The 110,458-nt window shown below is 57.1% G+C and carries 136 protein-coding genes and 5 tRNA genes (2 of these 141 cut by a window edge); 78 read left to right on the top strand and 63 right to left on the bottom strand.

Features of this window, described 5'->3' with window-relative positions; genetic code table 11:
• From IGNI_RS06825 to IGNI_RS07690, 3 genes are all read left to right on the top strand, one after another.
• On the top strand, positions 1-76 hold the 3' end of the coding sequence (locus tag IGNI_RS06825; protein WP_012123464.1) for a carbon starvation CstA family protein. 1,709 nt of this gene lie to the left of the window's left edge; 76 of the gene's 1,785 nt are visible here — the last part of the coding sequence; its start codon lies off the left edge, out of view; the stop codon is at positions 74-76.
• 59 nt (positions 77-135) lie between these two features.
• Positions 136-414, top strand: a complete 279-nt coding sequence (locus IGNI_RS06820; RefSeq protein ID WP_012123463.1) for a hypothetical protein — start codon at positions 136-138, stop codon at positions 412-414.
• An 87-nt stretch (positions 415-501) separates the two neighbouring features.
• Positions 502-786: a hypothetical protein gene (locus IGNI_RS07690; protein WP_012123462.1), complete on the top strand. Its 285-nt coding sequence runs from the start codon at positions 502-504 to the stop codon at positions 784-786.
• On the opposite strand, the gene IGNI_RS06810 is transcribed toward IGNI_RS07690, so the two are convergent.
• Together IGNI_RS06810 and IGNI_RS06805 are read right to left on the bottom strand one after the other, a co-directional pair.
• Positions 783-1,331 (bottom strand): hypothetical protein, encoded by a 549-nt coding sequence (locus IGNI_RS06810; protein WP_012123461.1) that lies wholly within the window; start codon positions 1,329-1,331, stop codon positions 783-785. The two genes, IGNI_RS07690 and IGNI_RS06810, sit on opposite strands and share 4 nt — an antisense overlap.
• A gap of 104 nt (positions 1,332-1,435) precedes the next feature.
• The gene (locus tag IGNI_RS06805; RefSeq protein WP_148202287.1) at positions 1,436-2,149 is read right to left on the bottom strand and encodes a hypothetical protein; all 714 of its coding nucleotides are present in this window, start codon (positions 2,147-2,149) and stop codon (positions 1,436-1,438) included.
• Between the two features lie 38 nt (positions 2,150-2,187).
• Between IGNI_RS06805 and IGNI_RS06800 the strand changes: the two genes are divergently transcribed.
• Positions 2,188-3,138 (top strand): CBS domain-containing protein, encoded by a 951-nt coding sequence (locus IGNI_RS06800; RefSeq protein ID WP_148202286.1) that lies wholly within the window; start codon positions 2,188-2,190, stop codon positions 3,136-3,138.
• Here the strand turns inward: IGNI_RS06800 and IGNI_RS07605 are convergent.
• The gene (locus IGNI_RS07605) at positions 3,080-3,598 is read right to left on the bottom strand and encodes a hypothetical protein (RefSeq protein ID WP_148202285.1); all 519 of its coding nucleotides are present in this window, start codon (positions 3,596-3,598) and stop codon (positions 3,080-3,082) included. The two genes, IGNI_RS06800 and IGNI_RS07605, sit on opposite strands and share 59 nt — an antisense overlap.
• A 70-nt stretch (positions 3,599-3,668) precedes the next feature.
• On the opposite strand from IGNI_RS07605, the gene IGNI_RS06795 reads away from it, so the two are divergent.
• The gene (locus IGNI_RS06795; protein ID WP_012123457.1) at positions 3,669-4,328 is read left to right on the top strand and encodes a tRNA-binding domain-containing protein; all 660 of its coding nucleotides are present in this window, start codon (positions 3,669-3,671) and stop codon (positions 4,326-4,328) included.
• Here IGNI_RS06795 and IGNI_RS06790 read toward each other — a convergent pair.
• From IGNI_RS06790 to IGNI_RS06775, 4 genes are all read right to left on the bottom strand, one after another.
• A complete protein-coding gene (locus IGNI_RS06790; protein WP_052570371.1) occupies positions 4,318-5,136 on the bottom strand; it encodes a hypothetical protein in 819 nt (272 codons plus the stop codon). The two genes, IGNI_RS06795 and IGNI_RS06790, sit on opposite strands and share 11 nt — an antisense overlap.
• Before the next feature lie 113 nt (positions 5,137-5,249).
• On the bottom strand, positions 5,250-6,326 hold the full coding sequence (locus IGNI_RS06785) for a hypothetical protein (protein ID WP_012123455.1): 1,077 nt from the start codon (positions 6,324-6,326) through the stop codon (positions 5,250-5,252).
• Positions 6,302-7,048, bottom strand: coding sequence for a hypothetical protein (locus tag IGNI_RS06780; protein WP_012123454.1), 747 nt, complete (start codon positions 7,046-7,048; stop codon positions 6,302-6,304). Before IGNI_RS06780 ends, IGNI_RS06785 begins: the two co-directional genes overlap by 25 nt.
• Positions 7,049-7,053: 5 nt before the next feature.
• Entirely contained in the window at positions 7,054-7,590 is a 537-nt protein-coding gene (locus IGNI_RS06775; RefSeq protein ID WP_012123453.1) for a hypothetical protein, read from the bottom strand.
• Between the two features lie 65 nt (positions 7,591-7,655).
• On the opposite strand from IGNI_RS06775, the gene IGNI_RS06770 reads away from it, so the two are divergent.
• Positions 7,656-7,732, top strand: a tRNA-Ala gene (locus tag IGNI_RS06770).
• Here IGNI_RS06770 and IGNI_RS07600 read toward each other — a convergent pair.
• Both IGNI_RS07600 and IGNI_RS06760 read right to left on the bottom strand, forming a co-directional pair.
• Positions 7,711-8,553, bottom strand: coding sequence for a hypothetical protein (locus IGNI_RS07600; RefSeq protein WP_012123452.1), 843 nt, complete (start codon positions 8,551-8,553; stop codon positions 7,711-7,713). The two genes, IGNI_RS06770 and IGNI_RS07600, sit on opposite strands and share 22 nt — an antisense overlap.
• Before the next feature lie 3 nt (positions 8,554-8,556).
• Positions 8,557-9,120: a hypothetical protein gene (locus tag IGNI_RS06760; RefSeq protein WP_012123451.1), complete on the bottom strand. Its 564-nt coding sequence runs from the start codon at positions 9,118-9,120 to the stop codon at positions 8,557-8,559.
• Between the two features lie 253 nt (positions 9,121-9,373).
• Here IGNI_RS06760 and IGNI_RS06755 point away from each other — a divergent pair, with 253 nt between their 5' ends.
• The 3 genes from IGNI_RS06755 to IGNI_RS06745 all read left to right on the top strand — a co-directional run bounded on the left by IGNI_RS06755 (position 9,374) and on the right by IGNI_RS06745 (position 11,758).
• Positions 9,374-10,252 carry a VIT1/CCC1 transporter family protein gene (locus IGNI_RS06755; protein WP_012123450.1) on the top strand — a complete coding sequence of 293 codons (879 nt, stop codon included), beginning with the start codon at positions 9,374-9,376 and terminating at the stop codon, positions 10,250-10,252.
• Positions 10,253-10,311: 59 nt separating this feature from the next.
• The gene (locus tag IGNI_RS06750; RefSeq protein WP_148202284.1) at positions 10,312-10,803 is read left to right on the top strand and encodes a hypothetical protein; all 492 of its coding nucleotides are present in this window, start codon (positions 10,312-10,314) and stop codon (positions 10,801-10,803) included.
• Between the two features lie 205 nt (positions 10,804-11,008).
• Entirely contained in the window at positions 11,009-11,758 is a 750-nt protein-coding gene (locus IGNI_RS06745; RefSeq protein ID WP_187145963.1) for a hypothetical protein, read from the top strand.
• Between the two features lie 12 nt (positions 11,759-11,770).
• On the opposite strand, the gene IGNI_RS06740 is transcribed toward IGNI_RS06745, so the two are convergent.
• Positions 11,771-12,607, bottom strand: coding sequence for a class I SAM-dependent methyltransferase (locus IGNI_RS06740; RefSeq protein ID WP_202943254.1), 837 nt, complete (start codon positions 12,605-12,607; stop codon positions 11,771-11,773).
• Positions 12,608-12,641: 34 nt separating this feature from the next.
• Between IGNI_RS06740 and IGNI_RS06735 the strand changes: the two genes are divergently transcribed.
• From IGNI_RS06735 to IGNI_RS06725, 3 genes are all read left to right on the top strand, one after another.
• Complete coding sequence (locus IGNI_RS06735) at positions 12,642-13,679, top strand: DHHA1 domain-containing protein (protein ID WP_187145962.1); 1,038 nt, start codon at positions 12,642-12,644, stop codon at positions 13,677-13,679.
• On the top strand, positions 13,642-13,839 hold the full coding sequence (locus tag IGNI_RS06730) for a DUF167 domain-containing protein (protein ID WP_202943253.1): 198 nt from the start codon (positions 13,642-13,644) through the stop codon (positions 13,837-13,839). Before IGNI_RS06735 ends, IGNI_RS06730 begins: the two co-directional genes overlap by 38 nt.
• Positions 13,840-13,911: 72 nt before the next feature.
• Complete coding sequence (locus IGNI_RS06725) at positions 13,912-15,702, top strand: V-type ATP synthase subunit A (RefSeq protein ID WP_012123445.1); 1,791 nt, start codon at positions 13,912-13,914, stop codon at positions 15,700-15,702.
• A gap of 72 nt (positions 15,703-15,774) precedes the next feature.
• On the opposite strand, the gene IGNI_RS06720 is transcribed toward IGNI_RS06725, so the two are convergent.
• On the bottom strand, positions 15,775-17,085 hold the full coding sequence (locus IGNI_RS06720) for a DUF2070 family protein (RefSeq protein WP_012123444.1): 1,311 nt from the start codon (positions 17,083-17,085) through the stop codon (positions 15,775-15,777).
• Between the two features lie 19 nt (positions 17,086-17,104).
• Here IGNI_RS06720 and IGNI_RS06715 point away from each other — a divergent pair, with 19 nt between their 5' ends.
• Positions 17,105-17,326, top strand: coding sequence for a hypothetical protein (locus IGNI_RS06715; protein WP_012123443.1), 222 nt, complete (start codon positions 17,105-17,107; stop codon positions 17,324-17,326).
• Here the strand turns inward: IGNI_RS06715 and IGNI_RS07835 are convergent, their stop codons facing one another.
• Together IGNI_RS07835 and IGNI_RS06710 are read right to left on the bottom strand one after the other, a co-directional pair.
• Positions 17,327-17,479 carry a hypothetical protein gene (locus IGNI_RS07835; protein ID WP_187145961.1) on the bottom strand — a complete coding sequence of 51 codons (153 nt, stop codon included), beginning with the start codon at positions 17,477-17,479 and terminating at the stop codon, positions 17,327-17,329.
• Between the two features lie 2 nt (positions 17,480-17,481).
• Positions 17,482-17,814 (bottom strand): hypothetical protein, encoded by a 333-nt coding sequence (locus tag IGNI_RS06710; RefSeq protein WP_420805650.1) that lies wholly within the window; start codon positions 17,812-17,814, stop codon positions 17,482-17,484.
• Between the two features lie 94 nt (positions 17,815-17,908).
• On the opposite strand from IGNI_RS06710, the gene trpS reads away from it, so the two are divergent.
• Positions 17,909-19,048 (top strand): tryptophan--tRNA ligase, encoded by a 1,140-nt coding sequence (gene trpS, locus IGNI_RS06705; RefSeq protein ID WP_012123441.1) that lies wholly within the window; start codon positions 17,909-17,911, stop codon positions 19,046-19,048.
• On the opposite strand, the gene IGNI_RS06700 is transcribed toward trpS, so the two are convergent.
• Complete coding sequence (locus tag IGNI_RS06700; RefSeq protein WP_012123440.1) at positions 19,035-20,465, bottom strand: replication factor C large subunit; 1,431 nt, start codon at positions 20,463-20,465, stop codon at positions 19,035-19,037. The genes trpS and IGNI_RS06700 overlap by 14 nt on opposite strands.
• A complete protein-coding gene (locus IGNI_RS06695) occupies positions 20,462-21,451 on the bottom strand; it encodes a replication factor C small subunit (protein ID WP_012123439.1) in 990 nt (329 codons plus the stop codon). The genes IGNI_RS06700 and IGNI_RS06695 overlap by 4 nt, the downstream gene beginning before the upstream one ends.
• 146 nt (positions 21,452-21,597) lie before the next feature.
• On the opposite strand from IGNI_RS06695, the gene IGNI_RS06690 reads away from it, so the two are divergent.
• Positions 21,598-22,146, top strand: coding sequence for a DNA replication complex GINS family protein (locus IGNI_RS06690; RefSeq protein ID WP_187145960.1), 549 nt, complete (start codon positions 21,598-21,600; stop codon positions 22,144-22,146).
• Complete coding sequence (gene mcm, locus IGNI_RS06685; RefSeq protein WP_012123437.1) at positions 22,139-24,208, top strand: minichromosome maintenance protein MCM; 2,070 nt, start codon at positions 22,139-22,141, stop codon at positions 24,206-24,208. Before IGNI_RS06690 ends, mcm begins: the two co-directional genes overlap by 8 nt.
• Here the strand turns inward: mcm and IGNI_RS06680 are convergent.
• Together IGNI_RS06680 and IGNI_RS06675 are read right to left on the bottom strand one after the other, a co-directional pair.
• Positions 24,203-24,427: a transcriptional regulator gene (locus tag IGNI_RS06680; RefSeq protein ID WP_012123436.1), complete on the bottom strand. Its 225-nt coding sequence runs from the start codon at positions 24,425-24,427 to the stop codon at positions 24,203-24,205. The two genes, mcm and IGNI_RS06680, sit on opposite strands and share 6 nt — an antisense overlap.
• A complete protein-coding gene (locus IGNI_RS06675) occupies positions 24,411-25,685 on the bottom strand; it encodes an ORC1-type DNA replication protein (protein WP_012123435.1) in 1,275 nt (424 codons plus the stop codon). The genes IGNI_RS06680 and IGNI_RS06675 overlap by 17 nt, the downstream gene beginning before the upstream one ends.
• A gap of 122 nt (positions 25,686-25,807) precedes the next feature.
• On the opposite strand from IGNI_RS06675, the gene IGNI_RS06670 reads away from it, so the two are divergent.
• A tRNA-Glu gene (locus IGNI_RS06670) sits at positions 25,808-25,885 on the top strand.
• Positions 25,886-26,114: 229 nt separating this feature from the next.
• Complete coding sequence (locus tag IGNI_RS06665; RefSeq protein ID WP_148202281.1) at positions 26,115-26,342, top strand: hypothetical protein; 228 nt, start codon at positions 26,115-26,117, stop codon at positions 26,340-26,342.
• A 639-nt stretch (positions 26,343-26,981) separates the two neighbouring features.
• Here IGNI_RS06665 and IGNI_RS06655 read toward each other — a convergent pair.
• Together IGNI_RS06655 and IGNI_RS06650 are read right to left on the bottom strand one after the other, a co-directional pair.
• Positions 26,982-27,332: a P-II family nitrogen regulator gene (locus IGNI_RS06655; RefSeq protein ID WP_012123434.1), complete on the bottom strand. Its 351-nt coding sequence runs from the start codon at positions 27,330-27,332 to the stop codon at positions 26,982-26,984.
• A 13-nt stretch (positions 27,333-27,345) separates the two neighbouring features.
• Positions 27,346-28,569, bottom strand: a complete 1,224-nt coding sequence (locus IGNI_RS06650) for an ammonium transporter (protein WP_012123433.1) — start codon at positions 28,567-28,569, stop codon at positions 27,346-27,348.
• 267 nt (positions 28,570-28,836) lie between these two features.
• Between IGNI_RS06650 and IGNI_RS07950 the strand changes: the two genes are divergently transcribed.
• Both IGNI_RS07950 and IGNI_RS06645 read left to right on the top strand, forming a co-directional pair.
• A complete protein-coding gene (locus IGNI_RS07950; protein ID WP_012123432.1) occupies positions 28,837-28,959 on the top strand; it encodes a hypothetical protein in 123 nt (40 codons plus the stop codon).
• A 3-nt stretch (positions 28,960-28,962) separates the two neighbouring features.
• Positions 28,963-29,196, top strand: a complete 234-nt coding sequence (locus tag IGNI_RS06645; RefSeq protein ID WP_012123431.1) for a hypothetical protein — start codon at positions 28,963-28,965, stop codon at positions 29,194-29,196.
• 112 nt (positions 29,197-29,308) lie between these two features.
• On the opposite strand, the gene IGNI_RS06640 is transcribed toward IGNI_RS06645, so the two are convergent.
• The 4 genes from IGNI_RS06640 to aroA form a co-directional block, all read right to left on the bottom strand.
• Positions 29,309-29,385: transfer RNA gene (locus tag IGNI_RS06640), tRNA-Arg, on the bottom strand.
• A 57-nt stretch (positions 29,386-29,442) separates the two neighbouring features.
• Positions 29,443-30,069 (bottom strand): hypothetical protein, encoded by a 627-nt coding sequence (locus IGNI_RS06635; RefSeq protein WP_012123430.1) that lies wholly within the window; start codon positions 30,067-30,069, stop codon positions 29,443-29,445.
• A complete protein-coding gene (locus tag IGNI_RS06630) occupies positions 30,066-30,518 on the bottom strand; it encodes a hypothetical protein (protein WP_012123429.1) in 453 nt (150 codons plus the stop codon). The genes IGNI_RS06635 and IGNI_RS06630 overlap by 4 nt, the downstream gene beginning before the upstream one ends.
• Positions 30,499-31,830, bottom strand: a complete 1,332-nt coding sequence (aroA, locus tag IGNI_RS06625; protein ID WP_012123428.1) for a 3-phosphoshikimate 1-carboxyvinyltransferase — start codon at positions 31,828-31,830, stop codon at positions 30,499-30,501. Before aroA ends, IGNI_RS06630 begins: the two co-directional genes overlap by 20 nt.
• Positions 31,831-31,889: 59 nt before the next feature.
• Between aroA and IGNI_RS06620 the strand changes: the two genes are divergently transcribed.
• Positions 31,890-33,938, top strand: coding sequence for a DEAD/DEAH box helicase (locus tag IGNI_RS06620; protein WP_187145959.1), 2,049 nt, complete (start codon positions 31,890-31,892; stop codon positions 33,936-33,938).
• Here IGNI_RS06620 and IGNI_RS06615 read toward each other — a convergent pair.
• From IGNI_RS06615 to IGNI_RS06595, 5 genes are all read right to left on the bottom strand, one after another.
• Complete coding sequence (locus IGNI_RS06615) at positions 33,928-34,443, bottom strand: hypothetical protein (RefSeq protein WP_148202280.1); 516 nt, start codon at positions 34,441-34,443, stop codon at positions 33,928-33,930. The genes IGNI_RS06620 and IGNI_RS06615 overlap by 11 nt on opposite strands.
• Entirely contained in the window at positions 34,400-34,924 is a 525-nt protein-coding gene (locus IGNI_RS06610) for a DUF6884 domain-containing protein (protein WP_052570351.1), read from the bottom strand. Before IGNI_RS06610 ends, IGNI_RS06615 begins: the two co-directional genes overlap by 44 nt.
• Entirely contained in the window at positions 34,882-35,628 is a 747-nt protein-coding gene (locus tag IGNI_RS06605; protein WP_012123424.1) for a phosphoglycolate phosphatase, read from the bottom strand. Before IGNI_RS06605 ends, IGNI_RS06610 begins: the two co-directional genes overlap by 43 nt.
• Positions 35,610-36,179 (bottom strand): hypothetical protein, encoded by a 570-nt coding sequence (locus IGNI_RS06600; protein ID WP_052570349.1) that lies wholly within the window; start codon positions 36,177-36,179, stop codon positions 35,610-35,612. The genes IGNI_RS06605 and IGNI_RS06600 overlap by 19 nt, the downstream gene beginning before the upstream one ends.
• Before the next feature lie 107 nt (positions 36,180-36,286).
• Positions 36,287-36,457 carry a TFIIB-type zinc ribbon-containing protein gene (locus IGNI_RS06595; protein ID WP_012123422.1) on the bottom strand — a complete coding sequence of 57 codons (171 nt, stop codon included), beginning with the start codon at positions 36,455-36,457 and terminating at the stop codon, positions 36,287-36,289.
• Between the two features lie 71 nt (positions 36,458-36,528).
• On the opposite strand from IGNI_RS06595, the gene yciH reads away from it, so the two are divergent.
• The 9 genes from yciH (at position 36,529) to IGNI_RS06550 (ending at position 41,108) form a co-directional block, all read left to right on the top strand.
• Complete coding sequence (gene yciH / locus IGNI_RS06590) at positions 36,529-36,843, top strand: stress response translation initiation inhibitor YciH (RefSeq protein ID WP_012123421.1); 315 nt, start codon at positions 36,529-36,531, stop codon at positions 36,841-36,843.
• Positions 36,844-36,918: 75 nt separating this feature from the next.
• Complete coding sequence (locus tag IGNI_RS06585; RefSeq protein WP_012123420.1) at positions 36,919-37,479, top strand: 50S ribosomal protein L6; 561 nt, start codon at positions 36,919-36,921, stop codon at positions 37,477-37,479.
• Positions 37,479-37,925, top strand: a complete 447-nt coding sequence (locus tag IGNI_RS06580) for a 50S ribosomal protein L32e (RefSeq protein ID WP_012123419.1) — start codon at positions 37,479-37,481, stop codon at positions 37,923-37,925. The genes IGNI_RS06585 and IGNI_RS06580 overlap by 1 nt, the downstream gene beginning before the upstream one ends.
• Complete coding sequence (locus IGNI_RS06575; RefSeq protein WP_012123418.1) at positions 37,922-38,374, top strand: 50S ribosomal protein L19e; 453 nt, start codon at positions 37,922-37,924, stop codon at positions 38,372-38,374. Before IGNI_RS06580 ends, IGNI_RS06575 begins: the two co-directional genes overlap by 4 nt.
• Before the next feature lies 1 nt (position 38,375).
• Complete coding sequence (locus IGNI_RS06570; protein ID WP_012123417.1) at positions 38,376-38,990, top strand: 50S ribosomal protein L18; 615 nt, start codon at positions 38,376-38,378, stop codon at positions 38,988-38,990.
• Positions 38,991-38,996: 6 nt separating this feature from the next.
• A complete protein-coding gene (locus IGNI_RS06565) occupies positions 38,997-39,632 on the top strand; it encodes a 30S ribosomal protein S5 (protein ID WP_012123416.1) in 636 nt (211 codons plus the stop codon).
• Between the two features lie 13 nt (positions 39,633-39,645).
• A complete protein-coding gene (locus IGNI_RS06560; RefSeq protein ID WP_012123415.1) occupies positions 39,646-40,125 on the top strand; it encodes a 50S ribosomal protein L30 in 480 nt (159 codons plus the stop codon).
• 49 nt (positions 40,126-40,174) lie between these two features.
• Positions 40,175-40,621 carry an uL15m family ribosomal protein gene (locus tag IGNI_RS06555; RefSeq protein ID WP_012123414.1) on the top strand — a complete coding sequence of 149 codons (447 nt, stop codon included), beginning with the start codon at positions 40,175-40,177 and terminating at the stop codon, positions 40,619-40,621.
• A complete protein-coding gene (locus IGNI_RS06550; protein WP_052570346.1) occupies positions 40,587-41,108 on the top strand; it encodes a phosphatase PAP2 family protein in 522 nt (173 codons plus the stop codon). The genes IGNI_RS06555 and IGNI_RS06550 overlap by 35 nt, the downstream gene beginning before the upstream one ends.
• A 270-nt stretch (positions 41,109-41,378) precedes the next feature.
• Here IGNI_RS06550 and IGNI_RS06545 read toward each other — a convergent pair.
• Positions 41,379-41,475 (bottom strand) — tRNA-Arg (locus tag IGNI_RS06545).
• On the bottom strand, positions 41,466-41,954 hold the full coding sequence (locus IGNI_RS07595; RefSeq protein ID WP_238374134.1) for a UPF0179 family protein: 489 nt from the start codon (positions 41,952-41,954) through the stop codon (positions 41,466-41,468). The genes IGNI_RS06545 and IGNI_RS07595 overlap by 10 nt, the downstream gene beginning before the upstream one ends.
• 65 nt (positions 41,955-42,019) lie before the next feature.
• Here IGNI_RS07595 and IGNI_RS06540 point away from each other — a divergent pair, with 65 nt between their 5' ends.
• From IGNI_RS06540 to IGNI_RS06530, 3 genes are all read left to right on the top strand, one after another.
• Positions 42,020-42,883, top strand: coding sequence for a hypothetical protein (locus IGNI_RS06540; RefSeq protein ID WP_012123411.1), 864 nt, complete (start codon positions 42,020-42,022; stop codon positions 42,881-42,883).
• 66 nt (positions 42,884-42,949) lie between these two features.
• Positions 42,950-43,612 carry an ABC transporter ATP-binding protein gene (locus IGNI_RS06535; RefSeq protein ID WP_148202336.1) on the top strand — a complete coding sequence of 221 codons (663 nt, stop codon included), beginning with the start codon at positions 42,950-42,952 and terminating at the stop codon, positions 43,610-43,612.
• The gene (locus IGNI_RS06530) at positions 43,600-45,909 is read left to right on the top strand and encodes an ABC transporter permease (protein WP_012123409.1); all 2,310 of its coding nucleotides are present in this window, start codon (positions 43,600-43,602) and stop codon (positions 45,907-45,909) included. Before IGNI_RS06535 ends, IGNI_RS06530 begins: the two co-directional genes overlap by 13 nt.
• A 5-nt stretch (positions 45,910-45,914) precedes the next feature.
• On the opposite strand, the gene IGNI_RS07685 is transcribed toward IGNI_RS06530, so the two are convergent.
• The 4 genes from IGNI_RS07685 to ihomp1 form a co-directional block, all read right to left on the bottom strand.
• Positions 45,915-46,106, bottom strand: a complete 192-nt coding sequence (locus tag IGNI_RS07685; RefSeq protein ID WP_148202279.1) for a eukaryotic translation initiation factor eIF-2-beta/eIF-5 family protein — start codon at positions 46,104-46,106, stop codon at positions 45,915-45,917.
• Between the two features lie 12 nt (positions 46,107-46,118).
• A complete protein-coding gene (locus IGNI_RS06525) occupies positions 46,119-46,538 on the bottom strand; it encodes a translation initiation factor IF-2 subunit beta (RefSeq protein WP_274377268.1) in 420 nt (139 codons plus the stop codon).
• Between the two features lie 48 nt (positions 46,539-46,586).
• Complete coding sequence (locus IGNI_RS06520) at positions 46,587-47,417, bottom strand: transketolase (protein WP_052570338.1); 831 nt, start codon at positions 47,415-47,417, stop codon at positions 46,587-46,589.
• A gap of 168 nt (positions 47,418-47,585) precedes the next feature.
• A complete protein-coding gene (ihomp1, locus tag IGNI_RS06515; protein ID WP_012123406.1) occupies positions 47,586-47,843 on the bottom strand; it encodes a pore-forming outer membrane protein 1 in 258 nt (85 codons plus the stop codon).
• 148 nt (positions 47,844-47,991) lie between these two features.
• Between ihomp1 and IGNI_RS06510 the strand changes: the two genes are divergently transcribed.
• The gene (locus IGNI_RS06510) at positions 47,992-49,056 is read left to right on the top strand and encodes a class I SAM-dependent rRNA methyltransferase (RefSeq protein ID WP_238374088.1); all 1,065 of its coding nucleotides are present in this window, start codon (positions 47,992-47,994) and stop codon (positions 49,054-49,056) included.
• A gap of 20 nt (positions 49,057-49,076) precedes the next feature.
• Here the strand turns inward: IGNI_RS06510 and IGNI_RS06505 are convergent, their stop codons facing one another.
• Positions 49,077-49,706, bottom strand: coding sequence for a hypothetical protein (locus IGNI_RS06505; protein WP_148202278.1), 630 nt, complete (start codon positions 49,704-49,706; stop codon positions 49,077-49,079).
• 177 nt (positions 49,707-49,883) lie between these two features.
• Here IGNI_RS06505 and IGNI_RS06500 point away from each other — a divergent pair, with 177 nt between their 5' ends.
• Positions 49,884-50,819, top strand: coding sequence for a malate dehydrogenase (locus IGNI_RS06500; RefSeq protein WP_012123403.1), 936 nt, complete (start codon positions 49,884-49,886; stop codon positions 50,817-50,819).
• Here the strand turns inward: IGNI_RS06500 and IGNI_RS06495 are convergent.
• The gene (locus IGNI_RS06495; RefSeq protein WP_187145958.1) at positions 50,811-51,875 is read right to left on the bottom strand and encodes a M50 family metallopeptidase; all 1,065 of its coding nucleotides are present in this window, start codon (positions 51,873-51,875) and stop codon (positions 50,811-50,813) included. The genes IGNI_RS06500 and IGNI_RS06495 overlap by 9 nt on opposite strands.
• Positions 51,876-51,945: 70 nt before the next feature.
• Here IGNI_RS06495 and IGNI_RS06490 point away from each other — a divergent pair, with 70 nt between their 5' ends.
• The gene (locus tag IGNI_RS06490; RefSeq protein ID WP_012123401.1) at positions 51,946-52,257 is read left to right on the top strand and encodes a 50S ribosomal protein L14e; all 312 of its coding nucleotides are present in this window, start codon (positions 51,946-51,948) and stop codon (positions 52,255-52,257) included.
• Entirely contained in the window at positions 52,254-53,291 is a 1,038-nt protein-coding gene (gene truD / locus IGNI_RS06485; protein WP_012123400.1) for a tRNA pseudouridine(13) synthase TruD, read from the top strand. The genes IGNI_RS06490 and truD overlap by 4 nt, the downstream gene beginning before the upstream one ends.
• 1 nt (position 53,292) lies before the next feature.
• Here truD and porB read toward each other — a convergent pair whose 3' ends face one another.
• The 5 genes from porB to IGNI_RS06460 all read right to left on the bottom strand — a co-directional run bounded on the left by porB (position 53,293) and on the right by IGNI_RS06460 (position 60,268).
• A complete protein-coding gene (porB, locus tag IGNI_RS06480; protein ID WP_012123399.1) occupies positions 53,293-54,261 on the bottom strand; it encodes a pyruvate synthase subunit PorB in 969 nt (322 codons plus the stop codon).
• A gap of 57 nt (positions 54,262-54,318) precedes the next feature.
• Complete coding sequence (locus IGNI_RS06475; RefSeq protein ID WP_012123398.1) at positions 54,319-55,509, bottom strand: pyruvate ferredoxin oxidoreductase subunit alpha; 1,191 nt, start codon at positions 55,507-55,509, stop codon at positions 54,319-54,321.
• Positions 55,506-55,814 carry a 4Fe-4S binding protein gene (locus IGNI_RS06470; RefSeq protein ID WP_012123397.1) on the bottom strand — a complete coding sequence of 103 codons (309 nt, stop codon included), beginning with the start codon at positions 55,812-55,814 and terminating at the stop codon, positions 55,506-55,508. The genes IGNI_RS06475 and IGNI_RS06470 overlap by 4 nt, the downstream gene beginning before the upstream one ends.
• A complete protein-coding gene (locus tag IGNI_RS06465) occupies positions 55,811-56,365 on the bottom strand; it encodes a pyruvate ferredoxin oxidoreductase subunit gamma (RefSeq protein ID WP_052570328.1) in 555 nt (184 codons plus the stop codon). Before IGNI_RS06465 ends, IGNI_RS06470 begins: the two co-directional genes overlap by 4 nt.
• 66 nt (positions 56,366-56,431) lie before the next feature.
• Entirely contained in the window at positions 56,432-60,268 is a 3,837-nt protein-coding gene (locus IGNI_RS06460; RefSeq protein WP_012123395.1) for a hypothetical protein, read from the bottom strand.
• Between the two features lie 155 nt (positions 60,269-60,423).
• Here IGNI_RS06460 and IGNI_RS06455 point away from each other — a divergent pair, with 155 nt between their 5' ends.
• From IGNI_RS06455 to purL, 3 genes are read left to right on the top strand one after another with little or no spacing between them, the layout of a single operon-like run.
• Positions 60,424-61,125: a metal-dependent hydrolase gene (locus tag IGNI_RS06455; RefSeq protein ID WP_012123394.1), complete on the top strand. Its 702-nt coding sequence runs from the start codon at positions 60,424-60,426 to the stop codon at positions 61,123-61,125.
• Positions 61,126-61,143: 18 nt separating this feature from the next.
• Positions 61,144-61,986, top strand: a complete 843-nt coding sequence (locus IGNI_RS06450; RefSeq protein ID WP_238374133.1) for a TatD family hydrolase — start codon at positions 61,144-61,146, stop codon at positions 61,984-61,986.
• Positions 61,987-62,026: 40 nt separating this feature from the next.
• Positions 62,027-64,168, top strand: a complete 2,142-nt coding sequence (gene purL / locus IGNI_RS06445; protein WP_012123392.1) for a phosphoribosylformylglycinamidine synthase subunit PurL — start codon at positions 62,027-62,029, stop codon at positions 64,166-64,168.
• On the opposite strand, the gene IGNI_RS06440 is transcribed toward purL, so the two are convergent.
• Complete coding sequence (locus IGNI_RS06440; protein ID WP_012123391.1) at positions 64,160-65,227, bottom strand: RNA ligase; 1,068 nt, start codon at positions 65,225-65,227, stop codon at positions 64,160-64,162. The two genes, purL and IGNI_RS06440, sit on opposite strands and share 9 nt — an antisense overlap.
• Before the next feature lie 93 nt (positions 65,228-65,320).
• Here IGNI_RS06440 and IGNI_RS06435 point away from each other — a divergent pair, with 93 nt between their 5' ends.
• Complete coding sequence (locus IGNI_RS06435; RefSeq protein WP_012123390.1) at positions 65,321-65,944, top strand: hypothetical protein; 624 nt, start codon at positions 65,321-65,323, stop codon at positions 65,942-65,944.
• On the opposite strand, the gene lysS is transcribed toward IGNI_RS06435, so the two are convergent.
• A complete protein-coding gene (gene lysS / locus IGNI_RS06430; protein WP_012123389.1) occupies positions 65,925-67,358 on the bottom strand; it encodes a homocitrate synthase in 1,434 nt (477 codons plus the stop codon). The genes IGNI_RS06435 and lysS overlap by 20 nt on opposite strands.
• A gap of 93 nt (positions 67,359-67,451) precedes the next feature.
• On the opposite strand from lysS, the gene IGNI_RS06425 reads away from it, so the two are divergent.
• Genes IGNI_RS06425 through IGNI_RS06415 form a run of 3 tightly spaced genes read left to right on the top strand, consistent with a single transcriptional unit; the run spans position 67,452 to position 69,965 of the window.
• On the top strand, positions 67,452-67,979 hold the full coding sequence (locus IGNI_RS06425) for a 3-isopropylmalate dehydratase small subunit (RefSeq protein WP_012123388.1): 528 nt from the start codon (positions 67,452-67,454) through the stop codon (positions 67,977-67,979).
• Positions 67,976-68,824: an alcohol dehydrogenase catalytic domain-containing protein gene (locus tag IGNI_RS06420; RefSeq protein WP_012123387.1), complete on the top strand. Its 849-nt coding sequence runs from the start codon at positions 67,976-67,978 to the stop codon at positions 68,822-68,824. Before IGNI_RS06425 ends, IGNI_RS06420 begins: the two co-directional genes overlap by 4 nt.
• The gene (locus tag IGNI_RS06415; RefSeq protein ID WP_012123386.1) at positions 68,814-69,965 is read left to right on the top strand and encodes an amidohydrolase family protein; all 1,152 of its coding nucleotides are present in this window, start codon (positions 68,814-68,816) and stop codon (positions 69,963-69,965) included. The genes IGNI_RS06420 and IGNI_RS06415 overlap by 11 nt, the downstream gene beginning before the upstream one ends.
• Positions 69,966-70,011: 46 nt before the next feature.
• Here IGNI_RS06415 and IGNI_RS06410 read toward each other — a convergent pair whose 3' ends face one another.
• Complete coding sequence (locus IGNI_RS06410) at positions 70,012-71,526, bottom strand: PINc/VapC family ATPase (RefSeq protein WP_012123385.1); 1,515 nt, start codon at positions 71,524-71,526, stop codon at positions 70,012-70,014.
• Positions 71,527-71,569: 43 nt separating this feature from the next.
• Between IGNI_RS06410 and IGNI_RS06405 the strand changes: the two genes are divergently transcribed.
• Entirely contained in the window at positions 71,570-72,304 is a 735-nt protein-coding gene (locus IGNI_RS06405; RefSeq protein ID WP_012123384.1) for a hypothetical protein, read from the top strand.
• On the opposite strand, the gene IGNI_RS06400 is transcribed toward IGNI_RS06405, so the two are convergent.
• Positions 72,281-72,829, bottom strand: a complete 549-nt coding sequence (locus IGNI_RS06400; protein WP_012123383.1) for a methanogen output domain 1-containing protein — start codon at positions 72,827-72,829, stop codon at positions 72,281-72,283. The two genes, IGNI_RS06405 and IGNI_RS06400, sit on opposite strands and share 24 nt — an antisense overlap.
• Before the next feature lie 126 nt (positions 72,830-72,955).
• Between IGNI_RS06400 and IGNI_RS06395 the strand changes: the two genes are divergently transcribed.
• The 4 genes from IGNI_RS06395 to IGNI_RS07945 all read left to right on the top strand — a co-directional run bounded on the left by IGNI_RS06395 (position 72,956) and on the right by IGNI_RS07945 (position 75,058).
• Positions 72,956-73,144, top strand: a complete 189-nt coding sequence (locus tag IGNI_RS06395) for a hypothetical protein (RefSeq protein ID WP_012123382.1) — start codon at positions 72,956-72,958, stop codon at positions 73,142-73,144.
• Positions 73,145-73,152: 8 nt separating this feature from the next.
• Positions 73,153-73,689 (top strand): hypothetical protein, encoded by a 537-nt coding sequence (locus IGNI_RS06390; protein ID WP_012123381.1) that lies wholly within the window; start codon positions 73,153-73,155, stop codon positions 73,687-73,689.
• 209 nt (positions 73,690-73,898) lie between these two features.
• Positions 73,899-74,702: a hypothetical protein gene (locus tag IGNI_RS06385; protein ID WP_012123380.1), complete on the top strand. Its 804-nt coding sequence runs from the start codon at positions 73,899-73,901 to the stop codon at positions 74,700-74,702.
• Between the two features lie 224 nt (positions 74,703-74,926).
• Positions 74,927-75,058, top strand: coding sequence for a hypothetical protein (locus IGNI_RS07945; protein WP_274377260.1), 132 nt, complete (start codon positions 74,927-74,929; stop codon positions 75,056-75,058).
• Between the two features lies 1 nt (position 75,059).
• Here the strand turns inward: IGNI_RS07945 and IGNI_RS06380 are convergent, their stop codons facing one another.
• Both IGNI_RS06380 and IGNI_RS07830 read right to left on the bottom strand, forming a co-directional pair.
• On the bottom strand, positions 75,060-75,518 hold the full coding sequence (locus IGNI_RS06380; RefSeq protein WP_012123379.1) for a hypothetical protein: 459 nt from the start codon (positions 75,516-75,518) through the stop codon (positions 75,060-75,062).
• 253 nt (positions 75,519-75,771) lie between these two features.
• On the bottom strand, positions 75,772-75,990 hold the full coding sequence (locus IGNI_RS07830) for an ATP-binding protein (RefSeq protein WP_052570320.1): 219 nt from the start codon (positions 75,988-75,990) through the stop codon (positions 75,772-75,774).
• A gap of 22 nt (positions 75,991-76,012) precedes the next feature.
• Between IGNI_RS07830 and IGNI_RS06370 the strand changes: the two genes are divergently transcribed.
• From IGNI_RS06370 to IGNI_RS06350, 5 genes are all read left to right on the top strand, one after another.
• A complete protein-coding gene (locus IGNI_RS06370) occupies positions 76,013-76,429 on the top strand; it encodes a YkgJ family cysteine cluster protein (protein WP_202943252.1) in 417 nt (138 codons plus the stop codon).
• A complete protein-coding gene (locus tag IGNI_RS06365) occupies positions 76,422-76,973 on the top strand; it encodes a class II aldolase/adducin family protein (RefSeq protein WP_012123376.1) in 552 nt (183 codons plus the stop codon). The genes IGNI_RS06370 and IGNI_RS06365 overlap by 8 nt, the downstream gene beginning before the upstream one ends.
• On the top strand, positions 76,970-77,503 hold the full coding sequence (locus IGNI_RS06360) for a flavin reductase family protein (RefSeq protein ID WP_012123375.1): 534 nt from the start codon (positions 76,970-76,972) through the stop codon (positions 77,501-77,503). Before IGNI_RS06365 ends, IGNI_RS06360 begins: the two co-directional genes overlap by 4 nt.
• 94 nt (positions 77,504-77,597) lie before the next feature.
• Complete coding sequence (locus IGNI_RS06355; RefSeq protein WP_012123374.1) at positions 77,598-77,960, top strand: hypothetical protein; 363 nt, start codon at positions 77,598-77,600, stop codon at positions 77,958-77,960.
• Complete coding sequence (locus IGNI_RS06350; protein WP_012123373.1) at positions 77,948-78,394, top strand: hypothetical protein; 447 nt, start codon at positions 77,948-77,950, stop codon at positions 78,392-78,394. The genes IGNI_RS06355 and IGNI_RS06350 overlap by 13 nt, the downstream gene beginning before the upstream one ends.
• Here IGNI_RS06350 and IGNI_RS06345 read toward each other — a convergent pair.
• Complete coding sequence (locus tag IGNI_RS06345) at positions 78,376-79,167, bottom strand: hypothetical protein (RefSeq protein WP_012123372.1); 792 nt, start codon at positions 79,165-79,167, stop codon at positions 78,376-78,378. The genes IGNI_RS06350 and IGNI_RS06345 overlap by 19 nt on opposite strands.
• 51 nt (positions 79,168-79,218) lie before the next feature.
• On the opposite strand from IGNI_RS06345, the gene IGNI_RS06340 reads away from it, so the two are divergent.
• The gene (locus IGNI_RS06340; protein WP_012123371.1) at positions 79,219-79,641 is read left to right on the top strand and encodes a SixA phosphatase family protein; all 423 of its coding nucleotides are present in this window, start codon (positions 79,219-79,221) and stop codon (positions 79,639-79,641) included.
• Here IGNI_RS06340 and IGNI_RS06335 read toward each other — a convergent pair.
• Positions 79,619-79,909 (bottom strand): hypothetical protein, encoded by a 291-nt coding sequence (locus IGNI_RS06335; protein ID WP_012123370.1) that lies wholly within the window; start codon positions 79,907-79,909, stop codon positions 79,619-79,621. The genes IGNI_RS06340 and IGNI_RS06335 overlap by 23 nt on opposite strands.
• The gene (locus IGNI_RS06330; RefSeq protein WP_012123369.1) at positions 79,906-80,133 is read right to left on the bottom strand and encodes a FeoA family protein; all 228 of its coding nucleotides are present in this window, start codon (positions 80,131-80,133) and stop codon (positions 79,906-79,908) included. The genes IGNI_RS06335 and IGNI_RS06330 overlap by 4 nt, the downstream gene beginning before the upstream one ends.
• Before the next feature lie 213 nt (positions 80,134-80,346).
• On the opposite strand from IGNI_RS06330, the gene glnA reads away from it, so the two are divergent.
• The 3 genes from glnA to pheT all read left to right on the top strand — a co-directional run bounded on the left by glnA (position 80,347) and on the right by pheT (position 84,987).
• Positions 80,347-81,840 carry a type I glutamate--ammonia ligase gene (gene glnA, locus IGNI_RS06325; protein WP_012123368.1) on the top strand — a complete coding sequence of 498 codons (1,494 nt, stop codon included), beginning with the start codon at positions 80,347-80,349 and terminating at the stop codon, positions 81,838-81,840.
• Between the two features lie 102 nt (positions 81,841-81,942).
• Positions 81,943-83,370 carry a phenylalanine--tRNA ligase subunit alpha gene (pheS, locus tag IGNI_RS06320; protein ID WP_238374131.1) on the top strand — a complete coding sequence of 476 codons (1,428 nt, stop codon included), beginning with the start codon at positions 81,943-81,945 and terminating at the stop codon, positions 83,368-83,370.
• Positions 83,371-83,397: 27 nt separating this feature from the next.
• Entirely contained in the window at positions 83,398-84,987 is a 1,590-nt protein-coding gene (gene pheT, locus IGNI_RS06315) for a phenylalanine--tRNA ligase subunit beta (protein WP_012123366.1), read from the top strand.
• On the opposite strand, the gene IGNI_RS06310 is transcribed toward pheT, so the two are convergent.
• Positions 84,979-85,491 (bottom strand): hypothetical protein, encoded by a 513-nt coding sequence (locus IGNI_RS06310; protein ID WP_012123365.1) that lies wholly within the window; start codon positions 85,489-85,491, stop codon positions 84,979-84,981. The genes pheT and IGNI_RS06310 overlap by 9 nt on opposite strands.
• 34 nt (positions 85,492-85,525) lie before the next feature.
• Positions 85,526-85,759 (bottom strand): hypothetical protein, encoded by a 234-nt coding sequence (locus IGNI_RS06305; protein WP_012123364.1) that lies wholly within the window; start codon positions 85,757-85,759, stop codon positions 85,526-85,528.
• Between the two features lie 183 nt (positions 85,760-85,942).
• On the opposite strand from IGNI_RS06305, the gene IGNI_RS07825 reads away from it, so the two are divergent.
• Entirely contained in the window at positions 85,943-86,107 is a 165-nt protein-coding gene (locus IGNI_RS07825) for a hypothetical protein (RefSeq protein ID WP_012123363.1), read from the top strand.
• A 271-nt stretch (positions 86,108-86,378) separates the two neighbouring features.
• Entirely contained in the window at positions 86,379-88,082 is a 1,704-nt protein-coding gene (locus IGNI_RS06300; protein ID WP_012123362.1) for a chloride channel protein, read from the top strand.
• Here the strand turns inward: IGNI_RS06300 and IGNI_RS06295 are convergent.
• The 6 genes from IGNI_RS06295 to IGNI_RS06270 all read right to left on the bottom strand — a co-directional run bounded on the left by IGNI_RS06295 (position 88,079) and on the right by IGNI_RS06270 (position 92,326).
• The gene (locus IGNI_RS06295; RefSeq protein ID WP_148202276.1) at positions 88,079-88,453 is read right to left on the bottom strand and encodes a hypothetical protein; all 375 of its coding nucleotides are present in this window, start codon (positions 88,451-88,453) and stop codon (positions 88,079-88,081) included. The genes IGNI_RS06300 and IGNI_RS06295 overlap by 4 nt on opposite strands.
• Before the next feature lie 50 nt (positions 88,454-88,503).
• Positions 88,504-89,820, bottom strand: a complete 1,317-nt coding sequence (gene sufB / locus IGNI_RS06290) for a Fe-S cluster assembly protein SufB (RefSeq protein ID WP_012123360.1) — start codon at positions 89,818-89,820, stop codon at positions 88,504-88,506.
• Positions 89,817-90,536 (bottom strand): Fe-S cluster assembly ATPase SufC, encoded by a 720-nt coding sequence (gene sufC, locus IGNI_RS06285; protein ID WP_012123359.1) that lies wholly within the window; start codon positions 90,534-90,536, stop codon positions 89,817-89,819. The genes sufB and sufC overlap by 4 nt, the downstream gene beginning before the upstream one ends.
• Before the next feature lie 89 nt (positions 90,537-90,625).
• Positions 90,626-91,351 carry a hypothetical protein gene (locus IGNI_RS06280; RefSeq protein ID WP_052570310.1) on the bottom strand — a complete coding sequence of 242 codons (726 nt, stop codon included), beginning with the start codon at positions 91,349-91,351 and terminating at the stop codon, positions 90,626-90,628.
• A gap of 10 nt (positions 91,352-91,361) precedes the next feature.
• Entirely contained in the window at positions 91,362-91,661 is a 300-nt protein-coding gene (locus IGNI_RS06275) for a DUF190 domain-containing protein (RefSeq protein WP_012123357.1), read from the bottom strand.
• 14 nt (positions 91,662-91,675) lie between these two features.
• On the bottom strand, positions 91,676-92,326 hold the full coding sequence (locus tag IGNI_RS06270; protein ID WP_012123356.1) for a hypothetical protein: 651 nt from the start codon (positions 92,324-92,326) through the stop codon (positions 91,676-91,678).
• A gap of 85 nt (positions 92,327-92,411) precedes the next feature.
• Between IGNI_RS06270 and IGNI_RS06265 the strand changes: the two genes are divergently transcribed.
• Positions 92,412-92,753: a hypothetical protein gene (locus IGNI_RS06265; RefSeq protein ID WP_012123355.1), complete on the top strand. Its 342-nt coding sequence runs from the start codon at positions 92,412-92,414 to the stop codon at positions 92,751-92,753.
• 5 nt (positions 92,754-92,758) lie between these two features.
• A complete protein-coding gene (locus IGNI_RS06260; RefSeq protein WP_012123354.1) occupies positions 92,759-93,784 on the top strand; it encodes a V0D/AC39 family V-type ATPase subunit in 1,026 nt (341 codons plus the stop codon).
• Positions 93,785-93,789: 5 nt separating this feature from the next.
• Here the strand turns inward: IGNI_RS06260 and IGNI_RS06255 are convergent, their stop codons facing one another.
• Both IGNI_RS06255 and IGNI_RS06250 read right to left on the bottom strand, forming a co-directional pair.
• Positions 93,790-94,212 carry a hypothetical protein gene (locus IGNI_RS06255; protein WP_012123353.1) on the bottom strand — a complete coding sequence of 141 codons (423 nt, stop codon included), beginning with the start codon at positions 94,210-94,212 and terminating at the stop codon, positions 93,790-93,792.
• 27 nt (positions 94,213-94,239) lie between these two features.
• Positions 94,240-95,196: a CBS domain-containing protein gene (locus IGNI_RS06250; protein ID WP_187145957.1), complete on the bottom strand. Its 957-nt coding sequence runs from the start codon at positions 95,194-95,196 to the stop codon at positions 94,240-94,242.
• Between the two features lie 97 nt (positions 95,197-95,293).
• Between IGNI_RS06250 and IGNI_RS06245 the strand changes: the two genes are divergently transcribed.
• The 3 genes from IGNI_RS06245 to IGNI_RS06235 are packed head-to-tail and all read left to right on the top strand — an operon-like array spanning position 95,294 to position 98,042.
• On the top strand, positions 95,294-96,073 hold the full coding sequence (locus tag IGNI_RS06245) for an ATP/GTP-binding protein (RefSeq protein WP_148202275.1): 780 nt from the start codon (positions 95,294-95,296) through the stop codon (positions 96,071-96,073).
• A gap of 3 nt (positions 96,074-96,076) precedes the next feature.
• Positions 96,077-96,961, top strand: coding sequence for a coiled-coil protein (locus IGNI_RS06240; RefSeq protein ID WP_012123350.1), 885 nt, complete (start codon positions 96,077-96,079; stop codon positions 96,959-96,961).
• Complete coding sequence (locus IGNI_RS06235) at positions 96,930-98,042, top strand: DUF373 family protein (RefSeq protein ID WP_012123349.1); 1,113 nt, start codon at positions 96,930-96,932, stop codon at positions 98,040-98,042. Before IGNI_RS06240 ends, IGNI_RS06235 begins: the two co-directional genes overlap by 32 nt.
• Here IGNI_RS06235 and IGNI_RS06230 read toward each other — a convergent pair.
• On the bottom strand, positions 97,993-98,898 hold the full coding sequence (locus tag IGNI_RS06230) for a homoserine kinase (RefSeq protein ID WP_012123348.1): 906 nt from the start codon (positions 98,896-98,898) through the stop codon (positions 97,993-97,995). The two genes, IGNI_RS06235 and IGNI_RS06230, sit on opposite strands and share 50 nt — an antisense overlap.
• Before the next feature lie 76 nt (positions 98,899-98,974).
• On the opposite strand from IGNI_RS06230, the gene IGNI_RS06225 reads away from it, so the two are divergent.
• Complete coding sequence (locus IGNI_RS06225; protein WP_012123347.1) at positions 98,975-99,526, top strand: cysteine hydrolase family protein; 552 nt, start codon at positions 98,975-98,977, stop codon at positions 99,524-99,526.
• Here the strand turns inward: IGNI_RS06225 and IGNI_RS06220 are convergent.
• Positions 99,513-99,851 (bottom strand): Sjogren's syndrome/scleroderma autoantigen 1 family protein, encoded by a 339-nt coding sequence (locus IGNI_RS06220; RefSeq protein WP_012123346.1) that lies wholly within the window; start codon positions 99,849-99,851, stop codon positions 99,513-99,515. The two genes, IGNI_RS06225 and IGNI_RS06220, sit on opposite strands and share 14 nt — an antisense overlap.
• Before the next feature lie 78 nt (positions 99,852-99,929).
• On the opposite strand from IGNI_RS06220, the gene IGNI_RS06215 reads away from it, so the two are divergent.
• Genes IGNI_RS06215 through IGNI_RS06190 form a run of 6 tightly spaced genes read left to right on the top strand, consistent with a single transcriptional unit; the run spans position 99,930 to position 106,588 of the window.
• Positions 99,930-100,817 carry a MinD/ParA family ATP-binding protein gene (locus IGNI_RS06215; RefSeq protein WP_012123345.1) on the top strand — a complete coding sequence of 296 codons (888 nt, stop codon included), beginning with the start codon at positions 99,930-99,932 and terminating at the stop codon, positions 100,815-100,817.
• Positions 100,818-100,848: 31 nt separating this feature from the next.
• Positions 100,849-101,769 (top strand): helical backbone metal receptor, encoded by a 921-nt coding sequence (locus tag IGNI_RS06210; protein WP_012123344.1) that lies wholly within the window; start codon positions 100,849-100,851, stop codon positions 101,767-101,769.
• A gap of 41 nt (positions 101,770-101,810) precedes the next feature.
• Entirely contained in the window at positions 101,811-102,659 is an 849-nt protein-coding gene (locus IGNI_RS06205; RefSeq protein ID WP_012123343.1) for an iron chelate uptake ABC transporter family permease subunit, read from the top strand.
• A gap of 7 nt (positions 102,660-102,666) precedes the next feature.
• Positions 102,667-103,101 (top strand): cyclic pyranopterin monophosphate synthase MoaC, encoded by a 435-nt coding sequence (gene moaC, locus IGNI_RS06200; protein ID WP_052570566.1) that lies wholly within the window; start codon positions 102,667-102,669, stop codon positions 103,099-103,101.
• A gap of 58 nt (positions 103,102-103,159) precedes the next feature.
• Positions 103,160-105,514: an ABC transporter substrate-binding protein gene (locus IGNI_RS06195; RefSeq protein ID WP_012123341.1), complete on the top strand. Its 2,355-nt coding sequence runs from the start codon at positions 103,160-103,162 to the stop codon at positions 105,512-105,514.
• Between the two features lie 36 nt (positions 105,515-105,550).
• Positions 105,551-106,588, top strand: coding sequence for a histone deacetylase family protein (locus IGNI_RS06190; protein ID WP_012123340.1), 1,038 nt, complete (start codon positions 105,551-105,553; stop codon positions 106,586-106,588).
• Between the two features lie 10 nt (positions 106,589-106,598).
• On the opposite strand, the gene IGNI_RS06185 is transcribed toward IGNI_RS06190, so the two are convergent.
• Positions 106,599-106,685: transfer RNA gene (locus IGNI_RS06185), tRNA-Leu, on the bottom strand.
• A 65-nt stretch (positions 106,686-106,750) separates the two neighbouring features.
• Here IGNI_RS06185 and secY point away from each other — a divergent pair.
• From secY to IGNI_RS06155, 6 genes are all read left to right on the top strand, one after another.
• The gene (secY, locus tag IGNI_RS06180; protein ID WP_012123339.1) at positions 106,751-108,190 is read left to right on the top strand and encodes a preprotein translocase subunit SecY; all 1,440 of its coding nucleotides are present in this window, start codon (positions 106,751-106,753) and stop codon (positions 108,188-108,190) included.
• 8 nt (positions 108,191-108,198) lie between these two features.
• A complete protein-coding gene (locus IGNI_RS06175) occupies positions 108,199-108,795 on the top strand; it encodes an adenylate kinase (RefSeq protein ID WP_052570563.1) in 597 nt (198 codons plus the stop codon).
• A 33-nt stretch (positions 108,796-108,828) separates the two neighbouring features.
• Positions 108,829-109,104 carry a 50S ribosomal protein L34e gene (locus tag IGNI_RS06170; RefSeq protein WP_012123337.1) on the top strand — a complete coding sequence of 92 codons (276 nt, stop codon included), beginning with the start codon at positions 108,829-108,831 and terminating at the stop codon, positions 109,102-109,104.
• Positions 109,105-109,283: 179 nt separating this feature from the next.
• The gene (locus IGNI_RS06165) at positions 109,284-109,502 is read left to right on the top strand and encodes a PolB1-binding protein PBP2 family protein (protein WP_012123336.1); all 219 of its coding nucleotides are present in this window, start codon (positions 109,284-109,286) and stop codon (positions 109,500-109,502) included.
• A 44-nt stretch (positions 109,503-109,546) separates the two neighbouring features.
• Positions 109,547-110,044: a hypothetical protein gene (locus tag IGNI_RS06160; RefSeq protein ID WP_012123335.1), complete on the top strand. Its 498-nt coding sequence runs from the start codon at positions 109,547-109,549 to the stop codon at positions 110,042-110,044.
• 52 nt (positions 110,045-110,096) lie between these two features.
• On the top strand, positions 110,097-110,458 hold the beginning of the coding sequence (locus tag IGNI_RS06155) for a class I SAM-dependent methyltransferase (RefSeq protein ID WP_012123334.1). Its footprint extends 430 nt past the window's final position; the window shows 362 of its 792 coding nt (coding positions 1-362); it begins with the start codon at positions 110,097-110,099; its stop codon lies off the right edge, out of view.

Raw genomic sequence — 110,458 nt, 5'->3', positions numbered from 1 at the left:
CTTGCTAAAGGAGTTCCTAAACATGATGAGGAAAGAGGGCGCCAAACAAGTCGTGGAAGTCAAGACCTCTGTGTAACCAAAATAGAGAAATCTTTTTAAGCATGGAGAGTAGGAGGGGAGCCGGAGGGACTGGGAATGAGGAAGGTCGTGCCCGTCTTGTTGGCTCTCATGGCTCTGGCGCCCGCCGCCTTCGCTGCCGAGGCCAATATGGAGGCGAACCAGTACTTGACAGACGACGTCTTTGCGAAATACCAAGCTTTACATTACGTGCTACTAGGCATATTTTCATCACTACCGTTCATACTGGCGGGCACTACAAATATCGGAGTCGGTATACTAGTGGCCTCAATAATCTACGCTGCGATTACCTACTTTGTTACGCTAGTGATGCTACAGATAGCGAGGAAAATATAATTTTTAAATGATGCTAAAACCTTTTTATAACAGCCACATCTGATCCTCTTAATGTTATGCTCTTAACACAATCCTCCGGGAACACGTTTGCTGAGCAACACGACTGCCGCCAATGTCTCCGCGCTTTCCTCCTTCGTGCTCAACTCAAGCATCTCTTTTTCGTTACTTAACGCCCTCCTACTCATATACATGACGATGCCTATACTGGCCCTAGTCTTGTTCTTCAGGAACAACGAGTACGCGCTTTTTTCGATAGTGATAGTGGAGGGTATTATATGGCTAATAGCGATAAGCGTGATATTGGGCTGGATAAGGGAGTTCGATGAGAAACTGATAACGCTGTCTCAAGAGGTACTAAAAATAGCTGGCTAACCTACCTTCTCGAGTACTATGTAACACTTGTTGTTTTCCTTATCTAAGACGGGATAGACGACGAACCCCTCCTTCACGAACTTCTTTTGAGAAGGCTCTCTGATGGGCCTAACCTTGAGGCCTAGCCCGGCGGAGATGCCGGCGACTATGCCGACGTACGGGGCCGCGGCTACCTCGTCTACCGGACATTTGTTCAATATGAATTTTAGAATTCCCTTTTCTTTGTCATACTCCATGGGGATGAGGCCTATGTCCCCTATGGTGCCGTACTTGCTGGTCTCCTGGTAGAGCTGAATGTGGCACTTCTCGTTGAGTTCCTTGATCATGTCTAGAGTGTCGGCCTTTTCGCCTTCCTTTAGGAAACCCAAGCTCTTGGCCATCTTCGGTATCGCTTTGCTGGACGTCCCCATAACGATCTTGGTTATTACTCCGTAAGCGGCGTCGCCCAGGATACTCCTCAGCTCTCTGGGGAGGGCGCTGAACGTTATTTCTCTGAAGTAGGTCTGGTAGAAGTACGCTATCCACTCCAGAACCTTGTCCTCCATAATTCCTTACCCTAGGCCCTACTCCGAGGGCGAGCTAAAGAGGTTCGGGGCTCGGGGCTTGGCCCCCGCTCACCGCTCGCCGCTTTTAACCTTCTTCATCGCCCTTATGGCAACTTGCTCCTGGCCAAGGCCTCCTTGGCCAGCTCCTCCGCCTTTTCCCTCAGTTTGGTCCTCAAGAATCCGTAGCCCAACAGCTCTTCCGAAAGCTTCACCGCTTCCGCCAGCTCCACACAACTTCCCCTGGCACCAATCAAGGAGAGGACCCTCTTGCCCAGCTCCGCGTCCTTCTGAACTAGTTCCCTCAACTCCTTTAGGAACCTTTCGTCCACGGGATCAGACCTCTTCACTTTGATGACGGCGTAAGGCGTCCTCACCTCTCCCTCCTTGTCGCCCTTGTAGAACGATGCCGAAATGCCGACCTCGTTTAATGCTGTAGTCAGCTTGAGCGCTTCGGAGAACGCGTCTACCGGCCCGCACACGTTCGGCCACCTCTTCTCAACCTCCCGTTCCAAGCCCTTTGGCCTTTTGCCGCCTAAGCGGTACGCGATCGCCTTAGCTACCTCTCTGCTTAGCCAACAAGCCTTGGAAGGCCTCCTCAAGTACTCCTCGTAGGCCCTTCGCGGGTCTTCTCCGTAGAGCGCCCTCAGTGCGGCCCAAGCCTTCTCGGCCGGCATGAAGACGGCCAAGGCGACGGGGAACGCGCTCAGCGGGACCTCCAGCCCCTCGCAGTCCTTGTACACGAAGAGCTTCGGCGGCCTCACGGAGGCAGTGACGCCCAGCAGCTCTTCCAGCAAGCGCGTGCTCTTCTTATAATCCATGATGCGCATCCGTGGGCCGGAAGGACGGGGTGGATATATTGCCTGAGAGGGTCAAAGAGGTAAAAGTTAAGGAAGAGAAGAAAGCGGTCCTCTTGCCAGAGGAGGTCCCCGAGGAACTCACTCTGGGCAAGGCCTTGCAAGTGCGAGAGGCGGCCAGGGCCCCGGCGGTGGTCGTTTATAACAAGCATGAGCTCTTGGTAAACTTGAAACCCTTGGTGAGGAAGACAGACGAGGAAGTCATTCCGGTGTTAAGGGACCCCTACACCAAGAGGACCGACGGCTTCCTAACTCAGTTCGAGCTGATGGTCCCTACTTCCCACCGTTCCCGCTTCAGCGTCCTCGACTTCATGCACGAGTTCCCCATGTTTAAGCCGGACGACGACTTGTTGCGCGTCGTGAGGGAGTTGGAGGACAAGAGGGTCAGAGGGGCTCCGGTGGTGGACGAGGAGGGCAAGCTGCTCGGGGTTGTGGACTACTTCGACTTGCTGCGCTTGCTAAAGCACCACTTGCCCGGCGAGCCCGAGCTTAAGGTAAAGGACGTAATGAGGACCGGCGAGGAGTACGCGATAGACTGGAACGAAAAGGTGAACAAGGCTTGGCACAAATTGATAAACAAGTTCTTGCCGGGCTTGGTAGTGGTCGCAAAGGACGAGGAGAACAAGGTCAAGGGAATAATAACCTATAAGGAGTTCGTGAAGACCAACAGGTGGTTCATACATAGGGAGGGCGAACACATGAGCGTTCCAATGGCTAAGGTAAAAACCATAATGATGAGGGGGGTTCCCTCCCTCAGTCCAGAAGACAGCGTAACCGTTGCCTTGGACAAGTTCTTAGTGTTCAGAGAGCCAGTGATCCCTGTGGTGGACGAAGAGGGGAGGTACGTCGGGGCCCTCTTCGTGGAGGACTTGGTGAGGGCTCTGGCGAGGCTGCCTAGGAAGGCCGTCGAGAAGAGCGAGACCGTCGAGGTGCGCGAGAAGGAAGCCTCTTAGCTACAGCTCTCACCGCCAGCGCCCCGACGGCCGCGACCGGCGGAGGGGGGACGTAGCCGAAACTCACTACGAGCTCCCCTTCAAACCTAGCCTTTACTAAGTTGTCTAAGCTCAGCTCCGCTCCCGTTATGTTTAGTGTTACCGTGCCCCTGGGCACTAACTCCTCTTCGACGTTCACGGTAGTAAACGTTATCGTCTTCAATTTGTCGTCCATATGGTAAAGGAAGTAAGTTAGGACGGCCTTTAGGGAGACCTTACGCGGCTCGCACGGGAGCGAGAGCGTCTCGGCGGTAAAGGGGCCCAAGACGACGTTGCTCTTTACGAAAGTAGCGTTTTCACAGAGGACGGTTAGGGTGTACAAGAGGGAGGGAGTCGTAGTAAGAGTAACGGTCGTGTTCGTTCCTTCTAATATTAGGGTCTGAGTGAGTATTACGGAAAGGAACGCGTAAGGGAACATCAACTTCCGGGACCTAAGGGTTGAGGGACACAAACTAATACAAAAGTTCCGGGCCGCGGGGAGGGACTCGACGTTGCCGGGGCACGACGACCCTAGGTACTTGCTGGCTTGGTGGGGGCTGGAGAAGGTGGAGAGGGTGGTAAGGAACCCGGGGAGGCCCATAGACAAGGGGAGGGCCAACGAGCTCTTGCGCGAGGCGTGGAGCGAGCTCAAGCGCTTGCGTTGGAGCGGCCTCCCGGCGGAAATGGCCTCCCAGAGCGCCCCCGGTCTCTCCAAGCTGGCGTCGGAGCTTAAGGAGGTTTTGGGCTTGGGGAGCGAGGAGAAGGACGAGCTGAGGGCGAGGGCCTCTTGGGCCTTGGGCTACCTCCAAGCGCTACCGACCCTCCTCAAGCTCGGGGAGGAGGTGAGCCCGGGCAGGGCGGTCTTGGTCTTCTCCGGGCGAGTGTTGACGGTGAAGGACCACCCCAACGCGGACAAGTTGAAGGTGACTAGGACCGGTTTGGGGAAGGTAGCTATCACCGTCGTAACCAACATAAGTGAAGTGAAGGAGGGGGAGGTGAGGGCAGTTGCGCTGCTCCCCCCAGCTGAGCTGAGGGGGGTGGTGAGCTGGGGGATGTTCTGCTCCGGGCCCTTGGACTTGGAGGAGGGCAAGCCCTACCCCCCTTACGACGAGGGAGCAGTAGGCGCCCAAGTGGAGGCGCTCTTGAAGGAGGCGACGAGGATCAAGAAGTGAGGAGCACTGACAAGGAGAAAACTATAACGACCAAGCTTATTATCATAGGCAGGTAATTCACCTCGAAAGGCGGGGGAGGGGGCCCCGGGAGCTCCGCTTCGAACTCCCCTACGATAGCCTTCCTCGCGCCTCCTTTGAAGACGAACCTAAGCGCCTTCGTCTCCTTGGGCCCTAGCTTCAGAATCCCCTCGAAGGTCCCCTCGCCGGAAGGGGGCCACGAGCTCCTAACCGCCTCTACATCATGCTTGGTACACTCGTACTTTACTGTCGGAACCATTTGCGTTTTGGAACACGCCCACTTCTCGCAGGCGGTAGGTACGGTAAGCTTGAGTTCGCACCGCTCCTCGCACTCGCCGTCAACGCACGTGACCCTCTTCTTCGCGCATGTACTGGCGTAGAGCCACTTAGCACAAGTCCACTCGACGCACTCGCGCGCGTAGCCCAGCTTGGCCACCTTCTCGACGCACGTAGACCTCTTCAGCGACTCTGTTGCGCCCTCTCCGACCACCTTTATGGGGACTTCTACCTCCTTCTCGCACAAGTTCTCCACTACCAAGCCGACTACCTTGCCGTCCTCGGAGGGACGAAGGGTTACTGCTACGCAGCCCTTGGGGTTAACGACGGTTTCGTCGACCAGCTGGGACTCGTAATACACCTTTATCGTTATGTGGGGGTGATTGCCAGGGAAGCGCAAGGACGCCCAGAGCTCCCCTTCCTTATCCGTTGCGAGGACGTAAGAGCCCCCTTCGGCCTTCAGAGGGCCGGTTGCGGAGTAGGGCGCCACGTCCGCCTCTATCCTGACTTCCACGTCGCCCGGGCAAGTGACGGATACCCGGAGCTTCAGCTCCGACTCGTCCGAGAGCTGGACGAACGAACGGGTAACTTGTACGCAGCTCAGGGCGACGGTAGAGAGCGCTAGGGTTAGGAGAAGAGCCTTACCAACGCTAACACCATTAATACCAGCGCCAGCGCGTAAACTGCTACTGTCAGCGGGTAGGCGGCGTTTGGGGCGTACCACGGTATGGTCAGCTCCTCGTCTCCTACCTTAACTACCGCCAAAGGCACTTTCGCTCTGTCCTCCAAGAAGCCTAGGTAAAAGGCCGGCGTGACGTTGGAGAAATAGGTCTTAACTACCTTGGACTCGTGGGGCCCTAACCTAAACTTGAAGACCACGGCCTTCCCCACGACGTGTCCGTCGCTCTTCAGTCCTGAGTTCTTCATTACGGCACAGTAACTAAAGGTCCTCGGAACGCTTATCCACCTATAACAAGTCCACTCCAAGCACTTAGGGACCCTTTCTAACACTTCCTCGAGGCGCCGCGCGGCCCTCGAGGTCCCCTTTTCGACGTAGATGCTCTCCGTCAGCTCCGTTACCTTGAACTCCCCCACCCCCCAAGTCCTACAAGCTAGCAAGGGCCCCTCGCCGGCCTCCGCACAAGAGGGGACCCGGTAGACCTCGGTCCGCCCCTCTGAGCAGTACTCCACGTAGGCCTTAGGGGAGGGGTTGGCGTAAAGGAACTTCACTATCGCCGACCCCTCCACTTCCTCGTCGCAAGCGTTTCTGACGGCCAGACTAAGCTCTCCGTAACCGCTCTCGACGCCCTTGATCTGTTCCTCCAAGGCTTGGGCCCTCGCGGTCGCCGAGAGGCACCTCCCGAGGCCTACTGTGCCGGAGGCCGCTGCGCGCCCCTCGTAGGAGAGTTCGTACTCGACGCCCGTTTCGGGGCCTACGTGGCTCAAGGTTAAGTAAAGTGCCTTCACCTCGCCGGGGCGCAGGAGGCCCTCCCACTCCGCCGTGCCCCCGGCCACTTCCCGGAACCCCGAGGCGGCGCTCACGGAGGCCCCGGAGACCTCGACCTTCAGTCTGTACTCGCCCTCGCAGAGGGCGGCCACGAGGAACTTCACGGTAGCGCCCTCCACCTCTGTTTTCACGGTCGCGCAGCCCTCGAGGGTAGCCGCTAGGGCTAGTAGGGTTAGCGCCAGAGGAAGGAGGCGCAAGGCTCCCCACCCGCGTAGACCGTTATGGCGTAAGGCCTCTCCTTTATCTCAGCTGGTAGGAGGACTTGCGCTCCCCCGTTCAACTTTATCAACAAGAAGCTGGACGAGGGCGTCGGGTTAAGGAGGAACAACCTCCTTTCGGTTACTTCACAAAAGGCTAGCCTGACGGGGTAGCTGGTCCACTTCGCGCACCCCCACTCCAAACAAGCCTCCTTTGCCACGCAAGTCTTAGTTAGCCATCCCTCCCCGCCCCTCGTCTTGCACTTGAGCTCACCGACGGGCGCGCTCTTTACACACACAACCTTTTTACACTTAGGTATGTAAATTACTTCGTTTTTCTTCTTAACACACTCCTCCTCTACCCCGCCCTTGAGGAAGGTCACTCCCTCTCCGTCAATCAAGAGCTCGCCGCGTCCGAAGGCCTTGATCAAGAAGCCCTCTTCTATCCTCTTCACCGCTGCCGCGCAGCACCCCTTACTCGAGCAGCTGACCGCTCCCCTCCACCCGTCATATACGAAGAGGGCCTTGGAGCCTTTACACAGGTTGAGGATCAGCGCGTTTGAAGCGAGCGTCGAGCTCCCGCAGCCGTCGACAATTAAGACCTTGATTTCCGAAGGGTTATCGACCACTACGTTTATTACGTAAGTTTTGTTGATATTAAATATCTTGAACGCTATGTCGGCAAAAGAGGGGAGCGCCGCGAGGGCCAAGAGCGTTAGCAAAAAGCCTACCCGGAGGAGGGCATCCTGCACCCAATTAAAGCGCTCTCATAATAGGAAACCTTCTGGCTCGCCTCGAGCGCGTTGGACTTCAAGTACTGAACGAGCCCCGGTTCGTTAGTCCTAATTCTTTCAACAGCGTCCGAGAGCGCGCAGAACACCTCGAGGTACGGGTTGCTAGTCTCACCGACGCACTTGACAGTGGGCAAGTCCTCTAGGGCGCTAGAGGCTCTCTCGAGCTCCTTCAAGGTACAGTTGAGCTGACTGATTAAGACTTTCATTTCCTTTACGAGCTTGGTAAGTTTCAGTACTTTTTGAACTTCCGGAGGCCTCTGGAGGACTTCCGCGGCTAGGGCGTCCAAAGTCTTTATCTCTTTCAGAAGTTTGGCAGTATGATTGGCAGCGACGCAGAACTCTAATGTTGACGCGTAGTAGTGGAAGTAGTTTGCGAACGCGTTGACGTACAGACCTCCTTTAGCTAGAAATGAAGTAACCGTGGCGTTTAACGTTAGACAAACGTGGAGGGCGAGGGTTAGAGGGTCCATTCTCCTCCCGGAGGGGAGGAACGTCGTGGTATTAAACTTATAAGGTAGAAGGGAGCCCAGCCGACGGGCCGGTAGCTCAGCCTGGAAGAGCGCTCGGCTTGCACCCGAGAGGTCCCGGGTTCAAATCCCGGCCGGTCCACCAGCCTCTCCCAGTTTCGGGGCTTTGCCCCCTTCGAGTTCCTCGGGGAGGAGTAGGTACCCCATGACCTTCCTCCTCTGGGCGACTGCCAACACTGTTACCCAGTCCATGCTCCTAACGGCCCCGGGGAAGCGGAACTCGTCCATTAACTTCCCGCTTACGTCCAAGACCACGACCCTCTTCTTGCCCCTATCCCCCACCGCGATCAAGTCGCCCAGCCAAGCGATGCCCGTCACCTCCAAGCCTTCGATGTACCTCACGACCTCTTTGCCGTCCAATAGGGCCAGCCCTCCTGGGACCGCGGCGGCTATCAAGGGTCCGACGGCCACTAGCTCGACCCTGCCTACCTTAACCTTCTCCCTTCCTATGAGGAGGCCGTCCTCCGTCCCGACGACTATTTCCTCCTTCCAGTCCACGCTAAGCCCTCTGGGCCTTACCTTGATCTCTTCAACGGCTTTCATCTTCCCCTCGTCGCCGTTCCACTCCAATATCGTCAACCTCCGCTCGGTTAGGACAGCTACTCTGTCCCCGTTGAAGGCGCAGTCCACTCCTTTTCCATTCAAACGTACTACTCCAGAGGGCTTACCTCTTTTGTTTTCAAACATGAATAGGGAGTTCTCTGCGGGAAAGAGGGTGAGGTGGGAGCTCACACAAGGCTTCCCTAAACGGGTTCCCTTATAATACTTCTTGGCGAGGAGCTTCCCGTCCGGCCTTATCAAGTAAGCGGTGAAGTCTGCGCTGACCGCCACGTGGCCCTCTGGCCCCTCCCTTACCACGGGCTCGTCGCTGGCGACCCTCCTGGTCCATAAGTGAACTAGCCTCAAAGTTCACCTGAGCGCTTTGACTTCTTTGACTTTAAATACTAAGGTGTCCCCTTCTGGGACCTCCGCCTTTACGCTCACTCTCTCGTTCCCGTTGCCCTTGATTCTGAGGTACTTCCTTATTATGGACGCCACGATGAGGGCCTCGGGGCTTAGGGTGAAGAACTTTACGCCCCTCTCCCTCAATATCTCGTAGGTCGGTTTGAAGACGGATCCCTTAATTTCAACGTGCCACTCATCTCCTTCCCTCTTAACCTTCACTTCGTCTGCCAGCTTTAGCTCGGCGAAAACTTTGGAGATCGCCTCTTCGGGCTTCGTGAAGTCTACGCCCCCTACCACTTGTTCCACGTACTCGCTTAGGAGCTCTCCCAGCTCTTGGAGGAGCATCTGACTGAGGGCGTTGGCACCGGCCCCTAGGGCTTTGGTTATGGCTATTTGGTAAGCAGCTACTATTCCGTTAACGAGGGCGGGACTCAAGCACACGTTCTCACTTTCTCTCAATATCTCAACCTCGTGCTTCATTATTTCTTCCGTCACTTTATCAGTAGACAGCCTATTAACCCTGCTCACGTTCTCACCCCCCCCCCCCCCAGGGGGAAATTCCTTGGGAAGCGTCGGCCTCTATCACTTCCAGTGCCCCTCGGAAACGCAACAATAACCATAATAAGTGTGTACGTGAGCTTGGTACCTCCTCACGTCATGACATATTTTTTAAGTTTTGTGGTCCAGCTCTACCCTACGTCGGTTTGGTTTCGAAACATAAGCGGAGAGCCTTCACTCTATATTTCTACCTACACCCCTCACTGACCGAAGGTGAAGGCTTGTGAACAAGGAAGCGGTGGCGGAGGCTGGGTGTAAGGCGGAGAAGGCGGCGTGGATAGTATATTCAGAGCTCGCGAAAATGGAGAAGGACGAAAGGACTAGGAAGTTATTGAGCGAACTGGCGGAGGACGAGAGGAGGCACTACGAGTTCTGGAGGTCCGTTTTGGGGAGGGAGTGCGAAGTCAAGGTTAACAAATTCCTACTGAAGGTAATGAGAAGGCTGTTCGGCCCTCTCTTCATCTTAAAGAAGATGGAAAGCGGCGAGGAGGTGTCTGCGGAGTTCTACAAGAACTTACTGGAGTCGGAAGAATTTGCAAAAGAGAAGGAGGAGATAAAGAAGATACTGGAAGACGAGCTAAAACACGAGAAGAAGTTAGTGGAGATGGTTGAGGACGCACGAGCCAAGTACGTGGGGTACGTGGCCCTAGGCCTCGCAGACTCCGTCGTAGAGATAACCGGTGTCCACGCGGGCTTCTTGGGAGCTACGGACAACCCAGTAGTGGCCGGAATGGCCGGCCTGATAGTCGGCTTCTCGGCCTCGCTCTCGATGGGCAGCGCGGCCTACGTGCAAGCTAAGCACGACCCGTCGGTAAGGCCTCCGGTCAGCGCGGCCGTCACTATGATAAGCTACTTATTGTCTGTGATTCTACTAGCTCTCCCGTACTTCTTAATAGGCAGCGTCGCGATAGCCTTCGGTACGTCGCTGCTATTGGCAATGTTAATAATGGGGCTGTTCATCTATTATAGCGCTACAATACAAGAGAAGGACTTCAAGAGGGAGTACTTAGAGACGGTGAGCCTACTGCTGGCTACAGCTATAGGCAGCTATGTGTTCGGCAAAGTCCTCGAAACTATACTAAACGTTAAGGTAGTGGAGTAGCCCAGACACCCTAGTTTTAAAGGCTCGAACCGTCTATTCCGCTGATGCGGTGAGGTGCGGTGAGGAAAGGCCTATTGGCGCTGATCCTCGTAGCTCTACCAGTCTTAGCAAACAACTACATCGCCTTGACCCTCAAGCCAGGGACGGGCGGTGTGGTGATAACCTACACCTACACCGTGGCTTTAACGGTAGGCCCGTTCTCCTTCACCACTCAAGGAGTTAAGGAAGCTCCTAACGTGCCGTTTACTACCACCATAGACATAGACCACACGCCAACGCTGATAGGCAACTTGGAGGTAGTAGGTTCGATAAACGTGACGGCCAGCGACGACCTCGGCAACGTGGCTACGGGCTCCCAAAACTTCACGCTGCTCCTCGAGCCCAACAAGACTGCCTCCGCCGTCATTAACATAACCTTGAGCAACGGCGGCGAGTTAGACGCCGAGATAGTCATGTATGCCGCCAAGCTATCCATCCCGTTCGCCGGGATAGCGGCCCTCGGGGCAGCCGCCCTCTTGGGGGCTAGGAAGCGGAGGCAGAGGAACTCCTAACTTAACGCACTTAGTCTTTGTTTTTTAAGCTACCTTAGTGTACAGACGCGTTCTCAAGACTCAAATCTATCCTTCCGCCTTAAACCGAGGGTGGACGACGCTGAGCTCGGCCACTAACGCCTCCGACGACGCCGCCAACGTCTTCACGAGGACCAGCAGCCCCCCAAGGATGGAAAACATACAAATGAGAATAGGAAAGAAGCATTTGTCGAAATACCCTTTAATAAAGACGTTCATCAAGCCGCCAACGACCAACCACTCCGAGGCGGAGAAGATCGCCAATAACTTGCGCGAAGTCGACGTTGATTCCCTAGAGAGCGTCTTGACCAACTTGTGGCCTAAGGAGGAGTCGCGCCGGAAGGAAAGCTCGTTCGTACGCATGGTGCAATTATTAAGCATAATTTCGGGGCTAGCGGCCTTGGTGCGTTTGATATCAACTTCTACGCCGCCGAACTCGCCTCTTCGCCAAGAGGCAGAGGGGCTCTATCGTGAGGTAGAAGCGCTGAAGGAATCCATTTTGAACGTGATAATTAGTTGCGAGCACTCGAAGACGGTTGCTGAGGTTATATTTTCGATAAGGAGACTCACAGACGCTTTGAAGGAATTTGACGAGGAGGCGCTAAAGAGGTTCGCTATGAAGGAGCTGGGAAAGAAGAGCCAGAACGTGGTGGGTATAAGAATCTCATCGATTTCGTGCGACGAAATGGGCGTGAAGATAGACCTTCCAAAGGAACTCGGCGAAATAGTGGCGAAAACTAAGGAGTTAATGATAGCGATGGGGTCAAAGCCCAGGGGGTTGAAGACCAAGTTGCTAGAATCTTCCATCCTTTCATTCTCGGAGGCAAAGCTGCCCGACGAGAGCTGGTCGGAGAGGCCTGAGGCGTTCGTGAAGGAGTTCTTCGAGAGGGTCGAGGAGCGCAGCAAGGTGTATGTAGAATCCCTCTTCAAGAATTGATATGGAATGTCTTCATCGGCTTTTTCGCGCGACCACCCCCAAGGCGTCCGGGGCCCTCCTAACCTCCTCAAAACCGGCTTCCCTCAACCTCTCCATAACTCCCCTGGCCAAGTCCACCCCGCTCCGCCTCTTTGGGGAGCCGGTGTAGTGGAAGAGCACTCCCCCGCGCTTCAGCACCCTGTACAGCTCTTCGTAAAACTCCCTCGAATACAGCTCCCCAGCCATTGTGATAACCGGCGGGTCGTGGATTATCCTGTCGAACGTCTCGTCCTCCACCCTCTTTATGAATGTAGATACGTCGTCGTTGTATATCTCTGCCTTAACGAGCTCCCAAGACCAAGGGTTCCACTCTGCCAGTTGAATCACGTTAGGGTCCTTCTCCACCGTCACTACCGTCGCTCCCCTTCTCAAGCTTGCTATTGCAGTATAGCCCAAGCCCATGCAAGTATCCAATACCTTGTGACCGCTCCTCACCCTCGCGTTCCTCACCTTGGACAAGGCGTCCTTCCAAGGGTCGGTGCCGGCTATCCTGTGCATGTGGACTCCGTCTATCTCAAGGGTGGGAGGGCCGGGCTCCTCCAGACCCCTCAGCTTGTAGAAGTGGCGCGAGCGCACGACTAAGGGCAAGAGTCCCTCCGGGGTCACGGCGTGGAGGGTGTTGCCCATGCGTTTGATTACGTACTCCAACTCGTCGGTCGGAACCCTCAGCCCATTTATTATTATCGCTCCCTCGGAGCTTTGAACATCTAAGACCGCTCCCCACTCGTCCACCCTACCTCCGGGGAGAAGCCTCTTTAACCACTCGCCCGTAACTACCGGGAGCCTCTTAGGGACAAAATTTACCTTCACGGGGCTCACCGGGGCGTGAAGGGCTGTGACGTCGGTGATTTGTAAGCTCTGCAGGCCCAAGAGGCCGGCGAAGAGGAAGAAAGTCGTTGTGGTCCACCACAACGACTTCGACGGCATTATGGGCGCGGTGGCCCTCTTTAGGCTTCACAGCTCAGACGACTTCGTCTCGATAAGCACCTCGAGGAGGAAGGTATTAAAAAACTTGAAGAAGGCTATAAGACAAAAGCCGGACTTGCTCTACGTAGTCGACATAGGGCCCAACGACCACGAGCTGGAGGAGCTGGAGGGCCTTCTGAGGGGTAGGACGTTCAAGCTCGTTTGGATGGACCACCACAAGTGGAGCCAGAGGGCCTTAGAGAAAATCAAGGAACTGGCGGACGAGCTGGTTTACGACAGGTCTACGTGCGGAGCGGGGCTTGCGGCGAGGTACGCAAAGGAAAGGGGCGCGAGGCTCTGTGACTGTTGTGAAGAGTTAGTCGAACTGAGCTGCGATATAGACCTATGGATTAGAAAAGATCCCAGGAGCGAGAAGATGAGCATAGCCCTTGGAAACAGAAGGTGGAGAAGGTTCTTGATCGACAAGCTGTGGAAGTGCGTCGGCTGGGACGCCGACTGGGAGGAGGCCTACGAAGAGGCCCTCAGGGAGATGGAGGAGAGCTTGCAAAAATACTTGAAAAAGGCCGTAGAAGGGGAGGTCGACGGGATAAGCTACGTAATGGTCCCCATCAAACTGAAGGACGTCGCCCACGTATCGTTTATGGCCGAAGAAATAAGGAAGAAGAGGACCTACGACGTCATAGCCTTCGTCAGTGACGTCGGCAGTCTACACATGAGGAGGGGGACCGAAAGGGTCGACTTGAGCGAGCTGGCCAAGGAGTTCTCCGGCGGGGGTCATCCGGCGGCCGCCGGGGGGAACTTGAACTACAGCTTCATAGAAAAGATAATGCATAAGCTGTTCCTAAGAGTTAACGCAAAGAAATTCGAGTCCGGCCTGAGGGCGTACTTGGAGAAGTCGAATGCTGATAAAGGTATGCGTGAAGCCGAACTCTCCCAAGAGCGAAGTGGTGGGTGAGGAGGACGGCTGCTTGGTCGTGCGCGTCGCCGCTCCCCCGGAGGGAGGGAAGGCCAATAGGGAACTATTGAAACTTTTGAAGAAGTATTTCAAAGCGAAGAAAGTAGAGATAGTTAAGGGTCATACGTCCAGAATGAAGGTAGTGAGAGTTGAAACTTGAGCCCTCCCCCTTCCCTCCAACGGACAAGTCGTTTTAAGGCGCTGGGAAGAGCACCAGAGAGGAGGTAAAGGTATGGCAGTCAAGGGCAAGGTTCTTAGAGTACGTGGTCCGGTCGTCATCGCCGAGGACATGCAAGGGGTTCAAATGTACGAAGTGGTGGAAGTGGGCAAGGACGGGCTCGTGGGGGAGGTAACCAGAATAACGGGAGACAAGGCGGTCATACAAGTGTACGAGGACACCACAGGCATAACTCCCGGAGAGCCCGTAGTGGGTACGGGCTCGCCCTTCAGCGTCGAGCTGGGGCCGGGCCTCCTCAGCCACATCTTCGACGGCATACTTAGGCCTCTGGAGAGCATACACGAGGTCGCTAAGTCCCCGTTCATAAAGAGGGGCATCAAGGTACCCTCGCTCGACCGCTCCAAGAAGTGGGAGTGGCGCCCCAACCCGGAGCTCAAGCCCGGGGACAAGGTGAGCGGCGACGATATCTTAGGCACCGTCCCGGAGACGCCCTTGATCGAGCACAAGGTCATGGTGCCCCCCAACGTAGTGCCGGTGGACAAGGCGGCCACCCTCAAGTGGTTGGCCCCCGCCGGCGAGTACACCATAGAAGATACCATAGCTGTGGTCGAGTACGAGGGTAAGGAGATAGAGCTCAAGATGTACCACAGGTGGCCGATAAGGAGGCCTAGGCCGGTCAAGGAGAAGTTCGAGCCAGTGACCCCCTTGATAACCGGCGTCAGGGTGCTCGATACATTGTTCCCCATGGCCAAGGGCGGGACCGGCGCCATACCCGGCCCCTTCGGCTCCGGCAAAACGGTCACCTTGAGGACGCTAGCCGCTTGGAGCGACGCCAAGGTGGTCATTTACGTCGGCTGCGGCGAGAGGGGCAACGAGATGACGGACGTCTTGGTAAACTTCCCCCACTACAAGGACCCGTGGAGCGGCAGGCCGCTTATGGAGAGGACTATATTGGTTGCCAACACCTCTAACATGCCCGTAGCGGCGAGGGAAGCTTCCATCTACGTGGGCGTCACCTTGGCTGAGTACTACCGTGACATGGGCTATGACAGCCTCTTGATAGCCGACTCCACCTCCAGGTGGGCCGAGGCCCTCAGAGACATCGCCGGCAGAATGGAGGAGATGCCCGCGGAGGAGGGCTTCCCGCCCTACTTGGCCTCCAGGTTGGCGGAGTACTACGAGAGGGCCGGCAGGGCGAGGATCCCCGGCAGGCCGGAGAGGGTGGGGAGCGTCACGATAGCCTCGGCCGTCTCCCCGCCAGGAGGCGACTTCAGCGAGCCCGTCACCAGCCACACCAGGAGGTTCGTGAGGGTCTTCTGGGCGCTGGACGCGAGCTTGGCTTACGCGAGGCACTACCCGGCCATCAACTGGTTGGTGTCCTACAGCTTGTACGTAGACACCGTAGCTAAGTGGTGGCACGAGAACATAAGCCCCAAGTGGAAGGAGTACAGAGACGAAATGATGAGCATACTCCTCAAGGAGGACGAACTAAAGGAGATAGTGAGGCTCGTAGGGCCGGAGAGCCTCAGCGAGCCCGACAAGCTGATAATAGAGACGGCTAGGATCATAAAGGAGGCCTTCCTCCAGCAGAACGCCTTCGACCCCATAGACGCGTTCTGCTCTCCGAAGAAGCAGTTCCTCATGATGAAGATAATCATAGACTTCTACAGGAAGGCTAAAGAGCTGGTGAACGCCGGGGTACCCGTCGCCACAATAAGGGAGGCGGTAAAGGAGGAGGTCGCAGAGCTCATAAGGAGCAGGTTTACTGTGAGGAACGAGGAGCTGGAGAAGCTAGAGGACTTGTACGCCAGGTTCATGGAGAAGCTCTCCTCCTTGAGTCCCTAATCGCGTTTTTGAGCGCGATGATGACCATCCCGACCACTCCCGAAGGGATGGGGACGCGGTGGCTGTCTGAGCTCACGCCAGCAGCGCGATCATTATTGCGGAGGCGGCCGCCGCGATCCCCACCTTCACTGACTTGACCGTGACCTCTTCAGCTTCTTTGCTAACCATAGATTCTCCCATTGCAACGTACTTTACCTTATTAATTGCAATATGTATCGGTTCAGCTCTTCCCTTTATTACCTTGAAGCCCTTGAAGGAGGACGGCTCGTAGGTACTCCTCCCGAAGCCCGCGCAACTGTGGTCGTCTACCGTGCTGATTAAGTCAATCCCTTCCAACTTGTTCTTTCCATTAACGGCGTTGTTCCCAAACGCCACCGCGTGTTTGAACGGTCCCCAGTCTATTAAGAAGCCCTTGCGCTCGCACAGCCCCTCCCCCTCGAACTCGACCTCGTAGACCTTCGGTTCCTTCAACTCTACCCTCTCCGTCGGCTCGCAAGAGCTCAGCTCCTCCAAGAGCTTCTGGGGGGACGGCGAGGGCCCCTCGGCGTTGTGCGGGTCAGCTACCTCACACCTCCACTCCACGCAAGGCAAGTCGTCCGCGCCGGAGGGGTGTTCCACTACCGCGACGCACCCCCCTTCGAACGAATAGACGTAGACGTTAACTCCTTCCCCCTTCATCTTCGTCAACTCCGCCTTGCCCTCCCGCCCGTGCTTTAGCCCCCTGACCAAGGCGTAGGCCTCCCACCTCGAGGCCGGGTTGTTTTCGTGCGAACCGCACAAGCGGTGGGGCACGGCCCCGTTTAACGCCATTAGGTGAGGCAGCACCGAGCCCATTGAGTACCTCATCAAGCCGAAGTGTGCATCAGTGAAGACGAGCGGTCCGACCCTTATTTCCTTGGCCTCCTTAGTCCTCCCGCGGTCGTGGACGAACCTCTCGAGGGGCCAGTAGTCGTCGCCCATCCACGCCCTGAGCCACGCTATTCCGAAGTCAACCGTGCCGACGAGCTTTCCATAAACTACGGCTAGGATTACGGGCATCAAGGCGATGACTGCTTCCGGGCTGGCTAGGTACAGCACGTTGGGGGCAAGCAGTATCAAGAGGGGGTTAGGCGAGTACAGCGCCGCGGCGACGCCCTCGAAGAGGGCAGCTAGGGGGCGTTTCCCCGCTAGGGAAGCGAGAGAGGATAGAGCAATAAGGAAGGCGAGCCTCCTCCCGTTCAGCACCCTTTCCTCGTAAAATAAAATAGAAAAGACGATTAGGGAGAGCAGCGTTAAGGGGTCTCTAAGGCTCAAGGCAGAAGCCGAGAGGGCGGCCAGCGCGTAGGCGACCTCGTCCCTCGGCAGTGTCACGAGCAGCTTGTAGTATTTTAGAAGCGTGTTCAAGGCCTTCCGGGGGTAGGGCTTGTCAAGGGTTATTGTCGCTTATGACGGCACTAAGTACTGCTTTTACGAGATCAACGACGAGGGCAAGGCCGTTAGGAAGGAGTGTTGTAAGGAGGCGGTCCACGTGAAGCTGAGCGCCCCGTGCGAGCTGGAGGGCTACTCAGACGCGCCCGGCTTTGTGGCGCGGTGCGAGGGGAGGGCGGAGTGTAAGGGCTCCAGCCTGGTGGTGCTAGGGGCTTAACTAACACTTGACCCCTTCTATGCATATTCCTAACTTGTTCATCGCGTTGCACAGCTCTTTGGACGGGATGAGCGCTATCCCGCCCAACTCATTTTCAATCAAAAACAGGTCTCCGTACTTCTTAACTATCCTCGCCTTGATAACGCAGTCCAAGGTCACACCAGCGACAAGTCCATGAAGTCCATGGGTAGGCGCTTGCCTTTGGCCTTCAACTCGTCGTACTTCTTCTCTAAGTACCTTATGAAGACCGGGCAGCCGTCGAACTTGCCCGCTCTGTCGCACTTGTAGTCGAACTCCAAGAAGCACTTACCGGTCCTCTTGTCGTAGTACGGGCACAGCTTGTGGTACTTCTTCGCGGATATCATTATCTGTCTTATCCACTTGTACTTGGGGTCGTTCTTCTTCATTATATCTTCGGTCTCGGTATCGGTTATCTCTTCTAGGAGCTTCTCAAGATCCTTGTCGCTCACGGTCTTGGGCAAGGACACCTCACCCCCGGAACTGGTACTAGTCGAGCTCTCTGGAGCTACGTCCTCGCTCGCCTAAAATAGTGTTGTGCCCCTCCTGACCGGGGACAGCCCTTTGAACGGGGACCTCCAGAAGAGCACCGATTATGACCGCTTGATCAAGGTGTTCGGCGTCACTCCCTTGTCAGAAGAGGTCCTAAACAAACTCCCCGAGAGGCACAAACTGTTCGAAATAGGTTACTTCTTCGCCCACAGGGACTTCGACAAAGTCCTTGAAGGCTGGGAGAGGGGAGAGGAGTTCGCCATCTTAACGGGGAGGGGGCCCTCCAACGTAATGCACTTGGGCCACATGCTGCTCTTCGACTTCGTCGCTTGGATGCAGAAGACCTTCAAGGTTCCGGCTTACATACCGTTGAGCGACGACGAGAAGTACGTGTTCTTGAAGGTAGATAGCTTGAGGGAGGCGGCGTTCTACGCCTATGACAACGCTCTCGACATCGCCGCTTTGGGATTCGACGAGAAGAAGACTTACTTCTTTATTTCCACAAAAACCCCAGAAATATACGAGATGTCCGTGGAGCTCAGCACGGAAGTCACTTTGAACGAGGTCAAGGCAGTATTCGGCTTCACCGACAGCGACAACCCCGGCAAGTATTTCTACTCCGTCGTCCAGTCCGCGCACATACTCTTCCCGACCGTCAGAAAGGGGTACCGCTCCTTAGTCCCCATCGCCATCGACCAAGATCCCTACATAAGGTTGAGCAGGGACATAGCGGAGAGGAAGAAGCTCCCCAAGCCCGCCGCGTTACACAGCAAGTACTTGCCGGGGCTGACCGGGGAACCGATGAGCGCTAGCAAGCCCGAGACGGCGATATTCTTGGACGACCCACCTAAAGTGATAAAGGAGAAAATTTGGAAGGCCTTGACGGGCGGCCAGCCCACGGTGAAGGAGCAGAGGGAGAAGGGAGGGGACCCGGAGAGGTGCGTGGTCTTCAAGTGGTTGGAAGCCTTCGTCTTGGACCCCAAGGAGGCTGAGGAGTGGAAGGGGCGCTGTAGGAGGGGCGAAGTGCTTTGCGGCGAGTGTAAGAAGAAGCTTTATGAGGGCATAGTGAGGATCCTCAAAGAGCACCACGAGAGGAAGTTGAAGTTAGCGGACAAGGCTGACAAGTTCTTCTTACACCCCGTGGACTGGGGAGAGGTGGACAAAGTAAAGGAGAAGACCAAGAGGCTCTTGGAACAGTTCAATCTTTCTTGAGCCACTTCAGCAAGCCCGAGCCCTCGTCCGAGCCCTTCCGCCTCTTCTCGCCCTTCCCCTTCTTCGTGCCCTTCTCGTACTCTTTCTTGAGTTCCTTTACCACCTCCTTCGCTTTGGTTTGTTCTTCCGCCTTTACCGTTCTGGAACTCTTCAACTCTTCTACGTACTTCTTTACTAATTGATACTTACTCTTTGCTAAGTACTTTATCATAGGGTCGCTCAAGCGGAGGCCCAGCGCCAGCCGCGCGAAGTAGTTCGGGTTCACTTGGGCGATGAACTGCAACATAGGTATTATTTCCCTCCTCACGTAGGATTTGGAGGAGTGCGTCAAGAGCGCCAAGTGAGAGGCGAGCTCGTCCCTGACCCTCCTCTCTTCCTTAGTCCTCGCCAACAGCACTATCTTCTCCGGGTAGCTCCACCTTGCCCTCTTGTGGTACTTGGTCTTGGCGAGCGCCACCCCGGGGCCCAAGGCGTTGAAGAAGTAGGGTAACAAGGACCAGTTCATAGTCCTCCTTATCCTGCCGTATATCACGTCCGCCCTCGAAACTGCTTCCATTCCCCTCCATAAGTCGTAAGGGTCGTCGCCGTACTGCTTGGGGACGTTTTCAGCTATCCACAAGAATAGGGTGTCGTAGTCCAAGTCGGTACTCGTTACGGCCTTCCTAGCTTGCCAAGAGTACTTGGAGTAGAACAAGCTCTGCAGCATCTCCCAAGGAGTTAGCACCCTGTCCCTCTCGACCAACAAGGCGCTCGCCAAGTCTAAGGTTACCTTGCCGTAGGCTTCAGCGATGGATTGTAAGTCGTTGATCGACGCCCTCAAGTCTCCCTTGTTCTTTTCTATGATGTAGTCCACAGCCTCCTTCTCGCAATAAACGCCCTCCTTTTCGCATATTTTTAGTAAGAACTCGCGGGCCTTGGTCTTGGGTATCCTTTTGAACTCGACCAACAAGCTCTCCTCCCTTATCGGCCTTAGGTGAGTCCCCCACGGGTCGTTGGCCGTCATTACGATAGGGTTCTTCGTCTTCTTTATTAATTCCAGTATAGCCGCGACGGCCCCCTCGTCCCCCCTGGGCGAGAGCCCGTCCACCTCGTCTAACAAGATCAAGCGCCCCTTCCAAGGCGGCAAGGGCTTCTTGGTGGCGGCGGCTATGGCTACGCGCTCTATATCTCCTTTCCTCCTGAAGTCGCTAGCGTTCATCTCAATTTTTTCTAAGTTGAATTCGTTGCATATAGCCTCGACCAAGCTAGTCTTTCCCACGCCCGGAGGACCCCACAACAGGGCGGCCCTCTTCTCCGGAGGTGTGCCGCTCAGCCACTTCTTTATCCAAGGTATTAACACCTCCTTAGCCTTTTCTTGGTCTATAACGTCCTCTACCCTTTTTGGCCTATACTTTATTATCCACGGTACTGCGCTCAACGCTTAGCACCTCCCTTGAACTTAGGGCCCAACAGGGCCAGCCTCGCCAAGAACGCTTGTAGCTGGACCTCGTCGTCCGCGCCCTCTGCCAGCCTGAACTGCACCTCTCCCGCGTAGTCCGCCAGCAACACTTTGAGCTCTTCCGGAAGCTCGAAGCTCCCGCCCATCAACTCCCTTTGGAACATCTTCAGCACGTCCAGCCCGGAGAGGCCGTACTCTATCATGACGTCCCTTAGAAGCTTAGCGGACTTGGTGAAGTCGCCGTTGAGGGCATACTCGAGGATCTCCTTTATCTTGCTCGGATGGACGTAGCCTATGGCCTTATAGACCGCGTCTTTAGTTACCTTGCCCAAGGCAGCTGCTGCTTGAAGGATGTTTATAGCCTTCCTCATGTCTCCTTCCGAGATGTTGTATATCTCCTCCAGAGCGTCCTCCTCGCATTGGACCCCTTCCTTCTGACAGATGTACTTGAGTCTTTCTATTACCTTATCCTTAGGCAGGGGGCGGAAGCGGAAGTACACGCACCTAGACTGCACGGGCTCAATTATCTTGCTCGGGAAGTTAGCTAACAGTATGAACCTAGTGGTAGTGGAGTACATCTCCATAAGCCTCCTGAGGGCTTGCTGGGCGTCGGCGGTCATGTTGTCGGCCTCGTCCAGTATGACCAACTTGAAGGGGACTGTGGGAGGGGTCCTAGACCTCGCGAACTCTTTCACCTTGGTCCTTATAACGTCTATGCCTCTTTCGTCGCTTGCGTTAAGTTCCAAGATGTATTGCCTATACTTTTCTCCATAAAGGTCGTGGGCGAGGGCGAGGGCCGCGGTGGTCTTCCCCGTTCCCGGAGGGCCGGCGAAGAGCATGTGCGGCACGTTCTTCTCCTCTACGAACTTCTTCAGTCTCCTCACTATGTCCTCTTGATCCACTATTTCGTCTAAGCTCTTCGGCCTGTACTTCTCTGCCCACAACAACTCTTCCGGAGCGGACAAGGAGCCTTTTCCCCGAGCCTCTCGACGGCGCCGGGAGTATAACTGGTCAAAGGGCTGAAAGTTGTGCTACACCTCAGCCGCTTGATTAGAGGCGCGCCGGTACTACGGCCCCGCGGGGGCGAATGAAGCTCACGGTAGCCCTTCGTTTGGAAAGGAACCTTTACTTAGAGGAGAGGGTCAAGGTCATTCTGTTGAAAGAAGTGAGCGACTTGTTCGACGGAGAGACCTTCTTGAAGCTCGGTAAGGGCATGGAGGTGGAGCTCCCGCGCTGGCTGGCGAAGAAGTTAGTTGACATGAACTATGCCAAGTACGTAAAAGAGAAGGGTGTGGACGAGACACTTAAGGAAGTGGCCAAGTTCAGGTTCCTCGAATCGAAGAAGGACGACCCCTTGCCGACCCAACTCCCTCAAGACTTCTTCAAGAGGGTTAGGGAGGTTGTTGACAAGTACAAGAACCCTGTCTTCGAGGGGAAGGACGTAGAGGAGCTCGCCCAGAAGCTGTTGAAGGTAACCAAGATCAAGGCGCAGTTGGAGGAATTAATAGATTTGAGGTTGATGAAGATAATATCTAAGATAATAAACGAGGGGGAAGTTCCCGTCAGCTTGAGGGAGAGGCTGACGCCGGAGGAGCAAGTGATCGCGGACGAGCTGGAGGGCGACATATCTCAGTGGAAGAGGGTGGTGATCGGTGAGTGAGGCGGGCTTCCTCGAGGAGAAGTTACCGGTCGAGGAGCGGTTCAGAGAGTTCTTGGAGTCCTACGAAGTAAACGGGAGAGTGAAGTACAAGGACGAAATAAGGAACGCCGTGGCCGAGAGGAGGGCGAGCGTAGTAGTCGACTTCACCGACGTAATAGAGTTTGACCAAGAGTTGGCCGAAGAGATAGTCGAGAACCCGCTGGAAACGTTAGATAAACTGGATCAAGTAGTTACAGAAATAGCAAGCGCGTTTGCAAACAAAAAGTACCCGATGAGAGTTCGCTTCACCAACTTGCCGGAGAAGGTGAGGCTCAGAGACCTTAGAGAGAGGTACGTCGGCAAGTTAGTGGCGTTCGACGGGATAGTTACGAAGGCGACCAACGTAAAGGGCAAGCCGAAGAAGCTCTACTTCCGGTGCGAGGCGTGCGGGACGGTGTTCCCGGTCGAGCAGAGGGGAAAGTACTACCAAGCCCCTACCGTCTGTCCCAACCCGGAGTGTCCTAAGAAGACCGGCCCTTTCACCTTGTTAGAGAACCACCCCAAGAACGAGTACGTGGACTGGCAGCTCCTAGTGGTGCAAGAGAAGCCGGAGGAGCTCCCGCCGGGACAAATGCCTAGGAGCATAGAAGTTATAGTGGAGGGCAAGGACCTCGTCGACGTAGCGCGCCCCGGAGATAGGGTTACAGTAATAGGCGTCTTGGAGGCGGTTCCCAACAGAGTGCCCAAGAGAGGTTCCATGGTGGTTTTCGACTTCAAGATGATAGCCAACAACATAGAGGTTTCGCAGAAGGTGTTGGAAGACGTCCACTTGAGTCCGGAGGACGTCGAAAGAATAAAGGAGCTCTCGAAAGACCCCTGGATCCACAAGAGCATAATCTTGAGCATAGCCCCGGCTATATACGGCCACTGGGACATAAAGGAGGCGATAGCCTTCGCGCTCTTCGGAGGGGTACCGAAGGAGCTGGAGGACGGAACTAGGATAAGGGGCGACATCCACGTCTTGATAATAGGGGACCCGGGCACGGCCAAGTCCCAGCTCTTGCAGTACGCAGCTAGGATAGCGCCGAGGAGCGTTTACACGACCGGCAAGGGGAGCACCGCGGCGGGCCTCACGGCTGCAGTAGTTAGGGACAACATAACCGGCGAATACTACCTAGAGGCCGGCGCCTTAGTGTTGGCGGACGGCGGAGTGGCGGTCATAGACGAGATAGACAAGATGAGGGAGGAGGACCGGTCGGCCATACACGAAGCTATGGAGCAGCAGACGGTCTCCATAGCTAAGGCGGGAATAGTGGCCAAGCTCAACGCCCGCTGCGCGGTGCTCGCGGCGGGCAACCCCCGGTACGGCCGCTACGTGCCCGAGAGGTCCGTGGCGGAGAACATAAACTTGCCCCCGAGCATACTCTCGAGGTTCGACCTAATATTCGTCTTGAGGGACGTCCCTGACCCGAAGAGGGATAGGAGGTTAGTAAGGTACATATTGAACGTACACAAGGAGGCCGACAAGATAGTCCCGGAGATACCGGCGGACTTGCTGAAGAAGTACATAGCCTACGCGCGGAAGAGCGTGAAGCCCAAGCTCTCGGAGGCCGCGGCGAGGATAATCGAGAACTTCTTCGTAGACTTGAGGAAGACCGCGGCCGAGAACCCGGAGATGGGCGTCCCCATAACAGCGAGGCAGCTGGAAGCTCTGGTCAGGATGAGCGAGGCCCACGCGAAGATGGCCCTCAGAAGCGTGGTGGAGGAGGCCGACGCGATAGAGGCTGTCCGCATGATGCTCGCATTCTTAAGTACGGCTGGGGTCGACGTAGAGACCGGCAGGATAGACATAGATACCATATACGTGGGCGTTTCCAAGAGCAACCGCCAAAAGAGGCTGATATTGAAGGACATAATCAAAGAGAAGTTTAAGGAGAAGGGGACTTGTGTGCACTTGAAGGAGGTAGTCAGGGAGGCGAGGAAGAGGGGTCTGAACGAGGAAGAGATAGAGCAAATACTGACCCAGATGGTCAACCAAGGCGAGATATACGAGCCCAAGACCGCCTGTTACTCCCCGCTATAGCTCGATCTCCTCCTTGAGGTAGTAAGTCCTAACCCCGCAGCACTCCTCCACCCCTACGTAGCCCTCTGACACTAAGAACTCCAAGTAAACCTTCAACCTTCGCTTGTTTGTGCCGAGCGCGCGGCTCAAGGCACTTAGGGTCATCGGGCCGCTGTCCTTTAACACTATGAGCGCCTTTAACATAGTCGGCCTATTCAGTATTTCACGCGAGATGCGCAACGTTGTACCCCCTCCTCTTAAGTATCTCGAGGACTCTCCTCCTCATGGCGTCCGGAGGGTACCTCACGCTTATTATGGAGGACCTCCCCTTTGAGTTCTTCACCTTACCCACGATCCTGTCTACGATGCCTTTCTTCTCCATGTCCGTCACGTACTGGTAGACTTGGGTGTGCTTCCTAGGCTCCACGCCCGCCACTTCGCACACCTCCCTGTACTCCTCCTCTATCCTACCTATGGGCACCCCCTCGGGGTCCAGCTTCAACAAGTTCAACAGGGAGAGGAGCAGCAAGAGCTGGTGGTCGTTAAGGTCTTCCAACGCCTCGCTTATCCTAATCAAGTCCCCTCCCCTCTCGCTCAAGACCCCCCAAGCGACCCTAACGTCGTCAATCGTTATTTGACTCCTCCCGTGCTCTTCTGCGTTCCTCGCGGCGTAGTATAACATCTCTATAGCGAACCGCGCGCTCCCGGAGTCGGGCAAAGTGGGGTTCACGTCGTAACCTATCATCCTAGAGATCTCCCACAGTACTTCTTCGTCGTAAGAGCTCTCGTAGAGGGCAAGCTTCGCCCTGTCTTCCAGAATGTCGAAGAGTTGAGAGCTCGTGTAGGGGTCGAAGTGTATGTGGCGACTCTTCAAGTTAAGTTTAGCCTTTTGATCGCTTAAGTACCTCTCCATAACATCAAAATCTCTAACTATGAAAACGACGTGGACCCTCTTCTTCTTGTACTCGGAGTCCTCGTACATGCGGACGAAGAAGTTGGTCAAGGACTCGCCTTGCCTCTGGAGGGCCACGTGGAAGTCGTCGAGGACCAAGAGCATGTAGCGATCCTTCCTCTCTAATCTATTCATAATTATGTCCAGCTGCTCCTTGGGCGAGAGCCCCCGGGCGGGCTGAGGGACCCTCAGCATGCTGTTTAATACCGTGGCCAAGATGGAGTTCAAAGTGCTGTTCTTGAAGCAGTTCACATGGGCCAGTATTATCTCTTTTCCTTGTTTCTCTTTTAAATGTTTAGCGAGTCCGTGCTCGTAGAAGAAGATTGTGGAGTGGGTCTTGCCTACCCCTTGCTTCCCCGATATAACCGCGAAGTTGAAGGTCTCTCCGGGTTCCTTAACCAAGGACATGAAGAGGTAGGCCAACTTCTTGAGTTCCTCCTCCCTGTGGGGCATTCTAGGGGGCACTGTGTCCGGGTGCAGGAGCTCCTCGTTCTTTATGACCCTGTGACCCCCCGAGTATATTTCGTCGAAGAGCTCGCTGCTCACCCCGCTCCCCCTTTAGTTACCTCTCGAAAGTTTTTACACCAACAGTGTATACACAAAACTTTCGCTCCCGCGAATAACGAAAAATTTTTTAAACCAATTCCCTCTCCGGAGGCTCGGAGAGCGCCGCCGTAGTATAGTCCGGCCAAGTATGCGGGCCTCTCAAGCCCGTGACCCGGGTTCAAATCCCGGCGGCGGCACCACACTTACCCACAACCTAACACCACTTCCCAAAGCTCTCCTAACCTTACCTCAAGACCCTAAAGGGTTAGGGATACTGAACCACGCCGACGTAGAGGCGCTGCCCTCGGAACGCTCGGAAGAGGATCCTCCGTCCCAGCCGATTTCTACCTCTCTAAGGAAATCTTGACGAGGATCATCATCGTAATAACCCTAAATAACTCAGCTACGTATTAACCCGTAGTGGAGTTAATGGGCTTACGGCGGGGCGCGGCGGAAGTAAAGATTAAGGAGCAACTCGGACGACTGCTCCACGAGCTGCCGCCGGCAGTGAGGGTCGAGCTCCAAATCCTTCCCGCCGAATGCGTCAAGACGTTCAGCGAAGTATATAAAAAGAAGAGAAAGAAAACGTGGCTTGCGTACTTACTCGTACCAATAGTGGGTCTCCACTACTTGTACTTAGGAAGGCCGTTGAAGTAGCTCTTGTTTTTCCTAACCGTAGGCGGCTTTTTCATATGGCTTATCTACGATCTGCTTACCTTATACAAGAGGATACGCTTAATGAATGAGGAAGCGGCACTGGAAGTGATGAGTTACATTAAGAGTCTGGACGCGCGTCGCCCTATTAGCAATCTAATAATAGGGACGCGAGCGCTGCTCTGAGCTCCAGAGGAAGCGGTTTGAAGCGTTCCTCGCTGAGGGAGGCTTCAAGTTCTCCGACTTCAAGCGTCCGCCTTGAGGAATTCGAATGTGAAATACGAGCCCTTAAAGGTATGCGGCGAGCGAGTTTGAGCTTTAGAACTTAAGGGCGCGTCCGCTTTTCGGTTACGATATCCAAAGAGGCGACTCGAGGGAGCGGTGGAACGTTCCGTTAAGAAAAACCTTTCGAGACCTCTGGAGCGAAACTTCGAGCGTCGGAACAAAGTTTGGAAGCGATGGGGTGAAAAATAGACTAAATTATCGTCGAAGCCAGCGGAAGGCGAACGCGTGACCGGGAGACGTCGTTCACCTTTACAGAGGGTTAATACGAAAGGGTTTCGAGCTCGCGACAACCGTTTGAGGAACAGGAGGTACGGGAGGTGGAGGTCTTAGAAAAGGTACTGTGCTAAAAAGTTAATCTTAACTTCCGCGGCCGCCTAAGACCTTCTCGTAATAGTCCCTTATCTTGATGTTCTTTTCAACAGGTAAGATGACTATTCGCCCATCGCCTGGATGCCCGGTGTAAGCTCCCTTAGCTATCGCCTCTACGGCCTTGTCCACTTCCTCGTCCTCCACTATTAGTTCGATTTGTAGCTTGGGGATGAACTCCACGGTTACTGGCACTCCCCTGTAGTTTAGGGTGACGCCCTTCTGCGTCCCCCTCCCCTTTACTTCCACTATAGTCATCGGGTATATCCCGACCTTCTCGAGCTCGTCCTTTACGTCTTCCAACTTCTCAGGCCTTATGAATGCAATTATTAGCTTCGTCATCCCGGCCACCCCCTTAGATGACGTAGGCCTCCTCTCCGAGCTCCGACACGTCGAGGCCTATCCTCTCCACTTCCTCCGGCACCCTCCAGCCCACGACCTTGTCTATCAGAGTCGCTAATACGTAGGTAGCGGCGACGGAGTAAGCTATGCTTACGACCGTGCTGAGTATCTGGACTACCAGTTGGTAAGGGTCGCCGAAGAGCAGGCCCGCCCTGCCCCCTACTAGGGGGTTGGCGAAGATGCCGGTTGCGATAGAACCCCAGACGCCGCTCATCCCGTGAACTGCCCAAGCATCCAACGTCTCGTCCCAGCCCTTAGCTATCCTGAACTTTACGGCGTTGTAGCTGACCACCGAGGCCAAGGCCCCTATGACGAGGGCCCCTAGGGGGTCCACGTAACCGGCCGCCGGAGTTATCGCGACCAGCCCGGCCACGACGCCGGACGCGAAGCCGACGCTGCTGGATATTCCGTTCTCCCTGAGATCCAAGTAAACCCACGCGAGACCTCCCGCGGCGGCGGCCAAGGCGCTCACGAGTAACGCGTTGGCAGCGTCTTGGTTCGCGGCGAGGGCGCTCCCGGCGTTAAAGCCCAACCAGCCGAACCACAAGGCTCCCGCGCCCAACAAGACCAGCGGTATGTTGTGGGGGACAGGCTCCACTCTCTTTATGAACTTCCTTTTACCTATTATGAGGCTCAACACCAGTGCGGAGAAGCCGGAGCTTATGTGTACTACCAGCCCCCCGGCGAAGTCCAACGCGTCCATCGAGGAGAGCCAACCTCCTCCCCAGACCCAGTGGGCTATTACGCTGTAGACCAATAAGGTCCACAAGAAGCTGAAGGCGATCCACGCCTCAACTTTGCCCCTCTCCGCTATAGCGGAGGCGATTATTGCCACTGCTATTGAGGCGAACATCCCTTGGAAGGCCGCGAACAAGGAGGCGGGGATGTCGGTCCCGGGCCAAACCTTTGGTAAGGAGTTAGGCAGCAAGGCGAAGTATTGGAGGGGGTTGCCTATCAGGCCGTAGAGGTCCTTCCCGAAGGCTACGCTGAAGCCGAAGAGAGTCCACGCTATGAGCCCTGTGGAGAACGCGAGGAGGACGTGTAGCATGGTCGAGAGGACGTTCCTATCCCTCACGAGGCCTCCGTAAAACGCGGCCAAGCCGCTTACGCTCATGAACAAGACCATTGAGGTTGCGCTCAGTACCCAAGCCACGTCGCCCGCGTTAAGGCCGCTCACCTTTCCGTTTCACCCGAGCTACGACGACGAGTGAACATAATCATAACAATTTGGGCAATATTGTGGAATATTGTTTCAATCAATCTAATTCCTCTAGAACAATGTTTACTACAGTGCGGGGAAGCCATGGTTGGATGTTGACTGGGGTTCGCTAGCCGTCGCCGCACCTTTGGAAGAGAGGTCGGGACAGACGCTTTCTAGTGTAACCTTATAGTATCATTAATGAGAATATCGTAATTCTATTAACTTACGCGACGTCGGTGAAGGTTGATCCAGTCGCGTTTGATATCGTTCAAGAGGGAGGCTAAGGAGCAGCTGGACGCCTTGAAGGAGAGCAAGCCCTCAGTTGACTACAAGGCTATAGAGTCCAAGCTGGGGCTGGTGGAGTAGTTCTTGTTAAGGGCTACAAAGCCTATGAGGCTTTACGAGCTGGCGAAGGTGAAGTGCCAAATGGCCTCCGTCGGGGGAGCGGAAACGTTGATAAAGGCGTACATAGCGAAAGAGATAGACAAGGCCTACGAGGAGTTTAACAAGTTCTACGGCAAGTGGAAGGAGGTGTATAGCCAGCTGTCCTCGAGGTTGAAGGAGTATAAGAACTTGGTGAAGTACTTGGGGTTGGTGGGATGAAAATAGCGTTTCGACCGCCGCTCTCCGTTTTATTGGACGGACCACTCGCTCCTACCCCGGACCGTTGGAGCCTCCGTTACCACACTCTGGAGCCTTCCCTTTATACGCGGGGTGGCGGCCCCGCCGGGACTTGAACCCGGGACCACGGGCTCCGGAGGCCCGCGCTCTTCCTGGCTGAGCTACGGGGCCCCGGGCAACTCACCTCCCCAGCTAGTTTTGAGATTGACGCGAGTCCAACCTCATTTCTCATATAAGATCTTGTTTAAGGATCGTGAGGGCCTGCAGAGGTAAGAAGGTTTGTATTAACAAGAACGCCGTAGTGGTCCCGAGGCCGGCGGCCGCGTAGCCCTCCAAGACCTCCTCCAGCGTGTGGGCTCTGAGCCTCAGCCGGGACCAAGCTATTGCCACCGTTATAATGACCAGAACGAGGCCCACCTCTTTCCCGAAGGCCCACCCCAACACAGCCGTGCTGGTGACGGCGGTCGCGACATGAATTGACACCTTTACCACTCTGGAACAAGCGGCGGCGACTAAGCTCGTTAGCGCGTAGGCCAGAGTCTCCGTAGCCACGTACTTAGCTCCCAACACGAACAACAAATACGAGCCGAAGATCCCGCCCAAGCCCGAAAGGGCCAATATGGAGGTCCTCTTCTTGAATTCGTTAACATTCCAGTCGAAGGCCCCCATCCGAACCCCTCTGAAGTGTTTGAGGAAGGGTAGGAGGGCCAGCGAGAGCAAGGCGAGTATACCGTAAAACAAGTTACCGTCCTTAAACCACGACGTCAGCACGAGTACGAGGCCGAAATCATAAGGGTTGAAGACGTACGAGATTACGTCTGCCAACACTAAGTCTATCGGTCTCTCTTTCTTCAAAGCTCTTCACCTAGGGTCTCCTCCACCACTTCGCCGAGGGTTACCACTCTCCCCGAAGTTCCGTAGATCTTCTTGCCCAAGTCCTCTGCCTCCTCCCTTTGGAACTCCTCCGAGATCAGTATCATGTATTCCTCAGCTTCGTCTATCCCAATGACTACCTTACCCTTCACGTTGGCCACCCAGAGGCCGGGAGCTAAGCCCTTGACCCCTTTGACCTCCTCCACGTAGTGGTCCGAGGCGTAGTGTTTCACGTTCTTGGGCGAGCCGACCAAGGTCGCCTTGCTGCTCTTGAGGATTTCGTTCAACACCCTCTTGTTCTTCGGCTTCTCGGTTAGAATGACGAAGTCTATGTCTATTAAGTCCTCCGGCAGCTCCGAGGGGTCGACCACGGCGTACACGTCCTCTCCCCTTATGCTCAAGTACCCCCTCTTAGCGGCGACCCTCCACATAGACCTTCACCCCCAGAGAGCTCAGCGCGTCCCAGAACCCGGGCCAGCTCTTGTTGACGCACTCCGCGGACTCTATAACGGCCCCCGCGGCAGACCCCAACACTGCGGCGAGCATCGCTATCCGGTGGTCGTCCGGGCACTTAAGTCTGCAAGGCCTTAGCGACTCCGTTCCCAAGACCCTTATGCTCGGCCCGTCGACGCGCGCGCTCACGCCGAAACACTTGAGCGTTTGCAATATCGTCTCTATCCTGTTTGACTCCTTATATACTAAGTGAGAGAGGCCCGCCAACACGCTCTCTCCCTTGCTGACGGCCGCCACGGCCGCCAGGGGGAGGGCTAGGTCCGGCTCGTCCTTCAAGTTTACTCGAGTCCCCTTCGGCCTCACGCTCCCTTCTACGCGCAAGTAGCCGTCGGAGTAGCTGACTTCCACCCCGAACTTCCTTAGGTAGTCTACCAGCCTGTGGTCCCCCGGGCCGCTCTCCGGGGGCGGCAGGGGGCCCACCTTCACCTCGCCCCCGCTCACCACCGCCAGGGCGGCCGGGAAGGCGGCCAGCGCGTAGTCCCCGGGCACTTCAGACCTTACGGCTTTCAGCTCCGAGGGCTCCACTTCGCAGTAAGAGTACTTCGCGTCGCACTTGACCTTGGCCCCGAAGAGCCTCATCACCCTCTCCGTTAAGGCGATATAGCCCCTTGAGACGGCGTTCTTAACGGTTATTTTTGCCCCCCTCTCGCTCTTGGTGGAAGCTATTAGAGCCGCCGTCACGTGTTGGCTGGTTACGCTCCCGTCCACCTCCGCCTCCCCGCCCGGGAGCCCCCCGAAGCTCACGACCGGGAGGAGTCCCCCCCTCAAGCTGACTACCTCCGCCCCCAAGGCGTTCATCACTTCCACGACCGGAGTCATGGGCCTCCTGCGGAGGCTGGCGTTACCCGTTACTACTACCCCGAAGCCTTTAGGCACCAAAGTCCCCACGGCTATCGCTATCCGCGCCCCCGTGCCGGAGCCCCTCATGTTGATTACGTCCTCGGGTACCTTGACCTCCCCTCCCTCTATCGCAACCTCCCCTCCCTTCGCCTCCACCTTCGCCCCGAAAGCCCGGACCGCCTCCAGCGAGGCGAGCACGTCGTCTGACTCGGGCACCCTCCGAAAGGAGCTCCTCCCCTCGGCCAAGAGGGCCAAGAAGGCTGCCCTCTGGGCCCAGCTCTTGCTCGGCGGCGCCTCTACGGAGCCCTCCGGCGTCGACGGCTCTACCCTCACCCTCAAGTTCCTCTTGCCCTCACAAGGGCCGTCCGTAAGTGCCGGAGTATTCAGCATTACTTTAACGCTTGAGGGCCCAGAACCCCGAGGGAGCGAGGTTAGGGTTAAAGGAGTGGTTGGAGGAGAGGGGCATAAGGCGGCTGTTCCCCGTCCAAGAGCTCGCCCTCCAGAAGGGACTGACTGAGTTCAAGAACTTGTTGGTCTCCGCTCCCACGGGCTCGGGCAAGACGCTCGTAGCCGAGATGGCTATAAAGAACGCCCTCGACAACGGCTACAAGGCCGTCTACCTAACCCCACTGCGGAGCTTGGCCTTCGAAAAGTACGCCTCCTTGAAGAAAATATTCAAGGACTCGAAAGTGGCGCTGAGCGTCGGCGACTACCACGCCCCCGAGGTGGGGGAGGCGGACGTCTTAGTGGCTACGTACGAGAGGATGGACTCCTTGCTGAGGCACAACTCTCCTTGGTTGAAGGAAGTGGGGACTGTAGTGGTGGACGAGGTCCACTACGTGGGCGACGAGGAGAGGGGCCCGACGTTGGAGGTTGTAGTGACTAGGTTAAAGCTAATGGGAAAGCAGATAGTCGCGCTCTCGGCCACCGTGGGGAACCCGGAGGACTTGGCCTCTTGGTTGGACGCGGAACTCGTCACCCACGACTGGAGGCCCGTGAAGCTGGAGGAAGGCGTAATGGACCCGTCCAGCTACGAGGTGTTGTTCGAGGACAGAGTCGAGGAAGTGAAGGAGGTCTTGAGCGACCCGGGCTTGGACGCGGCCCTCCACTACATGAGGGAGGGCCAAGCGCTCTACTTCGCTAGCACGAGGAAGAGGGCCGAGAACGCGGCAAAGAAGATATCGAAGTTGTTGAAACCCGATAAGGTTACCAAGGAGTGGGCAGAGAGGGTCAGGATTGAGGTAGAAGGGGAGCTCGGCGAGGTCTTGGCGAAGATGGTGGAGAGGGGAGCCGCCTTCCACCACGCCGGGCTCACCAACGAGGCCCGACTGCTCGTGGAGGAGGCCTTCCGCTCCGGGGCGATCAAGTTCGTCGCCGCCACCCCCACGCTGGCCGCTGGGGTCAACTTGCCGGCCAGAGCGGTCGTGATCGAGAGGTACACGAGGTACACGGACGAGGGGGAGGCGCCGATCTCGGTCTCAGAGTACAAGCAGATGGCCGGGAGGGCGGGCAGGCCGGGCTTGGACGTTAAGGGCACCTCAGTGTTAGTAGCTAGGCCGAAGGCCCCTCCGGAGGAGGTCTACGAGAGGTACGTCTTGGGCCAGCCGGAGGACGTGCGGAGCGCCTTGACCAGCGCCCGAGCGTTGAGAAGATCTCTCTTAGGGCTGATAGCCTCCAAGGCAGTTAACAGCGAGGCGGAGTTGGTGGAGTTCATAGAGGAGACCCTCTTCGGGGTTACAGAAGGGGCAGCAAACGCGATAGACGACGCGAGGAGGTCGCTGGAGTTCCTAAAGGGGGCTGGTTTGGTGGAAGGAGTCAAGGCTACGCCGTTGGGAACGGTAGTCGCCAAACAGTACGTGGACCCACTAGGGGCAAAGGTAGTTCTGGGGGCCCTGAAGCGCCGCAAGGGCAAGACTACCGCTTTGGGGTACTTGCACTTGGTCGCCGTCACCCCGGACATGCCCAAGAGGGGGCTGAGGAGCTCGGAGGTGAGGGAGCTCTGGAGGGTGGCGGAGGAGAGGTTCGACGAGCTCTTGATAAGGGATGACGAGTACGTGAGCGAGTCGACGGCGTTGAGCGCGTTGAAGGTCGCTCTAGCCCTGGAGAGCTGGGTGAAGGAGGAGCCGGAGGAGGTGATAGCGAAGAAGTACGGCTTCTACCCGGGAGACCTCAGAGTGTTGAGCGACACGGCCGCGTGGCTGGTCCATGCATATTCTGAAATAGCTAAGTTCGTCGGTCTGTACAAACACTCCGAGGCGCTGGCGGAGCTGGAGCTCCGCTTGAAGTACGGCGTCTCCGAAGAGCTCGTCGAGTTAGTGCAGATACCCTACATAGGTAGGGTAAGGGCCAGGGCGCTTTGGAACGCCGGAATAAGGTCTAAAGAGGACTTCGTCAAGAGGGCTGACCTAGCTGCGAGGGTGGTCGGTAAGGGGGTCGTTAAGCGGGCCTTAGAGGCGATGGGCTTGGGCTACGGGCTGGTCAAGTGGGTTAAGCCTTGACCGGCTCTGAGGTTATCCACGAGAACTTCTCCGAGCCCTCAACCGGGAGCTTCAGCAGCTCCACGTAACCGAAGGCGCTAAGCGCGACAGCCTCCATTAAACTCATCATAACTAGCTCGTTGGGCTCCGCTATTACCCCTCCCACGTCCAACCTCTTTCTAACTATCACAAAAACCCTGCCCCTCTCGTCCGCCACTACCTCGTCCAAGGAGCTGGTGAAGTCTGTTATCAACTTTAGCACTAGCCTGAGGAAAGGCTCGTCAACCGAGGTCTCCGGGACTTCTTCGGTTTTCAGCATCTTGTATATCCTAAGCTTTATCAGATCTTTGAAAGTTTCTTTGTAGTCCTTCAACCTCTCGTCGCACGCCTCCCTGTTAGTTGATTCCGAGCAGTTCATCGCGAACTTCCTGAACTCGGCGACCGCCTCCTCCCATTCGGTCGATGCAATCGAAATCAAGCTTTCAGTGGAAAGTTCCCTCCTCAATAAGTCGAATAACGTCCTCAAGGCTCCTCGCCCTCCCCAAGGCCTTCAAGGCCGAGTTGCGCTGGCCTATAGTTTTGGGCACCAACCTGAGGGCCTTCTCGGCCGAGACCACGTCAACTTTCCCTATTACTACAGCGTAGCGCGCCTCCACGCGGCACGGGAAGACCTCGGAGTACCGCCCGCTCAAGTTGACCACCGCCAAGTACCAAGGACCTCGGAGCTCGTCGCACCTCTCTCCTACCCTTCTCTTTAGCCGCTCCCTCTCCTCGGGACCCAGCTCCCCTAGGTAGAGCTCGTAGGGCTCTACACGGGCGTCGCACTCTATTAGGGCATACTTGGCGCTGAGCACGAAGCACCGCGCGCCCAACCTTTCGGCCAAAACAAACAAGTTCCTTACGGGCCCCGCGTAGACCTCGGAGGCCCTCCCGGGGCTCCCCCTCTTCCTCTTCGTACAGTAAGTTAGGACGAGCGCTTCGCCTCCAACACCTTCTTCGCTATCCAAGCGAAGCCCTTGCCCGCGGGCTCCGGGGCCACTATGTCGGCTTCCCTCTTGAGCACCTCTTGGGCGTCCGCGACCGCCACGCCCACGCCGGCCATCTTTATCATCTCTAGATCGTTCTCTGCGTCGCCAACTGCCAACACTTCGCTCATGTCGTAACCCATCTTCTCCACTACCCTCTTGACTCCTTTACCCTTGCCACAGTCCTTGGGCATTATGTGGACGGCGTGTCTGCTCACCAAGACCGCGAGCCCTTGTTTCAAGTAACCCAGCTCTTCCAATATTTTGTAAGCCTTCTTGGCGTCCTCTTCGGAGGTCTTCCCTTCGGGAGCGTTGATCGCGAAGTCGCACTTCCTCCAGGGGTTCTGCCACGAGGGCCTCCAACCCTTGACGGAGAGAACCTTCAAGAGCGTGTCTGCCGCTTCCCTCGCCACGAGGCAAGAGGACTTGTCGGGAACCGTCTCTTCCCACGTGAAGTCCCCGTAACCACAGCCGTTCTCGAACACTACCGGAGCGCTGGTCCCCAAGTACCTCTTCAAGGTTAAGGTTACTGGCCTGCTGTTTCCCGAGACCAAGATCACTTTCAGCCCGTGCCTCTCTAAGTCCCTCAACGCCTTTATTGCGTCTATATCGAGTAAGAACGAGACGCCCTCGGTTAAGGTCCCGTCCACGTCCGCTGCTATTACCTTTATTGCTGACAAGTCCACCTCTTGACCACCTCAAGCGTTTGGGGTAAGAGGGCGTGTAAAGATAACGCTCGGGATTTAACGGTGTTCCAGTCGCCCTTGACGGTGTACACCATTAAGTACGAGTTCTCGTTTAAAGGGACGACGCTGACGACTTCTCCCTCTTTCCTAGCCACCAGCCCGGATACCGAAAGGGTCCCTACCCTCTCCAGCTCTATCTGACCGAAGCTGCAGAACCCCTCGGCGCTCACGCTCGCCGTGAGCTCCGCAGCAGTTATGCACTCCTCCCCGCACCCGCCGGCGGCCAAGAGCCCTACGAGCTCGGCCACCTTGAGGAACGGTCTGTCCAAGTCGCCAAAGAGGGTGAGCGAACTGCCCTCGTTGCTCGCGTACAGCTTGTAGGAGACTTGGTCGTCAACGACCTTGGCCCCTATCAAGCCTGGCTCAGGCGAGAGGATCTCGAAGCCCCCTTCCGCCGGCACGACCTTGGCCGTCCAGAACCCCTTTCTGACCATCTCTCCGACGACTTTTGTCAAGTCCAAGGCGTCTTTGGTGAACAAAGTTAACTTCATACTTCCCTTCAAGCCCTCGGGGCACCGGGAGGAGTGCGCCGGAGCTCTTAGAAAGTCACTCGCGGGCTACAGTCATCACCGCTCAGAGTTCGAGGACCCGATCATCCTTATACCGCCTTGAAGTAGGTCCTACCGCTAGTGCGTATCTTGTACAATATTTTGTACCCGCACCTCGGGCATCGGACGCCCATCATCAGCCTCTCCAGCTCGTCTTTGCTGGCCACGTACCCGCACGCGGCGCACTTATATAACACGTCTTTGACCGGCGAGGCGTCCACCTTAACCCCCCGGTACACCGTAGGTAACTCTTTATAAACTAAAGTTCAAGGCTACTCCCGATGGGCTGAACATGGGGACGTTGGACCCCTCGGTGTGCGGAGGTCTCCCTCCGGAGGTCTGTGAACAGCTAATGATGGATCAACAAGAGCTGATAAAGATAAAGCTGGAAAAGAGGAAGTGGGGCAGAGAAGTGACCATAATCGAAGGCCTCAACTTAGACAACGAGAGGTTGAAGAAGGTGGCTAAACAACTCAAGAGCAAGCTGGCCACCGGAGGGACCGTAAAGAACGGGAGGATAGAACTTCAAGGGGACCACAGGGACAGGGTGAAGAAGCTGCTCGAGGAGATGGGATACCCTCCCGAAAACATAGTCATCGTCGGTTAGAGGCCCCTTTTTTAAAGGTCAAAGTGTGGAGAACCCCTTATATCCCCACAGCATCGCTCCCCGGGGTCGCGTAGAATGGCAAAGGCCGTCTGGGTGCACGCGCTCGTGGACGTGCCTGAGGGCGTGGAAGTGGAGGTCGAGGGCAGCAAGGTCAAGGTAAGGGGCCCCAAGGGCGAGTTGGAGAGGGACTTCTCCCACGCCAAGGGAATAAGGATAAGGGTCGTTGAGGAAGAAGGTAAGAAGCAAGTCCTCGTAGAGACGTTCTTCGCCAACCGGAAGAGGAAGGCGTTGGTGAACACCGTAGCGGCCCATATAAAGAACATGATTACCGGCGTCACTAAGGGATGGCGTTACAAGATGAAGATAGTGTTCTCTCACTTCCCCATAAGCGTCAAGGTGGTCGGGGACAGAGTTGAAATACACAACTTCATCGGTGAGAAGGCCCCCAGAGTGGCCAAGGTCCTCCCCGGAGTCACCGTCAAGGTCCAAGGTAGGGACGTGATAATAGAAGGGACCGACATAGAGAAGGTAGCTCAGACTGCCGCCAACATAGAGCAAGCTACTAAAATAACCGAGTTTGACCGCAGGGTGTTCATGGACGGTATCTACATATACGCCAGGGAGGTGATGTCGTAATGTCCAATGAGCTGAGAGAAGCCCTCAACAAGAGGGCTCAAGTTCTGAAGGAGATAAGGAAGAAAAGGAAGGCTATGAAGAAGGCAGTAGAGCTTAGAAACGACTTGCCGGAGTTCATCCGATACCACTGGTGGAGGTACTTCCGGCTGGAGAGGGGCTACAAGTGGAGGAAGCCCAAGGGCAACGACAACAAGTCCCGGTTGCAGCTCAAGGGCTATCCTCCAATAGTCAAGGTAGGGTACCGCACCCCGAAGGAGGTTAGGGGGCTCCACCCCAGCGGCCTGGAGCCGGTCATAGTTCACAACGTGAAGGAGCTTGAGAAGGTCGACAAGGAGAAACACATAGTTTACATAGCTTCATCCGTAGGGAAGAAGAAGAGGGCCGAAATAATTAGGAGGGCTCAAGAACTGGGCGTCCGCGTGGCCAACGGGGGTGTAGAGGCGTGAGGCCAGACAAGGTCGCGAGGTTAGCGGCAGAGATCCTCGGCGTCGGGGAGAGTAGGATCTGGATAGACCCCACAAGGCTGGCCGACGTCTCCGAGGCCGTCTCCAAGGAGGACGTAAGGCGCCTAATAGAGGAAGGAGCAATCAAGGTCGAGCCCAAGAGGCGTAACAGCAGGGCAAGGTGGAAGGTACGCCACGAGCAGAGGAAGAAGGGGAGGAGGAGGGGTTACGGCAAGAGGAAGGGCAAGGCCAGCGCCCGTCAGGACCCCAAGGAAGCTTGGATGAACAGGATAAGGAAGATAAGGAGGTTCTTGAGGTACTTGAGGGACCACGAGGTAATAGACAGGAGGACTTACAGAGAGCTATACATGAAGGCTAAAGGTGGCATGTTCGATAGCTTAAGTAACTTAAAGACCTACTTGAGGGAGAGGTACGGCATAGAGGTGAAGTGAGTTGGCAAGGGGGCCTAGGTACAAAGTTCCCAGAAGGAGGAGAAGGGAAGGGAAGACCAACTACTACAAGCGTTACACCATGGCGCTCTCGAGGAAGCCCAGGTTCGTGGTGAGGAAGAGCAACAAGTACGTGTGGGTACAAGTGATCGAGTTCGCCCCCGAAGGGGACAAGGTCATAGCCGCTGCGCACTCGAAGGAGCTCGAGAAGAAGTACGGCTGGAAGGGCTACGGCAACTCCTTGCCCGCCGTCTACTTGACCGGCATGTTAGCGGCCTTGCGGGCGAAGAAGGCCGGAATACAATACGCGGTCCCGGACATAGGCTTACACAAGCCCACTAAGGGCGCCAGAGTGTTTGCGGCGATAAAGGCGGCCAACGACGTCGGGCTAGAGGTGCCCGTGGGAGACGTGGTCCCCGACGAGAGCAGGATAAGGGGCGAACACATAGCTTCCTACGCGGAGAGCTTGAAGAACGAGAACCCGGAAGAGTACCAGAGGAGGTTCGCCAAGTTGCTGGAAAGGGGCCTCAAACCGGAGGACTACCCGAAGCACTTCGAAGAAGTGAAGGCAAAGATACTCGAAGACTATAAGGTGGAGCAGCCCGCCACCACGGGGTGACGCGAAGTGGCGGTGACCGTTTCCGCGGAGGAGTGGGTCCCGAGGACCAGAGTAGGGAGGATGGTTAAGGAAGGCAAGATAACTAGCATATACGAGCTCTTCGAGAAGAACTTGCCGATATTGGAGCCGGAGATAGTAGATTATCTGGTTCCGGACTTGAAGCACGAAGTATTGGACGTCAGCTTGGTTCAGAAGGTGACCGACGCCGGAAGGGTCACTAGGCTTAGGGTGCTGGTCGTAATAGGCAACGAGGACGGCCTGGTCGGCCTCGGCATGGGCAAGGCAAAGCAGATGAGGTTCGCGATACAGAAGGCGCTCGCGAACGCCAAGCTCAACATAACTCCGGTCAGGAGGGGGTGCGGCAGCTGGGAGTGCACATGCGGGGAGCCCCACAGCGTGCCCTTCACCGTAAGGGGCAAGAGCGGCAGCGTCGAGGTGATCCTCAAGCCCGCGCCGAGAGGCACCGGGCTGGTGGCGGGTGACGTCGCGAAGGCCGTCCTTCGGTACGCGGGGATCAAGGACGTCTGGACGCACACGGAAGGAGAAACTAGGACTACCCACAACTTCGCCAAGGCTACCTTCAACGCGCTGAAGCAGACTTACAAGTTCCTCGCCCCGTGGGACTGGGTACAACAGCAGTGAGGGGTGTTGAGGGATGAGCAAGAAGTTGTACCTAATTATTAGGATAAAGGGAGAGCCTGACGCGCACCCGGACGTGAGGAAGACTCTGGAGAACTTGAGGCTGTTGAGGAGGTATGCGGCCGTGGTCTACCCGGCGGACTTGCCGGGCCTCGAAGGCATGCTGAGGAAGGCACAAGCGTGGATAACTTGGGGCGAGATAAGGAAGGACGTGCTGGCGAAGCTCTTGGAGGTTAGGGGGAGGGCGCCAGGCGACAAGAAGCTCACCCCAGAGTACATAAAGGAGAAGTTCGGGGTGAACAGCTTCGAAGAGCTCGCGGAGAAGATAATTAACGGCGAGGTGGTGCTTCACAAGCAGGAGGCGATCAAGCCCTTCTTCAGGCTACACCCGCCCAGGGGCGGCTTCAAGAAGAGCATCAAGAAGCCTTACCGCTCCGGAGGGGAGGCCGGCTACCGCGGGGAGGCCATAAACGAACTGGTTTTGAGGATGCTCTGACCACAAAGGCCTAAAACATTGGAAAGCCCGTCGGCCGGGGTGAGTAACTTTGGTGGTAAGGCGTAGGAGGAAGAGCAGGAAGCTGAGGGGAAGGACCAGAACTATGGGCTGGGGCAGGATAGGCCAGCACCGCAGGAGCGGCGCGCGCGGAGGGTTCGGCCGCGCCGGCATGCACAAGCACTTCTGGACGTGGGTCACCGCCAAGAGCCCGGGCTACTTCGGTAAGTACGGCTTCCACTTGCCCCCCGAGGACAGAGTGGAAATTAAGGAAATCAACGTGGGAGAGCTCGACGAACTCGCTAGGAAACTGAACACAAACGTGATAGACTTAGCAGCCATGGGCTACAACAAGCTGTTAGGCTTCGGGAAGGTCAAGGGGAGCTACACTGTAATAGTTGCGTTCGCGAGCAAGAAGGCCATTCAAAAGGTCAAGGCCGCCGGGGGGAAGGTGGTAACCCCCGATGGCGAGGAGCTGGAAGTGGAGGCCGCTTCTTAGCTCTTTCTTATTGGTATCCTTGGCGCCCTTCTCGACGTCCGTGCCTTGCTTCAAGCTACCCGGCCTTGAGAGCGTGGCCTTCTGGATAAGCACTACTATGAACTTCTTCCCGTTCCTCCTCTACACGGCTATACTAGCCTACGTTAGGAAAGACTACAAAATAGTGCTAGAGGGGCTCGCCCTGAACGCGTTCGTGCTCGTCCTCAAGTACTCGTTCCACACCCCCAGGCCGGAGGGCTCTGGCCACCTAACCCCGGGCTACCCCTCCGGCCACACGGCGAGGGCCTTCTGGCTGGCGCTCGAGCTCGAAGGGGTCTGGAGGTACCCTATGTTAACCTACGCGGCTCTGGTCGCGTGGTCGCGCGTTCAGCTCTGCGCGCACTACCCGCTGGACGTAGTGGGAGGAGCGTTGAGCGCTTTGGCCTTCCGCGACTTATGGGAGGTTCTGCTGGAGAGGGTAGGAGCCTTGAGGGGGCAGCGCGCTTAGGCGCACAAGTTCGAAGGGTTTTGCCGTACTCAACTTGGCGCCAAAACGTAGTTACGGTCCCTACTGACAGTTACATAACGCCTATTGTTTCCTCAAAGTCCAACGGATCAAACGCTTACGCCGAGGCGTCGACCCTGTCTTTTAGCACGAGATTGCCTAGCGGGCGAGGACGTGGCGACAGTAGGGATCGTGAGTTCGGTCGCTACGCGTTCTGAGACCCCTTTCGGGAGGGTCGGGAGAGGGGGTAAGTGTAGGAGCCCGGCGAGGCCGTGGCGGCCCCGCGGGGATTTGAACCCCGGACCACCGGCTTTCCCAACCCCGCACGGGATAGGAGGCCGGCGCTCTGTCCTGGCTGAGCTACGGGGCCAACCCCCGTTTTCCGTGACCCCCCTTCCCTTTTTTAATGTTTCTCCTGGTTCTCCTCTTAACCTCCACGGGCACGCCGATCACCCTTACCAACGGGAGTCCCAAGGGACATTGGACCTCCTCGAGGACCTCCCTCACCTTCACCTTCACCCTCTCCCCCCAAGGGGCGGTGCAGTCCCTCCAGTGCGGGCACTTCTTGTTAGTACACTTGGAGGGCGTATACTCGACAGTCGCCCCCTCGATTGCTAACCTCTTTGGCAAGATCAAGGGTATCCCTACTTCCTCCACCTCTCCCATGACCACCTTTCCGTGTACCTTACAGTCGTGTTCCACCAGTCCTACCTTGCCCTTCACCTCGTAAATCCAGCCCCGCTTGTACTCCTCGCACCTCTCCTTGAGCATACAGCCCTCGCAGAGGGGTAAGGTTCCCACAGCCACGAAGCGGTCTCCGGGCTTGAACTCCTTGGGTACTGGTAACACTTTCTTCAACGCCTTTCCCCTCACTTTATGTTCGCCGAAACGTAAAGGGCCTTCGGGTACTGGCGGTGACCAAAAAGATAGTGTTGAGGGTCAGCGACGACTTCTACGAGGAGTTGGAGAGGAGGGCAAAGGAAGAGGGTTACGCCTTAGTGACGGATTACGTGCTTGAAGTTCTCTCCAGAGAGCTCGAGAGGTCTCCCTTCAACCCCAGGGCGTTGGAGGCTAGGATAGAGAGGCTGGAGAGGGGCGAACTGCCGACGAAGCTGCAAGAGGCTGTATGGAAGCTCATCGAAGAGGCCCTCGAGAGCAAGCTGTCCTCAATAGCTATAGAGGGGCTCAACTTGGACGAGAAGGAGCTGCTTAACAAGCTTGTCGACGAGGCCGTTAAGAGGATAGAGAGGAAAGTGGTCGACATGATAAACCCGTGGAGCCAGAAGGTGGACTCCCTCTCCCGCCAGTTGGGGGAGCTCTTGGAGAGGGTTGAGGAGCTGGAAGAGAAGTACAAGGCTCCGCAGCCGGAGCACGAGGAGGTTCGTAAGGAAGCGCCCGTGACTGTCGAAAAGACGTACGATAAAAAGAAAAAGCGATCGGCAATGGATATTTTGAGGGAAAGGAAGGTTAACTTCGAGGAAGACATGGCGTTCGCCAGAAACGTGGACAAGCTCATCGAAAAGTTGAAGAAGAGCGGGGCTTTGGTCATTGAAACAACCAAGCACGGCCGCGTGGTGGTGCACCCGGAGGCTTGGGAGGAGTTCTGGCAGAGGCTCTCGGAGGCCGGGAGCTCCGAGGAAGAGGTCATGGAAGCTCTAAACGACGAGAGGCTGTTCAAGTTGTTCGAGGCTCTAAGGGAAGACGGCTTGATATACTACGACGCCTCGCGGGGCTGGACGGCGTCGCCGGACTTGAGGAGGAGCGTCCAAGAAGAGTAAGTGAGGAAACGACACTTCTTTTAGCCTTGCCGGCAAGTTGGGGACCGGTCCGAAGGCTTGTCGTGCGTGGCCGCCAGGGGGGTCTGGAAGGGCTATCGGGTCGGCCCTCAGAGGGTGGAGGTCCTCCGGGGGGTCGACCTCGAGGCGGGCTTCGGGGAAGTGGTTGCGGTGGTGGGCCCCTCGGGCTCCGGGAAGAGCACGCTCCTCCACTTGATCTCTACGGTAGACTACCCGGATAGGGGCTCAATATTTCACTTGGGCAAAAAGGTCCTCAAGAGCGAGGAGTGGAGGGCCAAGTGGAGGAGACACAACGTAGGCGTGGTGTTCCAGAGCTTGCAGTTGATACCTACCTTGACCGTTCTCGAGAACGTCATGCTTCCCATGGAGTTGGTCGGGATGCCTCCGCACAAGGCCAAGCTGAGGGCGAAAATGTTGTTAGAGAGGCTAGGGTTAGGCGATAAGCTCGAACGCTACCCGACGGAGCTCTCCGGAGGGGAGCAGCAGAGGGCGGCCGTCGCCAGAGCTTTGGCGAACTCGCCCAAGATACTGGTGGCGGACGAGCCCGCCTCCAACTTGGACAAAGGGAATAGGAGGTTAGTCGCGAGCATAATTAGGGAGTTCGCGGACTCCGGCGGGTGCGCTATAGTTAGCACTCACGAGGAGGAGATAGTCGCCGTCGCCGACGCAGTCTGCGCTTTGGAGGGGGGTAGGTTGAATTGTCGGCGCTGAAGGTAGGTATCAAAACTGCGAGGAAGAAAGCCGTTGAGACCTTAGTTATATCGTTAATGGTTGCGTTCTCATTAAGTATGTACGTAACCTCCCAAGTCTTAAAGGACACCCTCCTCCCTCTGTTCTCTAACTACCTCACGATGAGTTATGGGGACATAGTGGTCCTCGGCTACATACCCTACTACGTGGACGAAATCATGAAAAACCTCAGCTGGGTCAAGGACTTCACCGGCTACGCAGTGGTCCCTTCTTACGGGGAGTGTTGTAACTCGACGGTCCCCCTGTTGTTGGGCTATTCCGAGGCCGCGTACCGGAACGACACCTTGCTCGGGGGGTTCAAGGCCCCCAACTTGCGCCAAGGAGAAGCAGTCTTGTTAAAGGGGAGCGCGGAGTTCGTCAAGCCCGGGATGGTGTTAAGGGTCTATCCCGTTGTCACGCTGAACCCCGTGGAACCGTTCGTAGAGAAGGTAGTGGGTTATGCGGAGGGCGGACTCCCCTTGCCGGCGGGTCCGGTGCTCTTCTTGAACGAGGAGGACGGCGAGAGGCTCAAGAGGGAGTTCGGAGGCTACACGGTCTACAGCGTTGTTACCGACGACCCCGACGGGGCTAAGAAGGTTAAAGAAGTAATAAAGGATGTCGGAGGCTTCGTCGCGCTTGTGTTCGACTCGAAGAGGGACTTGCTGTTCTACCCCGGAGAGGACGTGATATTAGAGAGCTCGAACGTCTTAGAAGTTATGTCAGAGATATCTTGGGCCGTCGTAACGATAGTTTTGTTGATAGTTAGCGTGATATACATCGAGAGGAACGTCAGAGAGGTAGCTACGCTAAGGTCGATAGGCGCCTCGCTAAAGGACATGACGCTGTACTTGAGCGGCGTGTGGGGCTCCAGAGTGTTCCTAGGGACCCTCCTCGCGCTGCTCTTCGGAACTGCTGTGGCGATAAGCTCAGTGAACGTCGCCCTGTCCCACCCCAGGCTGGAACCCCTCAAGGCCTTCGTTACCCTTACCGTGAGTCCCAAGACTGTCTTGGCGGTGTTTGCCATGTCCGCCTTAACTACTGTATTAACAATCTTGACGTCTATAATAGCAATAAGTAAGATGAACCTCGTGGAGGCGCTGAGGTTCTACGGATTGAAGGTCAGGTTAAGCATGGAGAGCTCTTTGCCTTTCCGAGTCATGATAGCGGTCTCAGAGAACAAGGCGGCGACGTGGAGGTTCCTTGCGGCGGTGGTTCTATTGTCACTAACCTTGAGCCTTATCACCATCCCAACTCTCATCAAGGAAGGCCTTACAAAGGTTGAAGTCCCAAAGTACTACGACGTGGCGGTGACCTTCCTAAAAATACCTAAGATAAGTCCCCCCGTAGGGTACGTGCTCCCGCAGCTCGAGGGGTTGAAGGGCTACAGCTCGATGAGCGTTTGGGTGGAGAGCCTCTACGGCTCGGTCAACTTCAAGGTTAAAATAGTGAAGGACGGCGAGGAGGTCCCCGTCTACGGCAAGGCTTGCCTTCAAGCCCTCAAGGGGAGCTGTTGGGACCTCGCCCCCCGCTTGGTGGCCGGCAAGTACCCCGGCCGAGGGGAAATAGCTGTGAGCGACCTCTTGGCCCACGAGATGGGGCTGAAGGTGGGAGACATAGTCAAAGTAGAGGTGGAGAGCAAGGGGGTTAAGAGGGCCTTTGAGGTCAAGGTAAGCGGGATCTTCTCCTACCCGATGTTCCCGCCTACCGTGATACTCCCTAAGGCCTACCTCCCCGCGAGGGAGTACAGCGTCATGGTGATTTACGTCTCCGGATCCCCGGAGCTGGAGATAGCCAAGGAGGTCCACGCCACGTTCGTCTCAAACGCCTACGCGGCGACCTCCCTAACTTGGACGGAGTTCGAGAGGGAGCTGAGGGACAACTTGAGGCAAGTGGCCCTCTCAACTTCCCTAACTACCTTGTTGGGGACCTCAATAGTAGTACTCGCCCTAGCGACCTTCAGCTTCAGCGACGTCGTGCTGAAGAGTAGGTTCTTAGCGCTCTTGAAGTCCCTGGGCCTAACCAGCAAGGAGTACCTTACCGTATCCTTGACGAAGTGGGGGCTCGTGGCGGCGGCGGCCCTAATCCCCTCACTCTTGGTCGAAGAGACGGTGGGCGCTTACGTGGCCGGGAGGCTCTCCGAGGTCTACTTGATCCCCCACGAAGCCGACTGGAGGCTAGAGGCGCTGCTGCTCCTCGCGTCCGTGGTGGGCATGGCCGCGCTCGCCGCGCAGTGGTATAGGAGGGTCGAGGTGGTCGAAGAAATAAAACTGGAGTCGTGAAGCCCTCAATCTAGGTATTCTACTGCTTTAACCTCGTAGCCCCCGTCGCCCTTCTTCATTAGCAACACAGCGTCCTCCAGCCTGTAGCCACATGCCTTGCACCGGTAGAAGTAGAGGACCTTCACCGTCCCGTCGGAGGAAACGCTCTTCTCTATATTGAGTTCCATGGGTGACTTGCAGCGGGGGCAATACTTCATGGACGCTCCACCTCACAAGGGCGGCACGGGGGTCTCCGCGCCGCAGACGTGACACCTTAGGATCCACACCTTCCTGTCCAGCCTTATGAGCTCGGTGTCGGGCCCGCCACAAGTAGGGCATATGACGTACTGCTCCACGAACTTCTGCAACAACCTCTCTATTATTTGGGGCGAGAACCTCCCGGTAAGCACCATCTCCCCGCTCTCGCCTATTTGGACTGGCACGGCGAGCTCTTTGGCGAACCACTTGGTCACTATCTTTGGTTCCCTCCTCAGTACGTCGCATATTTGTTTGAAGTTCTGTACTATGGTCTTGTCTCCGACTATTAGCACCCTCGGCTTGGGCACTTGGAACCTCTCCTTGTGCTCCACCCTGCTCGGGAGCATGCTGTAGGCCCTCTCCAAGAGCTTCTCGTACGGCCAGTCCCTTATCGGAAAGGCTACACACCCCGAGGGGGGAGGGGAGCGATGCTATAAAGTTCAGCTCATCTCCTCGAGCAGCTTGCGCGCCTCGGAGGGCTCTATCCTCTGCTGTTTGGTCCCCTCTATGCTCGGAACCCCCTTACCCCTAACGGTCTTAGCCAATATGACGGTAGGTTTGCCCTTCACATTTTTAGCCTCTTCCAAGGCCTCCAACAAGCTCGCCACGTCGTGGCCGTCGTCCACCACTATGACGTGCCACCCGAAGGCCTTCCACTTCCCTATTAAGTCGCCTTTATTTTTTACTTTGAATGTCTCCCCGTCGAGCTGGAAGCCGTTCCAGTCCACTACGGCCGTTAAGTTGTCGAGGGAGTGCGCGGCGGCAGTGGAGGCGGCCTCCCAGACCTCTCCCTCGTCCAGCTCCCCGTCGCCTAGGACCACGTAAACCCTCTTCTTGCTGCCCTTCATCTTTAGACCCTTAGCGACTCCGGTGGCGAAGCTGAAGCCTTGGGCTAGGCTGCCCGTGGGGGCGTCAACGCAAGCTAAGGTGTCGTCCGGGTGGCCTTGGAGGGGGCTGGAAATATCTCTTATGGTCTTGACCCAGTGAGGGGGTATGAGCTCCAGGGCGGCGAGCAGCGCGTAGAACGCCGGTACGGCGTGGCCCTTACTGAGGATCAACCAGTCGTGCTCCGTAGGCCTCTCGTCGCACTTCCTAGGCTCCATCGCGCCCAGCCAGATGGTCGCCAAGATCTCCACTACGGACATGCTGGAGCCTAGGTGGACGGTCTTCTCTACGCTGGCCATCTCGATTATGTACTTCCTCATGAGCTTTGCTACCTCTTCTATCTTTTTTACCTTTTCTGACGTAGTGACTTCAATTAGCTTGCTCACTTCCCTCAAGTGTGGGAACCCGGTGGGGCTAGAGGGCGGAGGTTATATCGCTTGTTAGGGCCTTATGCGCCCCATAGAGCTTAAGGGGAGGAAGTATAAGAATACCTAAAACGCCGAGCGTAGGGTAAGCGTCTTGGACGCATCTAAAAAAGGAGGGTATTCTAGAATTTACGTGCTGACGGATACGGAGCTGAGGGAGCCAGCGGCGGGGTTCGCATCGACCGAGGCCTTCAGGCCGGGCAGCGCGTTAGCGACCTTGGCGACCTCGGAAGGCAGCGCGCCGGCCGCGGCGGCCACCTTGAGCACGAGCCCGAGGGCGCCCATTACGAGGACGAGCGCCGCCAACGCGATCACGGCGGTGTAGCCGATACCGCCCAGGGTCAACAACCTGCTCCTCCTCATTTCCTCCACCTCTCTCGCTTCCACACTAGAGATGACCGGCTAATAAAGCTTGTTAAACTGGTAATACCGAACGGTTCCGTTTTTGAAATCCTAACCGCCGGCCTCTCACTAGGTCTGAAGGATGCGGATTAGAGTGGTGGGGGAAGGTCCGAAACTTTTGGAAAGAGGGGAAATGATAATCTATAGGAGGTGGCTCAAGGGCTCGCCGGCGCCCGTCGGGGCCTTGGTCACCTTGAGCGACGGCGAGGAGGACTTGGCGTGCGGCCTCTTAGACAAGATAGGAGTTAGGGTGATCTCCTTCGAGCCTTGCCCGGACAGCGCGGAGGAGGCTTTTAGAGAAGTTATAGAGAAGGCCTTCGAGGCCAAGTCCCTCCTCCGCTACGAGGCTTACCGCTTGATTAACGGGGACGGCGACTCCTTCCCCGGCCTAATAGTTGACGTCTACAAGGATTTGGCCGTCCTCCAGTCCTCCTCCCTAGCTATAGACAAGCACATAATGACCATAGCGAAGATAGTGAAGGACGTGACCGGGGCGGAGGCGGTGGCCGAGAAGAGCTCCCAGAGGGTCAGGGCCAAGGTGGGCTTGCCCCCTAGGGAGGGCCTCTTGATAGGCAATAAGAAGGAGACCGTGGTGGACGAGGAGGGGGTGAAGTTCAAGGTGAGCATAGAGGGGCAGAAGACCGGGCTCTACTTGGACCAGAGGGAGAACCGGGTTTACGCGGAGAGGTTCTCTTCCGGCTCTAAGTTCTTGGACGCCTTCTCCTACACCGGCGGCTTCGGCCTCCACGCCTTGAAGGCCGGCGCGAGGGAAGTAACCTTCGTGGACGAGGACCCTTGGGCTTTGAGGGTTCTGAGGGAGAACTTGAGGCTGAACAACTTCGACGAGGGGAAGGTGAGGGTAGTTAGGGAGGACGCTTGGAAGTTCTTCGCGAGGAGTATTAAGAGGGGAAAGTCTTTCGAAGTGGGCAGCGTAGACCCACCGGCCTTAATGGACGACTACAAGGACGGTTACGTTAGGTACGTGAGGGCTTACTCCGGCGCGGGGTCGATAATAGAGGTCCTAGCCGTGCTCTCCTCTTGCTCGCGGAGCATGGATAGGGAGACTTTCGTGAGGGCCGTCCACCAAGCCTTGGCCCCCAAGTACAGAATACTAGAGTTGAGGGGCTCCGCCCCGGACCACAGCACCCGGATGGGCTTGGAGGACTATTTGAAGACCGCCTTCGTCTACTTGGGCTGAGTCGGGGCGTGGGTTCTAGCTCACCCTTCGCCTCTTAACACCGTCCTCATCCCCAGCTTGGCCTCCACCAAACTGATTAAGAAATTTGACCCCAAGCCCCACAAGGCCTTGACGTCCTCCTCTTGGTAGCCCAGAGCTTCTATCAGCGAAAGCACTTGGAAGGGGTGGCAGACCTCCAAGGGGCTCTCCGGCGCGCAAGTGAAGGTCATGGGGACCTCCTTGTTCAACGCTAAGTTTATCACAAACTTCAAGTCGTTTAGGCTCTTGGGGTGATTTATGACCTCGCGGACCCTCACCTCGCCCACCTTGCCGTACTGGAACATGAGCTTGGCTTGGCTGTCGTCGAAGTACCTCAAGGTCCTCTTGCCGAACGATATCCCGTCCACGTACCTGTGCCTCGCGGCGGCCCTGAACTCCTCCCTCTCCCCCGGCAAGGCGAAGATTATCGCCTTCCTCTTCACCCCCTTCCAACCCTTGACGGTAACCCTCGGGGGACAGAGGGAGCAGCCCTCGCACAGACAGCCCAAGTAGAAGGCCTTGACGAGCTCGACTGCCCTCTCCCCCCTCACCCAGCTCTCCACGAAGGGGCCTCTGAGAGGTATCCTCTCTTCACCGCTCGAGCCGTCGCCACTCATCATCGGCGCCCGCACTCCTTTTTTGTCCCCTCCTTGAAGGTTCCTCGCCCCCAGGATGGACCGGCCCGAGGCCGTCGCAGGGCGGTCGGGGAAGGCCGGGAGCCGGTAGGGGTCGAACACCCCTACCCGGCCTTGTATATACTTGTAAAACTCGTATAAGCTGACTCGAGCCTCCCTTTCCGGGCGAGCAAGTTGGCAAGGGTCCCGTACAAGGTAGCCGTTATAGGAACCGGGAGGGTAGGCGCGACCTTCGCTTATACTATGGCTATAGTGCCCGGCGTCGCCCGGATGGTCTTGGTCGACGCCGTTCCGGGCCTCAGCAAGGGCGTCATGGAAGACATCAAACACGCCGCAGCGGTCTTCCGGAGGAGCATTCAAGTGGAGGCCTACGACGACGTGTCCAAAGTGGAGAACGCGGACGCGATCGTAATAACTGCCGGAAAGCCTAGGAAGGCCGATATGAGCAGAAGAGACTTAGCAAAGGTCAATGCTCAAATAATAAGGGATATAGGCGACAAGCTTAGGGACAGGAACCCCGGAGCTTTCTACATGGTAATCACCAACCCCGTCGACGTTATGACCATGATACTGAGCGACGTAATAGGTAACAAGGGAACCGTGATAGGCACCGGGACCAGCTTGGACACCTATAGGTTTAGGAGCGCGGTCAGCGAGCTGCTTAACGAGCCGATAGCCGCCATAGACGGCTACGTGGTCGGAGAACACGGAGAGGAGGCCTTCGTGGCTTGGAGTACAGTCACAGTGAAGGGCGTACCCATTGATGAGTACATAAAAGAAAAAGGGCTGGACTTGAGCAGGTCGAGGATAGAGGAGTACGTGAAGGAGGTCGCGGCGACGATCATTGCCAAACAGGGGGCGACCATATGGGGCCCCGCGGCGACGTTCCAAGAGATAGTCGTGTCGCACTTGGCCAACGAGGGCAGAATAATACCGGTCTCCGTGGTTCAAGAGGTCCCCGGAGTGGGGAGGGTGGCGGTCTCGGTTCCCACCAAGATCTCCGGGAGGCTGGTCCCGCTGCCCCAGCTGCTCAACGAGGAGGAGAGGGAGAGGCTGAAGAGGGCGGCCGAGGCCATAAAGAGGGTATACGAGGAGGCCGTCTCAAGCTAAGGGCCTGAGGGATCCGACCAACGCGTGGACGAACAGTATTACAGTGATCAATTGGAACGCGTCCGCTACGGAGGAAAGCCTCCTAACCCTTTTTACCTCGGAAACCAACTTCCCTCCGTCAGTTATGAACATCGGTAGCGCGTTCACCACTCCAAGGCCTAAGTTGACCCCGTGGGTCCAGAAGAGCGTTTGTACAGCCTTCGCGGCCTCTTCTGGGGGGAGGCCCCTCAAGGGGCCCTTGGGCACCCAAGGCAGCACGTAGACTCCTATCCTCTCCCTCCCGTCCTTGTTCACGAGCAACGTGACCTTCTCCTCCCCCCTCAAGACCACGACCTTCAGCAGTTCGCCGGAAGAGATGGCTTTCCTAAGGTCTATTAGGTTGTTCACCCTCTGGCCGTTAACTTCAATTATTACGTCGCCCTTCTTTATCCCAGCCGCCCACGCGGGACTGCCCTCTTCCACGTCTATTACGTACACTCCCTTTTCAATCAATACAGTTATAAGGACTAGCGCCAAGGCGGCGAGAACTCCGTTGGCCGCGGGGCCGGCGGAGTAGACCCGTGCCCTGGCCCTCGGAGGGCTCCTCATCAAGTTTTCCTCGTCCGGCTCCACGAAGGCTATTGGAAAGAAGAGCAGCAGCCCCACTCCGGCGCTCCTCACCCTTATCCCTTGCCACACGCACGCCAAGTAGTGGAAGAGCTCGTGTACGACGACCGCAATAGCTATTATCCATATTAAACTCACCAGTAGGTTGACCGGCACCGTGACCCCAGGTATCAAGGGGACGAACGCGCCCCCCGCCGGGGACTTCGGGACGAGCGTCCGTACGATTAACGTATATCCGATGAGCATTAGTATTACTGTGATGACGATTGCTAAGTCCAAAGACGCTTCAACTATTCTAGACTTGCCTTGGGTGGGCTTGCCCTCCACGGGGAAGCGCAGTGCCACGAAGCCGGGGAAGGGGGTGAACAGCCTCTCGCTCGACTTGTTCAAGAAGTAGGGGACCACTGAGGCCGCGACGAGCGCGACGAGTGCCAAGGCTTCGAGCGCCATGAGGCTCCCGAACGCCCTCACGGCAACCCTTAAAGACCTTGCAAGCTAGCGCAGCCGGGGTCGAAGTTACATGCCGGCGATCGAGGTCGGTAGGGTATGCGTAATAATAGCCGGCAGGAGGGCCGGTAAGAAGTGTGTCATAGTAGACTTGATAGACGACAAGTTCGTGTTGGTAACCGGCCCCAAGGAGCTTAACGGCGTCAAGAGGAGGAGGATGAACATAAAGCACTTGGAGCCCTTGGACAAGAAGGTGGAGATAGAGAAGGGCGCCGACGACGCGAAGGTGCTCGAGGCGATAAGGCAAGCGGGCTTGGAGGAGTTCATGAAGGAGGAAGTAAAGCCGGAGCTGCCGGTACCCCCGTCCCTCGGAGCTTACCTATGAGGCGCCCGCACCCCATAGACTATTACGTCGGTATGACGAAGTATTTCCTAAATTTAGAAGCTTGCGAGGGAAGGGTCCTCAGGCCCAAGGGGTTCCGGGTCATAGAGCTCTCGGAGCCCTCCCCGGGCCCCTCCTACGTATACCTACTCCTCAAGGAGGGGATAGACACCATCCACGCCCTCCGGGAAATTAGGAGGCGCTTGGGCGGTAAGTGGTACCACTTAGGCCTCAAGGACGCTAACGGCGTTACGTTACAGCTCTTGAGCTCGGACGTCGTCAGCGAAGGCCTTCAGCTGAGGCTTAGGAAGGGCTGCCTGGTCTTGACTCCGTTGGGCAGGGGCTCAATCAACAAGGCCCGCATGTGGGGCAACGCGTTCGTGATAGACCTTCAGTGCTCCAAACCACACTCGCTCGAAGGGAAAGTGAAGGTCCCGGGCTACTTCTCGTACCAGCGCTTCGGCACCGCTAGGCCGGTCTCCCACGTGGTGGGCAAGATGATCCTCTTGGAGAGGTGGGAGGAGGCGGTGGAGGCCCTCTTGGGCGAGCCCACCCCGTGGGAGTCGGAGGCGGCCAGGAGGGTTAGGCTAGAGTATTATTCTGAGGGGCCGCGCGCTTACTTGAGGGCCCCCAAGTTCATGGACGTTGAGAGGAGGGTGGCCTTCGAGCTCTTGAGGGGGAGCTCCCCCAAGAGGGCCTTGAAGAAGAGCGGCTTGACGGAGCTCTTCCTCCACGCCTACCAGTCCTACCTGTACAACAAGAGGCTCTCCGAGTTCGACGACCCTTGTGAGGGCCCCGAAGCCCTTCCCGGGCCCGGGGCGGAGGGCTACGAAGAGCTCTTAGAGGAGGAAGGGGTTACCTTGGAGCTCTTCAAAAAGTTCGGCCTGAGGGCGGCCCCTAGGCGACCTTGTTACGAGACCTACGTGAAGAGCTTTGCTAGGGGGGACGGGAGGGTGACGCTTATCTTCAAGTTGCCTAGGGGCTACTACGCGACGTCTTTATTGAGAGAAATAGTTAGGGACCCCTTCGCCGTCTGACTCACTCCGCCACGGGCCCTATTACGGTCTTACCCACCAACTTGTTTATGGTCTCCACGTACTCGTCTACAATCTCTTGCAGCTTCTTTATTTGTTCCTCAGTCATGTGCCTAAATCTCCCTTGGATCTTTATGAACTCTCTGATCGGCTTCCTCTTCAACACCGGGACGTTTACTTTGTACTGGCCGTGGTCGTACTCGTACAGCACCCAGTAGCCTGTGAGCACCGCCAGCCTGGCCACCTCTATGGTCTTGGCCGGGTCGAACCTCCACCCGGTGGGGCACGGGCTGTAGGCGTGTAGGAACGCCGGCCCTTCCGCCTTAAGGGCCTTTACCATCTTGTTATACATGTCCACCGGGTAAGCGGGGTTTATCGTGGCAGCGTACGGTATGTGGTGGGCCACTGCTATCTGGATCATGTCCTTCCTAACCCTCCACTCGCCCTTCCACCTCTTCCCCACGGGCGTCGTGGTAGTCCAAGCGCCGAAGGGCGTAGAGCCGGACCTCTGAATGCCGGTGTTCATGTAAGCTTCGTTGTCCAAGAGGACGTATACTACTTTGTGGCCCCTCTCCAACATGCCGGAGAGCGACTGGAAGCCTATGTCAACAGTACCCCCGTCGCCCGCGAAGACCACTACGTTGATTTGCTCGTCCTTGGGGAGGACGCCCTTCCTCTGAAGCACCTTCACGGCGGCCTCTACTCCCGAGGCCACCGCTCCCCCGTTCTCGAAGGCTACGTGGATCCACGGCACCTTCCAAGAGCTGTAGGGGAACACAGTAGTAACTACTTCCACGCAGCCCGTCGGGTTAACTACTATGGTGTTGGGACCAGCTGCCTTTAGCAAGTGCCTTATAATCACGAAGTGGCCACAGCCTTGGCAAGCGGAGTGGCCGCCAGCTATGTATTCGTCCCTCGGAATTTGCATGTGGTTCCTAATTTCTTGCATGGGGCCTACTTCCTTAAGGGCCATAACTCCTCACCCCCAACGAGCGAACCTTAACCATTTTGGATTTTACAAATAAAAAGTTTACTCTCTTAGTCCTATCGGGACGGTCTTCTCTGGGACCTCCTTGCCCTTCGCGAACTCCAGCAGCTGGTCTATTACGGTCAGTATGTCTTCAACCCTCACGTCCCTCTGGCCTATGCCTATGGTGTAGCTCGCCATCTTCGGGGCGTTCTGAGGGTCGCTGGCGTACATGGCCATTACGTCCAGCGCTACCGGGCCTTGGCGCGGCGCGCCGAGGCTCATAGCTCTGTCCAGGACGCCCACTACGCTCACGTTATCCAGCAGCTTCCTCATGTGAGGCACTGGGAAGGGTCTCCAGAGCCTCAACCTTATCAGGCCGACCTTCTTGCCCTCCTTCCTCGCCCTCTCCACGGCTACCTTCGCCGTTCCGGCGTGGGCCCCGTAGGCGATTACAGCCACCTCCGCGTCGTCCATCATGAAGGGCTCAACTATTCCGTAGCTCCTCCCGAAGGCCTTGCCGAACTCCTTGTCCGCCTCCTCCGCGACCTTTAGCGCGTTCTCCATGGCTACTTGTTGCTGGTACTTGAACTCGTAGTACCAGTCGGGATCGCCGACTGTACCCATGGATATGGGGTGCTTGGGGTTCAGCGTGTTCCACGTTATCTTCTTAGGTATGTACTTCAACACCTCTTCCTTCTCCAAGGTCTCTACGGGCTCGGTCACGTGGCTCAGCACGAAGCCGTCGTAGTCCACTATCGCCGGCAAGTGCACCCTGGGGTCCTCAGCGACCTTGAACGCTTGTATTACGGTGTCGTAAGCCTCTTGCGCGGAGCTGACGAAGTAGGTCACTATGCCGGCGTCCCTCAACACTGCTATGTCGTGCATGTCGCCCCAGATGCTCAGGGGCGCGCTCAAGGCCCTAGAGGCCACGCCGAGCACTATAGGCAGCCTCAGGCCGGAAGCTATGTATAACACTTCTGCCATGTACACCAAGCCTTGGCTAGCGGTTACGGTGAAGCTCCTAGCTCCGGTCGCGGAGGCGCCCACCAGAGCCGAGGCCGCGGAGTGCTCGGACTCCACGTGTATGTACTCCGCGTCCATCTCGCCGTTAGCTACGAACTCCGCAAGCTTCTCCGCGGCCGGCGTGGAGGGGGTTATGGGGTAAGCCGCGACTACGTCCACGTCCGAGTCCTTCGCGGCGTGGGCTACGGCGTAGTTAGTGGTTAGGGCCAACCTGGGCACGGCTCTCACCTCTCCTCCGGGACCCATTCGATCGCGTTAACCGGACATTCGGCGTAACAAATACCACAACCCTTACAGTGCATGTAGTCTACCTCGTACCTCTTCCCCATCTTAGCCTTCTCGTCGATGACCTCTATTATCGCGCCGTCGGGACAGTAGATCCAACACAGCCTACACCTCGTGCACTTCTCGTCAATTATTACGGGCTTGAAGACCCTCCAGCCGCTCACGTCTATGGTTTCGGTGTTGCCCGCGTCCCTTACCACGGCCCCTTCTGGGAGCTCCTTCCAACCGGGAAGCCTCTCCTCCATCATCCCATGACCACCTCCTCATAGGCCCTCCTGACGGCTTCCAAGTTCGCCTCCACCGTTCTGGGGGGAACTTTTTCCTTAACCGCCTCCAATAGGGCGTCTAAGTCAACGAGTCCGGTAGCCTTAGCGAAGGCTCCCAGTATCGCAGTATTGACTATCGGCCTCTTTAAGGTCTCTAGGGCTATCTTAGTGGCGTTCACCACAGCTACCTTAACGTCTTCCCTCCCTAGGAGCTTCCTCACCTCGTCCGGGGTCTTTTCGGTGTTTACAATAGCCATGCCTCCTTCCTTCAACCCCTCGGCCAGCTTGGGGCCGAGGAGGGACGGATCGAGCACGACTATGATGTCTGGTTCATATATCTTAGACCTAATGTATATCGGTTTCTCGTCTATCCTGGTGAACGCCTCCACCGGCGCGCCCCTCCTCTCCACTCCGAAGGACGGGAACGCTTGGGCGTACTTCCCTTGGGCTATAGCGGCCTTAGCAACTATCTCGGAGGCCGTCACGGCCCCTTGGCCGCCCCTCCCGTGCCACCTGATCTCTACGAGAGACATCTGGGGAGGACCCACACTTCGACCTCTTCGGGGGTTTTAAACATGTATAAGTCGTATAGACCAAAATTAGCCGTATATAAGTACTGGTATCGAAAGGGTCGTAGCGACTCCGTTTACAATTTCTACCAAGGCTTTGCTGACCAAAGTGACTATGTTAGTAATTGTGGTCGTTACTGTGTTAACTAGAACTTGTTGGAGCGTCAGAGTGACGGTACTTAACGCAGTGTACGTTTGTAAGTAAGTTACGTAGTTAGTAAGCGTCTTTAAGTAGGTCTTGAATATTGGCATAGCGATAGTGTTGAATAGCGTGGTAGTGATCTTCAGCGGTACGATCTCTACTGTAGTGACTGTGTGTAGGAGCGTCGTGGTGACTGTCAATAGGTGGGTTAGCGGCACTAAGACGGTCGTCCCGATAGTCAGCGTCACGCTGGTAGTTACGGTAAACGGGACGTGGAGGAGCTTGGTCGCGTAGGTGGTGAGGACCGTCGTTAGGACGCTGGTCGAAGTCACGAAGCTAGTGACAGTCCTTATCGCGGTCGTAGTCTGGACGAGGGTCTTAGTCAACGGTATTAAGAGGGATTGCGTGACGTATTGAGTTACCGTGGCGGGTAAGAGCACGAGGTTCGTTACGGTAGTTACGGAAGTCATGGTTCTGAAGAGCGTAAGTAACTGCAACAGCGTGGTAGTTAGGGTGGTCGACACTGTTCTCAGTATTGTTGTGGACACGGTTGACGTCAAGAACTTCATTATAGGTATATTGGTCAACTTAGTTAGGGTCTGAGTCGTCGTCCTTCCGCCCTCTCCGATCACCAAGAACTCGCTAAGGGTCAGCGTGCTAACCACCTCTACTGGCCTTAAGAGCGACATAACTACCGTCTCGATGGACGTGTAGACTACCGAGATCAAGTTTGTTACTGTGGTAGTCACGAAGTTTGTCTTGGTAACCGTGAAGTATTTCATTAGTGGCATAGTCAAAATTGTAGTTGCGCGGTACGTCACGGGCACTTCCTCTAACCGGGTGACCGTTAGGGTCTTAGTGGTAGTTACGTACTCCTTAACGGTCTCTAACCGGGTCAAGGTCTCTGTAACCTCAGTGGTTATGAGGGATACCCTAGGCACAGTCAATAAGAGCGTCTTCGTGAGGACTGACGTAACGGGGGGCCTCTCCACCGTAACCCTCTCCAGGGCCGTTAAGGTCTCAGTTTCAATGACGGTCTTAGTTAATGTGGTAACTGCCGGCACCGCTTCCAACGCCGTTTTAATTATCTCACTGGTCAACGTAGTTTTTATCGGCACTAGTTCGGTCCTCGTGGTAACGCTGGTCCTCTCGAAGGTCTTGGTTATTGTTAAGAGGTCGGTTACAGTTTCAGTCTTCATAACTGGTATAGCCTTGAGGGCGTAAACCGTGGACGTCAAAGTTTCTAAGCTGGTAACCGTGACTGGCGAGACCACGGTCTTAGTCTCGGTGGTGGTCAGCGTTACTGTGTTGAACAACGTTTGGGTAAGCACCTTTGTCACGGGCTTTATTAGAGTTAACGTAGTTTTCAAGGTAGTGTAGCTGAGTACGCTAAAGGCCTTAGTCACTTCAGTAGTTATAGTGGTCGTTAGAACTTTCGTCGTGTATATCAACGACGTCAACGTTGTCTTTAAAGTAACGGTGGTCGTGAGGAGGACAGTCTCCACTAACGTGGTTGTGGAGGTAATGTACTTATTGACCGGGAGCAGCGCGACGTTACAAGCCCTCGTCCGGAACGCCGTAACCGTCACGAACACTGGCCTCTCGACGGTCTCAGTTACTGTGTCGGTCTTAGTGGTCGTAACGGTATTTGTTATGAAAGACGCTATCGGCATCACTACAGTCTTAGTTATCACTTCAGTTACCGTGTGGAAGATGGTGCTTGTAAGCACCTCGGTCTCTCTAATGGGGACCATTATAGTAGCCGTGAGCTCTCTGATCAGCGTTGTAGTTAACGTGTGGGTCTCTACGACGCTTACGGTCGAAGTGACGTTGTAAACTTTGGTTTCCGTCACCCTTTCGGTGGTAGTGGTGGTAAAGTAGACGGGTACGGGCTTGAGGCTCGTGACTGGAGTTACCTTCACCAAAGTGCTAGTAGTCACGCTCGTGACGAACTTCGTTAGAGTTTCAAGGAGCGTGGCGGTGGTCGTGGTTACTACCGGGATTAACCTACTCTCTTTTAAGGTTACAGTGATTACGTTAGTTACCGTGTTGATCAACGCTTTGGTAACGGTGCTCGTTACCGGGACCACTAAGGTTTCCTTCAGCGTCACGAGCTTCGTGAGGGTGGTGGGCAAGACCTCCGGGCGGGTCACGGTTACAGTTACGTTAACGTACTTAGTCTCAGTCACCGTGTTCGTTAAGGTCTTCGTGAAGGTAATATAAGCAGTCTTGCTGATGCCTACCACGAGCTCGCGCACGAGGGTGGTAGTGGTGGTCAGCAGCTTGGCGACCGTTACGGGAACTACGGAAGTCAGGGTGGTTACTTCGGATATGAACTTAGTTAACGTCAGCGTGACCGGGACCGAGGTAGTTTCGGTAACAGTCTTCAAGACGGTTATTATAGACGAAATTGTTCTCTCTAAAGGCACTATCGACGTGACTGTGCTGTAGACAACATTTATAAGCGTGGTCGTTATCGTACTCGTTACTCTCTCAACTTCAGTGACGGTGGAGAGTATCGTTTTGGTCAAAGTAACGCTCACCGTTTCAGTTATGAGCTTCGTGACGGTCTTCAGAGCCTCGACGGTTCCGTAGGTCACGGCGTACGTCTTGTTCCCTACGACTAGGGTGCTAGTGGTCAAAACCGTATCGAGCTTGCTTACTACTGGGACCCTCAGAGTTAATGTAACCGGAGTAGTCAAGGTAGTTCCATCGTACTTAAAGGTAACGTTCGTAACTGTGGTGAAGGGTACTTCCGGGAGGTCCGCTCCTGCCGCCGCCAGGCCCCCGGCGACCCTTAAGGTTACCGGAACGATTACGGGTACTGGCCTCTCTAGGGTAATAGGCGTAATGAACGTCTTGTTCAGAACTAGCGTCGTGGTATAGGTGATCCGTTGGGTGGTGACCGTTGTGACGGTTACGGTGAAGAGCTTGTTACAGTACATGATGCTTATAGTCTTCACAGTGGGCTGGGTCTTGATAGCGACTGTCAAGCTCAGCCCGATGAGCGCGGTCGGGGAGAAGTGCTCCTCTACCAACTCTGATAGGTACTTGTACTCGGGGTACCCCCTCTGGACCAAGTCGTCGTACAGCCACCCGAGCCCGTCCGGGGTTAAGGCCAACGAGGGTACCAGCCTCCAGCCCTTGGTTCCAAACTTCGTCAGCAACATGTACTCCGCCACCGCCAGCTTCCTAATCCACCTGTCCAACCTGGGCGAGCTCACGCCCAAGGCAATTAAGTGGTGGTACGCCTCTAGGGCGTCGTCGTTGTTAACGCCGACCCTCTTCAAGGCGAAGTCGCCGACCTCCCTAGCTACCGGGGCGGTCAGCTGGGAGGCGTAAGGGCACTTGGCCGCCTCCGCGGCCCTTACCGCCACCAAACGGGCTATGGGGTCACCCCTCTCGAGGACTTCGTTTATGCCCTCGCTCAGCTCCCTACAGCCCTTTCCGAGCACCGCGAGGTCTAAAAGGCCGTAGGCGGCTTCTCTGTAAAGCCCCAGCCTTAGGGAGGCGTTAGTCAGTTCGGCGACCTTATTGCTCAACCGTTCTATGAAATCGCTAGAGAAGGTGAAGTTTTGGAGGCTTAGGGCGACGAGGGACGCGTAAGTGTACTTCAGTTCCTCCGGCTTGGTAGGGACCACGTGGGCCAAGGCGGCTTGAGTTACGTTTTCCAGCGCCGCCACGCTTACTGCCATCATTATGATGAGCGCCAGAGCGCGTTCCATTCTTGTACCCAAAGAGGGGGACCTCAGAAAGTCTCAAAAGGATTTGGCGGCTCGCGCCGGGGTTCTCATCACCTCTCAGCCGAAATCCGACCGCTCATCGCCGGGCCCCCATCCATAAATCCTTGCGCCCCGGAGGACCCGCCGGGGACCGCGGCGTGACCACGGTTAAGCTGACCTACTTCGGCCACTCCGCCTTCCACGTCGAAGTGGACGGGGTGGGCATTGCCATAGATCCTTGGATAACCAACCCGCTCTCAAAGACCACTCTGGAGGACTATTTAAAGAACTTTAAGACCGACTTGGTCGTGATAACCCACGCCCACGAGGACCACATAGGCGACGCCCTAGAGATAATGAGGAGGACGGGCGCCAAGTTCTTCTCAATACATGAGATATACGTGGACCTAACCCAGAAGGGCTTCCAAGGGATAGGGGCCAACATAGGCGGCCCGGCCAAGCTGGACGACGTGGCTCCGGGCTTGGGGATAGCCCTCACCCCGGCCACCCACTCGAGTTACGACAAGGGGGTGCCCACGGGAGCGATAATTTTCAAGGACGGCAAGGCCTTGGTCTACCACGCCGGCGACACCGGGCTCTTCGCCGAGATGCAGTTCATAGGGGAGCTCTACGCCCCTAAGGTAGCTCTGTTGCCCATAGGGGGGCACTACACTATGGACATAGAGCAGGCCTTGTTGGCTACGAAGCTCTTAAGGCCCGAAGTGGTCGTCCCGATGCACTACAACACCTTCCCGCCGATAAGGGCGGACCCCAACGAGTTCAAGCAGAAGGTCGAGTCAGCGGGACTGGCCAAAGTGAGGGTCATGGAGCCCGGGGAGACGGTGACCTTCGAATTTTAGAGGGTGAGCGCGACTTTGGTGCCCGTAGCCGACGCCCACACCCACTCTAACCCCGTCAAGGGCTTGGGGATGTCTAAGATAGCGCCCAAGTTCAAGGAGGCCGGAGGGTGGTTCCTCGCGCTGGTGGGCCTCAGCCCTTGGCACTACGACCTCGAGCCCACCCTAGACGGGTACGAGAAGACCCTCAAGAAGACCTTGGAAGAGGCGAGGAGGGCCAGGGAAAGCGGCTTAAAGGTGAAGACGCTGTTCGGCTTCCACCCCGCCGACGTGGACAAACTCGCGGGCTCGATGGAGCCCGAAAAGGTGTTGGAGTTCGGCTTGAAGGTCTTAGATATAGTAGAGAAGTATTTGAAAGAGGGGCTCTTGGACGGCATAGGCGAGGTAGGGAGACAGCACTACAAGACCAACCCAGTATCCGTAGTGATCTCAGAACTAATAATGAACAGCGCGATAGAGAGGGCAAAGGACTACGGGGCAGTGGTACACCTACACTTGGAACAGGGAGGGAAGGTCACGGCAATAGACATAAAGAAGAGGGTCGAGAGCCTCTCGGCGCCCCCGCACAAGGTGGTCGTGCACCACGCCAGGGGCAAGAGCTTGGCGGCGGCCGTGGAGGAGGGCTTGGTCGCGACCGTGCCTGGGGTAAAGGGCAGCTTGGAGAGGGCGATTTCCTTGCCCCCCAACTACATGGTCGAGAGCGATCACATAGACGACCCGAAGAGGCCCGGAGTAGTGGTCTACCCGTGGGAGATGGCGAAGAACCAGCTGGAGCTCTTGCGCGAGGGCAAGGTGGACGAGGAGTACTTGTGGAAGCTCAACGTAGACAACGTCGTCAAAGTTTTCGGCGTAACCCCGCCCTAACCGTCTAAACCCGTCGTTAGCCGCCCCGACGGGCAGCGCCTTGCCGCTCACGGAAGAGGAGCTGAAGCTCATTGAAGAGACTCTGGGGAGGAAGCCGAACCAAGTGGAGCTCGCCATGTTCGAGGCGCAGTGGAGCGAGCACTGTTCCTACAAGAGCTCGAGGAAGCACTTGAGGAAGCTGAAGATGGACTCGCCGTGGGTCGTGAAGGGCGGCGACGCGGCGGTGGTGGACTTCGGCTCGGTTTACGTTGCTTTTAGAATAGAGAGCCACAACCACCCCTCTGCGGTGGACCCCTACAACGGGGCGGCCACGGGGGTTGGAGGTATAATTAGAGACATCCTGAGCTCCGGCGCGAAGCCTATAGCGCTCCTCGACGACCTAATATTCGGAGACTTGGACGAGAATTTGGTCAAGTGGCACGTTAAGGGGGTCGTAAAGGGGATATCCGACTACGGCAACAGGGTGGGCGTTCCTACGGTCGGCGGGGAGACTTGGTTCGACCCCGACTTCACGAGGAACCCGATGGTCTCCGTAGCTTGTGTGGGCGTGTGCCCCAAGGACAAACTCATAAACGGCACCCCTAGGCCGGGCGACCTAATAGTAATCGCCGGAAACTACACGGGCAAGGACGGCCTATTGGGTTCCTCGTTCGCCTCTAAGAACTTGGAGGAGGGGGTGGAGGAGGAGTACGCGGCGATACAAGTCCCCGACCCCCTCATGGAGAAGCTCTTGATCGATTCGATATTGGAAATGAGGGACGAGAGGCTGTTGGTTTTCGTGAAGGACTTGGGCGGCGGAGGGCTCGCGACGGCCCTCAGCGAGGTCGCGGCGAGCTTCGGCTTGGGGGTGGAGGCGCGGCTCGACGCTTTACACTTGCGCGAGCCCATGGAAGCTTGGGAAATAGTAGTTTCGGAGAGCCAAGAGAGGATGATGTTGGTAATTAGGCCGGAGGACCTAGAGAGGGCGAAGAAGGTGCTCGAAAAGTACGACGTCCCCTACAGCGTCATAGGGAAGTTCACGGACACCGGGAGGGTGGTCTTGTATTACAACGGCGAGAAGGTGGCGGACTTGCCGGCCAAGTTCTTGGCCGAGGGCCCGGAGCTGGACAGGCCTTACGAGAGGCCCAAGTGGCACCTCGAGCTGGAGCTCCTCCCCCCGCTCCCCGAGGTAGATCTGGGGGACGCGATCAGAAAGGTGCTGAGCTCTCCGAACGTGGCCTCTAAGAGGTGGATATACGAGCAGTACGACCACGAGGTCCAGATAAGGACCGTGGTGAAGCCCGGCGAGGGGGACGCGGCGGTACTGAGGCTCTTGGAGGACCCCCCTAAGGGAATAGCCGTAGCTACGGACTCCAACCCCCGTTACACGTTCTTGGACCCGCTCTGGGGCGCGGCGGACGTCTTTCTGGAGGCCTACCGGAACGTGGTGGCCTCGGGGGCCAGGCCGCTGGCCGCGGTGGACCAAGTGGACGCGGGCAGCCCGGAGAGGCCCGACCGCTTCTGGTTCTTCGTGAGGATGATCGACGGACTGGCTTGGGTGGAACGGGAGGTGGACGTACCCATAGTGGGGGGCAAGGTGAGCTTCTACAACGAGGACGACGTAACTGGCAAGCAGATAAAGCCGACTGTCATGATAACGATGATAGGAAAGGTGGAGAACGTCTACAACGCGAAGAGGGCCCGCGCGGAGGAGGGCGACCTCTTGGTTCTGGTAGGCGAGACCTTCCCGGAGCTGGGAGGGAGCGAGTTCCTGTGGAGCGTCCACAAGCTCGTGAGGGGGAAGCCTCCCGTCCCGAGGCCCTCTACCGAAGCGAGGGTAGCGGAGAGGATACTCAAGGCAATAAAGGTATCCGGGGTCACGGGGGTCCACGACGTGTCCGTCGGGGGCTTGGCGGCGGCGGTGGCGGAGCTCGCGAAGGGGTTCGGGGCCACGCTCGAGTTGGACAAGGTCAAGGGGCCTTGGAAGAGGCCCGAGGAGGCGCTGTTCTCCGAGAGCGGGGCTAGGTACTTGTTGGCGGTTAAGCCGGAAGCCGCGGAGGAGGTCTTGAAGGTCACCGGAGGTACGGTAGTCGGTAAGGTGGGCGGGGGCCCGCTGAGGGTGCTCTTGAATGGGAAAGAAGTGGCCTCGGTGGACGACTTCGAGGACCTCTTGGAGAACGGCATGACCTCCCGCCTAGTCTAGCGGGGTCCTCCCGGTCCTCAACATGGACTCTATAACGTCCGGGCTCCGCTTAAACTTCCTTACCTTAACTACGACCCAGCCTCCCTCCTCCCACTTTTCTAACACGGTTACCTTCACCCCCAACTGCCTAACGTAGTCCAAGTAGTCCTCTAGGTCCCCCTCCGTGGGGAAGCGCAGGACGAAGTCCTCGTGGAGGGGCCTCCCCTCGGCGACGGCCTTGACCGCCTCGACGGCCGGCGCCAAGATGGCGCGCCCAAGCCAGAGGGCCCTCTCCTCCAGCTTCCGCCCGGCCAGTCCCTCTTCAAACACCTTGAACATCTCCCTAACTATCCTGGGGAATAAGTAGTCCTTCCCTTCGTCGAACGGGTACTTCATGCCTTGCTCTATGTCCCCTATGTTGGTGAAGGAGCCCGTGTACTTCGCGGGGGGCCTCTTGTACAAGGGGTCCTTCAGCACCACCCCTTCCCTCCCCTCGGCGTCGAAGCGGTCGACGATCTCCTTTATCTTGCTCACAGACTCGTCGGGCCGGAAGGTCCCCAACAGCCTAACCCCCCGGAGCCCGTGCCTCCTCACCAGCTCGTGCCTCTCCTCGACCGGCATCTGCCTCCACCCGTCTCCCTCCCTCACGAAGATGTCGAAGATGAAGTAGTCGAACTTCGGCGCCTCTGGATACTCTACCCTTACGTAGGGGTTCTCCGTCCCCACCACCTCGCCGGCCACGAAGCTCCCGGGCGGGAGCTCGTCCAACAGCGAGCTCAACTCCTCCCCGTACACGCTCTTGAGCCTCGCGTTGGTGTAGGGGCAGAGGTAACCTCCCCTCGTTACGGCGAAGACCTCTCCGCCGACCTTGACTACCCTGACGTTGTACCCGTTCATCTTTTCCTCCACGGAAACCCCCTCTGGGAAGTAATGGGGGACCTTGGAGAGAAGCACGAGCCTCTGTATCGAAGGGTAGCCCGGCACTACGCCCACGTCCCCCTTGTAGTAGATGATTACTGAGCCCTTGCCGCCCCACTTACCCTTCTTGAGGTGTATGTACTTCGCCCCCTTGTACTCCACGCCGCTACCCTAAAGCCCCGCCCCCGGCGGCTCTGTTGAATAGGGGCCGCGCTCAATAACCTTGCTTACCGGTAGGTAAGCGGGGGGCGGTATTTGAAGGAGCTGGAGTTCTTATTCCAACTCTTAGGTTTGAAGAAGATAACTGAGCTGGAGGGCGAGGTGGTCGTAGAAGCCTTCCCTCTGGAAGAGGCCTCGCCCTTGAAGGAAGTCAGGGGCGTGAAGGTAATCGAAGGGAAGGAACCCGAAGACCCTTCCAAGAAGCCTTACTTGAGGGCTTGTAAGGACGGGGTTTGTAAAGTGACGTTCTACGGCTCCTTAAAGGGCGTCCTGATACCGGGTTTCCTAGAGGTGTTGAAGGAGCTCTCCAAGGGAACGGGCGAGGAGTCGCTCCCCCACCCGGTGAAGCTCAAGCTCTACGTATACCCGGGCTTACCTTGCTATAAGGCGCTGAAAGAGGCGGCGCCTCTAATAAGGAAGTACACGAACTTAGAGCTCGAAGTAATTCACGTAGATTCCGAAAAGAGGTTGAAAGAGTTGCGCTCCTTGGGAGCCAACGCCGTGCCGGCCTACGCCGTTGGGAGAGAGCTGCTCCACGTAGGCCCCTTGAGCGCCTCTGAGTTAGAAAATATGATAAAGAGGCTCGCGCTCGATCTAGCTATAGAGAAGGCTAAGGAGGAGTTGTTGAAGGAGAGAGGGTTCACTTCTCGAGCTTCTTGAGGACTATTTGGGTGTGGGTACCTACTATACCCTTCATGCCCCTCACGGTGTCCAGTATGGTATTTAGCACTTTGTGGTCTGGGGCCTCTATCCTCACTAGCAAGTCATAGTCGCCAGTTACTTCGGAAACCTCCTTAACGCCCTCTATGTTGCTCAGCCTCCGGGCCACCGAGCCCGTAAAGGCGTTGCTGTCCACCTTCACCCAGACCACCGCCTCCACGTTCTCCGTCGCCTTGGGCCTGAGCACCTTGCCGCTCACCTTCTCAGCGATGCTTATCAACGCGTCGTCGGTGAGGAACCTTAAGTTGCTCCTCTTTATCTCTTCTAGTATCTTCATCAGCGTGTCGTCGTCCACCTTTATTCCGAGCTTCTCGAGCTTCGCCTTCACTGCCTTCTTTCCGGTGTATTTGTCTATCACGTAGTCCCTGCTCCTCCCTATCATCTCCGGCGGGAAGGCCTCGTAGGTCCTCGGGTCTGCCAGTATGCCGGCCACGTGGACGCCGGCCTTGTGCAAGAACGCGTAGTCGCCTATGACCGGCATGTTGTAGGGGACCTCTATGCCGGAGTAGCGCTCGACCATCCTCGTCAACTCCATCAGGCCGCTCAGCTTCACCAGCTCCACGTCGAAGTGTACCTTCACCGCCACCGCGAAGAGCTGGAGGGGGACTATGCCCACCCTCTCGCCCAGCCCGTTTACTGTCACGTGTACTGCCGTGGCCCCTCCCATTACCGCCCCGAACGCCGTGGCCAGCGCCATGCCTAAGTCATTGTGAGCGTGGATGTCGTATTCAACGTTAGGGACTGCCTTTACCATGTGTTCGAAGAACTTCTGAGCGGTCCACGGGGTTAGTACCCCTACCGTGTCGGCCAAGCTCACCCTGTCCGCCCCCGCGTCCCTCGCGGTCTTGACCACTTGCTCCAAGTACTGCAAGTCCGCCCTCGAGGCGTCCTCGGCGGTGAACCTTACCTTCACGCCGTAACCCTTCGCGTACTCCACCATTTCGCCGATTATGCTGAGGGCCTCTTCCCTCGTCTTCTTGTGTTTAGCGTTCAAGTGTATGTCGCTGACCCCGTAGAAGATGGCTATCCTATCCGCTTCGGTCTCCGCGGCCTTGTCTATGTCGCTCTTGACCGCCCTGCTGTGGGCCACGACCTCGGCCCTTATCTCCCCCTCCTTCTTCATCCACGCTATCCTCCTCACGGCCTCGTACACGTCCGGCGCCACCGCCGGGTGGCCGGCCTCTATCATGTGGACGCCTATCTCGTCCAGCTTCTTCGCTATCTCCAGCTTCTGGTCTATAGTGAAGGAGACGCCCGGGGTCTGCTCCCCCTCCCTCAAGGTGGCGTCAAGTATCTTAACCCGTTCGAACGCCGGCCTGTACTTTCTCAGCTCATCTGAGAACGGCGTCACCAAAGCCGACTACCGGACGCGCGCTTAGTAGGAAATAATAGGGTTTTTGCAGCAACACTATATAACCTCCTCCCCGAGTCCGACCGGGATCGCGCAGTGACCGGAGCTATAAGGGCGAAGGCCATTAAGGTGGGCGACAACATAGACACGGACGTCATAATTCCGGGGCGTTACTTGATCTATACTGACCCCGAAACTCTGGGCAAGCACTGCTTCGAGCCGATAATGCCGGACTTCTACCAGCGCAGCAAGGAGCTGGGCGGCGTCATAGTCGTCGCGGGCAAGAACTTCGGGATGGGGAGCTCCAGGGAGCAAGCCGTTGTGGCCTTAAAGGGCGCCGGGGTTAAGGCGGTGGTCGCGGAGAGCTTCGCCAGAATATTCTATAGGAACTGCATAAACCAAGGCTTGCCCGCGGTGGCCGTCAAGGGGATAAGCGAGGCGGTGGAAGAGGGGGACGAGGTCGAGGTAGACCTAGAGGGAGGGAAGGTGAGGGTTTACGACAAGGAAGGGAACCTCAAGAAGGAGTTCGACGTCCCCAAGCTCCCCCCGAGCTTACTGGAGATCTTGGAGAGCGGGGGCTTGGTCCCCTACCTTAAGAAGAGGTTGGCGGTGGAGGGCAAATGAGGGCCGTCAAGTTCCGAGGGGACTTGGTCGTCGAAGAGACGCCCATTCCCCCCGTCCCGAAGGACCACGTCCTCGTAAAGGTGAAGTTAGCCTCGGTCTCCCCCTTGGAGAGGGGCCTGGAAAGGGGCAACATCTGGGTGGAGCCCGAGCGCGTGTTGGGGCTGGAGGGCTTCGGCAACGTCTTGGAGGCGGGCGTAGAGGTGGAGGAGGAAGAGGGGAAGGAGGTCTTAATAAACAGCTACTTCGACGGCATACTGGGGGTGACCAGGGACGGCACCTTGGCGGAGTACGTAGTGGTGCCCAAGGAGTCCTTAGCGGAGGCCCCGGACGTGCCGGACTACGCGAAGGCCTTGGCCTCCGCCGGGGCGTTGGCCCTCAAGATAGCTGAGCTCACCTCCGACAAGAAGACCTTGCTCGTCGGCTCGGGCCTAACTAACGTGTTGGCCTCCTACAAGCTCTCTTGGGAGCTCCCGCTGCTCCCTTGGGGGAGGGAGATAAGCTTTGACTTGAACTACTACCCCACCACCGCCTCGGCTTGTACCCAAGAGTGGGACGCCGTGGTGGTCTCGGTCCCGGAGGCCAGCGCGCTCGACACCGCAGCGATGTGCGTAAAGGAGGGGGGAACGGTGTACCTCCACCCCCTCGTGGACTACTCCAAGCACGTGTTCGCAGGCAAGAAGCTCGAGGTGGTCCCCCTGACCCCCGGGGACCTAGTTGAGGGCGCGAGGCTGGTAGCCTCCTTACCCACCAAGTACTTGAGGGAGTTGGTGGAAGAGGTCAACGAGCTGGAGGAGGCGCTCACGTCCTCCTTCTCGAGGAGCTTGGTCAGGCCGGATGCTTTGTAACGCTCCTCTAGAGGAGGGCCCGGAAGCGCGAGCGATGTTTGTGGACACCCACTTCCACTTGTCGTGGAGCGCCCGCTCCAAGATAGACCTAAACTTGAAGGACTGTAAATCCGTTGAGGAGGTCCTCCTCAGGGTTAGGAGGGAGGCCGAGAGGGGAGGCACCTATAAGGGCTGGGTCGTGGGCACGCTCCTCCCCTTGAAATTGGCTAGGTCCTTGGATAGGTTCGCTCTGGACGAGGCGTCCCCGGAGGTGCCCGTTTCCCTAGCTACTAGGGACGGCCACATGGCCGTTGCGAACACCAAGGCGTTGAAGTTGGGAGGGGTGAGCTGCGAGGACGAGGGGGCGGAGTGCGAGGACGGGAAGCTCACCGGGAGGCTCTACGAGAGCGCTATGAGGAAGTTGAGGCGCGTAATACCGGACCCGGACACGATGCTTTTGTACAAAGCGTTCAAGGCGGTGCTGGACGAGCTGAAGGATGGAGGGGTGGTAGAGGTACACAGCATGACCTCGAGGTGGCTGGAAATGGAGATAGTTAATAAAATAAAACACGACGTCAAGGTGTATCACTACGTGAGGACTGAGACCTACATACCGGGGGCCGTCGGGGTGAAGCTCTTCGTGGACGGCGTTATAGTCCACGGCACGGCTATGACTGAAGGTAAGGGGAGGCTCTACGTCCCCTTGGAGAGGCTGGTCGCTTGGATAAAGAAGGGCAAGGAAGAGGGCTTCCAAGTGGCGGTCCACGTGATGGGCGACGAGGCCTTGGACGTGGTCTTGAAGGCTTTCAAGCTCGCCGGGTCTCCTAAGAGGGTCTTGAGGATAGAGCACGCCGCGCTGGTCAGGGACGACCAGCTGGAGCCCTTGGCGGAGGCCGGCGTGCCGGTGTCCGTACAGCCCGGCATAATGGAGGCCGTGGGGGTGGAGGAGTTCAAGAGGATCCTCGGCAACCGCTGGAAGGAGTTCATGAGGGTTAAGGACATGCTCGAAGCGGGGGTGAGGGTCTACGGCGGCAGCGACCACCCCGTGGGGCCGTGGAGGTTCGAGGAGATAAAAAAGTACTACAAGCTCTTGTGGAGGCCCCCCTCAGAGGAGGAGGTGCTAAAGCTCCACACCTCCGGCCACGAAATGGTAGAGGGATGATCGCGCCCGACGGGCAGAGCGGTGAAGAGATTGGCCTTTGGTGACCTCACTCGTACTTGACCTTTATTCTCATTCCCAACCGGTCCTCCAGCTTCTTCAACTTCTTCGCCTTTTTTAAGACGTTCTTCCCGGCCCACTTCGGCACGGTCACCACCACGACCCCGTCCTTCACCTCCACGGAGGTCGCCTCCGGGAGGACCCTGTAGACGTAAGCTAAGATCTTCTCCTCGCCCCTCTTCGCAACTCTCTTGACCGGGACCACCATCGTCTGTTCGCCCCAAGTGTAGATCTCGTACTCCAACTCCCCGGTCAAGAAGTCCCTCACCTCCACTACCGGCCTCGCTAGGTCCGCCTCCCGGAGCCCCGTGGGGAGCTTGACGGTCATCTGGAGCTCGTAGACCTTCGCCACGCTCCCGCTGTCTATGAATATCACGGTGTCTACGATGCTGGGTATCATCCCCAGCTCCACCCTCCCTATCAGCCTCTGGACCGCGTCTATCGGGGTGGTGGCGTGGACTACCCCTACCATGCCTATTCCGGCCATCCTGAGGTCCATGTATAGTTTGAAGTCCTCGTCGGTCCTCATCTCGTCGAATATGGTGTAGTCCGGCCTCGACAACAAGAGTATCGCGTAAAGCTCCTTCACGCTCGTGTGCTCCTTAGAGTACTGAGTGACGCTCGGAGGGAGGACCATGTCCCTCGGGGACTCTATGGTTTTGACCACCTTCCCCTTCCTGGCGTAGTACTCGGTGAGGGCTTGGGCGAAGGTAGTCTTGCCCGCGCCGGGGGCGCCGGCTATGAGTATTCCTTCCGCCCTGTCCTCCAACCTCCTTATCAGCTTCTCCGGCAAGTCGTAGTCTTCCAAGCTCAACTTCGCTATCGGCCTGACCGCGGTTATCTCCCACCCGTCCGAGAGGGGAGGCCTGGTGATCACTATCCTATACTTCCCGAGCTGCACCACCGTCGTGCCGGGCCTATCTACCTCAACGTAGGCGTCCCTCCGGGACCTGGCAGTTTCCATTATCTCGAGGGCCATGTTTTCCAACGTCGCCGCGTCCAACACCTCATTGGAGAGGGGGACCATCTCCCACTCCCCCGGCCTCCCCTTCTTAGCCTTGGGCACGTCTCCCTCCTTCAAGTGAATGCTCATAGTCTCCTCGTCGAAGAACTCCTCGAACTTCAGCTTCGCCGGCCTGTACTCGCCCGCGAAGAACACTTCTATGCCCATAGTCGTGGCAACGAGCGCTTGTACTCTGTCCCCAGTGACCAACGTGGCGTTTTTCTCTTTGGCGACCTTCCTAACTGCGTCATCTACGTCCCTCTCCTTTACCTCTACGACCTCTATGTTAACGAGCCCTTGCATCTCGAGCTCCCTGAGCTTGGTCAACTCCTCCAACGCCGCCATGCCGGAGGCGAGCCCCTCCTTCGCTTGCCTCTCTATTTCCTTGATCAAGGTTGAAGGTATCAACAAGGTCCCGTAGAGGAGGCCCTGCTCCACGAGCCTCGTGAGCAGCCCCCTCTGGACCGCGTTGAGGTCCGGGACGTAGACCTCTTTCTCCACTCGATCTACCCCGCGTGAGGTTTCGAAAGGGGGTGATTTAGGCTTGAACACAACCCTGCTCTACGTTGTAATTGCCAACTTGACAGCCCAACTGCCCGTTACGGACTGCGGGGCCCACGCGATATCTTACTCCCTAAGGGAGGGGAGTTTGTTAGCCACAGACTTGACCTTGTGGCTGCTCAGCTCGTTGACGAATAGGACGCTATGCTACCGCTCGAGGGGGCTGCTGCCGCCGGACTACCCCAAGAGGCTCGCGGGGGAACTCGTGGAGGCCCTCACCGCGAGGCTCCCGAAGGTGAAGAACCTCTTAGAGCTAAGGACCTACGGCCAGTGGTACTACGTCATGGTCTCCTCCTACCCAGAGGCCAAGGGGTTGGAGGAGTTCTTGAAGTGCTTGGAGGGGCGCGAGGACGCCCGGGCCTTGTATTGCTTCTTAGTCTTGAAAGGGACGTACGAGAGCCTCGCTAAAGGTTTGAGGCCCCCTCCGGCGCCTTGCGCCCCTTCGAACTTGAACATGGGGGAGCTTTACGCGTTCAAAACCTTGGCTAGGAGGCTTCACGGAGGAAACTTTACCAAGACCGTTAACTTGTTGTACTCGCTCTACGCCTACGCCCTCTACTACGACCCCCCGCTGGCCCAGTTGGCTAAGTCCCTCTTGAGGGACTTGGTGACCGGGAGGTGCTCCCCCGCGGAAGCTGCTCTGGCGGCGCTGTGCGCCCTAAAAGGGGGGAGGTGGTGGGAAGAATACGCTCTCCTAACTCTGGCCTTGTCTGGGTAGCTCCTTCAACCGGAACTCGCAGTAGGGGTCTCCGGAGGGCATGTGCTTGACTACTTCTATCAAGATCCCGGGCTCGCGGCTGCCGAGCCTCCTGGTCCCCTTGAACACTATTTGGACGGGCTTGTCCTCGAGCTTCTCTATTATACCGGCCTTTATCGCCGCGCACGCGGCGCAAGCGAAGGGCATGTCCTTGGTGTACTTGAAGTGCGGACACTTAGTGACTTTGAAGACGTACTCGTCGCCCTCCTCGGCCTCCTCGTACTCGAACTCCATGCCTACGAGCTTGTAGGGCAAATAACAAGCCTTCATGGCGTCCTTCAGACTCTCTACCTTTATCATCTTCTTCAGCTCCTCTCCCATGGTTTCCTTGGCACCTTCCTTAACTATGTTGAAGATCAACGCGGTCGCCGCCCCCTCTCCGACGTACTTCTTTAAGTTCTTGGGGAGGGTGTCGAACATGAACTTCTCGGCGAAGTTGGCGAAGACCTTAGCAACAGTTTCCTTATCGAACTCCTCCGGGCTCAAGTGTGGATATCCCTACTCCTCGTCGGTCTCCTGGCTTAAAGCTAGGACAGTGAGTAATTACTTATCGGTAAGTAGGCTGGAAACCTTGGTTAAGGTCCGGGGCCTAAGGCCTTTGGGACGGCGCGCTTGCTCTCGACGAGTTACGGCGTAGCTCTGACGGCTAAGGAGGTGGAGAAGAGGCTTTTCACGCCGAAGAGGTACCTCAAAATGAGGTTCGTCAACGTCACCCCCTTCTCCAGCGGCGACGCGGGGGCCTTTCAGACAGTCCGCTTGCGGCGAGCGCTACGTAGGGGGGACCCCAGCCCTACTCCATAATAGGCAGGATGAGGAGGCTGAGCGAGGCAATGGAGGGACAGAGCAAATGCTTGAGGAGAGATACGATAACGGTAAAACTCTCCGATAAGACCAGCCTTGAGCTAAGGCTGACCGAGTTCATGTTCGGCAGGGTCGGCAAGAAGTCATCGTGGGGGAGCCCCTTCAACCTCACTGTGAGGTACAACCTCTCCGAGGACCCGTCCAAAGCTAAGGTTTCGTGCTCGCCCCCGTCAGGGACGGCGGAGGTTCCCTTCGTCGACGCCGGGAAGTTGGAGGTGGAGGTCTTCCTCAAGCCGCGAACCAGCGACGTCAATGAAAAGGCCGAGGAGCTCTTCCCGCTCTTCGCCGCTACCGCGCTAGTCGTTATGACCCTCTATGGCGTGGGCAGGGCGACCAGGTGGGGCTTCGGGAGGTTCGCGCTAATCGAATTCGAGGCCGGCAAGCGGGGCGAGGGAGGTACGGACGAAACGTTGGAAAAATGTTGGAGGCGGCGAACAAGGTCCTCCGCCCTAACTCTCCCGACACCTCCAAGCTCGATGAGCTGATCAAGGGTTACGCCGAGCTTTGGGTCTCTAAGGTTGAGGGCGTGAACACGCTCTGTTCTTTGAAGAGGGCGCTGAGGGGAGCTATAGGGCCGACTTCAAGAGGTACGACGGCTGTGCGAGCGAAGTCCGGACGCGCTTGGCTAATTTGATCCACAGCTTGTGAGAACGAATAAATAACGGCCACCTTCCGTCTCAAATGGCGAGAAGGGTTGAGCAATGAGGACTCGGGAGGGAGTGGGTCGAGCGCGAACGAACTCACGAAACTCGACAACCTCCTAAAGGTATTACCGAGGCCAAAGGAGGGCAAAGGCAAGTGTGAAGAGAAGGGCGTCAATGAGGTAAGCCCCTCAGAGCTGCTAAAAGATTTGGCGAAGGGGCTCTCGAACAACTTGTTTGAGGGTGAGGACGTCTGCAAGGACGACCCGAAGAGGTTCTTGGAGAAGTTCTTAAGGGAGGTATTAAATAAGACTGTACATGAAGCCGGGATAGACCCTAACGATCTAGAGAAGAGTTTACATAAAGAACTACGGGACAGTGGAAAGGGCCAAGATGATTGCACCGTGATCTTGAAGGATTTATTGGAAAAATTGAAGGAGAATTGGGATACCATTGATAGAGAGAAAAAGTCTAAGCTCAATAAAATCCTACACCTGTTCAACACTTGCTACGATGATGGAAAGGCCCAGGGACTTTCTCAAGCTTTAAGTGACGTGAAGGAGTGCATCGATAATCAAGAGCTGTTCTGCAAGTTCTTGCTCCTAGCGGCCGCCGTCACCTACCTGAAGAGCGAGGAAAAGCTGGATTCCAGGTCGGAGTGGTTCTACGAGGTCGTTAGGGCGGCCCTCACGAGGGACAAATTCAGGTTCCCCTACTGTCCGTGGAAGGGCGACGCGGCGGCGCTGTTCTACGCCTATGTCCTATGTTGTTGTGGGATTAATATTAATGATGAGGCTAAAATCACTGGAGACGACATAATCAAAATAATAAAACTCTTGATAGGAAAGGAGATTTAAGGCATCTAATCGGAATTTCCACAGTAGATAAACACAATCGCGAAGTCTTTAACAGCTTAGCGTCGCTGCAAGCCTTTGAGAGAACCCTCCAAGGAGGTCGGAAGGGCGCTCGTGAGGGGGAAACTGGAGGTCCTTGGAACCTACGTGCCCAAGGGGATCTCCTCCTGGAGGTCGCTAGGACCGGGTGGGATATAGTCTCCAACAAGCCTAAGGAGCCGGCCCTAGTGGTTCCGGCCGGGACGAAGATAAAGGTAAAAGGGACTAAGGACGAGGTGTTGGAGGTGCTGGAGGAGAAGTTAGGTCAAGGGAGGAGGAGGGAGGGCTGGGGCACGGCGGTAGCGAGGGCCTTGGGGTGAGCTAGCCCTTGGTCGCCTCTATGACGCAGTCCTCCCCTTCCGCCTTAACGGTCCTTACCTTCCACTTCCCTCCGTTGAAGGCCTCTAAGAGCACCTTTATTATTCCTTCCTCGAACTTGCACACGTTGGTGTCGAAGTCCCTAGAGGGGGCCTTGTGTATCGTAATGGTGCAGTTGTCATTTCCCTCCGAAGTTATTTCCACAACGCCGAACCCGCTCTTCTCCAAAAACCTCTTTATCGAATCTACGTCGCTGCCCTCCTCCTTTTTGACCAACTCCACTACCGCTTCTCCAAAGCCCTCCCCTACCTTCCTCATCATTACGTCCGCCGCCGGTCCCAACACTTTCTTGAGTTCCTCGTGTATCTTAACTAATGCGGAGGAGGGAATGAGCATAAATCGGATCGAATGACCTTTAACGCTTAAAGTGCCTTCATCGGTTTTGACCAGCTCGTAGGTCATACCTTGGCCCCGTTCCCTTCACCTCTCTCAAGGATTTATAGTAAGGACAAATTATGCAGGGAGGACATGAATGTCATACACTTTTAAAGACTCCTTAGGCTTGCCTCCCTTGCGTGTCCCTACCTTTCATCCTTGGTGCTGGAGGATGCGATAGTATGTAAGGTGTTTTCTGTGTCACGCGAAGCTTCATACTTTCTGGTTGGTGAATGCTGGCAATCTAACCGCATTTACCACCTCGAGGGCGGATGAGGCCTTAGCGGAAGCCTTCATCGAACTCCTTAGGCTCCAACAAAGGTTCTACCCTTATCGCCTTGCATAAGGCCTCACAGCCCCCGCAGAGGTAACAAGGCCCTACTTGCCTCACCGTTCCGCCCTCCATCGCTAGGGAGTTGAAGGGACACAGCTCAACGCACAGGCCGCAGCCGTCACACCTTTCCGGGTCGACCGAAACCCTCCCTAACCCCTCCTCCAAAGGGTCTCCCCCGGTGCCCTCCTTGTTCAAATGCCCGTATAACGAGGAGTGCAAGCGCTGCTGCGTCTTCGAGAGGGAGGACGAGATGCCGGTGGTGTTTGAAGACGAGAAGGAGGAGCTGGAGAGGATGGGGCAGAGGGAGTTCGTAGAGCTCCTCCCCGGCCTCTACCGCTGGGTGATCAAGGGCCGGTGCCCCTTCAACGACCCCGAGACGGGGAGGTGTAAGATTCACGAGAAAAAGCCATTGAGCTGTAAGATGTACCCGCTCAACGTCAGGGTTAAGGACGGGAAGGTGTTTATAGAAGTTTCGAGAGCGTGCTCGTGGGTCAAGCACAACTGGGAAGAGGTGGTTAACAACCCGCCGGAGAGGGTCTTCCCCGAGGAGTGGAAGGCCCTAAACGAGGTCTTGCGCAGGCTCCGGGGACTGGGCCTTGTGTGACGCGCGCCCAGTAATTGAAGTCATGAAGTTGCTCTATCAAAAGGGAATGATAACGGTGTTGAGCGGCAACGCCAGCGCGAGGTGCGGGGACGTCTTCCTAATAACGCCTTCCGGCGTACCGAAGAACGATATAAAGGAGCTGAGCGTAGTGAGCTTGAACGACTTGAAGTGGCGAGGGCCGAAGCCTTCCATAGAGTACAAGATGCACGCCCTAATATACATGAAGACCGACGCGCGCTCGGTGGTGCACGCCCACAACCCCAAAGCGGTCTTGGCCGCAAAGCTAGGGCTCCCGCTGGACCCCAGCGAGTACGTGGAGACGGCCTACGCGATAAGGGAGCTGGCGAGGGTTCCGCCCTTAGAGGCCGGGAGCGAGGAGCTCGCCCGGAGGGTCGCGGAGGAGTCCACCAGGGCGGACGTGATCTTGCTCGAGGGTCACGGGGCAGTCGCCTTGGGTAAGGACCCCTACGAGGCGCTGAACAAGCTCGAGGCACTCGAATACTTAGCCGAGCTCGCGCTGTTGGAGAGGGCTGTTAGGGGATGAAGTGGTACTACTTGTTCCACCCGCGTCCGGCCTTCGTGGTGGGCTCGGGCGTCCCTCCCTCGGACGGGAACTTCATGACGGCTTCTTGGGTGACCCCCGTCTCCACGGAGCCCCCCACCGTGGGGGTGGCGGTCGAGAAGGACGGCTGCACCCAAAAGTTGATAGAGAAGTACGGCCACTTTACGGTCTCCGTAGTAGAGGACCCGGAGCTGCTCTGGTACTTGGGGACCGTGAGCTGCGAGGAGGAGAACAAGCTCGAGAGGGTGGGGTGGAGGAAGGGCGAGAAGGTCCCCTCCCCCGTGCCCGAGGGGGCGGCGGGGTGGGCCGAATGCGAGGTCTTGAAGTCTTTGGACGTAGGGGACGTCGTGTTCTACGTGGGGAAGGTGGTGAACTGGAAGGCGGAGAGGCCCTTCGGGCGCTGGGGATGGGACTTGAGGCAAGTGAAGGTCCCAATGCAGAAGGCGGGGAAGGTCTTCCTCTTGCCCCCGTGCGAGGAGTACGTCGTTAAAGGAAAATATAAAAAGGAGTAATGGGCCGAAGCGGCGGTCGTCGAGGCCGCCGAGGGCGGTCGGTGAGCCGGCCCGACTCTGCCCCTTGTATACCCCTTCCAGAGGCGGTGGGAACTTGAAGCGGATTTGCCCGGAGGAGTTGCCGGGAGGGAGCGGCTACTCGGCCTTCGTGGAGGGGCGGTGCGTAACCTTCGAGGTCCCCGGGAAGAGGTACAGGCTCTGCGCCGACACCCTGGCGGAGCTCGCGAGGGCCAGCTACCACTTCGCCCTCCAGCTTCTCAAGGGCAAGCCCCAGTGCGTGGAGCCCTTGAAGGGCGCGGAGCCCTTCGACGGCCCGAGGGAGTGGGTAGAGGAGGAGGGCTTCGCGGCGGCCACCGAGTTCGCCGTTTTGACGCAGTCGCCCACCTTCGCCAAGCTCTACGGTAAAGTTAGAAGGGTTGAGTTCGACCCCTCCACGGGAAGAGTTTGGACCACTTGAGGGCGGAGCTCGAGATCAGAGGGCTTTGGAAGTGCGCTAAGAAGCTCCCCAACTTGGACAAGAAGTGTTACGAGGAGGTCAAAAGGATAGTGGAGAGGTGCGAGGAGGACTGCTTCTTGGACCCGAAGAAGGTGAGGGAGGAGTTCGAGGAGGTTAGAGTGAAGGAGGTGAGCGCGGCCCAGCTCGCGCTGGCCTCCATCATAATAGTACAAGCTGTGGCGATAGCCTTCATGATGTGGAAGATCACCCTGTTAGAGGCACAACTTAACAAGGATTTGGTGGACCTCAAGCTGCTTTACGCGAAGCTGACCTCGGCCGTGAACTCCTTAGAATCCCGCGTAAACTCGGACTTGAGCTCCGTCAAGGCAGAGATAAACTACTTGAAAGAGCTGGTGGAGGCGCTGAAGTACGTCATCTACTTGGAGGGCAAGTAGGGCTTCAACAAGATGAAAGCCCCGCCCTTGTTAACTACCAGAGCTCCCCCGACCAAGGCCGCGCCGTCCGGGGTAAAGCCCAAGTCGAAGCAGTAGTCCTTGTTGTCCGCCGTTACTAGCATAACGCCCTTACAGCTCTTGTTCAACAACAGCGCGGCCTCCCAAGCGAGGCCCGCGTATCCCCCGAACCTCAACTTCTTGCCGTTGAAGATGGAGGAACTACACGAAGTGACTAGGTACCCTCTCTCGCTCAAGCTCACGTCCTTCGGAGAGCACACCTTTACCACGCCTTCAGCCACCTTCTTCTTTATATCAATAATTAAGACTCCCCCCAAGTCCTTACTGTAGACCGCCGCCCTCCTCCCGTCTGGCGACAAGTCCGCCGGGCAGCTGACCCCTCCGGCGGACCACTCCAGCTCCAAGGAGCTGACGTTATACGCTACTGCCCACGACCTCCCTACGACCAGCAGCACCCCGCCTTCGAAGTCCATGAAGCAGACGTCGCCCCCGGGGAGCGGGAGCTCGAGGTCGCCCACCTTTACGTAGTCCTCCCCCTTGAAGTGCAGAGCCAAGGTCCCGTTCCAGTAGGCCGCGGCGTCCAAGTTAGAAAACGTGCCTAAGTAAACCGGCTCGGGGCTCAAGTAGTAAACGCTCGTCAGCCTCTGGTGGTGGCACAAGGCCAAGCCAGTCTTCAGCAGCTCGCAAGCCCCCGGCAGGGCGAAGCCCCCTAGGAGCTGAGGGGCTAGGAAGGTGCACAACAACAAGTCCAGCATCCCGGGCCCTCTGCGATTAACCCCTCCGCCGCTGAAAAGCCGGGAGGCGCGTTGATCGCGATACTCTTCCGCCACGGGAAGGCCGTCAGCGCCCAGAGGGCGGGGAGCGACGAGGAGAGGTGGCTCACCGAGGAGGGCAAGGAGGACGTGAGGAGGGTTGCCAAGTGTTTGCCCACGCCCACAGCGATATACTCCAGCCCCCTCAGGAGGGCCAAGGAGACCGCAGAGATCCTCTCCGAGGTATTCAACGTTCCCTACGAGGTCAAGGAAGAGTTGTCCTCCGGTAAGTTCAACTTAGAGACGTTCGCGAAGGTTTTCAAACCCGGAGCCTTGTACGTGGCTCACAACCCTGACTTGGAGGAGGTCCTTAGGGGCTTAGGGTGCGAGGCGAAGTTGAGCGCCGGGGGCGCGGCCGTAGTGAACGTGGGCGCCAGAAAGCTCCTCGCGTTGCTCAATCCCGAGTACTGCCCCTGAGCTTTTCTAACACTTCCTTCCTTATGGTGTCTATCTCCTCCCTCAGCTCCCTCTCCAACTCTTCCACGGGCTTGGGCGGCGGGCTCCTTAGGAGCTGGAGCCCTATCCAAGCCACCACGCCGCCGAGCACGCTGAAGGCGGCCACGGCCAGAACTTCTAACACCTTTAGCGCTATCGGGTCTGGCAAGAAGAGGGTAGACCACGCCAACGCGCTGACGGCCAAGCCGATGGTGAGGAACGCAAAACCGACGACGTCCTTAGCGTTCACCGCTCCACAACCTCCACCGCGACTTTGGAAGCTATGCCCCTCCCTAAAGCTATTGTCGAACCGTCCACCTCCACTATTAGGGGCCCTATGGGAGGGTTCCTAACCACCTTAATGGTTGATCCTTCCCTTATTCCTAGTTCGTATAACTTCCTGACCGCGCCGAAGCCGCCTTCTATCCTAACTACCCTTACCAACGACCCCTCCGGCGCTTCCGACAGATACACCGTAACCCCCATATAAGCTCGGGAGCCCCTCCTAAAAAACTTGTTAGGTATACCTAACGGAGTGCGTAAACACGCGTTGCCTCGAGCCTTAGCTTTTCCGTGCTTAAATGAACAAACGTTTATAGAAATTGACAATTTTGTGAACATTGTTCAGTAATATTGGGATAGATGATAAATACTTGTTTATCAGTGAAGGGGAACGCGGGAACAGTTGTGTCACGCGAGGAGTTGGTTAAGGAAGTAGTGGAGAGCATGAAAACCGAGAACGTCAGGTGGGTGATGGTCCAGTTCTTGGACGTCCCCGGAAGGTTGCAACAAATGACCTTCCCCGCGCGGGAGATACTGGACGACCCGGAGAACGCCTTCAACGTCGCCGTTGGGGGCTTTGACGGCTCCTCCATAAAGGGCTTCACTATGATTAACGAGAGCGACATGCTCTTGAGGCCCGTGCCGGAGACCTTCGCAATAATTCCGGACGACTGGCAGAGCCCTCCGGGGGTGGCCGCGGGGAGGACCGCTAGGTTCTTGGCTCAGATCTTCTGGGGAGGTTATAAGAAGGGCGAAGCGAAGAGGTTCGAGAAGGACCCGAGGTACATAGCGGAGAGGGCCGAGGAGTACCTAGCTGAGCAAGGGTACAAGGCCTACTTCGGTCCCGAAGTGGAGTTCATGATACTCAACAAAGTAATCAATGAGGTGGACAGACCTTGGAAGAAGATGCACGTGGAGGTGGTCTCTGCCGAGGCCGCGTGGAACACGGAGCTCCCGATCATAAGGTTCGAGGAAGGTTACGTGCCGGCCATACCATACGACAAGATGTTCTGGATAAGGCAAGAGATAGCTACCGTGCTCGAGGACCATTTCGGGATACAAGTGGAGGCTCACCACCACGAGGTGGCCTCCCCCGGCCAAGGCGAGATAGACTTCCGTTTCGACACGCTCACCAGAGCGGCTGACAAGGTAGTCACCTTGAAGTTCGTGGTAAAGAACGTGGCTGCCAAGTACGGCCTGGTAGCGACGTTCATGCCCAAGCCCGTCTACGCCGACAACGGAAACGGCATGCACACCCACCAGAGCTTGTGGAGCAAGGACAAAGACGAGAACTTGTTCTACGACCCCAACGACGAGTACGCGGAGCTGAGCCAGCTGGCTAGGTACTACATAGGAGGTATCTTGAAGCACGCCAGGGCGCTCAGCGCGATAGTCAACCCGACCACCTCCAGCTACAAGAGGCTGGTGCCGGGCTACGAGGCCCCCATATACATAGCTTGGAGCAAGGCCAACCGCTCCGCCATAATCAGGGTGCCGAACTACATGAGGGGAGTGCCGAAGGCGGCGAGGATAGAGTACCGCTCCCCCGACCCCAGCACCAACCCCTACTTGGCCTTCGCGGCGATGGTTGCCGCGGGCTTGGACGGCATCAAGAAGAAGATCGAGCCCCCGCCGCCGGTGGACCAGAACATATACGCCATGGACCCGAAGACGAGGAGGGAGTTGGAAGAGGTAGTGAGGAAGCAGCTCGGCACCCCCTTGCAGCTGCCGAGGACCTTGTGCGAGGCGATAGAGGAGCTGGAGAACGACCACGACTGGCTGTTCCCCATATTCACCAAGGAGATGTTGGAGACTTGGATAGAGATGAAGAAAGAGGAGTGCTTGAAGATAGAGAGCTACCCGCACCCGGCGGAGTTCTACCAGTACTTCGACATATGAGGCGTCGGAAGAGGGCCTCTCCTCACCGCTCGAGCGGCCTAGCGCTCCTCATCCGCCTTTTTAGTCCCCCAAGTTATGTCGTAGGGACCTTTCTTGATAAGGGTGCCCGAGGAACAGTACCGCTTGCTCGTGTCACTCAGCAAGGACGGAGAGGACCTCGAAACGGTGGCCAAGAAGTTAGGAAAGAGGAAGGAAGAACTCATGAGGCCCCTGGCGGAACTGGAGAAGAAGGGGTTAGTGGAGGTTGAGCGCGTCGAGGTGGAAACTTTCGAGCTTAACGAGAAGGGGAAGAAGTATCTGAGCGAAAGGTTGCCGGAGGAGAAGTTGTTAGAGATGGGGGAGTGTGTCGAGCTGAGCGAGCTCAAGTCGAAGCTCGGGCCCGAGGCGGGGGTCGCGATAGGCCTCGCTAAGCGCTTGGGGGGCGAAATAAGGGAAGGCAAGCTGTGTTACGACGCGAATGTGTTGAAGGAGTACGCCTCGAGGGTTAGGAGGTGCTTGGAGGAGGGGAGCCCCTGCGAGGAGCTCCGGAAGAGGGGGTTCTTAAGGAAGGTCAAGGTGAAGAAGATAATAATAAAACCTTCGGAGTTGGCCTTGAAGGCCTTGGAGCGCGGGGAGCTAGTCCCGAGTAAGACGGTTACCGCCCTAACTAGGAAGGACTTAATAGAGGGGACTTGGAAAGACGCCGAGTTCAAGAAGTTTGACTTGAGCGTGGAGTTCCCCGCGAGGCTTCCCAAGAGGAGGCACCCGCTATTGGAGTTCCACGAGTACGTGAAGGAGGTCTTGGTATCTATGGGGTTCGAGGAGGTCGTGGGGGACTACGTAACCAACGCCTTCTGGAACTTCGACGTGCTCTTGGTCCCCCAGTTCCACCCGGCCCGCTCGGAGACAGACGTGTTCTACGCGTCCGGGGCCCGGGTGCCTCCCCCGCCCGAGGGGCTCTTGGAGGAGGTCGCGGAGGTGCACCGGGAGATGTGGGGCTACTGGAGGGCCGAAGTTGCGTTGAAGGTCCTCTTGAGGACCCACACCACCGTGGTAAGCGCGCAGACCATGTACTCCCGTGGGGGAGGGGAGTACAGAGCGTTCTCCTTGGACAGGGTGTTTAGGTCAGAGACATTGGACCCGACGCACTCCATGGAGTTCCACCAGCTCGAGGGGATAATAGTGGGGAAGGAGGTGTCGTTCAAGCACTTGTTGGGCTTCTTCAAGGAGTTCGCTAAGAAGCTCGGCTTGGGGGAGGTCAAGTTCAAGCCGGCTTACTTCCCCTTTACCGAGCCCTCCGTGGAGGGCTTCGTCAAGCACCCTGAGCTGGGCTGGGTCGAGGTCTTCCCGGGAGGGATGTTCAGGCCGGAGATGTTGAAGCCGTTGGGCCTCGGGGACTTCTCCGTGGCGGCTTGGGGGATAGGGATAGACAGGCTCGCCATGCTGGCCTTGGGGCTCTCTGACATAAGGGACTTGTACTCCAACGACTTGATAAAGCTGAGGAAGGTGAAGCCTATAAAGGGCCTGTGGTCGGGGAAGGCGTTATTTTGATTCCTTTACATCCCCCAGGGGAGAGGCTTGCCAGTAGTCACGGTCAAGCTGTGGGACTTGGAGCGCCTCGCCCGAGGGCCTCTGTCCGAGGACCTCCGGCCGGTCCTAGAGGCTCTGAAGCTGGAAGTGGAGGAGCTGGGTACGGAGGAGCTTACCTACGAGGCTCCCCACGACAGGGCGGACTTGTTCTCCGCCGAGGGCTTGGGGAGGGCCTTGGGAGTGTTCTTGGGTTACAGAGAGCCCCCGCGCTACGAGGCCGAGGACGGGAGGGTAAAGCTAGACATCACGCGGGCGCCGAGGTACAGGCCCTACGCCTTCGGCGCCGTGGTCAAGAACTTAGAGCTGGACGACGAAGCGATAAGGCAGCTGTTCCAGCTCCAAGAGAAGCTTGCCATAAGCTACGGCAACAAGAGGGAGATCGTGTCCATAGGTCTCTACGACTTGGACAAGCTGAACCCCCGGTGGGAGGAGGGGCTGGTCATAGAGTACAAGTCCTTGAGCGAAGGGAGGATGGTACCCTTGGGCTACTCGGAGGAGATGACCTTCGAGGAGGTGCTCGAAAGGACCGAGAAAGGTAAGGAGTACGGCCACTTGGTGGTGAAGGGCCAGTACCCGGCTTTCGTCAGCGAAGGTAAGATCATGTCCTTGGCTCCCATACTTAACGCAGAAGACTACAAGGTTGATGAAAACACGAAGAACGTGTTCGTGGACGTGACCGGCACCGTGCCGGAGGTAATGCTGAGGGTTCTGGACGTCATGGTTACTTCCTTGGCTGAGCGTTCCCCCCGACCGGAGCTCCAGAGGGTGGAGGTGATAGGCGCTAACATGAAGACTCCCAGGCTGAAGTACAGGAAAGTGAGGCTGGACAAGGAGGCGATAAAGAGGGTGGCAGGCTTCGAACTGGAGGACGTAGAGGGGCTGTTGAGGAAGATGGGCCTCTTCGTGGAGGGGGAGTGGGCGGTGGCGCCGCCCTACCGGATAGACGTGTTCTCCGAGGTGGACTTGGCGGAGGACGCACTCTCCGCTTACGGTTACAACAAGGTCCCCGCCGAGGCGCTGCCCCCCACCCACTGGGGCTCCCGGGACTACTTCAAGGACTACTTGGCGAGGATCCTGACCTCCATGGGTTTAGAGGAGGTGTTCAACTTTGCCTTAATAGACGGGGAGCTGGTGGAGGAGCTTTTGGGAGTGGAGCCGGTGAAGGTACTAAACCCCAGGCTGAAGAGCTACTCCGCCCTCCGCCCGAGCTTGGTGCCTTCCTTGTTGCTGGCGGTCAAGCAGAACCAAGAGGCCTTGTCGAGGGTCGAGGTCTTCGAGGTGGGGCCGGTGGTCCTCAAGGACAAGACCGCTTGGAGGGTGGGCGTCGCGGTGGCAGGGGACAAGGTGACCCTAACTGACGTCGGAGCAGTCTTAAAGGGGCTCGCCCTCACCTTGGGCTTCCGGTACGCCTTGGAAGAGGTTAAGGTCAGGCCCTTCATAGAGGGGAGGGCGGCTGCTGTAATTGTCGGGGACAAGGTCGTGGGCGTGATGGGCGAGGTGCACCCGGAGTACTTACAAAAAGTGGGGGTGGAGCTCCCCACGGCGGTGTTGGAGCTGGACGTGGAAGCCTTAAGGTGACCACTGGAGCGCCAGCTCGTGGGCCTCCTCCCTTAACTCGCACAGCTCCCTGGTGTTCCTAAACCCCTTTATGCCCTCACAGCCGTTCAGCAACTTCTCCGCCCCCAGCTCGGCGCCGAACTTCCTCATGACCAGCCCCACGAAGATCGCGTTAACCAACTGTTCGTAGTTCATCTTACACTCGCCGAACTTCGACTTCACTCTCTCAAAGTCTACCTTGGAAGCCAAGGCGGCGGCCACCGCCACGGCCGAAGCCCTTCCGCAGCCCTCCTTACTGGTCACGAAGACCTTGCCCTTCTCCTTGACGGCCCTCTCTACTGCCCGCACGAAGTTTCCGAAGGGGAAGGTGGAGTTGACGCATAGGGGTTGGTGGTAGACCGTCACGTACTCTGTCTTTATGGGGTCTTCGTTAGTGTTTATCAGCAGCGCTCCTTCGTTCTCCGGCTTGTCTATTTCCGGTACTTCCACGTCCTCCAAGAAGCAGAAGTCGCTCACGCACTTCAATTCACATCTCCCCCCTTTCCGCATAAGGGAACTTTTAAGTTGGGAGGCACACGAACACGGTCTTCTTAGCCAATGATTTAAAGCCGGACTTAACTAACCACGCCTTAGCGGCCCTCACGTCCAAGTGAGAGCACCCCTTCACCTTAACTACGTAGAGGTCGTTGAGCTTTTCTATGCTCACGACCTCGCCGTTGATAGATTTGATTATGGCCTCTTCTTCGCTCATAGGGTGAGAGAAGAAAGGCAGCTTCAAGTGGAGTGCCAGCATTGGTGCTCCCGAGTATGGGTAGGCCCTCGGGGCGCTGTGACGCGCGGGCCTCAGTAGTTACCTAATACTTCTTAGATAATTCGAGCGGTTCAGTTCCGGGTCTCTCATCACCCGCTCAGAATAGGACGCCCTCATCATATTTTAATTCCCCTTGAAAGCCCCCTTGCGAGAGGTGATTTATAGGTGGCGGACAGAGCGGCGGAGCTCTTGGAGAGCGTGGAGAGGGAGTGTAAGGCCATCTCCAAAAGCGAGGAGGAGTACCGGAGGTGCCTCCAAGAGAAGCTCAAGGAGCTCCTGAGCAGCGAGGAGGCCAAGGCGATAGCTAGGGAAGCCTTGGAGGAGGAGTGAGGTCTGAGCTGACATATACGGGTTTTGTGAAGCTATATTTCTTTTACAATCACAAACACTTATATATGCCTATTTTATAAGCCCTCCTCTCCTAACCCCCACACGGGGAACGAGAAGATGAGCGTGAAGGTAGTACCCAAGAGACCCATGGTGTTGCCCCTACCGCCGGAGGACTTCGAGGAGGGAGTTTTTCCGTACGAAGAGGAAGTAGCCCTCGAGAACTAAAACACGCGTTTTTAGAGTTTGGCCCAGCTCCCTAAGAGGGGCTTAAGTGAAGGTTAATGACCTCCCAGAGGACCTACAAGCGCTCGGCGCGGCCTTCCTAATAGGCTTGGTCTCCGGCGCGGCAGTCGCTTTCTTCACGGACGTATTCGTATGGTCCAACAAGTTCAGATACGTCCTCGCTACGAATTACCCTCACCTATTCGCTCTCGTCTCCGTTTCGAGCATACTCTTCACCGCGTACTTCTTGAAGAAGTTGCTCGGCACCCTCCACGGCTCCTCCACAAGCTACGTGGTGCGCTCCTACCACGCGAAGTTGGGCTACATAGGCAAGAAGGAGCTCGCCGTTTACACGCTGGGCTCCATTACTTCAGCCTTAGGGGGCGCGGTGGTGGGCCCCGAGGGCCCCGGAATAGCGCTCGGCGCCTTCTTCGGCTACTGGCTCGCTTGGTGGTTGGGGGCGAGGGGGGAAGAGCTGAAGAGGATGGTACTGGTAGGGGCGGCGGCGGGGGTGGCCTCGGTATTTAGAGCCCCCCTAACGGCCATGGCGTTCGCAATGGAGGTGCCCTACAAGAGGGCCATAGAAGGGGGGATCTTCCTACAAGCCCTAGTCGCCACCCTCACCTCGTACTTGGTCACGGTGTTCCTCGCGGGCCCCCAGAGGCTTCTGTTGGTAAGCAGGCCCTTCAAGCCCCCCTACCCGAGCTTGGACGTGGTCCTCGCCTCCTTGGGTGTAGGGGGCACTGCGGCCGCCCTTACGTACATAATCTACTTCATTAAGCACAAGAGCGGCGAACTGTCCGACAAGTTCGTGAGGAGGAGGTACTGGTTCGTCCCGCCCCTAGCGTTGAGCTTGTTAATAATAGCGTCCACTTTCCTCGTATCCCCCTTGGTGCCGGGGGCGGGCGACTTGTTGACAGAAAAGGTGTTCAACGAGCCCGAGTCCCTCGAGGAAGAGACCTTAGCCTTGGTTGCCGTAGCCAAGTCCCTGTTGCTCCCCCTATCCTTAACTTGGGGCGCCACCGGAGGCCTCTTCATGCCTTTGGTCTCTATAGGTTCCGCCCTAGGGTTACTCTACGCCAAGTTCTTCTCCATACATACGGTTGAACCAATAATGATAGCTGGCGTCTCCTCGCTGTTCGCCTCCTCAATGAAGACCTTGCTAACTAGCGTTCTCATAGGGGTAGAGTTTTTGGGCTTCGGAGCCTTCTTCACCTCGACCGTGGCCGCCAGCGTGGGCTACTTGCTCACCTTGCCCGTAAGCTTGGTCGCCGGCCAGCTCCCGGAGCCCCAAGACATAAAGAAGAGGAGTATCATTGAGATATACTTGAAGTTAAAGGAGAAGAAGGGGTTCGAGAAGGCGTTGAGGGTGGAGGTTGAAAATATAGTTAATAAGAACGTCTTGAGGTTCACGGAGAACATGACGGTAGCGGAGGCTTTGGACTTGGCAGCCAAGGAAACCCACAACCACTACCCGGTGGTGGACGCGAACGACAAGCTCGTAGGGGAGGTGAGCTTGGAGGAGCTAATCGTCGAGGAGCCCAGTAAGAGGATAAAGGAGATAATGTACTTGCCCCGCGTAATAGTGTATAAAAAAGTTAGCATAGCTTACGTCATCGAGTTAATGATGAACAAGAGCGAGGACCACGCTATGGTCATCGACGAAAACGTTAAGTTAGTAGGCATGGTAACTAAGGCCGATTTGATAAAGTACTTGCTGAAGATCCTTAGGGAGGAAGTTAAGGGCACCTAGCCGCGGTGGGCCCTCACGGTAGCTATGGTGTTGTCCGAGATCCCGTTCTCCCTCATCAGCTCCTCGTTCACGTGTACCTCGTTCTCCGGCACTGAGGAGTCCTTTACCGCCTCGAAGACGAACTTCTTGCCGGATACAGCTATCTCGAGCTTGTCGGTTATGCCCAGCTGTTCCGCTAGGTTCGGGTTTATCTTAGCTTGAGTGGGCTTGACGTCCTTCAACCTCAGCCTTATCCTCTTCTCCCTGGCCTTGCTGGTCCTCTGCTTGAGGGCGCTGGCCGGCGGCACCAGCTTGACCAGCGCCTTTATGTCCACTTTCTTCTTCTGTTGCTCTTGTTCCTTTACTTCCTCCTTCTTCTCCTCTTCGGGCATACTCCCTTCCGGGGTCCTACTTAGGAACAAAAATAATAAAGGTTGGAGCCTCACGAGGCGTTGAGGGTCATCTTAACTATCTCCCTTATTGCCCTGACGTAGTCGCTAGGTAAGTCCTTCACGAGCGGGTCTATGAAGCCTATGGTTAGCATCTGTACAGCCTCGGGCTCGGTGAAGCCCATGGACCTCAAGTAGAACAGCTGTTCCTCGCCGAGCTTCCCTACCGTGCCCTCGTGCGCCAGCTCAGCGTCGGACGTCTTGCTTACGAGCTTCGGTATGGTCACGTTAGTGGCTTCGTCGCTCAGCAGGAGGGTGTTACAAGACTGATAGCCCTTTACTCCCTTCGCCCCCCTCTCCACGTCTATCTCGCCCAAGAACTCCTCGAAGGACTTGTCCAGCATCACGCTCCTATTTATTACAGTGGCGCTGGTCCTCGGAGCCTCCATCTTAACGAAGGAGCCGCTCCAAGACCTCATCTCCTTCTTTAGTAGCGCTACGTTGTTGAAGGAGAGCTTGGCCCCCTCGCCGACCAACCTTATGGTGGGCCTCATGCCTATCTTGGTCCCTCCGAAGCTCACCCCGAGCTCTTCCAGAGTTCCCCTCTCCTTCACTATCGCGCCCTTGACCGGCACGTGTACTACGTCGCCCAGCCAGTCTTGGAGGCTGGAGACCCTCAGCCTAGCGCCCCTCTCAACGAAGAACTCGCTGCCGCCCAAGTGTACGCTGAAGGGCGCCGGGATGGGGACTATACAGCCCTCTATGAAGTGTACGTAGCTTCCCTCGTCTGCTATTATCATGGTGTGTTCCGTCTGTGCCAGTTGTTCCTCCGTTATCACGAAGAACGCTTGGACCGGGAAGGGTACCCTGACCCTCGGCGGGACGTACATGAAGGTCCCTCCCCTCCGGAGGGCGGCGTGGAGGGCGGCCAGCTTGTGGGCCTCCGGCCTCTGGGCGGAGTGGAGCCTCTCCTTCACGAATTCCTCGTGTTCCCTCACGGCCTCGTCCATCGATTTGAGTATCACTCCCTTCCTCATGAGGTCCCTCTTCTGCGCCTCATAGACCACGTTCTCGTTAACCATCACCGTAACTCCGGCCAGCGCGCTCTGCTCTATGTCCGGCACTCCTATCCTCTCGAGTAAGGCCTTGTACCAGTCCGGTATCTCGCCCTCCCCGGGCTTCACGAACTCCTCCTCCGCCGCTTTAGCGGCGAAGGCCTCCAAGTCGAAGTCTTCGGGCATCCACGGCGGCGCTGGGACCTTTGGGTAGAGCTCTGCAGCCTTCAGTCTGAGCCTCAGCGCCCACTCGGGCTCCTTCAGTTTCTTGGATATCTCTTCCGCGTAGTACTTAATTATCTGGACCTCGTTCATGCTACCACCCCCGCGAAGCCCTTTTCTTCAATAACTTCGAGGATCTCGGGCCCCCCGCTCTTGACTATCCTCCCGTCTATCATAACGTGGACCAGATGGGGCTTAACGTATTTCAAGATGTTCCTGTAGTGGGTTATGACCAAAACTCCGGCGTTCTGGGAGAGCAGCCACTTTATTCCGTCCGCAATCCTCTTGATGCTTTCTACGTCGACGCCGGAATCGGGCTCATCCATTACGACTATCTTAGGTCTCATGGCTATTACCCTCGCCAAGTCGAACCTCTTCCTCTCCCCTCCGCTGAAGCCCACGTTGACGTACCGGAAGGCCATGTCGCTCGGCAGCCCTACCCTGCGCAACAAGTCTTCCACGCTATCCTTGCAGCCGTACAAGCCCTTGAGCCTCTCGAGCAGCTCCGCCACCCTTATCCCCTCCAGCTCCGGCGGGTGCTGGAGGAGCACCGCGAGCCCCTTCTTCGCCCTCTCCTCTGGGGGGAGGTCCTTGATACTCTCCCCGTCTAATAGTATGTCACCCTTGACCACCTTGTACCCCGGGTAGCCGGCCAAGGTCATTGCCAAGGTGCTCTTTCCCGCGCCGTTGGGCCCCACTAAGGCGTGGAACTCGCCCCTCGGGAGCTTGAGGTTTACCCCCTTTAGTATGGTCTTATTCCCGACGCTGACCCATAGGTCAACCACTTCGAGGCCCTGCAACTCGCGCATCCGGAGCCCCGCTACGGCAGATGGGGTAAATGGATAGTGGGGTTGGGGGAGCAACTCTTCCTCATGAGGTTCAGCTAAAACCGGGCTCCTCATCCCCGAGTGGATATTAGCTTTTCCGCCCCTCCTACGTTCAAGTAAACTATGTCTACATCGTTCTCAGAGGCAACCCTAATTATCTCTTTTTCCAATTCCTCCATCTTGGGCTTGTACTCAGCCGGGAGGTAGACCAAGCTAATTATTTTACCGTCCTCGGTGGAGCCCGTGGCCACGGCGTAAGAGTCCACTTCGCTGGTTTCCAAGAAGATTATGAGTGCGTGGGATATGGACTTGTAAGTGGCCCACTCGTCCGTTAAGTTGTTCAACAAGTCCGTCGGGAGCTTGGGCTCCCTCGCGGCTATCTCTTCCGCCCGGGCCCTCGGGAGGGGCGGGGCCCGGACTACTTTCACAGCCTCGTACCTTTCAACCTCTTCCTTAACCTCAACTTTCGAGAGCTCTTCGAGCTTCTCGATCAATTCCTTGGGGAACTCGTAACACTCGCCCACGACCCTTTCTACCTCGGCCTCGGGCGCGTAGCTCTTGAGGTCGACGTTAGAAGCGACCAGCTCGCCCTCACACACTAACGCCTCTACTACGTCCCATTTGTCGTTTACCAGCCCTATGTTTATTATTATGTGACGACAGCCGGAAGGCCCGGCCAAGTCCTTGACGCTCTCCTCTAAGCTCGCGTAAGCGTTGGACGGGAGCAGCTTCGTAGTCACCTCTTTTTCGTTGACCATTAACGCGGCCTGCACTAGGGGGTGTCTCAAGTCCACCATGACCTCTCCCTCATAGGCGCTCCACGTTCCAAGAGACCACGAGGGCGTCGCTCTTAAGGCTCTTAACGAGCTCAACGAACTTCTTGCCCTTCTCCTCCTCCTCTATCACGACGACTATTACCGGCTTGTCCCCGTAGCCGTGGAACGGGTCTATCTCGCTGGTGCCCTTGTGTTTGCCGTAGCCTGTATAACCCTTTATTATAGTCATGCCAGATATCCCCATTTCTTTAGCCTTCTCCATAATCACCTTGTGCAAGGGAACGTCCTCGTACACGTCGCCCTCGCTGAGGAACACGGCGAAGGCCTTCATCCGCGCCGCCGGTTTTAAGCGATCGAACCATTTCTAATAAACTTCCGCGCTTCTGCCAAAATTACCGTGGCGAAGAGCTTTTTCTCGAACTCAGGGCTGTTGATGATAACTTTCTCCAACCTCTCGTCCAGCTCCGCCCCGCCGTCTAAGAACAAGCGCACCTTCTCGGAGGGGAAGAGCTTCACGTCCAGCTCCCCGTCATCCGGGCCCTTGGAGGCGGCCCTCATCGCGGCCGAGTCGAAGAGGTCGCTCGCCTCGAAGGAGGCCCTAAGCGCCTCCAGCGCCCCCAAGCGGCCGTAGACCTTGGATAGCACGTACACGTAGCGCTTCTCCCAGAGCCTCGGGAGGGCTCCCTCCAGCTTGTGGTTCAAGTAGTGTTCGTACACGGAGGCTATCAAGTACTTCACGGCCTCGTCGCCGGCCGAGGGGTCGTAAACTACCCGCTTGCCGTCGTAAGCGGCCGGCACAGTTACCTCCTCGCACTCGAAGGAGTTCCAATACTCCTCGGAGACCTCTATCCAACCCTTAACCTTGTCCAGCCCCTCCCCCGCGGGGACCTCGGGGAGCTCGGAGGGCAAGCAGACCTTCGGGCTCCCCTCCTTGAACTTCAAGTCCCACGCCCTCAAGTGCCTTTGCACAGCCTTGAGCGCCTCGAAGGCCCTCAAGTTCCCCCCCGCGCCCCTCGGGCTTACGGCTATTGAGTAGAATAGTCCTTAAACCTCGAGGGCGTGAGGAGGCAGGGGTAAGGGCTTGGCCAGCGACCTCAAGACGTTAAACGAACAGTTTGAGAAGTTCCTCAAGAACTTGGAGAAGGTAGAGAAGGAGGTCAAAGAGTCCATAAGGGGCGCCGAGGAGGAGGCCGGGGGCGTGGTCGCGGAGGCCGCCAAGCTCGCGGAGGAGATGGAGGCGGAGTACAAGAAGAAGTTGGACGAGCTCAAGGAGTCCCTAAACCAACAGCTGGCGGCCTCGCTTCAGAGCTACCGGGAGGAGGCCGCTAGGAGGCTCCAAGAGTTGCTCAACGAGCTGGAGAGGAAGTTCGAGAGCAACAAGGACAAGGCGGTCGAGGCGGTCTTGAGCGCCCTGTTCGGGTGAGCGCGTTGCCGGCGGAGCTGATCTCTCCCACGGCCCTCGTTTACATGTACAGAGGGCAGATACTCGATAAAGAGAAGGAGCTCAGCTTGCTCACCGCCTCCACCCCGGAGGAGGTGCAGAACGCGCTCAGGGGAACTTGGCTCGAGGGGGTAGCGGTAGAGGAGGCCAGCTCGGAGGAGCTGGAGAGGCTCGCGTGCCAGAAGTACTACGAGATACTGATGAAGCTCAGAGGCTACGTGCCCTCATACAACTTGAAGCTGATGATAGACAACTTAGTGGACTGGCTCAGGGCAAGGGACGTGATGTTAATAGTGAGGGCCGCCGTCTCGGGGAAGGACTTGAAGGAGGTTGAGGGCTTCCTCCTATTTAAGGACGATCCGGTAGTGTCGACCACCCTCTTGGTGATAAAGGAGAGGGGCTTGGAGGGCTTAGCTCAAGCTCTGAAGGGCTTCAAGATGGCTTCTTACATAGAACAAGCGGTGGAGATGTACCGCAGCTACAAGGACTTGTCGGCCTTCGTGCTGGCTATGGACGTCATGTTGCTGAAGTCTATGTATAACGTAATAACCAGGATAGGAAAGAGCATGAACGTGGGCACCAGCAAGATAGAGATAAGCAAGCTCCTCTGTCCGGAAATAGACGCTCTCGCCGTCACCCTCGTAGGGAGGGCCATCCTAAAGGGCTTGAAGCTGCCCGCGGAGCCGCCGGCGTGCGACCAAGACCTCGTGAGGGCCTTGGTCCAAGCCAAGCCGGACGAGGTGGTCCCGCTGCTCCGGAGGACCCCTTACGGCGAGGGCGTCCCCGAGGACCCGTACGAGGCTCTAGCCAAGGTTAGGGTTAACGCCATGAGGGTTCAGCGCAAGAGGGCCCTAGCGGCCTTCTCGGGCTACCCCTTCAGGGTGGCCGTCTTGTTAGCCTTACTGATATTGCTGAGGCTCGACGCGAGGGACGTAGCCACGATAATGACTGGTAAAAAGCTTGGCTTGGACCCCTCCAAGATAGCTGAGAACTTGAGCTACGAGCTCTTCTAACCCTTTTATTTCTCTTCCTTACCGCCCTTTATCCTGTCCATGTAAGCGGCCACGGGCTTCCCTCCCTTAATCTCTATCACTACCGCGAAGCCCGGCAACTCCTTGAGCTTTTCCGCTATGCTCTCCAGCACGGATATCGCGTTCTTAAGCTCGTTTATCTCGCTCATGGCTTTTGTTAACAAGTTGTAAACTTTCAGGGGGTTAGGCCTTATGTAGAGGGGTACCCCCTCTATTGAGAGCTTTAAGGTCGCGTCCCCCTCTTGTATGCTCGCCCCCATCTTCTTGAGCACCTCGAGCTCTGCCACCTCCTCTTCGTAGCTCTCAATAAGCTTCTTGACGACCATTTCCCTCTCCTCGAGCTCATCCTTCAACTTTTCGATGTACTCCTTAAGCTTCTCTGAGCTGTCGAAAGCGAGGACCTCAGCCATCCTTTAGCACCCTTTCCTCAATGTCCTTTATTCTCCGCTCCCTCCTAAGTACTTTTCCCCTAGGACAACAAGGGTTAAAGTGTCAACCACTTGCTCCTTGTCCCTTAAGAGGGGGATGAGCAAGTCCTTCACCTCCTCTTGGGGGCCGGTTAGCGCCGTCAACACCAAGTCGTAGGGGCCCGCGACGTACTCTATGCTAACTATGTTGCTCTTCAAAGAGGAGGCCTTCTCTGCGATTTCCTTTTCGAAGCCCGGCTTAGTCTTTATCAGTATGTAACTCTTCATAGTGAACTCGGCCCTCTCCGTCGCGGCTATTGCTATGTCCCTCGTAAACGCGTAGTTGTTGTCGTTCATCACGAACCTTATCTTGTTCAGCTTCATGAGTATAGAGGCGTTCCTCAAGTTCATCTCCGGCGGGACGTAGATGACCCGCTCGGCCCTCTCGCTGGGCTTGGTGGAGTCCAGCAAGGCCCTTATGACGCTCCTCTCGGATATGAGCTTGCCCCCGGCCAGCGCGCCGTCCACCTTCTTCGAGGCGAAGTACCTAGCGGCGCTGGGCACGCTGTCCTCCACTTCCTCCGCGGGCTTCATGGCGTCCCCTATCCTGCCCGCGAGGGGGTGGAGGACCTTGGGTATGGCCTCGTAAACCACGTCCGTGGAGCTTATAACTCCTATGACCCTCCCGTCGTCGTCCGTCACCGGCATCCTCCTAACTTTGTACGCGCCGAACAGCTGCAAGACGAGCCTTACTGGAACGTCCTTGTGTACCACGACGGTGGTTTTCTTCATCAAGTCCTTGACCGGTATTTGCGCTATGTCCTTCCCCTCTGCAACCGCCCTAAGCACGTCCCTCTCGGTCATTATCCCGCTCAAGGTGCCGTCGTCTGAGAGTATCAACACCGCGCCGTACTCGTGCTCTACCATCTTCTTCGCGGCCTCTAAGACCGGCTCCTCCGGGTCGGCAACCGGGAAAACTTTCCTCATAATGTCCTTAGCCGTAAGCGACGTCATGACTCTCTAAGGACGGGTAGGCAACCAATAGATTAAAGGTTTGTGTAGGAGCGAGCGCGGACGCGACGTCATGTACTTCGTTTACTTGGTAGGGACCGCGGGCTCTGGAAAGACTAGCATGACCAAGACGTTGGGCGACTGGATAGAGGACCACGAGATGAGCGCTTGCAGGGTTAACTTGGACCCCGCCGTGGAGGTCCTCCCCTACGCTCCGGACGTAGACGTGCGGGAGTACGTCAATTACAAAGAGCTCTTGAAGGAGGGGCTGGGGCCTAACGGAGCCTTGGTCAAGTCCGTGGACTTGATGCTCCTTTATGCGGACCAGCTCAGGGCGAGCATAGAGGAGACCGAGAGCAATTACGTAATAGTGGACACGCCCGGACAGCTGGAGCTCTTCGCGTATAGGAAGAGTACGCTGGAGCTATTCAAAAAGATAACTGCTAACGACAAGGCAGTCCTAGTTTACCTAATAGACCCTTCGCTCTTCATAAGCGAGGGTTCCGCGGATCCCTACTCCTTCACCTCCGCGCTGCTGCTGGGCCTGAGCGTGACGGCCAGAATGAAGGTTCCGCTGATACACGTCATAAGCAAGTCCGATTTATTGAGCGAGGAAATTATAAACGTAATAGATTCTTGGTTGGAGGACTTGGGGTCCTTGGCGATGAGCTTGGGAGACGCTCCCCCCGCGCTCGCGAGGGTGGTAGAAGCTCTAGAGGAGGCCGGGTTGGGCGAGGTGCTCTTCGCGTCTTCTCTAACCGAAGAAGGGCTTGACAATATATACGCCGCGGTGCAGCGCGCTCTGGCGGGAGGAGAGGACTACGCAACGGAGGAGCCTTCCGCGAGGTTGTGAATCATGAGGTCCAACGCCCTCGAGGTCAAGTTAGACGAAATAAACGCGGAAATAGAGGAGCTAAGGAAGGAGAGAGCCGAGTTAATTACAAAGATAAAGGAGTTGAGGGCTCAGAGGAAGGCGCTCATAGAAAAGAAGAGGGCAGAGGTGGAGAGGCTGAGGGAGCTCAGGGCGGAGAGGGCGAAGCTAGTGGAGGAGCTGAGGCAGCTCAAGGAGTCCCGCAGGGAGGCGAAACAAAAGCTGAACCAAGTTCTGGAGGAGCTGAAGAAGCTCAAGTCCATAGTAGAGCAAGGCAAGAGGGGCCCTTCCCCCAACTCCTTGAGGAGGAGAATACAGCAGCTGGAGTGGAGGCTCCAGACCAACGTGTTGACGAGGGAGGAGGAAGAGGAGATAGTTAGGGAGATAGCCAGGTTGGAGGAGGCCTTGGAGAGGCTCACCAAAGTCGAAGAGGCGAAGAAGAAGTTAATAGAGCTTAGGGCAGAGCTCGCCAGGCTCAGGCTCCTAATTAAGAGCTACAACGAGAACATAAACGAGATCTCCAACAAGATCAGCGAGGTGGACGGTAGGATAAGTAACGTCAGAGAGGAGGTGGACAGGCTGAACGGAAAGATAGACGAACTGAAAGCGAAGATAGACGAATACTCTAAGAAGGTCGAGGAGATAGACCTCAAGCTCTCCCAACTCCGGGAGGAAAAGAGGAAACTGGTAGAAGAGATAAAGAAGGGAGAGGCAATGGCGGCGAAGAACAAGGGTGAGGCCTTGCTAAGCGAGCTCGCCAAGAGGGCGAAGGAGAAGATGGAGCGGGGCGAACCGCTGACCTTCGAGGAGCTGCAAGCCTTAATGATGGTGGAGGGCGATGGTCAAGAAAATATTGGTAGTAACGGTTGACGTGGACGACGACCTCGGGAAGGTGGGGATAAACACTCCTATTATAGGTAAGGAGGAGCTGCTGAAGGCGGCCGTGGAGTTCGGGCTCAAGAGGCCCGAGGACGCGGACCTCAACGCCATGTTCGCTACCCTTTCTATAGCTAACATGTTAGCCTCGAAGGACGTTGAGACTGAGGCGGCCGCGATAGCGGGCTCGGAGCACGGGGGCGTGGAGGCCCACATGAGGGTGAGGAGCCAACTGGCGGCCGTCCTATCTCGCTATCCCGCGGAGGGGATAGTGCTCGTGATAGACAGCCCCGAGGACGAGCGCATAATACCGGTTATCCAAGACCTCGCCCCCATAATCTCCGTTAAGAAAGTCGTGATAGAACAGTCTAGAAGCTTGGAGCAGACTTACGTACTCTTGAACAAGATAATCAAAAAAGTGACCGAGGAGAGGCGCTTCGCGAGGTACTTCCTAGGGGTACCGGGGGTGGTGCTGCTCACTTTGAGCTTCCTGACGCTCACCGGCCTCATTACGTACAGCCTGCCGGTCTTGGGGCTGCTCTTGGGTACTTTCATGGTGGTGAAGGGCTACGGGCTGGACGAGGCCCTCTCGAGGTGGTGGAGGACCAAGCCGGTGACCCTCGCTACCCTAACGATATCGACAGTTTCCTTCATGATAGCTATATTAGTGACGTACCTAACGGTGATCCAGTATAAGAAGATAGACGTAAGGACGTTGGGAGAGGTAAGCGTGAACGCCGTACCCTTCGTCGCCCTCGGAGCCTCCATGTTCATATTCTCTAAAATGTTAGACAAGCTGAGGAACAAGGACTTGACCGTTTGGAGGGAGGCTACAGAAATAACCGTGTTGGCGGCGGCGACCATGACGGTCGTGAAGATAGGGAGCGCCCTCTCCTCTTTGCCCCAAGGGGCGAGCTACTCCCAAGCGCTGGAGAGGCTCTTGAACGGGGACGTGTTACAAACGATAATGTACGCGGCGCTGGCCGTCTTAGGAGTTTCGGGAAGCTTGGCGATGATGGAGAGGCTCATCCAAGAGAGGGAGGAGGAACGGCGGAGGAGCCGCGAGCGGGCTTGACCTTCTTGTAAGTCGCCTTGACCCCGCACCTCTCCCAAGCGGCCTTGGCCTCTTCCGCTCCCCCTCCGACGAGGAGCAAGCTGGGCCCCGCGCCGGAGATGGTGACGCCCTTCGCCCCTCCTCCCTTCGCCGCCTTCACCACTTCCTCGAAGCACGGTATCAGCTTCGAGCGGGCCGGCGTCACCACGGGGTCCATTTCTATGGCCTTTGCTAAGAGGTCCTCGTCGCCGGAGGTCAAAGCCTTGATCACTGCCGCAGCGCCGCCGACCATCTTGACGGCGTCCCTCAGCTTCACCTCCTCCGGGAGGACCGACCTGGCGGCGCCGGTCTTCCCCTCCGGGACCTCGTGCCACGGGGTCACCACGTAGAGCTCTACCTCGGCCACCTCGAACTTGAGCACCTTGAACGGGTCGTAGGTTACGGCTACCAATCCCCCTAGGTAGGAGGCCGCCACGTTGTCCGCGTGGGCGGCCCCGGAGACCAGCCTCTCGCCCTCAGCCGCACTCATAACAGCTTCCTCGGGACTCAACGACTTACCCAAGAGGAGCTCTACAGCCTTGACGGCGGCGGCCGCGCTGGCGCCGGAGGAGCCTAGCCCCCTTCCCGGGGGGACGCCCTTGTGTACCCATATCTCAACCCCCTTCCCCCCGAGCCTCTTGAGGGCTTCCTCGGCAGCCGCCAAGGCGCTGTTCCTCTCTAGCGGCACCTTCCACTCGCCGGTCACCTTTACTACCCTAGTTTCTTCCGAGGGCCTTACGCAGACCACGTCGAAGTAAGCGTCGTGCGCCAAGGCGAGCACGTCGTAGCCGGGGCCTAAGTTAGCGGAGCTCGAGGGGGCTCTCGCGCAAACCCACAAAGGCCCGCACCGCCCGTTGGGTAAAGCCCTTGCATATAACTTGCTAAGGCTTACTGAAGCACCACGGGGCGCCGAAATGAAGGCCTTGCTCATAATAGACATGTTAAACGACTTCGTAAACCCTAAGGGCAAGTTGTACGTCCCCAAGTCTGAGACTATAATACCCAAGGTGAAGGAGCTTAAGAGGGCCTTCAAGGAGGCCGGGCTGCCGGTGATTTACACCAACGACGCCCACTTGCCCGGAGTGGACAAGGAGCTCGAGCTCTGGGGCCCCCACGCGGTGGCCAACACTTGGGGGGCCCAAGTGGTGGAGGAGCTCGCCCCCGAGGAAGGGGACTACGTGGTGACCAAGAGGAGGTACTCGGCCTTCTTCTCCACTGACTTGGACTTGTTGCTCAGAGAGCTCGGAGTTAGTGAGGTGGTCTTGACCGGAGTGGCGACCAACGTGTGCGTGTTGCACACCGCCGCGGACGCCTTCTTCAGGGGGTACAAGGTGACCGTGGTGGAGGACGCGACGATGTCCGTCCCCCCGGAGGAGCAACAGAGGTGGTTGGAGTACATGAAGGCCGTGTACGGGGCGGAGGTGGTTAGCACGGCCCGAGCGATCGAGGCCCTCACTCGCCCTTGAGCTTTACGGCCTTTTCAAGGACCTTCAGCCATAGCAACATTTCTTCAGCTTCCTCCTTCCCTCCCGTATACGCCTTCGAGGAGAGCTTGCTGAGCTTCTCTAAAGCTACTTCTGTGACCTCCTTCAATACTTCGTTGACGTTTAACTCCTTCTTACCCTTCTGTTCGACCGCGCTCTTGATCCTACGTATTTCGCCGTGGATGGGACAAACTATCGTGCCGTCTTTGAGCTTGTAGAGGGGGGAGCCGCATATAGGACAAGTCTCCGGCAACATCGTGGCGCCTTCCTTCAAGAGCTGGGCCGCTCTCTTCACGGGGTCCGACATCCCTTAACCCCCTGACAGCCCCGTGCAGAAAGCATTAAGTTAAAGCCATTCGATGGAGACACCGCTCGGAGGGCAGTGATGCCGCTGTTCGGACGGAAGAAGAAGAGTGAGGTCCTCGAGCCTCCGCCCAACAGCATTGGCGTCGTCGGCTTCAAGGGGGGCGTGGGCAAGACTACCATAGCTGTTGAGCTCAGCTTCCTGTTGGCCAGAAGGGGAATGACGCCCTCGCTGGTCGATTGGGACCCTTACAACGCTAGGGCGAGCTTGAAGATACTGGGAAAGGGCTGGGAGACCGAGTGCGGGGCGTGGAACTACGTCGCCGGCGAGTGCGACGAGAAGGCCAACTTGAGCTTGAAGGTCAAAGTGAGGAGGGAGGAAGGGGGCAAGCCGTTGGAGCTCTTCCTAACTCCCCCCACCAAGAAGTACGGCGAGGTGAGCGACCGCATAATAGAAGCTTTGGGCAACCCAAACTTCCCCGGGAGGGCCGAAAGGGCCAACGCCCTAGCTAAGAAGGTCTCGGTTATAGGGGACATAGTGTTTAACGACTTTCAAGTGCCCTCTTGGATGGGTTTGCAAGCCTTCAAGGAGATAGTGAACGTCACCTCTAGGTGGCTGATTGTCGTGGTGGACCACATGCCCCAGAGCTTCCGCCAGACCGAGCACTTGGCCAAAACCTTGTTCCCTAACAAGATATTGGCCCTTATTGTAAATAGGGTGCCCTCCGCATTACTCACGAACCAGAAGGACAGCAAGGAAATAATGACCAGAGCAAAAGAGTTGCAGAGCAAAATAGGGGCTAAGGTAATAGTCATAGTTCCCTTCGACGCCGCCCTCTACGACCAGACCACCCGGGGCGGGCCGGTGTTGGTGGCCGCCTCGAAGGACCCCTCCAAGATAAGGAGCTTAAGGATACTCAACAGGTTGTTGAACGTGATAATCGACGAGGCCACCAGCGGCAGCGTTTAAAGGGGAGGGGCGAAGCCCCACGGGGAAGAACTTGAATAAGAAGGCTATTACGTTAATATTGTTGTTCTTAGTTCCTCTGTGGTCTTTAACCTTCGTAGACAGAATGGGGTACAGAGTAGACGTCAACCCTTACCCGCCTAAGAGGGTAGTTGCCCTCACCCCGGCCTTGAGCGAGGCCGTCTGCTTGCTGAACTGTTCCAAGCTCGTAGGGACGGTGGAGCCCGTCACCTACCCCCCGGAGCTGGAGGAGCTGGTGAAGGAGGGCAAGGTCAAGGTAGTGGGCTACTTCTGGAACCCCAACGTAGAGGCAATAGCCTCGCTCTCCCCGGACTTGGTCCTCGCCGACGCGGGAAGCGACTTGAGGATGAGGGATCACCTCATAAGCGCCGGGCTAAAGGTGTTCTTCGTCAAGGGAGGGGTGTGCGAGAGCGTTAAGTGCGTGGAAGAGGACCTAGTGGCTGTGGGGAAGGCGCTGGGCGAAGAGGAGGAAGCCCGGAAGGTGGCTGGGTGGATAGAGGGCAACTTGACTCTGGCCCAAGGGGTAGCTAAGTTAATGCCCGTCGTGAAGTACGTCGCGCTGTTCTACCCCTACAAGTGGGGGATATACGCCGTGGGCGAGAACAACTTTATCAGCAGCGTGGCCGACTCGCTGAACGCTGTCAACTTGATCAAGAACAAGGGGTGGCCGAGGGTGAGCGAGGAGAAGTTGGCGACGTTGAGGCCGGACGTGGTAATAGTCCTCACCAGCGGGCGCCCCGACTTGGGGGACGCTGTTAACTCCACCCTCAAACTGGTCCCGGAGGTCAAGTGGGTGTGCGTGATATACGCGGAGGCGGCGGACGTGGTGGAGAGGCCGGGGCCGAGGCTAAGCGAGGCCCCGCTAATACTGTTGAACGCGCTCCACCTCCACCTCGCGGACTCCCGAGGGGTCTACTGCTACTCTCCGCGCTAGCCACCCTCGCCTCCCTCCTTTACGGCCCGGCGGGCTTCACCTTGGAGCTTCCAATCCTAAGGATAAGGGCGGAGAGGGTCTGGGCTGACGCCCTGGCGGCGGCGGGCCTCTCCTCTGCGGCTACCTTGTTGCAGTCCGCCTATTCGAACGACTTGATGGACCCATATCTAATAGGTACACTCTCCGGGGCGATGGCCGCCCTGGCGGCGGCGGTGCTGCTCCTAGGCTTGAGCGCTCTGGTGGGCCCCCAGTCCTACCTCGCGGCCTTCTTCGGGGCCTTGGTTCCGGGAGCCCTCACCGCGCTGGCCGCCTTCAAGTTGGGCCCCCGTCAGTCCCTAACCTTCGGCATCGCGTTGACGCTCTCCCTACAAGGCGTCGCTTCCTTGCTCTCCTACCTAGCGGCCGCCGAGAGCGGCTTACCTCTATTACCCATGCTCTTGGGCACCACCCAGTACGCCTCCGAAGAGGCCCTCAGGGCGCTGACCGTAGTAGTGGCCTTGGCTTGGGCGACCGCTCAGTTAGTTTACAAGGAGGTCAGCTCGCTGGAGTACCCGGAGGGCTTCCCGAGGAGCTTCGCTATAGTAGAGGAGAAGGCCGCTTTAAAGGCGGTGTTGATCTCCGCTGCCTCCTCCTCCGCCGTGGTCTCTTGCTGCGGGGTCCTCCCTTTCTTGGGGCTGATAGGCGGAGTCGTGGGGAGGAGGCTCTCTCCCCCAGGCTCGGGCAAAGCCTTAGTCGTAGCATTCGTGACGTCGTACTTAGTAATGGTAACTACAGACTTCGTCGCCAACTCGGTGGAGACCCCCTACGGGTACTTGCCGGTGGGGGCCTTCCTCTCGCTTATAGGAGGCTTGGCCCTCGCCGCGTTACTGGTGAAGTCCGGTGGGACCTAAGAGGGGAATGGTGGACATAACAGAGAAGGACGTCGTATATAGGGAGGCCACCGCGGAGGGGGTGATAAGGCTTAGGAAGGAGACCTTGGACCGAATTTACCAGAACGCCGTCGAGAAGGGGAACGTGCTGGAGGTCACCGGGGCGGTGGCGGTCCAAGGAGCCAAGCTCACCCCCCAGCTCCTCCCCTACTGTCACCCCATAAGGCTCACGGACGTCAAGGTGGAGTTCGAAAGGGTGGACGAAAATAGGCTGAAGGTGAGGGTGACCGTGAAGGCGGTGGAGAGGACCGGGGTGGAGATGGAAGCCCTCACGGCGGTCTCATTAGCACTGCTCAACATTTGGGATATGGTAAAGAAATATGAGAAGGACGAGGAGGGTCAGTACCCCTACACGGAGATAGAGAGCATTAAAGTAATAGAGAAACGCAAGTCACAGATTTAGATCTCGGACTATAGACGCTTATCTACTCTCCCTCGGGGGCAGAACTGAAGGTGGGCCCTTGAGGAAGCTCGCAGCTCTGTTGGCGCTGTCCGTCGCCTTGGCCTTTGCCTTACCCGGCGCCAAGGCAGACTTGGAGGTGTTCAAGAGCTACGTCAACGAGGCCACCGCAGTGCAAGACGTGCTGAACGGCAAACTGGACATGTACTTCTGGTTCGTGCCATCTCACATGATACCTAAGGTCGCCAACAACCCCAACGTCAAGTATTACTTAGCCTCCGGGGGGTTGGACGACATACTGGTCAACCCGTGCCCGACCCAAGAGCACGGCGGTCCCTTCAACCCCTTCAGCATCAAAGAGGTTAGGTACGCCCTCAACTACTTGATAGACAGGCAAAAGGTGGTCAGCCAAGTCTTGAACGGCTACGGCTTCGCTATAATATCCCCGCTGACGCCCGTCAACCCGGACTACCTAACCGCGATAAAGACCTTAGCGCAGTTCAACTTCCAGTATGACTTCGAGAAGGCCAAGAAGATGATAGAAGATGCATTAACTAAGGCCGGAGCTGTGATGAAGGCCGGCAAGTGGTACTACAACGACGAGCCTATAGTGATAAAGTTCATGATAAGGAACGACGACCCCGTGAGGAAGCAGATAGGCGACATGTTGGCCGACGAGCTGGAGAAGCTGGGCTTCGAGGTGGAGAGGATCTACGGCGACTTCAAGAAGGCTCTGCAGCTAGTGTACATGAGCGACCCCGCTAAGGGCGAGTGGCACTTGTATACCGAGGGCTGGGGCAGCTCCTCCATGACCAAGTACTCCGACTCCACGGTCTACCAGATGTACGCCCCCTTCTTCGGCTACATGCCGGGCTGGCAAACCCCGGGCTTCTGCAACTACGAAAACAAGGAGATAGACGAGGTAGCCCTAAAGCTGGCCAACGGCGACTACGCCAATAAGGCGGAGAGGGACGAACTCCTCAACGATCTAGTCAGGATGGGCATTGAAGAATCTGTCAGGATATTCGTAGTCAGCCCGATAAACGCTTACATAACCAACGCTAAGGTTAAGAACGTAGTGGACGACCTCTTGACCGGCATCTCCAACCGCTGGACGGAGATGATGGCCTACAAGCCCGGCTCTCCCAAGCTCACTGTGGGCGTCAAGTACGTCCACAAGTGGGCTTGGAACCCGGTCGGGGGCTACCAAGACCTCTACAGCGTCATAATACACCAGGGTATGGTTGACGACTTCATGACTAACAACCCCTACAACGGCGAGAAGATACCCCTCTTAGCTAAGTCTTGGAGCGTCAAGACCGGCAACATAGCCGTACCCCCCGACGCGGTAACTTACGACTACAAGGAGCACAAGTGGGTCCACGTGAAGCCCGGAACCACCGCGAAGGCCATGATAGTGCTCAACTTGCGCGACAACTTGGGCGCGTTCCACGACGGTCAGAAGGTCAGGCTAACCGACATGCTGTATTGGGTCTACTTGGTAATGGAGTGGGGCACCAAGTCTGGTGAGGACGACGTTAGATACGACCCCTACGTCGCCAGCGTGAACGGTCCTTGGATACAGAACTTCAAGGGCGTGCAAGTAGTCAGCCCCAACACCATAGTTATATACAGCGACATGATGCACTTCGACCCAGACGAGCTGGCCTACACCGTAGCGGCGGTGCTCGCTCCATCCACGCCTTGGGAGCTGCTCTACGCCATGGAGCAAGCCGTGGAAGACGGCAAGGTAGCCTTCAGCTCCACCGCCGCTCAGAGCAAGGGAGTGGACTGGTTAGACCTACTGAACCCGGAGCACGTCAAGATAGTTAAGGAGTACTTAGAGAAGGACGCCTCCGAGGGGGTCGTGCCGCCCCAAGTGGGCCAGCTCGAGGACCTCTTGGGCATAAAGGTCACGCCTAACTACGAGGCCGTCGTCAAGTTCATCGAGAAGCACGGCCACGCGGTCATAGGCAACGGGCCCTTGTACCTCGACCGCTACTACCCGAGCAGCGACTCCGCGGTGCTCAAGGCCTTCCGCAACCCCAACTACCCGTTCAGTGCCAAGAACTTCAGCTACCTAGCTTACGAGAACGTCAAGTTCGCCCAAGTGAAGAAGGTTGAGGTCGCCCCGGTGGCCGTCAAGGGTCAAGAGCAAGAGGTGAAGGTGTACGTGGTTGACAAGAACAAGGGAGAGCCCCTGGAGAACGCTATAGTGTTCGTCGCGATATACGACCCCAAGGGCGGGCTGGTGAGCTCCGGCTTCGCCTCCTCCGAGGGCGACGGCGAGTTCGCGTACTCCTTCACGGTGCCGGAGGAGGCCGAGCTGGGCAGCTACACGGTCAAGGTGATAGCTTACAGCGAGGAGGCCTTCTGGCCTTCAATAGCCACCACCACCTTCCTGGTCGTCGGCTAAAACCCCCCTTTTTTCCGCCCGTAAAGGGCACAACTCTTGGAAAGGGCAATTTACGTGGGTGACGTGTTCCTCTTACACAAGACCCCTCCCGGGCACCCGGAGAGCCCGGAGAGGGTAAAGGCTATCTTAGATTTGATGAAAAGGACCAAGCTCCCGAATTACGTCGAAGTGAGAAGTCCAGTCCCTATAGACGAAAGGGAGTTGGAGTTAGTTCACGATAGGGATTACGTCGAGTACGTAAAGAGGGTCATAGAGGCCGGAGGGGGCTACTTGGACCCAGACACCTACGCCAGCCCCACCTCCTGGGAGCCGGCCCTCTACGCCGCCGGCACGGTGGCTTACGCAGCTCAGAGGGCAGTGGAGGGCGACCACTGGCTCGCGTTCGCGGCCGTCAGGCCGCCCGGCCACCACGCCCGGAGGTCCGAAGGCAGGGGGTTCTGTATATTCAACAACGTCGCCTTGGCCGCCGAGGTCTTGAGGAGGAGGGGGATGAGGGTCGCCGTCGTGGACATAGACGTCCACTGGGGCGACGGGACGGCTTACATATTCTACAACACCGACGAGGTCCTCTACGTCAGCACACACCAAGACCCTAGGACCCTCTATCCCTTCGAGGGCTTCCCCAGCCAGAAGGGCTCCGGTAAGGGGGAGGGCTACACCGTCAACGTCCCCTTGCCCCCGGGCACTGGGGACAAGGGCTTCTTGTACGCCCTCCACGAAGTGGTCTTGCCGGTGCTCGAGGCTTACTTGCCCCAAGCGCTCTTGGTCTCCGCCGGCTGGGACACCCACTGGCTCGACCCCTTGGCGTCCCTCGAGGTTACTGTGGACGGCCACTGGGAGGCCGTCAGCTCCCTCGCGAGCTTCGCGGAGAGCTTGGGGATCCCCATAGTCATAGCATTGGAGGGGGGCTACGTGAATTGGGTCGTAGCGAGGAGTACGTTAAACTCCCTTGGGGCCGCTAAGGAGAAGTTCTTCGGTGACGAGGAGAGGGTCGTGGATAGCGTTCCGGAGGAAGAGGTGGAGTTCTACGTGGAGGAGGCCAAGAGGGAGCTGAGGGGGTACTGGCCCCTCTGAGGCCTTTAGGTGGTGCCGGGGGTGGGATTTGAACCCACGCAGGCCTACGCCAGCGGGTCTTAAGCCCGCCCCCTTTTCCGGGCTCGGGCACCCCGGCTCCGACCCCAAGGGACCGGAGCCCTTTTATTAATCAACCCCCACGGCGAGGGCGGGGACGCTGAAGTGCAAGACCTAGGGCGCAAGGCTTTGGAAGTGCTGGCGGAAATTGGGACCTACGTCCCGGCTGTCCCTCGGCCTAAGAGAAAGATAAACTTGTACAAGAGGCTCACGTGGACCGCCCTCGCTTTGGTTGCTTACCTAATGATGAGCAACATACCTCTGCCCGGCGTGAGCGTGCAGACGAGCTTCAACCTCCTCTTGATGAACATAGTGTTCGCGGCCAACGCGGGCACACTGATGCAGTTGGGAATAGGGCCCATAGTGACCGCCGGCCTGGTCTTGCAGCTGTTGGTGGGAGCGAAAATAATAGACTTGGACCTGACCGACCCAGAAGATAAGAAGCTGTTCACATTGGCACAGAAGGGCTTCGCGGTAGTGCTGGCCGTGTTCGAGGCAATCGGCTTGGTCCTCTCCGGGAGCCTCTGGACCACTGTGACCCCCGACGGGGTGGTGGTTTACAACCCTCCCCCCGCGCCGGTGATAGTCCTCGACATGTTGCTGTTGGCGGGCGCCACTATACTGGTAATAATTATGGACGAGATGATCCAGAAGGGCTACGGCCTGGGGAGCGGGATAAGCTTGTTCATAGCTGCCAGCGTGGTCAGCGGGATAGCTTGGGAGTTCGCGGGCTGGTTCAGCCAAGCCGGTCAGCTCATCTGGGCCGGCCTGGTGCCTGCGGCGCTCAAGTGCGGCCTCGCCTCCGTAATACTGGGCAACCCCCTCGGCGCCCCCAAGGTCCCCGGGACCCAAGTGGTCTGCGACGGCCGGAGAGTCCCGGTGGGGGCGATGCCGGACCTAATAGGCTTCTTAGCCACCGTTGTTATGATAGCCGCCATAGCCTACTTGAGCTCAGTTAAGATCCAAGTACCCCTCGTGGTAAAGGAGATGAGGGGGATGAGGATAAAGATACCCCTCAACTTGCTCTACGTCACAAACATACCGGTCTTGTTGGCAGCAATAATATTCGCTAACATACAGACCGTCGCTTCCCACGCCCCCGGGAGCCCGCTCTCCGCGGTGGCCTACTACTTGACCCCTCCAAGGGGGCTCTTGGCGTTCATCCACGAGCCCTTGAGGATGTTCACCTACGGAATCGCCTTGACCGCCCTCTCCGTGGCCTTCGGCTACTTGTGGGTCGAGCTGGCGGGGCTGGACCCGAAGACCCAAGCTAGGAACTTGATAGAGTCCGGCCTCCACGTCCCCGGGGCGAGGAGCGACCCGAGGCACTTGGAAAAGATACTGGCCAAGTACATATACCCGTTGACCATACTGTCCAGCATAATCGTGGCCTTGTTAGTTATAGTGGCCGACATATTCGGGGCCTACGGAACCGGGACCGGGCTCTTGTTGGCGACGATGATCTTACAGCAGTACTATACTATGTTGACGTACGAGAGGGCGATAGAGACATATCCCCTACTCAGAAAGGTCCTCGGAGAGTGAAGGGCATGATGAGGGTAGTCATTGCCACCGGAGTTCCCGGCGTGGGCAAGACCACGGTCACCAGCAAGGCTGTGGAGATGTTAAAGGAGAAGGGTTACAAGGTCAAGGTTGCAAACTTCGGGGACTACATGCTCAAGGTAGCTAAGGAGAGGGGGTGGGTGCAGCACAGGGACGAGATGAGGAAGCTTAACTTGAGCCAGCAGAGGGAGCTTCAAGCCTTGGCGGCCAAGGCCATCATAGAGGAGGCTAAGGCGGAGCTGGGCGACGAGGGGGTCTTGATAGTCGACACCCACGCCGCCATAAACACCCCGACCGGCGTCTGGCCCGGCCTCCCCAAGCATGTAATAGAGAACTTGAACCCGGCCATAATTTTCGTAATCGAAGCCTCCCCGGAGGAAATAGTGGAGAGGCAGAGGGGAGACAAGGGCAGGGTGAGGAGCGACTACTCCGACGTCGACTTCTTGAAGAGGTTCATGGAGCTGGCCAGGAACGCTGCTATAGCCTCCGCCGTTTTGGTGGGAGCGGCCGTCAACGTGATCTACAACCGCCAAGGGGCGGTGGAGGAGGCGGCGGCGAAGTTCGTGGAGGCCGTGGAGAAGATATAAGGCCTTGAGGGGAGCGCGAGGGGGGTTAAGTAAATGGTAAGGCCCGCGTACCGCTCTCGCAGCAGGAGGAGGGTCTACAAGAGGACCCCCGGGGGCAAGACTGTAGTTCACTTCGAGAAGAGGAAGCCTAAGGCGGCGAGGTGCGCGATCTGCGGGAGGCCCTTGGGAGGGGTCCCCAGGGGAAGGCCGGTGGAGATAAGGAAGCTCTCCAAGACCGAGAGGAGGCCGGAGAGGCCTTACGGCGGCTACATATGCCACGCGTGCCTCATGAAGTTTTATAAGTACGCGGTAAGCAAGATGGTGCAGTAGTTTTTTGCGTTGATGAGGACGGTCGGCATCTCCGATCGGTGAGGTCCTCAGATCACCGGCGCCGAAGCGTGTGCCCCGCCGGTAACTCCCCGCCTCATCGGAGGGGATTCCCGACTCGGCGGGGCTGACCCGCGGCGGGGCACTAATATCTCCCCGGGAGAGGCTATGAAGGGAACGCCGTGCCCAAGGAGATACCTTGGCACGAGCTCACTGAAGAGGAAAAGGTCGTGGTGGAGTACTTCGTCGCCTTCAAGTCTGTGGGCGAGATAATAGCCCTTCAAGAGCTCAGGAGGAAGGGAATAAAGAGGCCCACGCTAGTGCTCGACAGCTTGGTGAAGAAGGGCATAATAAGGCACGGGGAGGGTTGCTACTCCTTAGCTAAGGAGTATAGGGTTTGAGCTTATTAAGTTTTCATAGGAGGGAATATTCGGGATAAGGAGAGTTGAGCGCTAGGAGAGGCCTCACCGTACCGGTCTTGCTGCTGGGCCTGGCCTTGCTAGTGTTAGCGGCCTTCTCCTTCTTCTACTTCTTCGGCCACCACCAAATGAGCGTGGAGGAGAAGGCTAAAGCTTACAAGGCCTTAGAGGTCCAGCTGAGGCCGATAAAGACCAAGGTGTGCGTTAACGAGAGCGCGATATACGAGCTCACGGCCGTCAACCCGGTGTTCAACCCGAGGGTTTACGCGCAGATAACCATAATGGTGCCCCCCGGAATGGTGGTCTACGCGGGTCAAGGGGTAAAGGGAGGCTCCGGCTTGGCGACCACCAGCGTGGTCATAGAGCCCGGCGAGGCGAAGACCATAAGGGTCAGGATAGTCGCCTTGGAGCCTGGACAGAGGATCGTGAGCGGCACCCTATACTACTGGTTCGAGGGCGAGGACAAGAAGGACGCGAGGGCAATAAACTTGGACTTCCCAGTATCGGTGCTGAGGTGTAAGTAATTTTTGAAAACGGTTTTACTGGTCGGGGACAAAACTCCTCGGAAGGTAGGCCTTGGACTGGACAGTGGAGACTTGGGTCAGGTGGTTCGCTTACTCCTCCCTCCTAGCGGAGCCCCCCTCCGTCTGGGCCTCCACGAGCTCCCAAGTGGCCCTCATAGCTAGGGCGCTGAAGTCCCACGGCGTTAGGAGCGGCTTGGTACTAGACGCGGGCTGCGGAACCGGGAGGATAACCGTCGGGCTAGCTGAGTACGGCTACGAGGTTTTGGGGATAGACATATCCCCGAAGTTCGTGGAGGAGGCCAACGAGAGGATAGCCCGGGCCGGGGTGGAGAACAAGGCTAGGTGCGTCGTGGGCGACTTGAGGAGGCTCCCGGAGGTAGTGAAGGACTTGAGGTTCGACGCCGTAGTTTCTTG

The organism is Ignicoccus hospitalis KIN4/I (assembly GCF_000017945.1).
Taxonomy (GTDB): Archaea; Thermoproteota; Thermoprotei_A; order Sulfolobales; family Ignicoccaceae; genus Ignicoccus; species Ignicoccus hospitalis.
Note: the sequence above shows the minus strand (reverse complement) of the source record. Positions and strands in the feature narration are given on the sequence as shown.

Excerpts from the sequence above, each read along its gene's own strand:
- IGNI_RS06725 (WP_012123445.1), top strand. The coding sequence starts at position 13,912 with ATGGCAGTCAAGGGCAAGGTTCTTAGAGTACGTGGTCCGGTCGTCATC.
- IGNI_RS06255 (WP_012123353.1), bottom strand. The coding sequence starts at position 94,212 with ATGGCTGAGGTCCTCGCTTTCGACAGCTCAGAGAAGCTTAAGGAGTAC.
- IGNI_RS06580 (WP_012123419.1), top strand. The coding sequence starts at position 37,479 with ATGTCCAATGAGCTGAGAGAAGCCCTCAACAAGAGGGCTCAAGTTCTG.
- sufC (WP_012123359.1), bottom strand. The coding sequence starts at position 90,536 with ATGCGCGAGTTGCAGGGCCTCGAAGTGGTTGACCTATGGGTCAGCGTC.
- IGNI_RS06345 (WP_012123372.1), bottom strand. The coding sequence starts at position 79,167 with ATGCTGGACTTGTTGTTGTGCACCTTCCTAGCCCCTCAGCTCCTAGGG.
- IGNI_RS06380 (WP_012123379.1), bottom strand. The coding sequence starts at position 75,518 with ATGACCTACGAGCTGGTCAAAACCGATGAAGGCACTTTAAGCGTTAAA.
- IGNI_RS06655 (WP_012123434.1), bottom strand. The coding sequence starts at position 27,332 with ATGACGAAGCTAATAATTGCATTCATAAGGCCTGAGAAGTTGGAAGAC.
- IGNI_RS06170 (WP_012123337.1), top strand. The coding sequence starts at position 108,829 with ATGGTAAGGCCCGCGTACCGCTCTCGCAGCAGGAGGAGGGTCTACAAG.
- IGNI_RS06495 (WP_187145958.1), bottom strand. The coding sequence starts at position 51,875 with ATGGCGCTCGAAGCCTTGGCACTCGTCGCGCTCGTCGCGGCCTCAGTG.
- IGNI_RS06360 (WP_012123375.1), top strand. The coding sequence starts at position 76,970 with ATGAAGTGGTACTACTTGTTCCACCCGCGTCCGGCCTTCGTGGTGGGC.
- IGNI_RS06275 (WP_012123357.1), bottom strand. The coding sequence starts at position 91,661 with ATGAAGGCCTTCGCCGTGTTCCTCAGCGAGGGCGACGTGTACGAGGAC.
- IGNI_RS06630 (WP_012123429.1), bottom strand. The coding sequence starts at position 30,518 with ATGTGGAGGGTCGCCGCTAAGAGGGGGTACTTGAGCATAAGGGGAGAG.
- yciH (WP_012123421.1), top strand. The coding sequence starts at position 36,529 with ATGGGGACGTTGGACCCCTCGGTGTGCGGAGGTCTCCCTCCGGAGGTC.
- IGNI_RS06280 (WP_052570310.1), bottom strand. The coding sequence starts at position 91,351 with ATGGTGGACTTGAGACACCCCCTAGTGCAGGCCGCGTTAATGGTCAAC.
- IGNI_RS06820 (WP_012123463.1), top strand. The coding sequence starts at position 136 with ATGAGGAAGGTCGTGCCCGTCTTGTTGGCTCTCATGGCTCTGGCGCCC.
- IGNI_RS06295 (WP_148202276.1), bottom strand. The coding sequence starts at position 88,453 with ATGCCCGAAGAGGAGAAGAAGGAGGAAGTAAAGGAACAAGAGCAACAG.
- aroA (WP_012123428.1), bottom strand. The coding sequence starts at position 31,830 with ATGCTGAATACTCCGGCACTTACGGACGGCCCTTGTGAGGGCAAGAGG.
- IGNI_RS06245 (WP_148202275.1), top strand. The coding sequence starts at position 95,294 with ATGTACTTCGTTTACTTGGTAGGGACCGCGGGCTCTGGAAAGACTAGC.
- IGNI_RS06240 (WP_012123350.1), top strand. The coding sequence starts at position 96,077 with ATGAGGTCCAACGCCCTCGAGGTCAAGTTAGACGAAATAAACGCGGAA.
- IGNI_RS06250 (WP_187145957.1), bottom strand. The coding sequence starts at position 95,196 with ATGAGGAAAGTTTTCCCGGTTGCCGACCCGGAGGAGCCGGTCTTAGAG.
- sufB (WP_012123360.1), bottom strand. The coding sequence starts at position 89,820 with ATGAACGAGGTCCAGATAATTAAGTACTACGCGGAAGAGATATCCAAG.
- IGNI_RS06220 (WP_012123346.1), bottom strand. The coding sequence starts at position 99,851 with ATGTCGGACCCCGTGAAGAGAGCGGCCCAGCTCTTGAAGGAAGGCGCC.
- IGNI_RS06550 (WP_052570346.1), top strand. The coding sequence starts at position 40,587 with ATGGCGAGGAGCTGGAAGTGGAGGCCGCTTCTTAGCTCTTTCTTATTG.
- IGNI_RS06420 (WP_012123387.1), top strand. The coding sequence starts at position 67,976 with ATGAGGGCCGTCAAGTTCCGAGGGGACTTGGTCGTCGAAGAGACGCCC.
- IGNI_RS07685 (WP_148202279.1), bottom strand. The coding sequence starts at position 46,106 with ATGAAGTATTGCCCCCGCTGCAAGTCACCCATGGAACTCAATATAGAG.
- IGNI_RS06390 (WP_012123381.1), top strand. The coding sequence starts at position 73,153 with ATGAGGAGGCTGAGCGAGGCAATGGAGGGACAGAGCAAATGCTTGAGG.
- IGNI_RS06585 (WP_012123420.1), top strand. The coding sequence starts at position 36,919 with ATGGCAAAGGCCGTCTGGGTGCACGCGCTCGTGGACGTGCCTGAGGGC.
- IGNI_RS06175 (WP_052570563.1), top strand. The coding sequence starts at position 108,199 with ATGAGGGTAGTCATTGCCACCGGAGTTCCCGGCGTGGGCAAGACCACG.
- IGNI_RS06415 (WP_012123386.1), top strand. The coding sequence starts at position 68,814 with ATGCTTTGTAACGCTCCTCTAGAGGAGGGCCCGGAAGCGCGAGCGATG.
- IGNI_RS06490 (WP_012123401.1), top strand. The coding sequence starts at position 51,946 with ATGCCGGCGATCGAGGTCGGTAGGGTATGCGTAATAATAGCCGGCAGG.
- moaC (WP_052570566.1), top strand. The coding sequence starts at position 102,667 with ATGGTGGACATAACAGAGAAGGACGTCGTATATAGGGAGGCCACCGCG.
- IGNI_RS06465 (WP_052570328.1), bottom strand. The coding sequence starts at position 56,365 with ATGTCTCTCGTAGAGATCAGGTGGCACGGGAGGGGCGGCCAAGGGGCC.
- IGNI_RS06510 (WP_238374088.1), top strand. The coding sequence starts at position 47,992 with ATGATAATCTATAGGAGGTGGCTCAAGGGCTCGCCGGCGCCCGTCGGG.
- IGNI_RS06665 (WP_148202281.1), top strand. The coding sequence starts at position 26,115 with ATGGGCTTACGGCGGGGCGCGGCGGAAGTAAAGATTAAGGAGCAACTC.
- IGNI_RS06600 (WP_052570349.1), bottom strand. The coding sequence starts at position 36,179 with ATGAAGTTAACTTTGTTCACCAAAGACGCCTTGGACTTGACAAAAGTC.
- IGNI_RS06810 (WP_012123461.1), bottom strand. The coding sequence starts at position 1,331 with ATGGAGGACAAGGTTCTGGAGTGGATAGCGTACTTCTACCAGACCTAC.
- IGNI_RS06235 (WP_012123349.1), top strand. The coding sequence starts at position 96,930 with ATGGTCAAGAAAATATTGGTAGTAACGGTTGACGTGGACGACGACCTC.
- IGNI_RS06225 (WP_012123347.1), top strand. The coding sequence starts at position 98,975 with ATGAAGGCCTTGCTCATAATAGACATGTTAAACGACTTCGTAAACCCT.
- IGNI_RS06560 (WP_012123415.1), top strand. The coding sequence starts at position 39,646 with ATGAGCAAGAAGTTGTACCTAATTATTAGGATAAAGGGAGAGCCTGAC.
- porB (WP_012123399.1), bottom strand. The coding sequence starts at position 54,261 with ATGGCCCTTAAGGAAGTAGGCCCCATGCAAGAAATTAGGAACCACATG.
- truD (WP_012123400.1), top strand. The coding sequence starts at position 52,254 with ATGAGGCGCCCGCACCCCATAGACTATTACGTCGGTATGACGAAGTAT.
- IGNI_RS06470 (WP_012123397.1), bottom strand. The coding sequence starts at position 55,814 with ATGATGGAGGAGAGGCTTCCCGGTTGGAAGGAGCTCCCAGAAGGGGCC.
- IGNI_RS06305 (WP_012123364.1), bottom strand. The coding sequence starts at position 85,759 with ATGCTGGCACTCCACTTGAAGCTGCCTTTCTTCTCTCACCCTATGAGC.
- IGNI_RS06805 (WP_148202287.1), bottom strand. The coding sequence starts at position 2,149 with ATGGATTATAAGAAGAGCACGCGCTTGCTGGAAGAGCTGCTGGGCGTC.
- IGNI_RS06215 (WP_012123345.1), top strand. The coding sequence starts at position 99,930 with ATGCCGCTGTTCGGACGGAAGAAGAAGAGTGAGGTCCTCGAGCCTCCG.
- IGNI_RS06460 (WP_012123395.1), bottom strand. The coding sequence starts at position 60,268 with ATGGAACGCGCTCTGGCGCTCATCATAATGATGGCAGTAAGCGTGGCG.
- IGNI_RS06775 (WP_012123453.1), bottom strand. The coding sequence starts at position 7,590 with ATGGACCCTCTAACCCTCGCCCTCCACGTTTGTCTAACGTTAAACGCC.